Annotated in this window: 96 protein-coding genes, 1 other RNA gene, 1 pseudogene and 1 riboswitch (2 of these 99 running past the window's edge); of the genes and pseudogenes, 75 read left to right on the plus strand and 23 right to left on the minus strand. The window is 49.6% G+C overall.

Annotation, left to right across the window (positions count from 1 at the left end):
- Window positions 1-28, plus strand: the end of a protein-coding gene (locus tag FGI41_RS11545; protein ID WP_139490300.1) for a YutH/CotS family kinase-like spore coat protein. It extends 992 nt beyond the left edge of the window; the window shows 28 of its 1,020 coding nt (coding positions 993-1,020); its start codon lies off the left edge, out of view; it ends in the stop codon at window positions 26-28.
- A gap of 548 nt (window positions 29-576) precedes the next feature.
- Here the strand turns inward: FGI41_RS11545 and FGI41_RS11550 are convergent.
- Window positions 577-2,841: a bifunctional 2',3'-cyclic-nucleotide 2'-phosphodiesterase/3'-nucleotidase gene (locus FGI41_RS11550; protein WP_139490504.1), complete on the minus strand. Its 2,265-nt coding sequence runs from the start codon at window positions 2,839-2,841 to the stop codon at window positions 577-579.
- Between the two features lie 325 nt (window positions 2,842-3,166).
- Between FGI41_RS11550 and FGI41_RS11555 the strand changes: the two genes are divergently transcribed.
- From FGI41_RS11555 to FGI41_RS11565, 3 genes are all read left to right on the plus strand, one after another.
- Window positions 3,167-3,766: a BofC C-terminal domain-containing protein gene (locus FGI41_RS11555; protein ID WP_139490301.1), complete on the plus strand. Its 600-nt coding sequence runs from the start codon at window positions 3,167-3,169 to the stop codon at window positions 3,764-3,766.
- Window positions 3,767-3,934: 168 nt separating this feature from the next.
- Window positions 3,935-4,036, plus strand: a riboswitch (purine riboswitch).
- 187 nt (window positions 4,037-4,223) lie between these two features.
- Window positions 4,224-4,826, plus strand: coding sequence for a xanthine phosphoribosyltransferase (locus FGI41_RS11560; RefSeq protein WP_139490302.1), 603 nt, complete (start codon window positions 4,224-4,226; stop codon window positions 4,824-4,826).
- The gene (locus tag FGI41_RS11565; RefSeq protein WP_139490303.1) at window positions 4,820-6,145 is read left to right on the plus strand and encodes a nucleobase:cation symporter-2 family protein; all 1,326 of its coding nucleotides are present in this window, start codon (window positions 4,820-4,822) and stop codon (window positions 6,143-6,145) included. Before FGI41_RS11560 ends, FGI41_RS11565 begins: the two co-directional genes overlap by 7 nt.
- Before the next feature lie 95 nt (window positions 6,146-6,240).
- Here FGI41_RS11565 and FGI41_RS11570 read toward each other — a convergent pair whose 3' ends face one another.
- Entirely contained in the window at window positions 6,241-7,398 is a 1,158-nt protein-coding gene (locus FGI41_RS11570) for a hypothetical protein (protein WP_139490304.1), read from the minus strand.
- A gap of 194 nt (window positions 7,399-7,592) precedes the next feature.
- Here FGI41_RS11570 and FGI41_RS11575 point away from each other — a divergent pair, with 194 nt between their 5' ends.
- The 8 genes from FGI41_RS11575 (at window position 7,593) to FGI41_RS11605 (ending at window position 13,135) form a co-directional block, all read left to right on the plus strand.
- On the plus strand, window positions 7,593-8,921 hold the full coding sequence (locus tag FGI41_RS11575; protein ID WP_139490305.1) for a sensor histidine kinase: 1,329 nt from the start codon (window positions 7,593-7,595) through the stop codon (window positions 8,919-8,921).
- A complete protein-coding gene (locus tag FGI41_RS11580; RefSeq protein ID WP_139490306.1) occupies window positions 8,893-9,801 on the plus strand; it encodes a response regulator in 909 nt (302 codons plus the stop codon). Before FGI41_RS11575 ends, FGI41_RS11580 begins: the two co-directional genes overlap by 29 nt.
- Window positions 9,802-9,901: 100 nt before the next feature.
- Window positions 9,902-10,096, plus strand: coding sequence for a hypothetical protein (locus FGI41_RS11585; protein ID WP_139490307.1), 195 nt, complete (start codon window positions 9,902-9,904; stop codon window positions 10,094-10,096).
- 465 nt (window positions 10,097-10,561) lie between these two features.
- Complete coding sequence (locus FGI41_RS25440; RefSeq protein ID WP_255298435.1) at window positions 10,562-10,690, plus strand: hypothetical protein; 129 nt, start codon at window positions 10,562-10,564, stop codon at window positions 10,688-10,690.
- Between the two features lie 112 nt (window positions 10,691-10,802).
- A complete protein-coding gene (ruvC, locus tag FGI41_RS11590; protein WP_139490308.1) occupies window positions 10,803-11,306 on the plus strand; it encodes a crossover junction endodeoxyribonuclease RuvC in 504 nt (167 codons plus the stop codon).
- The gene (gene ruvA / locus FGI41_RS11595) at window positions 11,303-11,911 is read left to right on the plus strand and encodes a Holliday junction branch migration protein RuvA (RefSeq protein WP_139490309.1); all 609 of its coding nucleotides are present in this window, start codon (window positions 11,303-11,305) and stop codon (window positions 11,909-11,911) included. The genes ruvC and ruvA overlap by 4 nt, the downstream gene beginning before the upstream one ends.
- A 5-nt stretch (window positions 11,912-11,916) precedes the next feature.
- The gene (gene ruvB / locus FGI41_RS11600) at window positions 11,917-12,915 is read left to right on the plus strand and encodes a Holliday junction branch migration DNA helicase RuvB (RefSeq protein WP_139490310.1); all 999 of its coding nucleotides are present in this window, start codon (window positions 11,917-11,919) and stop codon (window positions 12,913-12,915) included.
- A gap of 1 nt (window position 12,916) precedes the next feature.
- Entirely contained in the window at window positions 12,917-13,135 is a 219-nt protein-coding gene (locus tag FGI41_RS11605) for a DUF2905 domain-containing protein (protein WP_139490311.1), read from the plus strand.
- A gap of 163 nt (window positions 13,136-13,298) precedes the next feature.
- On the opposite strand, the gene FGI41_RS11610 is transcribed toward FGI41_RS11605, so the two are convergent.
- Together FGI41_RS11610 and FGI41_RS11615 are read right to left on the minus strand one after the other, a co-directional pair.
- Complete coding sequence (locus FGI41_RS11610; RefSeq protein WP_139490312.1) at window positions 13,299-14,207, minus strand: hypothetical protein; 909 nt, start codon at window positions 14,205-14,207, stop codon at window positions 13,299-13,301.
- A gap of 174 nt (window positions 14,208-14,381) precedes the next feature.
- Complete coding sequence (locus FGI41_RS11615) at window positions 14,382-17,222, minus strand: WG repeat-containing protein (protein WP_176560242.1); 2,841 nt, start codon at window positions 17,220-17,222, stop codon at window positions 14,382-14,384.
- A gap of 148 nt (window positions 17,223-17,370) precedes the next feature.
- Between FGI41_RS11615 and FGI41_RS11620 the strand changes: the two genes are divergently transcribed.
- A complete protein-coding gene (locus FGI41_RS11620; RefSeq protein WP_255298436.1) occupies window positions 17,371-19,470 on the plus strand; it encodes a SpoIID/LytB domain-containing protein in 2,100 nt (699 codons plus the stop codon).
- 15 nt (window positions 19,471-19,485) lie between these two features.
- Window positions 19,486-20,514 carry a tRNA preQ1(34) S-adenosylmethionine ribosyltransferase-isomerase QueA gene (gene queA / locus FGI41_RS11625; RefSeq protein WP_139490314.1) on the plus strand — a complete coding sequence of 343 codons (1,029 nt, stop codon included), beginning with the start codon at window positions 19,486-19,488 and terminating at the stop codon, window positions 20,512-20,514.
- Between the two features lie 328 nt (window positions 20,515-20,842).
- On the opposite strand, the gene FGI41_RS11630 is transcribed toward queA, so the two are convergent.
- The gene (locus FGI41_RS11630) at window positions 20,843-21,472 is read right to left on the minus strand and encodes a homoserine/threonine efflux transporter (protein WP_139490315.1); all 630 of its coding nucleotides are present in this window, start codon (window positions 21,470-21,472) and stop codon (window positions 20,843-20,845) included.
- A 141-nt stretch (window positions 21,473-21,613) separates the two neighbouring features.
- Between FGI41_RS11630 and FGI41_RS11635 the strand changes: the two genes are divergently transcribed.
- From FGI41_RS11635 to FGI41_RS11650, 4 genes are all read left to right on the plus strand, one after another.
- A complete protein-coding gene (locus FGI41_RS11635; protein ID WP_139490316.1) occupies window positions 21,614-22,441 on the plus strand; it encodes a TrmB family transcriptional regulator in 828 nt (275 codons plus the stop codon).
- 218 nt (window positions 22,442-22,659) lie between these two features.
- On the plus strand, window positions 22,660-23,478 hold the full coding sequence (locus FGI41_RS11640; RefSeq protein WP_139490317.1) for a MerR family transcriptional regulator: 819 nt from the start codon (window positions 22,660-22,662) through the stop codon (window positions 23,476-23,478).
- A 63-nt stretch (window positions 23,479-23,541) separates the two neighbouring features.
- Window positions 23,542-24,168 (plus strand): LysE family translocator, encoded by a 627-nt coding sequence (locus FGI41_RS11645; protein ID WP_218015232.1) that lies wholly within the window; start codon window positions 23,542-23,544, stop codon window positions 24,166-24,168.
- Window positions 24,169-24,323: 155 nt separating this feature from the next.
- Entirely contained in the window at window positions 24,324-25,004 is a 681-nt protein-coding gene (locus FGI41_RS11650; RefSeq protein WP_176560243.1) for a beta/gamma crystallin family protein, read from the plus strand.
- Between the two features lie 211 nt (window positions 25,005-25,215).
- Here FGI41_RS11650 and FGI41_RS11655 read toward each other — a convergent pair whose 3' ends face one another.
- Entirely contained in the window at window positions 25,216-25,398 is a 183-nt protein-coding gene (locus tag FGI41_RS11655; protein ID WP_139490319.1) for a hypothetical protein, read from the minus strand.
- 204 nt (window positions 25,399-25,602) lie between these two features.
- Between FGI41_RS11655 and FGI41_RS11660 the strand changes: the two genes are divergently transcribed.
- Together FGI41_RS11660 and FGI41_RS11665 are read left to right on the plus strand one after the other, a co-directional pair.
- Complete coding sequence (locus FGI41_RS11660) at window positions 25,603-28,809, plus strand: M6 family metalloprotease domain-containing protein (RefSeq protein WP_139490320.1); 3,207 nt, start codon at window positions 25,603-25,605, stop codon at window positions 28,807-28,809.
- A gap of 177 nt (window positions 28,810-28,986) precedes the next feature.
- The gene (locus FGI41_RS11665; RefSeq protein ID WP_139490321.1) at window positions 28,987-32,568 is read left to right on the plus strand and encodes a M6 family metalloprotease domain-containing protein; all 3,582 of its coding nucleotides are present in this window, start codon (window positions 28,987-28,989) and stop codon (window positions 32,566-32,568) included.
- A 367-nt stretch (window positions 32,569-32,935) separates the two neighbouring features.
- On the opposite strand, the gene FGI41_RS24945 is transcribed toward FGI41_RS11665, so the two are convergent.
- A complete protein-coding gene (locus FGI41_RS24945; RefSeq protein ID WP_176560244.1) occupies window positions 32,936-33,097 on the minus strand; it encodes a hypothetical protein in 162 nt (53 codons plus the stop codon).
- Between the two features lie 277 nt (window positions 33,098-33,374).
- On the opposite strand from FGI41_RS24945, the gene tgt reads away from it, so the two are divergent.
- Together tgt and yajC are read left to right on the plus strand one after the other, a co-directional pair.
- On the plus strand, window positions 33,375-34,505 hold the full coding sequence (gene tgt, locus FGI41_RS11670; protein WP_139490322.1) for a tRNA guanosine(34) transglycosylase Tgt: 1,131 nt from the start codon (window positions 33,375-33,377) through the stop codon (window positions 34,503-34,505).
- Window positions 34,506-34,527: 22 nt separating this feature from the next.
- On the plus strand, window positions 34,528-34,857 hold the full coding sequence (gene yajC / locus FGI41_RS11675; RefSeq protein ID WP_139490323.1) for a preprotein translocase subunit YajC: 330 nt from the start codon (window positions 34,528-34,530) through the stop codon (window positions 34,855-34,857).
- Window positions 34,858-34,952: 95 nt separating this feature from the next.
- Here yajC and FGI41_RS11680 read toward each other — a convergent pair whose 3' ends face one another.
- Complete coding sequence (locus FGI41_RS11680; RefSeq protein WP_139490324.1) at window positions 34,953-37,346, minus strand: putative bifunctional diguanylate cyclase/phosphodiesterase; 2,394 nt, start codon at window positions 37,344-37,346, stop codon at window positions 34,953-34,955.
- Window positions 37,347-37,791: 445 nt separating this feature from the next.
- On the opposite strand from FGI41_RS11680, the gene FGI41_RS11685 reads away from it, so the two are divergent.
- The 6 genes from FGI41_RS11685 to FGI41_RS11710 all read left to right on the plus strand — a co-directional run bounded on the left by FGI41_RS11685 (window position 37,792) and on the right by FGI41_RS11710 (window position 43,163).
- Complete coding sequence (locus FGI41_RS11685) at window positions 37,792-39,204, plus strand: AAA family ATPase (RefSeq protein WP_139490325.1); 1,413 nt, start codon at window positions 37,792-37,794, stop codon at window positions 39,202-39,204.
- Window positions 39,197-40,048 (plus strand): DUF4435 domain-containing protein, encoded by an 852-nt coding sequence (locus tag FGI41_RS11690; RefSeq protein WP_139490326.1) that lies wholly within the window; start codon window positions 39,197-39,199, stop codon window positions 40,046-40,048. The genes FGI41_RS11685 and FGI41_RS11690 overlap by 8 nt, the downstream gene beginning before the upstream one ends.
- A 29-nt stretch (window positions 40,049-40,077) precedes the next feature.
- Window positions 40,078-41,124 carry a ParA family protein gene (locus tag FGI41_RS11695; protein ID WP_139490327.1) on the plus strand — a complete coding sequence of 349 codons (1,047 nt, stop codon included), beginning with the start codon at window positions 40,078-40,080 and terminating at the stop codon, window positions 41,122-41,124.
- A 9-nt stretch (window positions 41,125-41,133) separates the two neighbouring features.
- Window positions 41,134-41,718 (plus strand): hypothetical protein, encoded by a 585-nt coding sequence (locus FGI41_RS11700; protein WP_139490328.1) that lies wholly within the window; start codon window positions 41,134-41,136, stop codon window positions 41,716-41,718.
- Window positions 41,719-42,015: 297 nt separating this feature from the next.
- Window positions 42,016-42,303, plus strand: a complete 288-nt coding sequence (locus tag FGI41_RS11705) for a transposase (RefSeq protein WP_139490329.1) — start codon at window positions 42,016-42,018, stop codon at window positions 42,301-42,303.
- 14 nt (window positions 42,304-42,317) lie between these two features.
- Window positions 42,318-43,163, plus strand: coding sequence for an IS3 family transposase (locus FGI41_RS11710; protein ID WP_255298446.1), 846 nt, complete (start codon window positions 42,318-42,320; stop codon window positions 43,161-43,163).
- A 229-nt stretch (window positions 43,164-43,392) separates the two neighbouring features.
- Here FGI41_RS11710 and FGI41_RS11715 read toward each other — a convergent pair.
- Window positions 43,393-44,614 (minus strand): annotated as a pseudogene (locus tag FGI41_RS11715) (IS256 family transposase).
- Window positions 44,615-44,806: 192 nt separating this feature from the next.
- The gene (locus tag FGI41_RS11720; RefSeq protein WP_139490331.1) at window positions 44,807-45,181 is read right to left on the minus strand and encodes a TIGR04086 family membrane protein; all 375 of its coding nucleotides are present in this window, start codon (window positions 45,179-45,181) and stop codon (window positions 44,807-44,809) included.
- A 134-nt stretch (window positions 45,182-45,315) separates the two neighbouring features.
- On the opposite strand from FGI41_RS11720, the gene corA reads away from it, so the two are divergent.
- Window positions 45,316-46,293 (plus strand): magnesium/cobalt transporter CorA, encoded by a 978-nt coding sequence (corA, locus tag FGI41_RS11725; RefSeq protein ID WP_139490332.1) that lies wholly within the window; start codon window positions 45,316-45,318, stop codon window positions 46,291-46,293.
- A gap of 94 nt (window positions 46,294-46,387) precedes the next feature.
- Entirely contained in the window at window positions 46,388-47,107 is a 720-nt protein-coding gene (locus FGI41_RS11730) for a DUF421 domain-containing protein (protein ID WP_139490333.1), read from the plus strand.
- Here the strand turns inward: FGI41_RS11730 and spoVB are convergent, their stop codons facing one another.
- Window positions 47,108-48,682 carry a stage V sporulation protein B gene (gene spoVB, locus FGI41_RS11735; RefSeq protein ID WP_139490334.1) on the minus strand — a complete coding sequence of 525 codons (1,575 nt, stop codon included), beginning with the start codon at window positions 48,680-48,682 and terminating at the stop codon, window positions 47,108-47,110.
- Window positions 48,683-48,770: 88 nt separating this feature from the next.
- On the opposite strand from spoVB, the gene FGI41_RS11740 reads away from it, so the two are divergent.
- The 10 genes from FGI41_RS11740 (at window position 48,771) to FGI41_RS11785 (ending at window position 60,716) form a co-directional block, all read left to right on the plus strand.
- Window positions 48,771-49,025: a post-transcriptional regulator gene (locus FGI41_RS11740; protein WP_139490335.1), complete on the plus strand. Its 255-nt coding sequence runs from the start codon at window positions 48,771-48,773 to the stop codon at window positions 49,023-49,025.
- A gap of 84 nt (window positions 49,026-49,109) precedes the next feature.
- Window positions 49,110-50,345 (plus strand): protein translocase subunit SecD, encoded by a 1,236-nt coding sequence (gene secD, locus FGI41_RS11745; RefSeq protein ID WP_139490336.1) that lies wholly within the window; start codon window positions 49,110-49,112, stop codon window positions 50,343-50,345.
- Window positions 50,335-51,273 carry a protein translocase subunit SecF gene (gene secF, locus FGI41_RS11750; protein ID WP_139490337.1) on the plus strand — a complete coding sequence of 313 codons (939 nt, stop codon included), beginning with the start codon at window positions 50,335-50,337 and terminating at the stop codon, window positions 51,271-51,273. The genes secD and secF overlap by 11 nt, the downstream gene beginning before the upstream one ends.
- A gap of 75 nt (window positions 51,274-51,348) precedes the next feature.
- Complete coding sequence (locus tag FGI41_RS11755; RefSeq protein WP_139490338.1) at window positions 51,349-52,296, plus strand: cation diffusion facilitator family transporter; 948 nt, start codon at window positions 51,349-51,351, stop codon at window positions 52,294-52,296.
- Between the two features lie 81 nt (window positions 52,297-52,377).
- A complete protein-coding gene (gene recJ / locus FGI41_RS11760) occupies window positions 52,378-54,762 on the plus strand; it encodes a single-stranded-DNA-specific exonuclease RecJ (protein ID WP_139490339.1) in 2,385 nt (794 codons plus the stop codon).
- Complete coding sequence (locus tag FGI41_RS11765) at window positions 54,759-55,271, plus strand: adenine phosphoribosyltransferase (protein ID WP_139490340.1); 513 nt, start codon at window positions 54,759-54,761, stop codon at window positions 55,269-55,271. Before recJ ends, FGI41_RS11765 begins: the two co-directional genes overlap by 4 nt.
- A gap of 188 nt (window positions 55,272-55,459) precedes the next feature.
- Window positions 55,460-57,637: a RelA/SpoT family protein gene (locus FGI41_RS11770; protein ID WP_139490341.1), complete on the plus strand. Its 2,178-nt coding sequence runs from the start codon at window positions 55,460-55,462 to the stop codon at window positions 57,635-57,637.
- A gap of 654 nt (window positions 57,638-58,291) precedes the next feature.
- On the plus strand, window positions 58,292-58,753 hold the full coding sequence (dtd, locus tag FGI41_RS11775) for a D-aminoacyl-tRNA deacylase (protein ID WP_139490342.1): 462 nt from the start codon (window positions 58,292-58,294) through the stop codon (window positions 58,751-58,753).
- Between the two features lie 85 nt (window positions 58,754-58,838).
- A complete protein-coding gene (locus FGI41_RS11780) occupies window positions 58,839-59,753 on the plus strand; it encodes an exopolyphosphatase (RefSeq protein ID WP_139490343.1) in 915 nt (304 codons plus the stop codon).
- A 606-nt stretch (window positions 59,754-60,359) separates the two neighbouring features.
- Entirely contained in the window at window positions 60,360-60,716 is a 357-nt protein-coding gene (locus FGI41_RS11785) for a nuclear transport factor 2 family protein (protein WP_139490344.1), read from the plus strand.
- Window positions 60,717-60,965: 249 nt separating this feature from the next.
- On the opposite strand, the gene FGI41_RS11790 is transcribed toward FGI41_RS11785, so the two are convergent.
- The 3 genes from FGI41_RS11790 to FGI41_RS11800 all read right to left on the minus strand — a co-directional run bounded on the left by FGI41_RS11790 (window position 60,966) and on the right by FGI41_RS11800 (window position 63,826).
- Window positions 60,966-62,165 (minus strand): MFS transporter, encoded by a 1,200-nt coding sequence (locus FGI41_RS11790; RefSeq protein WP_139490345.1) that lies wholly within the window; start codon window positions 62,163-62,165, stop codon window positions 60,966-60,968.
- A 3-nt stretch (window positions 62,166-62,168) separates the two neighbouring features.
- Complete coding sequence (locus FGI41_RS11795) at window positions 62,169-62,609, minus strand: MarR family winged helix-turn-helix transcriptional regulator (RefSeq protein ID WP_139490346.1); 441 nt, start codon at window positions 62,607-62,609, stop codon at window positions 62,169-62,171.
- Between the two features lie 218 nt (window positions 62,610-62,827).
- Window positions 62,828-63,826: a GNAT family N-acetyltransferase gene (locus FGI41_RS11800; RefSeq protein WP_176560245.1), complete on the minus strand. Its 999-nt coding sequence runs from the start codon at window positions 63,824-63,826 to the stop codon at window positions 62,828-62,830.
- Window positions 63,827-63,968: 142 nt separating this feature from the next.
- Here FGI41_RS11800 and FGI41_RS11805 point away from each other — a divergent pair, with 142 nt between their 5' ends.
- Window positions 63,969-64,472, plus strand: a complete 504-nt coding sequence (locus FGI41_RS11805; protein WP_255298437.1) for a GNAT family N-acetyltransferase — start codon at window positions 63,969-63,971, stop codon at window positions 64,470-64,472.
- 183 nt (window positions 64,473-64,655) lie between these two features.
- Here the strand turns inward: FGI41_RS11805 and FGI41_RS11810 are convergent, their stop codons facing one another.
- The gene (locus tag FGI41_RS11810; RefSeq protein ID WP_255298438.1) at window positions 64,656-66,584 is read right to left on the minus strand and encodes an N-acetylmuramoyl-L-alanine amidase family protein; all 1,929 of its coding nucleotides are present in this window, start codon (window positions 66,582-66,584) and stop codon (window positions 64,656-64,658) included.
- 222 nt (window positions 66,585-66,806) lie between these two features.
- Between FGI41_RS11810 and FGI41_RS24950 the strand changes: the two genes are divergently transcribed.
- The 8 genes from FGI41_RS24950 to herA all read left to right on the plus strand — a co-directional run bounded on the left by FGI41_RS24950 (window position 66,807) and on the right by herA (window position 76,635).
- The gene (locus FGI41_RS24950; protein WP_176560246.1) at window positions 66,807-66,980 is read left to right on the plus strand and encodes a hypothetical protein; all 174 of its coding nucleotides are present in this window, start codon (window positions 66,807-66,809) and stop codon (window positions 66,978-66,980) included.
- A gap of 84 nt (window positions 66,981-67,064) precedes the next feature.
- Window positions 67,065-68,594 carry a coproporphyrinogen III oxidase gene (locus FGI41_RS11815; protein ID WP_139490348.1) on the plus strand — a complete coding sequence of 510 codons (1,530 nt, stop codon included), beginning with the start codon at window positions 67,065-67,067 and terminating at the stop codon, window positions 68,592-68,594.
- A gap of 428 nt (window positions 68,595-69,022) precedes the next feature.
- Window positions 69,023-70,294, plus strand: coding sequence for a histidine--tRNA ligase (hisS, locus tag FGI41_RS11820; protein ID WP_139490349.1), 1,272 nt, complete (start codon window positions 69,023-69,025; stop codon window positions 70,292-70,294).
- Between the two features lie 46 nt (window positions 70,295-70,340).
- Window positions 70,341-72,164: an aspartate--tRNA ligase gene (gene aspS / locus FGI41_RS11825; RefSeq protein WP_139490350.1), complete on the plus strand. Its 1,824-nt coding sequence runs from the start codon at window positions 70,341-70,343 to the stop codon at window positions 72,162-72,164.
- 42 nt (window positions 72,165-72,206) lie between these two features.
- Window positions 72,207-72,391: non-coding RNA, 6S RNA (gene ssrS / locus FGI41_RS11830), on the plus strand.
- Window positions 72,392-72,457: 66 nt separating this feature from the next.
- Window positions 72,458-73,213 carry a tRNA threonylcarbamoyladenosine dehydratase gene (locus FGI41_RS11835; RefSeq protein ID WP_139490351.1) on the plus strand — a complete coding sequence of 252 codons (756 nt, stop codon included), beginning with the start codon at window positions 72,458-72,460 and terminating at the stop codon, window positions 73,211-73,213.
- A 506-nt stretch (window positions 73,214-73,719) separates the two neighbouring features.
- A complete protein-coding gene (locus FGI41_RS11840) occupies window positions 73,720-74,865 on the plus strand; it encodes a hypothetical protein (protein ID WP_139490352.1) in 1,146 nt (381 codons plus the stop codon).
- A 21-nt stretch (window positions 74,866-74,886) separates the two neighbouring features.
- Window positions 74,887-76,635 (plus strand): anti-phage-associated helicase HerA, encoded by a 1,749-nt coding sequence (gene herA / locus FGI41_RS11845; RefSeq protein WP_139490353.1) that lies wholly within the window; start codon window positions 74,887-74,889, stop codon window positions 76,633-76,635.
- 382 nt (window positions 76,636-77,017) lie between these two features.
- Here the strand turns inward: herA and FGI41_RS11850 are convergent, their stop codons facing one another.
- Window positions 77,018-77,449 (minus strand): DUF2935 domain-containing protein, encoded by a 432-nt coding sequence (locus FGI41_RS11850; protein WP_139490354.1) that lies wholly within the window; start codon window positions 77,447-77,449, stop codon window positions 77,018-77,020.
- A gap of 195 nt (window positions 77,450-77,644) precedes the next feature.
- Between FGI41_RS11850 and FGI41_RS11855 the strand changes: the two genes are divergently transcribed.
- Window positions 77,645-78,973 carry an AAA family ATPase gene (locus FGI41_RS11855; protein WP_139490355.1) on the plus strand — a complete coding sequence of 443 codons (1,329 nt, stop codon included), beginning with the start codon at window positions 77,645-77,647 and terminating at the stop codon, window positions 78,971-78,973.
- 213 nt (window positions 78,974-79,186) lie between these two features.
- Here the strand turns inward: FGI41_RS11855 and FGI41_RS24955 are convergent, their stop codons facing one another.
- Window positions 79,187-79,360, minus strand: a complete 174-nt coding sequence (locus FGI41_RS24955; RefSeq protein ID WP_176560247.1) for a hypothetical protein — start codon at window positions 79,358-79,360, stop codon at window positions 79,187-79,189.
- Between the two features lie 133 nt (window positions 79,361-79,493).
- Here FGI41_RS24955 and cymR point away from each other — a divergent pair, with 133 nt between their 5' ends.
- From cymR to FGI41_RS11890, 7 genes are all read left to right on the plus strand, one after another.
- Window positions 79,494-79,913 (plus strand): cysteine metabolism transcriptional regulator CymR, encoded by a 420-nt coding sequence (cymR, locus tag FGI41_RS11860; RefSeq protein ID WP_139490509.1) that lies wholly within the window; start codon window positions 79,494-79,496, stop codon window positions 79,911-79,913.
- Between the two features lie 12 nt (window positions 79,914-79,925).
- Complete coding sequence (locus FGI41_RS11865) at window positions 79,926-81,071, plus strand: cysteine desulfurase family protein (RefSeq protein WP_139490356.1); 1,146 nt, start codon at window positions 79,926-79,928, stop codon at window positions 81,069-81,071.
- Between the two features lie 204 nt (window positions 81,072-81,275).
- The gene (locus FGI41_RS11870) at window positions 81,276-82,946 is read left to right on the plus strand and encodes a methyl-accepting chemotaxis protein (protein ID WP_139490357.1); all 1,671 of its coding nucleotides are present in this window, start codon (window positions 81,276-81,278) and stop codon (window positions 82,944-82,946) included.
- A gap of 68 nt (window positions 82,947-83,014) precedes the next feature.
- Window positions 83,015-85,282 (plus strand): SF1B family DNA helicase RecD2, encoded by a 2,268-nt coding sequence (gene recD2 / locus FGI41_RS11875; RefSeq protein ID WP_139490358.1) that lies wholly within the window; start codon window positions 83,015-83,017, stop codon window positions 85,280-85,282.
- An 84-nt stretch (window positions 85,283-85,366) separates the two neighbouring features.
- Entirely contained in the window at window positions 85,367-85,858 is a 492-nt protein-coding gene (locus FGI41_RS11880) for a PRC-barrel domain-containing protein (protein WP_139490359.1), read from the plus strand.
- Between the two features lie 28 nt (window positions 85,859-85,886).
- The gene (locus FGI41_RS11885; protein ID WP_139490510.1) at window positions 85,887-86,087 is read left to right on the plus strand and encodes a YrzR-like zinc ribbon domain; all 201 of its coding nucleotides are present in this window, start codon (window positions 85,887-85,889) and stop codon (window positions 86,085-86,087) included.
- A gap of 32 nt (window positions 86,088-86,119) precedes the next feature.
- The gene (locus FGI41_RS11890; protein ID WP_139490360.1) at window positions 86,120-86,341 is read left to right on the plus strand and encodes a hypothetical protein; all 222 of its coding nucleotides are present in this window, start codon (window positions 86,120-86,122) and stop codon (window positions 86,339-86,341) included.
- A gap of 133 nt (window positions 86,342-86,474) precedes the next feature.
- On the opposite strand, the gene FGI41_RS11895 is transcribed toward FGI41_RS11890, so the two are convergent.
- Window positions 86,475-86,990: a hypothetical protein gene (locus FGI41_RS11895; protein ID WP_139490361.1), complete on the minus strand. Its 516-nt coding sequence runs from the start codon at window positions 86,988-86,990 to the stop codon at window positions 86,475-86,477.
- Window positions 86,991-87,253: 263 nt separating this feature from the next.
- Between FGI41_RS11895 and FGI41_RS11900 the strand changes: the two genes are divergently transcribed.
- From FGI41_RS11900 to FGI41_RS11960, 13 genes are all read left to right on the plus strand, one after another.
- A complete protein-coding gene (locus FGI41_RS11900) occupies window positions 87,254-88,315 on the plus strand; it encodes an AI-2E family transporter (RefSeq protein ID WP_139490362.1) in 1,062 nt (353 codons plus the stop codon).
- Window positions 88,316-88,664: 349 nt separating this feature from the next.
- A complete protein-coding gene (gene alaS, locus FGI41_RS11905) occupies window positions 88,665-91,313 on the plus strand; it encodes an alanine--tRNA ligase (RefSeq protein ID WP_139490363.1) in 2,649 nt (882 codons plus the stop codon).
- A gap of 87 nt (window positions 91,314-91,400) precedes the next feature.
- Complete coding sequence (locus FGI41_RS11910; protein ID WP_139490364.1) at window positions 91,401-91,661, plus strand: IreB family regulatory phosphoprotein; 261 nt, start codon at window positions 91,401-91,403, stop codon at window positions 91,659-91,661.
- Window positions 91,662-91,676: 15 nt separating this feature from the next.
- On the plus strand, window positions 91,677-92,090 hold the full coding sequence (gene ruvX / locus FGI41_RS11915) for a Holliday junction resolvase RuvX (RefSeq protein WP_139490365.1): 414 nt from the start codon (window positions 91,677-91,679) through the stop codon (window positions 92,088-92,090).
- Window positions 92,091-92,096: 6 nt separating this feature from the next.
- Window positions 92,097-92,414 carry a DUF1292 domain-containing protein gene (locus FGI41_RS11920; RefSeq protein ID WP_139490366.1) on the plus strand — a complete coding sequence of 106 codons (318 nt, stop codon included), beginning with the start codon at window positions 92,097-92,099 and terminating at the stop codon, window positions 92,412-92,414.
- A gap of 127 nt (window positions 92,415-92,541) precedes the next feature.
- Entirely contained in the window at window positions 92,542-93,264 is a 723-nt protein-coding gene (locus tag FGI41_RS11925) for a hypothetical protein (RefSeq protein ID WP_139490367.1), read from the plus strand.
- A 280-nt stretch (window positions 93,265-93,544) separates the two neighbouring features.
- Window positions 93,545-95,983 (plus strand): WG repeat-containing protein, encoded by a 2,439-nt coding sequence (locus FGI41_RS11930; RefSeq protein ID WP_139490368.1) that lies wholly within the window; start codon window positions 93,545-93,547, stop codon window positions 95,981-95,983.
- A 127-nt stretch (window positions 95,984-96,110) separates the two neighbouring features.
- Window positions 96,111-97,190 carry an endolytic transglycosylase MltG gene (mltG, locus tag FGI41_RS11935; RefSeq protein ID WP_139490369.1) on the plus strand — a complete coding sequence of 360 codons (1,080 nt, stop codon included), beginning with the start codon at window positions 96,111-96,113 and terminating at the stop codon, window positions 97,188-97,190.
- A gap of 74 nt (window positions 97,191-97,264) precedes the next feature.
- Window positions 97,265-97,912: an O-methyltransferase gene (locus FGI41_RS11940; RefSeq protein WP_139490370.1), complete on the plus strand. Its 648-nt coding sequence runs from the start codon at window positions 97,265-97,267 to the stop codon at window positions 97,910-97,912.
- 2 nt (window positions 97,913-97,914) lie between these two features.
- Complete coding sequence (locus tag FGI41_RS11945; protein WP_139490371.1) at window positions 97,915-98,856, plus strand: peptidase U32 family protein; 942 nt, start codon at window positions 97,915-97,917, stop codon at window positions 98,854-98,856.
- Window positions 98,857-98,909: 53 nt separating this feature from the next.
- On the plus strand, window positions 98,910-100,196 hold the full coding sequence (locus FGI41_RS11950) for a peptidase U32 family protein (RefSeq protein ID WP_139490372.1): 1,287 nt from the start codon (window positions 98,910-98,912) through the stop codon (window positions 100,194-100,196).
- Between the two features lie 2 nt (window positions 100,197-100,198).
- The gene (gene udk / locus FGI41_RS11955) at window positions 100,199-100,831 is read left to right on the plus strand and encodes a uridine kinase (RefSeq protein WP_139490373.1); all 633 of its coding nucleotides are present in this window, start codon (window positions 100,199-100,201) and stop codon (window positions 100,829-100,831) included.
- Window positions 100,832-101,001: 170 nt separating this feature from the next.
- A complete protein-coding gene (locus FGI41_RS11960; RefSeq protein WP_139490374.1) occupies window positions 101,002-102,993 on the plus strand; it encodes an electron transport protein in 1,992 nt (663 codons plus the stop codon).
- Between the two features lie 65 nt (window positions 102,994-103,058).
- On the opposite strand, the gene FGI41_RS24960 is transcribed toward FGI41_RS11960, so the two are convergent.
- From FGI41_RS24960 to FGI41_RS11970, 3 genes are all read right to left on the minus strand, one after another.
- On the minus strand, window positions 103,059-103,199 hold the full coding sequence (locus FGI41_RS24960) for a hypothetical protein (RefSeq protein ID WP_176560248.1): 141 nt from the start codon (window positions 103,197-103,199) through the stop codon (window positions 103,059-103,061).
- Between the two features lie 79 nt (window positions 103,200-103,278).
- Window positions 103,279-103,869, minus strand: a complete 591-nt coding sequence (locus FGI41_RS11965; RefSeq protein WP_139490375.1) for a hypothetical protein — start codon at window positions 103,867-103,869, stop codon at window positions 103,279-103,281.
- Window positions 103,870-103,897: 28 nt separating this feature from the next.
- A complete protein-coding gene (locus FGI41_RS11970) occupies window positions 103,898-104,479 on the minus strand; it encodes a matrixin family metalloprotease (protein WP_139490376.1) in 582 nt (193 codons plus the stop codon).
- 244 nt (window positions 104,480-104,723) lie between these two features.
- On the opposite strand from FGI41_RS11970, the gene FGI41_RS11975 reads away from it, so the two are divergent.
- The gene (locus FGI41_RS11975; protein WP_139490377.1) at window positions 104,724-106,556 is read left to right on the plus strand and encodes a peptidoglycan D,D-transpeptidase FtsI family protein; all 1,833 of its coding nucleotides are present in this window, start codon (window positions 104,724-104,726) and stop codon (window positions 106,554-106,556) included.
- Here FGI41_RS11975 and FGI41_RS11980 read toward each other — a convergent pair.
- Together FGI41_RS11980 and FGI41_RS11985 are read right to left on the minus strand one after the other, a co-directional pair.
- Window positions 106,468-106,965: a Mov34/MPN/PAD-1 family protein gene (locus FGI41_RS11980; RefSeq protein ID WP_139490378.1), complete on the minus strand. Its 498-nt coding sequence runs from the start codon at window positions 106,963-106,965 to the stop codon at window positions 106,468-106,470. The genes FGI41_RS11975 and FGI41_RS11980 overlap by 89 nt on opposite strands.
- Before the next feature lie 237 nt (window positions 106,966-107,202).
- A complete protein-coding gene (locus tag FGI41_RS11985) occupies window positions 107,203-107,541 on the minus strand; it encodes a hypothetical protein (RefSeq protein ID WP_139490379.1) in 339 nt (112 codons plus the stop codon).
- Between the two features lie 276 nt (window positions 107,542-107,817).
- Here FGI41_RS11985 and FGI41_RS11990 point away from each other — a divergent pair, with 276 nt between their 5' ends.
- From FGI41_RS11990 to FGI41_RS12005, 4 genes are all read left to right on the plus strand, one after another.
- On the plus strand, window positions 107,818-108,411 hold the full coding sequence (locus FGI41_RS11990; RefSeq protein ID WP_139490380.1) for a hypothetical protein: 594 nt from the start codon (window positions 107,818-107,820) through the stop codon (window positions 108,409-108,411).
- 160 nt (window positions 108,412-108,571) lie between these two features.
- Window positions 108,572-111,049: a penicillin acylase family protein gene (locus FGI41_RS11995; RefSeq protein WP_139490381.1), complete on the plus strand. Its 2,478-nt coding sequence runs from the start codon at window positions 108,572-108,574 to the stop codon at window positions 111,047-111,049.
- Between the two features lie 107 nt (window positions 111,050-111,156).
- Window positions 111,157-112,746, plus strand: coding sequence for an esterase/lipase family protein (locus tag FGI41_RS12000; protein WP_139490382.1), 1,590 nt, complete (start codon window positions 111,157-111,159; stop codon window positions 112,744-112,746).
- Window positions 112,747-113,011: 265 nt separating this feature from the next.
- On the plus strand, window positions 113,012-115,343 hold the 5' portion of the coding sequence (locus tag FGI41_RS12005; RefSeq protein WP_139490383.1) for a PAS domain S-box protein. 236 nt of this gene lie beyond the right edge of the window; 2,332 of the gene's 2,568 nt are visible here — the first part of the coding sequence; the start codon lies at window positions 113,012-113,014; its stop codon lies off the right edge, out of view.

The following is a 115,343-nucleotide window of genomic DNA, read 5'->3' on the forward strand; positions in this document are numbered from 1 at the left end:
CAGATTGTGGAGCGGAGTTCAGTTATAGAGAGAGTGTCGAGTATAAGAAAAGGCTGATGACAGGTGGAAGTTGGAACCGTGTCATCGGCCTTTTTGGTGTGTGGAGATGGCAAGGAGGGGATGGGGGAAGGAGGTTAGGGAAGGGATAAGAGAGCTGAGCCGAATAGGATAGGACAGAGAATGGGGGGAAGAAGGAGAGCAGTTGGAGAGTTAGAGTAGTTAGGTTTGGCGGTAAGCAGGCATGAGCAAGCCCCGGATTCTACGATAGCTGGTGGGAGAGGTGACGGCTGGCAAGAAGCGAGCCTCTTTGGATTCCCCACTCAGCGGAGAGGAAGACAAGGGCGCACTACTTCTTTGAATCCTCTCAGGGTCAACCTCATCGCCTGAATCTGCTTCCCCGAAATTTTTGACCCGAACCAGCCCTTGTCTTCCTCGTAGCGGACAGTTCCCCTTCTTACGAAGGGAATCCAACAAGGCGAGCATCTTGCCAGCCGTCGCCTCTCCCCGCACCCAACACATAAAAAAGGAACCGGGGAAAATCCCCGATTCCTCTTTCCAACAACAAATACCGAAAGCTTACTTCACCACTACACCAAACGTGTCTTGGATCAGACCTGCTGGCAGGTACAGTTTGCTGTTATCAAGTTTTGCGTTAACGGCTACTTTCTTGCCGTTTACAGTTGCTTCAGCTGCGCCCAGTACATACGCTACTTTTGCAGTACCTTTTGTCAGGGTAACAGTGCGGGAAGCTTTATCGTATGCGACAGCGATACCGAGGCTGTCAGCAGTTGTACGAACCGCAATGAGTTCTTTTGGATCTTTCTTCACTACCGGAGCTGGAGTAGCCGGAGTTGCTGGCTTAGCAGGGGTAGTTGGAGTTGTAGAAGCTTGACCTTTGGACAGGTCGATGGAGTATTTACCAAAGCCGGACTCAAGGGTGCTGATGAACTTGATGTTGCCCAGTTTTTCAGCCGCTGCTTGCGCGTTAGGGGAGGTTTCGAATACAACGTTTGCTTTGCCGTTGATTGGAGCGAAAGACCAGTTGTTGTCAGCCGCAGGGTTTACGGTTTTGAGAGAAGAGATATAACCGATGACCACTTGACGGTTTTCATCTGGAGAATCTACGATGATGTTTTGACCTTTGAGGCCAGGGAAGTTACCGCCGCCGCTTGCACGGTAGTTGTTGGTTACAACCACGAATTTTTGCTCAGGATCGATAGCTTTGCCTTGGAAGGTAAGATTTTTGATCCGGCTGGAGTTCGCATTTACCACGTTACCTTTTGCATCGTATTTAGCAGGTTGAGTAACGTCGATTTGGTAGCTGACACCGTCAATAACATCGTAGTTGTAAGTTGGGAAGTCATTGTTGATCAGGGATTGTTCTTCGGTTTTGTTCGGATCGATTTGGTTGAACTGACCTGCTGCCATTTCGAGCCATTCTTTTACTTCAGAGCCTTTGAGCAGAACTGCTTTCAGGGTGTTTGGATAGATGTAGAGGTCAGATACGTTTTTCACAGCGATGGTGCCTGCTGGGATGTCAGTGTAGTAGCTAGCGCCACTGCGTCCACCTGCTTTGAATGGAGCACCTGCGGAGAGAACTGGAATACCGTCGTACTCAGTACCTTTGATGGATTGCTCTACATACCATTTTTGAGCGTTGGTAACGATTTGGATGGATGGGTCGTCATTTACCAGCGCGAAATAGCTGTTGATTGGAGCGGTTGTTTTACCAACTGGACCGCGTACATATTCGAGTGTACCTTCATGCTCATGCTTCACGGCATCGAGGATCGCTTGGTCAGCATCAGCAAGGGATTTTTTGTTGGTTTTGTCGTAGATTGGGCGTGCTTGGGATTGGGTATCCACTACAGACCATTTGCCGTCTACTTGTTGGAGAGTGAGGTCGATGACACCGAGGTGGTCGCCCCAGAAACCAGGCATTACAGAAGCTTTGCCGTTGATGGTACCTTTGGCTGCGTCTACGCCTTTGATGTTATCAAAACCTGTGCCTGGGAATACTTTATGGGAATGTCCGAAGAGGATTGCGTCAATGCCTTCTACTTGGGACAGGTAGTAAACAGCATTTTCATCGTTGCCTTTGGATGGAGCCGCTTCAAAACCGGAGTGCGGGATTGCTACGATGATGTCAGCGCCTTCCGCTTTCATCTTAGGAACGAATTTGTTAGCGGTTTCTACGATGTCTTTCGCAATCACTTTACCTTCGAGGTTTGCTTTGTCCCACTGCATAACTTGCGGTGGCACGAAACCGATTACACCCACTTTGAGGGTTACTTCTTTGCCCGCTTCATCTACGAATTTTTTCTCGAGGATGCGGTATGGTGTGAAGAAGTTTTTGTCATTGTCAGGATTGTTATCCTTGTCATCTACATAAACGTTTGCATTTACATAAGGGAACTTCGCGCCTTTGAGGCTGTTGTCGAGGAACTCAAGGCCATAGTTGAACTCGTGGTTCCCGATGTTACCCATATCGTAGTTCAGTTGGTTCATCGCTTTGTATACAGGGTGAACTTCGCCAGCTTTGAGAGGCTTGATTTTTGCCATGTAGTCGCCGAGTGGGTTACCTTGGAGCAGGTCACCGTTGTCGAACAGCAGGCTGTTTTTTACTTCGGTACGAGCGTTTTTGATGAGTGTAGCTGTTTTAGCCAGACCAAACTCATTGGTAGGGGCATCTTTATAGTAATCATAGTTGACTACATTCACGTGGATGTCTGTGGTTTCAAGAATACGCAGTTTCAGGGTGCTGGATGCTTCCGCACTAACAGATGAAGTTGGAATAGCCAGAGCACTTACAACCAGAGAAGAAGCCAGCAAACGATTCATATGATTCTTCTTACGCAAAGGTAAATCCCCCTTAATAATTATATATAATACAAATTCAGAACAGTTAAGATATTACCACAAAATGATAGTTGTCGACAGGTCAATTCATAAAATGATAAAAAAAATTTAAAAGCATGAAAATAATGGGTGTTTTTATGTATTTCATGAATATTCCGGGAGTTACAAACTTGAAAGTATAAACAATTGTAAACAGCTCGTCGAAATGTTGAATTTTGGTGAAGATTAGTAGAAAAGAGGGTATATCACGAAAGCCCCATGGTGAAACTAGAAATGGAAATAAAGCCGGAAAAAGGGGCAAGTTACAATGAAGAAACGACATTGGCTGTTCTTTTTCACGTGGACGGTGCTGCTGATCGGAGTGATCGGGGGCGGCACATGGTATCTCAACCATACGATCAAAGAACTGCAACATACAGGCGAGACGACGATATCTGCGAAGAATCAGGATAACGGCAAAGCAGTACCGGTTGACAGCAATTCCCGCAAGCTGGTCCTCTCCCGCACTTATCTGTGTGGTATGAAGGATGAGGAGCAAAAGATGATCTCTGATGTATCACTGGAGCAGCTGCTCAAAACCTACATCGGCTGGGAGATCGCCGCATTGGAAGCGGACAAGGTGGTATTGCACCGCCGGGAAAATGATATCGCACCGGCCTGCAAGGAGCACGGCTACTTCGGCTTGTCACCAGACGGTATGCTGACCCTCTTCAACGGAGTGCCGAGCGACCGCAATGTGATTCAGACGTTCTATCAGATCAATACCTCACGCATGCAGGTGAGCCTGCCGAAAGAAGAGATCGAGCAGCTGAAAAAAGGAATCCGGATTCGTGACCTGGCCGAATACAACAGTGTACTGTCTACCTATGGTGAGTTTCAGGAGGAAGAAATGCTGGACGGGCATTAGACATATATAGAAATGAATACCAGAACATACAGCCTCTGCAGGGCGATTTATCTGCATCAACACCGCGGATTGATCGTCCTGTTTTTAGTTTGGCAAAAGACAACGCCGTCTGCAAATTTTTCTGCTTGTGTCGAAAAAGATCTTGTGATAGATTGTTACATATTCCAAAGCAACAACCGCATATCAACTCGTATAATTTTGGGAATGTGGCCCATAAGTTTCTACCGGACGACCGTGAATTGTCTGACTACGAGTGAAAGAGCATCTAGGGTTCCGCTTGACTACGGCTGATCATCAGACAGTGGTAGGAGGACTGGTCCGAGCGATGCTGGCGCTTATGCGCTACACCTAAGGGATAAAAACCCAGGAGGACAGGTTTCACTTGAGATCTTCAGATCACATCAAGTGGGGCTTGTCCTGCTGGGTTTTTTTAATTGTCATGGAGGGGAAATCATTTATGAAATTGCTGCAAGAACGAATCAAACAGGATGGGCTTGTATTATCGGACAAGGTCTTGAAGGTTGACTCTTTTCTGAATCATCAGGTGGACGCTGTGCTGACCATGGAGATTGGCAAGGCGTTCGCAGAGATATATGCGGGCAAGAACATTACGAAAGTCGTGACGATTGAGGCAAGCGGGATTCATTTTGCCATGGCGACTGCGTTGGCGCTGGGTGTGCCGTTTGTTTATGCGAAAAAGAAAAAAGCCGTCACACTGACCGAGGATTTGTATTCTGTACCAGTGCATTCCTTCACCCGCCAGGAGACGTATCAGGTAAGTGTGTCCAAGCGTTATCTGTCAGCAGATGACCACGTGCTGATCGTCGATGATTTCCTTGCGACCGGAGCGGCATTGGTAGGGCTGACTGAAATCATCAACATGTCTGGCGCCGAGCTGGTGGGTGTAGGCTGCGTAATTGAGAAGAGCTTCCAGGAAGGCCGCGGTCTGCTGGAGGAAAAAGGCATCGAGGTTCACTCGCTGGCCCGTATTGAATCGATGTCACCGGAAAATGGAATTATCTTTATCGATAACGAAAGTGGGGCAAAAGTGACATGCTAAGCAAACAACGCGTATTTGCTCTTGGATTTCAGCACGTCCTTGCCATGTATGCAGGTGCGGTTGTCGTACCACTGATCATCGGGGGAGCGCTCAAATTAAATGCGGCCCAGATGGCTTACCTGATCGCGGCAGACCTCTTTACCTGCGGGATCGCAACACTTTTGCAGGTAATTGGCACCAAATATATCGGCAGCCGTCTTCCGGTCGTACTTGGCTGCACATTTACAGCAGTAGGGCCGATCATTACCGTATCGCTTGGCTCCAATCTGGCGACGGCCTATGGGGCGATTATTCTGGCCGGCTTGTTCGTGTTCTTTGCCGCACCGCTGTTTGGCCGGTTGCTGAAGTATTTCCCGACGGTGGTGACAGGTTCAATCGTAACCATCATCGGTCTGTCACTGATTCCTGTGGCGATGAACAATGTGGCAGGCGGACAGGGCAGCCCTGATTTTGGCCAACCCCGAAACCTGCTGCTGGCACTCGCTACGCTCTTGCTGATTTTGGTGATGAACCGTCTGTTTACGGGCTTTGTCCGTTCGATTTCCGTATTGCTTGGTCTGGTCGCAGGTACAGCGATTGCTTATGCGCTTGGCATGGTTAATTTTGGCGCTGTGGCAGAAGCTTCCTGGTTTAATATTGTGCAGCCGTTCTACTTCGGGATGCCAGAGTTTAATCTGACAGCGGTGTTGACGATGATTCTGGTATGTATCATTAGCATGGTGGAATCCACCGGCGTTTATTTTGCAATCGGGAAAGTCACCGATCAAACCGTTCAGAAAAATGATATCGTCAAGGGTCTTCGTGCAGAGGGCTTGGCTGTGATTCTCGGTGGGATTTTCAACGCGTTCCCATACACGGCTTATTCTCAAAACGTCGGTCTCGTCTCCATGACTGGTGTCAAAACCCGTAATGTCGTCATGGCTTCCGGTGGGATCTTGGTCGTGCTTGGTCTGTTGCCAAAGCTGGCTGCTCTGACCACAGTCATTCCTAATCCAGTGCTCGGCGGTGCGATGGTGGCGATGTTTGGGATGGTCGTGGCGTCTGGGATTAATATCTTGGCTGACGTCGACCTGCGTAAAAATGAAAACCTGCTGATCGCAGCGTGCTCCATCGCGGTGGGTCTTGGTTCTTCTGCTGTTCCACAGATGTTTGACCAGCTGCCAGAGATGGCGAAGATGATTATGCAAAATGGAATCGTGTCCGGCTCCATCACAGCGATTGTACTGAACCTCCTGTTGAACAAGCAGCCAGCTGTTGAAGGGACGCAAGAAGCCGCGAAGAACGCAATAGCTTCCAACGTCAAACCACAACAGGCATAAAAAAGAGAAGCGAGTACTGGATAAACCAACCGATACAGGGGTTTATTACCAGTGACTCGCTCTTTTTCATATGGAAATTCTGGTGTACGATGAAATTAAGAGTCATCGGATGCGGAGTCACTCGAATCCACATCGGCTTCATCGTCATCTGTATCCGAATCGTTTTGGTCCCTATCCCCATCACGTGTCAGTCCAGCTATTTTCCAGCGGTCAAAGGGAGAATTCCGTTTGAGAAAAAACACCCAGGTGCTGTGTTTTCTCCGCTTGTCGCCTTTTTCGATCAGCTCTACTTCCATCGGGATGACGGCTGTGACGAGATCGACAACCCCTTCCTGCTGTGCTTGCTTGCTCGGTTTGACATAGAGGATGCGTTCTTTTGCAAATGGCAGGGTTGCTCCATCCATCGTCATCGCCAGTGTCTCATAATCCTGCTCATGCATGGCGGTCAGGAAATACTGAACCAGCTCGGCCGGTTTGGCATGAATCAGTGTGTGCTTCAGCTTGCCGGCTGCTTTTAGTATCATCATCGAGTGGCTGGGATCGGGGATGGGCCGTTTGTGCGTAGAGCTTCCGGTAAAATGGATGCAAAAGTGACCGTTAAAGTTGTTGCCCGCAATCGCTCCCTTGCCGTGGGGCATGCCATGCATCGATGCGGCAAACGTCTTGCCTTCGCTGTAGACGAGGATCGCCCGCCGTTTCCAGCTCCATTCACCCTGATAGATTTCTTTCATAATCTGGGTGTCTTCTTTGGTCAGGGGCTGCACGTCGGCATGCTGACTGCCCGCCCGGCGCTGTACACGAAACTGCTTGCCGGTCTCTAGATCGACGACGGTGGCGTAGCCGTATCGTTTGAAGGTCTGGCGTACATCCTGCCAATGAAGCGGCTGACCGTAATGCGCTTTTTCCGCGATCCGTACATACTCTTCCAAGGAAGAGGTCTGGCTTTGAGACAATCCGATCAGCGAATGGGCAGCAGGTTCGAACAGATGGGAGTAAGAGTCGAAGACAAAGGTGCGGTTGTCAATCTGGATGGTCGCCCGTGGCAATTCGGGCTGCAGGCTACTCTTGAGCCGATGGGCTTTGAGGATATGCTTAGCCAGATTGTCCTTGCTCTCGATGGTCAATGTCGAGACGAAGGCAGAGGATGGTGATGCATGTACCGAGACTGTCCATCTTTTATAATGGGCCGAGGTAGGAGCGGCTGTGATGAACAGAAGACAAAAGCTCAGGAGCAGGCAAAGGGTTCTTTTCATGTGGGAGGTACTCCTTTTCCATCTGAATACCGATATACCGAGGGAAGCCAGATAACAATAGATAGTATGCAACCGCCATGGTTTGTCGATGTCTGTAGAATCTTGGGACATATTGTGCCAGAACACTTGCAGAATACTGTCGGTAGCAGTTAGAATTTAAGGAAAAGGTAGGAAAAGAAACAAGGGAGGGCGCTATGACACGATGGTGGGCGATTGTCTGTATCCTGATGGGAGCTACTGCGGTCGCAGGTGAACTCAAATTCATTCCGTTTTTCGGAATGTTTCGAATTAGTCTAGGTGGAGCAGTCTTTTTCTTTCTACTGTTGTTGTATAAGCCCAAACGTCTGCCATTGGTCGGATTGCTTGTCGGGGGATTTGTCGTGGCTTTTCGGATGATCCTCGATTATACGTGGGGGACGAGTGATGGATGGATGGAATCCTTTATGTATCATCTGCCGGCGATGGGTTATTATTTGATGTTTGCCCTCTTATGCTATGTGATTCGTCTGAATCGGATGGTCTCTCCACTGCTTATCGGTTTTGCCGGTGCGATGATTGATTTTTCATGCAATGCAATGGAATTGACGATTCGTATGCTGCTTGAGTCAGGGGAGTGGAATGTCGCCAGCAGATTGGTGGCGATCTTCTCCATCGGGATGATCAGAAGCTTCCTGGTCGTAGGGATCTACAACATGCTCGAAACCAGACAGCTGCAGGCCGTACATGCCGAACAGCAAAAGCGCGTGGACAAGCTCCTGCTGTTCCTCTCGGGCATGCATGAAGAAAGACTTTACCTGCAAAAGATGATGAACCAGGTCGAAGAGGTGACGCTGAGCAGCTACCAGCTGTACCGCAAGCTCAACGGCAATCCGTGTGCGGCAGATGCCCTGCGGCTGGCCGAGCAGGTGCATGAGGTGAAAAAAGACGCACAACGGATCGTCGCCAACCTAACCAAGAACATGAAGCAAGAGAAATTGTCAGAAGAGATGGAAATTACCGATATTGTCAGACTGGTGGTTCAAGCAAATGCCATCTATGCCGAGCATATCGGCAAGCGGGTGCAGTTCAGTCTGGATGTACAGGCAGATTGGACGACGAACCGCTACTATTCCTTATTATCCGTCTGTAACAATCTGGTAGCCAATGCCATCGAAGCGATGGAAAAGGAGCAGGGCTTTATCCGTCTGCGGTTTTGGGAAGAGAGCCGTCATTTGATGATTGAAGTCAAAGATGACGGGCCGGGGATCTCACAGGCTGATCAGCGAGTTATTTTTCAACCAGGCTATACGACCAAGTACGATTCCAAAGGAAATGCATCAACAGGGATTGGATTGGTGCACGTAGCTTCTATTGTGAAGGATTTGGGCGGTACGGTCCAAGTAGAGAGTGTGGCTGGGAATGGGACGTTATTTCGTATCATAATCCCGAAGCTGTCGCTTCAACCGACCGCAGAAAAAAGCAGCAGCATGATGGGAACCAAAGGAGCGAGTATAGATGAGCAGATTCTTTATAATGGACGATGATCCGGCGGCACGTCGAATGTTGGCAGCGATCATCGAGGATAACGAGCTGGGCATGGTTTCAGGTGAAGCAGAAGACGGTTATGGGATGGAGAGCGTCGTTATCCGCAATGCGCCGGATATCCTGTTGATTGACCTTTTGATGCCCAAGCAGGACGGGATTGCGACGATCCAGCGTCTTTCTCAGATGGGATTTGGCGGCAAGATCGTCATGCTGTCACAGGTGGAGCACAAAGAGATGGTCAGCGAAGCCTATATGCAGGGTGTCGAGTATTTTCTCCACAAGCCGATCAACCGCGTAGAAGTGCTCGCTGTCCTGCGCAAGGTAATGGAAAAGATCCAATTGGAGCGCTCGGTCGAGGAGATCCGCCGTTCCTTGGCATGGCTTGGTACGGAATCGGCTGTGGCTCAGGAAAAAGTAACGCTTTCCACCGCGGAATTGGTGCGTGCCACCCTGACCAACCTCGGTGTCGTAGGGGAAGCGGGCAGCCGTGATATGACACGGATCATCGAGTATCTCGCGGAAAATGAGCATGTCTTTGATGAGCGGCACTTTCCTTCCCTGCAGGAGCTGTACATCGCGATCCTGCCTGGAGATGCAGATGAAGAATCAGCCAAAAAAGAGATCAAAGCGACGGTTCAGCGAATTCGCCGTACGGTGGGACAGGCGTTGATGAATGTAGCGTCCATGGGGCTGACCGATTTTGCCAACCCGGTGTTCGAGCAGTATGCGACGACGTATTTTGACTTCGCTGATGTGCGCCAAAAGATGCGGGAGATCGAAGCGGACGAGCAGCAGACACGGGTACGGCTGAATTTGAAGAAGTTTTTATATGCGCTGTATCTGGATGTCGTCAAGGATGACGGTGGCAAAAAAGCGTGACCCTGTGAGCTTGGCGGGTCATGCTTTTTTTGTTCTACATAGAATGGGTACCTTTGAGCCATACTGTTGGTACGACGTGAGAAATGGGAGGAATTCTTGTATGTCTTCTATGCCTAGAGGAAGCTACAAAGACCAGTTCCATCAACGTTTGTACGTTCAGCTGAACCAGTGGAATAACCGTGGTATAGGGCGCAGAGAAATCAACCGGATGGAGAATCAGATGCACAACGAGGTTGATGATTATGCACATATGCAGCACGATTACGCTGACTCTCTGGGGATGAACAAACACTAACTCACGTCGTTAACGGCCCAACCTGTGCTTGTAGGAGCAGGGTTGGGCTTTTTGTGTGGAACGGGACAATGAACCATGGACTCTTTGTCTACATATCATGATGGGAAAATATGGAGGAGGGGAGAATGTGGTGGAAGGAGTAAGGAGTAAGGAGAGGAGAGCCGAGTGGGGAGCTGACAGGAGGAGACGGGATCGCTCCTTTTAGCGTCGTAACGGATGAGGTAAGACCTGTTCCGGGCGCGGTCATCCGTATTTCTGACAGAGATGGACGGCTGATTTATCAGACAGAGACAGATGAACTGGGCAATACAAAACCAGTCTCATTGCCTGTAAACAAAAGGGAAGGCTTCTCTCTGTACCGGGTGTTGGTGGAAGCGCGCGGCTTTGTTGCGAAGGAATTAATGGACGTGCAGCTTTTCCGGAAACGGACAACGAATCAAACGGTTAATCTGGAGAGAGCCCCCGGTGAACGCTTATTCACTCAACCTCTGGCCCCGTTTTACTGATCCACGGGAAGTTACCGGAATTATCGACCAAAAAACATATTATAAGCTGATCCGCCAGTACAATAACTGGCTGCGGCTTACCGCATAAGAGGGGAGAGTCCCCTCTTTTTGTCGTTAGGGAAATATATGTTCGCTCATCAGCTGGATTTGTGTTACCATATAGGAATATAGATTAACAGATAGAATCGGGGAATCCAATCATGCGTATTCTCGGAATTGACCCTGGCATTGCCATCGTCGGGTTCGGGTTTATCGACCAACAGGGCAGCCAGTTGAGGCCCGTACAGTTCGGCAGTATCCAGACCGAGGCGGGTCTTAGTGTGCCGCTTAGGCTCAAGCAGATCTATGAATCGATGCAGAAGCTCATCGAGACGTACAAGCCGGATGAGATGTCAGTGGAGAAGCTGTTTTTCAACCGTAACGTGACGACGGCCTTCACGGTCGGACAGGCGCGCGGTGTGATTCTGTTGACAGCAGAGCAGGCAGGGATTCCTGTCTATGAATATACGCCGATGCAGGTGAAGCAGGCGGTCACCGGCTATGGCGGCGCGGAAAAGAAACAGATTCAGGAGATGGTGCGGCTCCTGCTGAAGCTCAAGGAGGCACCCAAGCCGGATGACGTGGCGGATGCGCTCGGGATTGCCATCACGCACGCGCAGTTCCGTCCATTCCAGAAAATAGCGGAAGGTGCAGGAAAACGATGATTGATTTTGTAGAAGGCAAAGTAGAATATATTGATGCAGAATACGTTGTGCTGTCGGCTTCCGGTGTCGGCTATCGGGTGTTTACCCCGAATCCCTATGCGTTTGTACAGGACGAAGGCAAGGTGCGCCGCCTGTTCACGCATCATCATGTGCGGGAGGATGCGATCCATCTCTACGGATTCGCCACCCGCGACGAGCGCGATCTGTACCGTCGTCTCCTCGACGTCTCAGGAATCGGGCCAAAAGGAGCGCTCTCCATCATGGGTGTCGCCACTCCAGAACAGCTGGTGCTGGCGATCCAGCAGGAGAATCTGGCGTATCTGACCAAGTTCCCCGGCATCGGCAAAAAGACGGCACAGCGCATGATCTTAGACCTCAAAGACAAGCTGCAGGGCTTCACGCCATCGATGGTCATCCCGTCGGCTTCCTATGTCGCACCGCCTGAGCGCTCAGGTCTGGACGAAGCATTGGAAGCACTGGCGGCGCTTGGCTACAGCGACTCTGAGGTGGTCAAGATCAAGCACGGACTGATCGAAAAAGCAAAAGACGGCGCCACCACCGAACAGCTGATCAAGCACGGTCTGGCTTTATTAATGAGGGGGTAGGATAGATGGACGATCGTATCATTACGACCCACATGCAATTTGAGGACGATGTGTCCGAACTCAGCCTGCGACCTCGCTATTTATCTGAATATATCGGGCAAAAACAAGTAAAAGATAACCTCAAGGTGTTCATCGAAGCGGCCAAAATGCGTAACGAAACACTTGACCACGTCCTGCTCTATGGGCCGCCGGGTCTGGGGAAGACGACCCTCTCCCAGATCATCGCCAATGAGATGGGCGTCAATATCCGCGTCACGTCCGGCCCTGCCATCGAGCGTCCGGGTGATCTGGCGGCGATCTTGACCAACCTGCAGGCAGGCGATGCGCTGTTCATCGACGAGATTCACCGTCTGAACCGAAGCGTCGAGGAGGTCTTGTATCCTGCGATGGAAGACTTCGTGCTCGATATCATTATCGGAAAAGGGCCGAGTGCGAGAAGTGTGCGCTTGGATCTGCCGCCGTTTACCCTGATCGGTGCAACGACGCGTGCAGGGCTTTTGTCTTCGCCATTGCGTGACCGTTTTGGTGTGGTCAACCGCTTGGAGTATTATGATACCGATGAGCTGGCTTTCATCGTCACACGCGCTGCCGATATCCTTGGAATCGGCATCAAAGAAGGCGGGGCCAATGAGATCGCCAAGCGCTCCCGCGGGACGCCGCGTGTCGCCAACCGCATGCTCAAGCGTGTCCGCGACTTCGCGCAAGTGCAGGGACAAGGCGTGATCACCAATGAGATCGCCCACGAAGCACTGGAGCGGATGCAGGTGGATTCCTGCGGTCTCGACCATATCGACCACAAGATGCTGCTTACGGTCATCGACAAGTTCGCAGGCGGGCCGGTCGGTCTCGATACCTTGGCGGCAACGATCGGTGAAGAACCGCAGACGATTGAAGATGTCTATGAACCCTACCTGTTGCAGATCGGCTTCATCCAGCGCACCCCGCGCGGCCGAGTTGTGACACCGCAGTGCTACATGCATTTCGGACGGGAGATGAAATCCTAACATGAATCCGGTGACCAAAATCCTGATCATCGTCGGGGTGATCTGTATCGTCGCCGGGCTGATCTGGCAAGTCGGAGGCCGTTTTCTCCCGCTTGGCCGTCTGCCCGGTGACATCGTGGTGGAAAAAGAGAATTTCCGCTTTTATTTCCCGGTGGTGACTTGTATTGTGATCAGTGTGCTGCTATCGCTTGCAGGTTATCTGTTCCGGCTGTTTCGTTAGTACCGCTAGTACCGCTAGATCTGATCCTATCAACTCACGTGAATTCGATCAGCCTGTCTAGCGCAGTACCATGCAGCAACACAGCAACACCAATAGCAGGTCATAAAGCAAAAGCCTTTTCTCGATCCGTGGCAGGTTCCACGTAGAGAAAAGGCTTTTTTGGTTAAAACAACCGAATATTCGCTTCATCCAAAATCGAATACGTATGCGATGCCTGCTTATCCACTTCAAAAATAATCAGGCGCAGATGCTTTAGATCGGCGGGCAATGAGTCCAACAGAGTCAGATCATACTCCGTATCTCCCAGCGGGTAAGCCTTGGGCAGTGTCTCGGGGTTAAACCGATAGATTCGGCCTTTGTCATCCTTGAGCAAAAAGGAGCTGCTCTCCTCACTGCTCATATCGCTTGTGACCAACAGCTTCAACCGCTGTTCCTGCTCATTGGCGACGAATCCGGTCACCTGATAGGTCAGATAGCTGCTCTCGATCTGGTTGGGCAGATCTTTTTCCTTCAGATTGGCCTTCAGCTGATGCTGGGCAGGCAAGGTTGTCGCGGCAGGAGCCTGCTTGGGCAGGGGAAACAGAGTCTCGCCGATTTGTACCTGCTCCGGCCATGTACCGACAGGCAGGGCAGGAGCAGTGGGATCGGTATCGTTCACACCCAAAGCAAAGCGGTAGCTGCTGTCTTTGTAGCGTCCGTTATGGCCTTCCTCCCAGAGCAGCTTGGTCAGGGGAAAGCTCTGATTCTTGTACGTCAGCGTCATTTTTTTGACCGGCAGCTTATCCAGATAGACATCACGGTCCCGATAGGTGATGGTCAGTACGGCAAAAAGCCGTTCGTCCTGCCAACCGATCCCCTCTAGTTGCAACTGATAGTCGGGGGTGTTGGGTTCGGGGCTGTCTGTGCGCATGATGGTTTTGCTCAGGTTGAGCGGATAATACGTATGGGTCTGTTCATAGATCACTTGTGGGGACTGGCCGATGCGTGCGCCGAATAAGGTCTGGCTGCAACCGACGATCAGGGCAGACACAAGCGAGAAAAGAGTGAGATACCAAAGGAATCGGGTTCGCATGGTTGCCTCCTCTCACGGGCGTTTACTTAAGTGGTGATACCCATCATAAGCTTTAATGATTAAGAGAATATTAAAAAAGCCTCAATAATTGTTAATAACATTTTTTGTTGCCAATCTGTGCAAAAAAAAAGACTCCCGCAATGGTGGGCGGGAGAGAGAATAGAGGGGTAGTCACTATTTTGTCTGTTCTTTCCGTTTTTTATCCAGCCAGTTCAGCAGCAATGTGCGGGTCTCCTCGCGCAGCTTCTGCTTCGCTTGTTCGAGGGCAGTGGTGAAGGCGCGGTTCTGCGCAAGCTCTGGATGGCTAGAGATAAAGTCTTGGTAGACGGCACCGTTGATATACAGCTGCTTATCCAGTGGATCGGTGGCTTGGGCTTGAGAGAAGTCGCTTGGTTGCTTCAGGTCATAGCTGTAGGAGGCGGCAGGCTTACCTTTCTGCGGGAATTTGAGCAAGTAAGAGCAGTAGAGCAGGTCTTGGGTGAACTCAGAGACATTGGAGCCTGCTTTGGGCTTGATGTTGCCTTGTTCATCTGGAGCGAAGCTCGGGAGTCCGATTGAGACCGCCCAGATGAGTGCAGGGTCTTTGGTGTCTTTGGGAGTGATGGTGCGTGCGGCCGGATTGTCTTGGTGAAAAATGTTGTACAGCACATGGGCGACGACTTCACGGGAGAGGGTGTTCTTGTGGTACTCCTCTGCGCTGATGTATCCGGAATCGATGAGCGAGCGGATGAAGTCATGGCTGATCTCTGTGGGGCGGCTGGTGCCCCCGCTTGGTATCTCGGTTGGTTTGGCGTCCAAGGTGCCGACCATCTGGTACACGTCGAGCAGGAAGGTGGAGAGAGCGGCATAGTAGGCGTCGATCTGAGAGCCTGTGTTCATCTCTCCCCACGAGGCTCGGTAAGCGAGTGCCACCTGACGGGTGTTGGCCGCGTGCGCTTGGAATTCAGGTGTCGTGTTGGTCGTAAGTTCACTCAGCAGTTGCAGTGTCTGCTTCTGGTCTGTGATGGTGAATGGTTTGTAGGTGAAGGTGAATTCGGTAGGTGTCGCGTCTGTTGGCTGATAGATGATCTCACCCTTGGTGTTGAGGTAGACGAGCTTGCCGCCGAGCTTCGCCTGTGCGCGGCCGCTCTCGAATGGCTCTGCCTGATCGAAGCGGAACGGGGTGATCAGTTCGCCACGGTCGTTGAGATAGGCCCATTTGTCTCTTTGTCTGACACGGGCAAAACCGTTCGCAAATTCGCTCACCTCATCAAAAGCAGGAGCGGCCAGCACGGTTCCTTTTGCCGTGACAAAGCCCCACTTGCCGCCGAACTGGACGGGGTTCATGCCTTCTGTCGGATAGCCGGGCTCATCGTAGGTGGGTGGCAGGAGCACTTGACCGTCGTGGCCGATCAAGCCCCATTTGCCATTGGTCAAGACGAAATAAGCGTCCGGACTGAATTGGAACCGGATTCCATCGTAAGTGGGCGGGATCAGGGTCTTTTTGCCAAGGAGATAGAGACCTTCCTTCTTATTCTGAACGATATGGATAAATCCTGATTGCTCATTGATGCTCACCAAGTCATAGACAGGGGGGAGGACACTCTGCCCCTTGGCATCTAGCACGCCCCATTTGTCGTCACGGCTGACACGGTACATGCCGGAGTCGTCTGGGCTGATGCTTTGGTACTCCAGCGGTACGACCGTCTTGCCGCTGGAATCGACGACACCCTCTGCTCCGTTACGCGTAACGATGTGGTTGCCTCCTTGGATGGGGCGGATGTCATCATAGCGCTCGTTGTTGATCGGCTCTCCCTTTTGGTTGATGAACAGCCATTTCCCCGCTGATTGGACTGCATACAGTTGCGACTGGTCGAGGCGGTAGCGGATATCCTCGTAAGTAGGTTGGAGGACCACTTTGCCCAGCTGGTCGATGATGCCCCATTTGCCGTTCTGCTTGACAAGCGTCGTTTTTCCGTCAGGTGTGGTGGTGTACTCATCGTAGAGCGGGCTGATGTAGTAGGTTCCGTTCGGCTGGAGGGTGATGAAAGATGACTGTGAGCCTTTGCGGGCGACGGTGAAGTTGTTAGGTTCGTCAAAAACAGCATCATAGACCGCCTGTGTGAGCAGCTTGCCACCGGGTGCGATCACGGCCCACTTCCCTTGGATCTGGGTCTTGGCGAGGTTGTGCCGCAGAAGTCCGAGTGTGGCATATTGGGTAGGAATCACGAGCTTGCCAGTGGTGTCGATCGCTCCCCATTTGGTACCGCTGCGCACGATCGCGCGTCCCATCGTAACATCATGGGCAAGTGCATAGCGCAAAGGGATGACGAGCTTGCCGGAAGGATTGACGAAGCCGTAGAGATTGTTCTTTTTCACCAGGGCCAAGCCTTCTGAGAAGGGGTGTGCCGCTTGGTATTGAACTGGGATGACCAGCTTGCCGTTGCTGTCAAACAGGCCCCACTTGTTGCCGACACGGACTTGGGAGGAGCCGTCACGGTGGATGTAGTTGAGCTCGTCGTATTGGGGGGCGATCAGGGTAGTGCCTGACTCTGTGATCAGACCCCATTTGCTGCCCTTTTGCACTTTTATGAGAATTCGTCTGAGATCGAGGTTGTATTGGGGATCGATCTGGGCGAATTGCGGGCGGAACATCCACTTGCCCTCGGGGGTCATGATCCCCCAGCTTTTCCCGTCAAAAGGGGCGAGCAGAGACTCGATCTCAAGGACGTCCTTGTACACAGCATCGAGCAGAATCCGGCCTTGCATGCTGACATAGCCGATGTTGTCACCGCGCTTGATTTTATAGTAGCCAGAGTAGGTTCGTTCCACAGAGTCATACTTCGGTTCGATTACCACTTGGTTTTGTTTGTTGATGAAGCCCCATTTATAGTTGACCTCGACCGGGAAGATCTCGGGTTCTTGTTTTTTCACGGAAATCGTGGTCTGCATGGGTTGGGAGGCATAGGCGGGGCTGGTTGAGAGCAGCATCGATACGCTCAGGGTGAGTGCAAGTAAGGGGGTATAAGGTCTCATCGGTGAATCCTCTCCTTCGTTCTGTCTGCCTGTTCCATATAGAGAGACGGTTATGGGCAGGAGAATGTTACCTTTTCGTCGAATAAATCGTCCGTTCAGAATTTTCGACAAGGAAACATGTTGGGAGGAAAAGGGGGAACTCACGGGGATGAAACGTGTTCGGAACAAGACAGCTATGGTGTGTGCAAGCGTTCTGTCCTTGTCAATTCTCGCTCCATCGCCTATGACACAAGCCGCCGGGGATGATATCCGTGTGGCCCTGTTTATTGACATCGGAACGGGATACCGGGGGACGGTGCCTGCTGTGACGCTGACGAGTGAGAGCGGCTTTGAGATGAAGCTGATCGGAGCGGATGGGCGTGAATCATTGCCTGACAGCGAGGAGACGACGGCCCGTTTTCGCACAGATGAATTCCAGTTGGCTGTGATCCATACCGCTGATCTGGCTCTGGCCCAGAAGACCGCGCAGACGCTGACCCAGCAACGCTATGAGGCAGTCATCCAAGCGGAGGAAAAAGGCGGTCGGATGATGTACACCGTCATGACCGGCTCCGCCAATACATATGAGCAAGCGACTACCTTATCCAAGCAGGTAGCAGCCAAGACCGGTACCCAGCCCAAAATCACCGGGCCACTTCATCTCGAAGCGGGCACGTATGATTCGTGGAAGGAAGCGAAGGAGTGGGAAGAGCGGTTGGAGCAGGCTGGTCTGTCGGCAGACACGGTGTATATCCAAGACGGTGATGACCTGGGGTACGCGGTCTGGATCGGCAGCGAAGTCTCCGATGCGGCCCGCGATAAGCTACAGGATCAGGCCAAAGAACTGTTCCCGCAGGTGAAATTCCGTGCCCCGCGTGCGGACAGCTACGTGATCCTGCGCCAGGTTACAGCCAATACGGGTAAAGTCAACCTGATCAATCAGTACATGATCTCACCACAGGCGAAGCTTCAGGTCACACCCGGCGATGATGCCCGTGTTCCGCTGATCGGGGTGACAGAGCGGAGCGGACGCCGTTATCGCGGGATGATCGAATTGTTTGAGCATAAAGGATTTTTGACAGTGGTCAATGAGCTGTCGATGGAGGAATATCTGTACGGGGTTGTTGGCTCGGAGATGGCGACCGGCTGGCCGTTGGAGGCACTCAAGACGCAGGCCGTGCTTGCCCGCACCCGTGCTGTCGGGCAGGGCAACAAGTATGGCGTCGCAAATCTGTCTGATACGGTATACGAGCAAGCGTACTACGGCTATGACAAAGAGGCCGCCGATATCCGCCGTGCAGTTGACGCCACAGAGGGCGAAGTGATCTGGTACCGGGGCAAAGTGGCAGAATCGCTCTTCTATTCCAATGCAGGCGGCATGACCGCAGACGGCAAAGAGGTCTGGGGCAATTCGGTCGCTTATTTGGAGGCGGTGCCAAGCCCTGATGAATACCCGCTGAATACCGCCAAGACGTGGTACCGTGTCGCCCTCGCTGACGGGACGATCGGCTATGTACGCAGTGATTATGTCACGGTCAAATCCGGCAGAAACGCCATCGGACTGGAGCAGGGCACGATCAACACCAGCAATCTCAACCTGCGCAGCGGCCCAAGCACCACCATTCACAAGACACTCCGCACCGCTCCAAACGGCACACAGGTAACGATCCTGCACAAAGAACCGGAGGAGAATCCATTCGTCTGGTCGCGCGGCCCTTACACCGCCCAAGAGATGACCAAGATGATCAATGACGCCCAAGCCAAGAACAAAGGCAACAAGATCACAGGCACGCTCCAGTCTCTGGAGGTGACCAAACGAGGCGAATCAGGCCGGGTCCTGCAGATGGAGGCAGACGGCACGGTGATCAAGGTATCCTCACCAGATGCCCACCGCAGCGTGTTCGTCCAAGGTGATCAGAGCCTGCGCAGTACGAAGTTCATCGTCGAAGAGATGGGAACCTACAGCGTGCTTGGCGCAGATGGAAAAGTGGTCAACTATCCGGCAGAAAGCCGTGATCTGAAGGCCGTCGGAAGCAGCTCCGGCACAGCCGCCACCGTCAACGGATCGAGTGAAGAATTCCTCATCCTCGATGGTTCCAATAACCTGCGCGTCGCGTCCAAGGAGCAGAAGTTCATCCTGCGCGGCAACGGCTTCGGCCATGGTCTGGGAGTCTCCCAATACGGCGCCCGCCAGATGGCGGAGCAGGGGTATGACTACAAGGATATCTTGCAACACTACTACCAAGATGTAACGATAGAAGAAGAGTAAAAAGGAGACTAATTCGTGGACGTTCAATTGTTTGATTTTGACCTGCCAGAGCATCTGATCGCGCAACATCCGCTCGAAAACCGCACAGGCTCCCGCCTGCTTACCCTACATAAAGAAACAGGCGAAGTGGCCCACCGCCAATTCACCGACCTGATCGACTACCTGCACGAAGGCGACTGTCTCGTGCTCAATGACAGCCGTGTCCTGCCTGCCCGCCTGATCGGAGTCAAGCCAGACACCGGGGCGAAGATCGAAATCCTGCTGCTCAAATCACTCGGCGATGACCGCTGGGAAACCCTCGTCAAACCAGGCAAACGATTCAAGGAAGGCGCTGTCGTCTCATTCGGCGACGGACTGCTCACCTGCACCTGTGAAGAGATCACCCCGACAGGCGGGCGTATCGTCCGTTTTCACTATGAGGGGATCTTCTATGAAATCCTCGATAAGCTGGGCTCTATGCCGCTTCCACCGTACATCCACGCCCAGCTGGATGACCGTGAGCGCTACCAGACCGTCTACTCCCGCGAGTTAGGCTCTGCGGCAGCTCCGACAGCAGGCTTGCATTTTACCCAAGAATACCTGCAACAGATCAAAGACAAAGGCATCGAACTGGCTTTCGTCACCTTGCATGTGGGTCTGGGTACATTCCGTCCGGTTGATGCTGATACGATTGAGGAGCATGTGATGCACGCCGAGCACTATGAGCTTAATGAAGAGAATGCCGCGATCATCAGCCGTGCACGTGCCAATGGCCGCCGTGTGATTGCCGTAGGTACGACCTCCTGCCGCACACTGGAGACGATCGGACAAAAGCACAATGGTGCAGTGGTGGCGGATTCCGGCTGGACGGATATTTTTATCTACCCAGGTTATGAGTTCACCGTGGTCAATTCACTGCTGACCAACTTCCATCTGCCGAAGTCTACGCTTGTGATGCTGATCAGCGCACTGGCCGGACGTGAGCATGTGATGAAAGCCTATCACGAGGCGATTGAGCGGGAGTACCGGTTCTTTAGCTTTGGGGATGCGATGTTGATTTATTAAGAGGGGGGAGCGGATGCTCCTCTTTTTTGTTTCGCATAAGGGGGTAGTACCAAGATTTTTGACAAAACATACGCTCATACTTTTAATTCCAAATAGAATGATGAAGTGACGTGAAACAATGCTTTTACGTCACTTTTTTTCATAGGAAGCTGTTCAAACCGAGCGGTGAAGTGAGCATAACATACGAAAAAAGTGGCGTAAAAGTAAAGTCTCAATATGTTGGTGTAATGATGTTAGCTGCATGTTTGAAGCAAATGAGGACAAAAAAGAAAAACCGTTAAGTTGTCTGAACGGAGAAAGTTGAATTAGAAGTGTTAATAAATGAAACTTAAATCCCTGTTTTAACGCCAAAACCTACTAAAATCAAGCCGGTTGATTTTTGGAATACTTTCTGGAATTTGGAGTTATTCAACAATTTTTTTGTGAAATCAATTACATAAACAAGGGTTAGAAACCACAATACAGCAAGTAAAGTAAGGATTGATGCTAACACAATCAATTGCTGATTTACATTTCCGTTCAAATCGATAAATTGAGGCATGACAGTTATATAAACTAAAACAGTCTTTGGATTAAGAACATTACTAAGTAATGCTTGCAAAAAGGACTCTTTATTATGTCGACTTGAAGAATTGGTAGGTGCATTCGCTTGTGCTTGAATTTCCTCTAAAGAAAACAAACTTTTAGCAAAAAAACTTTTTATACCCAAATAAATTAAGTAAGCAGCTCCCAAATATTTGATTGTACTAAAAAGAATTACAGACTTTGCAATAACAACAGATAATCCAAGAATAGCAATAAGCGTCCAAAAAGAAAGTCCCGTTGCCATTCCGAGAACCGTATAACGTCCTGCTTTTGAACCATAGCTGAGCGTGTTTTTCACCAGGAGCATAGTATCTGCTCCTGGTATAACAACCATCATTGCAGCAATTGAAATGTATGTTAGTAAGCTATCCATGTTGCTTCTCCCTTCTTTCTCTAATAGTGACTACCGGAGTAACTACTTACATGAGTATATCAGAATCATTTGAAAATAATCAACAGATTTTGATAAAATATTAGTTACTAAGGTAGCGACTAACGTTATGTTGGAGGGTTTATGAAAGAAATCATTTTAGAAACATTAAAGAATCTAAATTTTACCGAATATGAAGCGAAAGCATATCTTACCTTATTGGAGGAATCTCCATTAACTGGATATGCAGTAGCGAAAAATTCTGGTGTACCACGTTCAAAAATATATGAAGTTCTGGATAGTCTCGCCATACGAGGAGATATTCTGGTTAGTCCTGGAAACACGCCACAGTATACTCCTGTTCCTGCAAAGGAGCTAATTAAAAACCGCCGAAGGGAAGCCGAAGAGAATTTTGAACTGGCAGAAAAATCATTAGCGGAGTTCGAACGTTCTGCAAATGACCGTGAAAATATCTGGAATATTACGGGACAGAATGAAATAATCAATAAGGTAAAAGATTGTATATTATGTGCAAAAAAAAGAATTCTCTTAGAGGTTTGGAAAGAGGAATTCGAAGAATTGGAGTCTGAACTAAGAAAGGCAGCAAAAAGAGGGGTCAACGTAACAATTATTGCTTATGGGGAAATCGCCTCTGATTTTGCTAATGTTTACCTTCATTATATGGGTCATGAAATTACAGAAGAGTATGGTGGACGATGGATTGTTATTAGTGCAGATGATTCAGAAGTAGTAGCAGGTATTGTCTCGCTGGGGAAAGATAGCCGTGCAGCATGGACAAGGCATGTAGGTTTAGTAATGCCAATTACAGAAGTCATGATTCATGATTTGTATCTCATGGAAATTATGGTGAAACATAGAGAACTTTTAGAGGAAAGTTTTGGGGAAAACCTCGTGAATTTACGCCATAAATTCTCGATTCACCCAGACTTTAAAAAACATTATTTAAAATAGAACAGCATTTCTTCATAGTAAATAGGCTGTTCTTGTTCAACTAACGGGATTCTATAGCACAGTAAACAAACAACAAAAGCCGGTTCTTCCTTAGAGTAGGAAAATCGGCTTTTTTCCAAAGTATGTATTTGTGTATGTTTTGTCCAAAATCTTGGTACTACCCCATAAGGAAGAAGAGATTTTTGATCCGTACGAAAAGCAAGGGGGGATGAGCAAACATGAAAAATCGGTTTTCCATCGGGGAAATGGCGAAGCTCCATAATACGACCATAAAAACGCTGCGATACTATGATGAGATTGGTTTATTGAAGCCGATCCAAATCGATCACAACAACGGATACCGGTACTATTCAACCGAACAATTCGAACAGCTCAACACCATTCATTATCTCAAGGAGCTGGGCTTTTCTCTCAAAGAAATAGGGGTACATCTGGAACATCGGGATATTGACGGTTTTCTGGATTTGTTGAAGAAGCAAAAAGAGTTAACCGAACAGAAAATAAAAGAATTAGAACGAATCAACCGCAGATTCCAAAACCGCATCGATGACATCAATCTGGCACGGGGAATAGATGAGATGGGAGTGGTAGTCGTCAAGGATGTGAAAGAGAGGAGAATCGTGAGGCTCATGGAGAAAATCAGTTCAGAACCAGAGCTGGAAGTCTCCCTGCGGCAATTAGAGAACCTGTCCAATATGAGTTCATCTATTTTTATTGGAGGGGTTGGGCTTACCGTTCAGATCGATCACATCAAAAATCATAAGTTTGATGAATACAACTCCATCTTTATCTTAACCGAAGAAGAAGACATCCAAAGTGAATGGGTGACAACCCTGCCGGAAGGAAAGTATGCCTGTATCTATTACCGAGGCAATCATCATGAATCCCCTGCGTTTTACCAAAACTTATTAACCTATATCCAAGAAAACAATCTTCAAATCATGGGAGACTCCATAGAGAGAACGATCATTGATCACTATATTTCCAAAAATAAAGAGGACTACCTGACTGAATTACAAATCCCCGTGACCTATTGACCCTCCCCTTACAGGAGGGTTTACATTTGTTTGTGAACATACATGTGAAAGGGGTTTTCTGCTGTGTTTGATCCAGCGACATTCATGCTTTTTATCGGTACAGCCATTATCTTAATTATCATTCCTGGGCCAGACCTGATCTTCACGATTACACAAGGAATGACCAATGGAAGAAAAGCCGGGGTGGTCACGGCAATGGGACTGAGTCTGGGCAACGTCGTACATACGTTAGCCGCAGCACTTGGTCTGACGCTTATCATTAAGACCTCGGTGATTGTTTTTACCATTTTTAAAACAGCGGGAACCATCTATTTGTTATTTCTTGCGTATAAAGCATTCAAGCATCGAAAGGAACCCATCAATCTGAATGATTCGAATAACCATCCATCCAAAGGTCTGTTTCTTCGGGGATTGCTCATGAACATTCTAAATCCGAAAGTAGCGATTTTTTTCCTTACCTTTCTTCCGCAATTCGTTAATTATCAAGCGGGGAATATTCCTCTGCAGATGTGTCTGCTGGGACTGGTGTTTATTATCTTGACCGCCGTCATATTTAGCTTGCTGGGGTATTTTGCAGGATTTTTCCGTGAACGGTTAGTACAGAAGCCGCGTTTGAACGAGTATATGAACATCACAGCAGCCGTCATATTTTTGGGATTGGGACTCAAGCTGATTACGACCCAAATGTAATTCGTCATATCTTTCATGTATAGTACGGATAATCTGTATGTACCTTCATGAAAAATATTATTTTTGAAGTTTTTACAGATAACAAAACGATTGTAATAATTTGATAATAAATATATTATTGAATGGTTAGGAAATACTACATTGGAGGGAATTGTATGTTATCAAAATATGCAAAAGGATTTTTGCTAACGGCTATGTCAATCGGAGCACTTCAAGTATTGCCAACTGATGGTGCACAGGCTGCCGGAGTTTATCCTTGCGATGGTAATCCAGGGGTTTATATTTATAAAGATGCCAATTATACGGGAACTTGCAATCGTGTAGATATTGGTGATTATGCTGATTTAGCTTCTAATGGCATCACGAACGATGATGCGTCATCCATCAAGCTTGTTCATCCTTCTCCTTATCTCCGTTATGAAGCTACTCTTTACCAACACTCCAACTACCAAGGGGCAAAATCTGTATTGAGATTTGACCAACCAAAATTAGATGTGGAAAATGTTGGTAACGACAATGTTTCTTCTATGAAAATAAGAACCATACAGCAATCCGAGTTTGAGGGTGTATATTTATATGATAATCCTGGATTCCATGGTGATTGGGTAAAGGTTACCGGTCCTGTTTCTGATCTTTCCACATTATCGTTTAATGACAGAACCACTTCCATTTATATAGTTGGAAGATATACAGGATATGTATATACTAACGCTGGATTTTATGGAGTGAATTTGAAAATTTCTTCGGACGGAACTGGAGTTCCAACCTACGACCTAGGTGCTAGATTGGATGGTACGAATAACTCCATTAGTTCCATTTCTGTCACTACATATTAATCGGCCCCATCGACTGAACGGCCCTCTGTCAAGTAGACAATAGACAAGGGAAAAGCACGGACACCAACTCTGTACCTGGGTTGGTGTCTTTTTTTATGCTGCAGATTCCGCTTTGTGGGACATAAAAATGCTCCTCCTTGCCGGAAACAGTTTTATCATGTCAACTGTCTGCCGCTAGGGGGAGCATATCAATCGCGATCGGGAGCTTTTTTTACTTCCTACCTTTTCGAAACGCAATAATCGTAATCGGAACGAGAATCGCCAGGACAATCAGGATATAGATGGACGCTCCGGACAACTGTCCGCCGCTTTCACGGAAGCTCATCAACAGTCCGAGGATGCCCCAGACCACAGCCATGCCATATAGAAACGCTTTTCCTTTTTGAGGATTCAAAGACGAGCAACTCCTTTAACCAAAAATGACCATACCATACGCCCCATTATAACCGATGGGAGCTGCGTGATACCAGTTTTCCTCAATTCATTCACATCGGTATGAAATGTTAAAATATTCACGAAGAAAGTATTTACTTAAAGATGGGAAACGGAGTAAGATTCATATAAATTCTATTTCTTCTAAGTAAGGGAGCGTTAACTCATGAGGTGGAAAAAATCAGCTGCTCTTTCTCTTGCTACCGTCTTCTCCGCGTTATCCATCGCGGGTGTCAGTGAGGCGATGCCGGCACTGCCCCAGTCTGTCAAAGTGACACAACCTTCCGGCGAAAGCTTCCAGGTGTCCCAGCATGGTGATGAGTGGTTCAACTGGGCCGCGACCGAAGAAGGCGATGTCATCATCAAAGATCACAAAGGCTATTGGAACTACGCGATTCTTGATAAAGATGACATCAAGTCCAGCGGTGCCAAATACAAGATTGATAAAAAATGCAAAAAGTGTGTCTCTGACAAGGAAATGCGCGAATGGGTGAAAAAGAACAAGCCCCACGAAAAGAAGAAAAAGAAGCTAGGGAAAGACGCCGGAAAAATCACGGCACAAGGCATCCAAAGCAATGACCGTGTCAATGTCAACATGGATGTCACTTCCCAGATCGAACAGGAAGCAGTGCGTCCTGACGCTTTGACCGGGACAAAAAAGCTGCTGATCCTGTTGGTTGATTTTAACGATACAACGATTCGCAATACGGAAGCGACATGGAGCAACCGCTTTTTCGGTACCGCAACGGGAACGGTGCGTCACTATTTTAATGAAGTGTCCAATGGCAGATTGACGCTCGCCCCAGCGATGGAAGCGTCGGGTACCGGTAATGACGGTGTGGTGAGAGTCAAGCTCGGCTACAATCATCCCAACACGGGACGCAATACAGGCACAGCCAACCAGCAGATCGTCACCAATGCATTGGCGGCGGCTGATCCGTATGTCAACTTCGCCAGCTTTGATACAGATGGGGACGGCGATGTGGAGCGTGACGAGCTGTATATCGTCACCGTGACTGCCGGATATGAAGCGTCTTACAACAGCAACCAGACTCCCAACATATGGGCCCATCACTGGTACACCTCCTGGTCCATGCGTGACGGCAAAAATGTAACCGGTGAATATGTCCAGCAAGGGGAAATCCAAGGCGATCATATGGCGACGATGGGAGTGCTATGTCATGAGCTGGCACATAGCTTCGGACTGCCAGACTTATACGATACGGATGGCAGCTCGCTTGGTGCAGGTATCCACAGCTTGATGGCGAGCGGCTCTTGGGGCTATGTGGGCAGCAACTACCAAGGCTCCTCCCCGACCCAGCCGGACGCTTGGTCGAAGGTGTATCTAGGCTTTGTTGACCCATATGTCGTCAGCAGCCAAGGCAACTGGAGCAATCTGACCCTCAACGCAACCCCAGGTTCATCCAATGTGATCAAAATTCCAAGCGGGATCAGTTCCAATGAATATTTCCTGCTGGAGAACCGCCAATTCAACAGCTATGACGGAGGCTTGCGCAATGTGGTCTCAGGCAGTGGCGGGATTGCGGTCTGGCATGTCGACGATTCACTCACAAGCAATGCCAATGACAGCCGCAGATGGGTAGACCTCGAAGAGTCCAACGAAGGCTTGCTTGGCTACAGCCAGCTCGATACCAAACGATACAACGGCTATGATCATTACTTTTATTCCAGCCATGTGAATCAATTTTCTCCTGTTACCAGACCAAGCAGCAATACGTATGAGGGCACCAATACGGGGATTCGTGTGACCGTCAACAGCACGAGCGGCACCAGCATGGGGATCGGTCTCACCGTCGACCGTACCGCCCCGACCGCACCGGGTAACCTGCAATCCACGGCGCGTACAGCCAGCACCATTACATTGAACTGGACAGCTTCGACCGACAGCCACTCCGGCCTCGCTACGTACAAGCTGTACCGCAATGGGGTCTATCTCACCGATATCGCTCCCAGCCTTACGAGCTACACCGATGGCGGGCTTGCGACAAGCACCTCCTACAGCTACTATTTGAGCGCAGTGGATCAGATGGGCAACCAATCTGCTGCGAGCGATACGATCAGCGTACTGACCCAGGCGAGCGGGGTTGACGTGGTAGCTCCGGCCGCTCCAACCAATGTCGTGGCGACTGCGGTCGCAAGCGATCAGGTGGATCTGAGCTGGTCTGCGGCGACAGATGACAAAGGTGTCGTCAGTTATCATGTGTACCGTAGCGGGGCAGAGGTGTACAGCAGTCCGAACCTCTTTTTTGAAGATCACACCGTCACAGGGGGGCGTACGTACGACTACACCGTACGTGCGCGCGATGCCGCAGGGAATATGTCTCCCGTCAGCAACACAGCGACCGTGACCACTCCGGCTCCACCGGCGGGTACTTCTTTTGACTTCCCGCTGTCTGTCAGTGCCGGTATCAGCGAGAGCTATACACTGGGAGCGGGGCAGGAGACGTATTTCCGCTATGTACCGGCCATCTCTGGCATGCATCAGTTCACCACAGTCAGTTCTCTTGATACGTATGGTCATCTCTACAATGACAGCCGTGGGGAACTGGCTGCCGACGATGATTCAGGCGATGGCAACAACACACTGGTCAGCTACAGCCTCACCGCAGGCCAAACCTATTATTTCAAAGTACGGGGCTACAACGCAGCGATGACAGGCTCGTACCAGCTCAACATCATCGCTCCAACCGGAAGTGCTGGTGATTCCTTCAGCAACCCGATACCAGTAAGCGCTGGTACAACCGAAAGCTATACGCTTCAGGCGGGTCAGGCGTTGTACTACCGCTATGTGCCTACAGCATCCGGCACGTACACCATCACCACGCTCGGCACTACCGATACGTACGGACATCTGTACAACAGCGCCCAGACCGAGCTGGTCACCAACGATGATGACGGGGAAGGCAACAACACCCAGATCACCTACAACCTCACCGCAGGCCAGACCTACTACATCAAAATCCGTGGGTATAACACCAGCACAACAGGAGCCTTCCAGCTCAAGATCAGTCAGAACTTGACATTCAACCATGTTGAGGGAGATTCTTTTGCCAACTCGATTCCGATTCAGGCAAGTGCAGGTACTACCTATCAGCTACATGCAGGTCAAAGCTATTACTTCCTGCTCGTACCAGGTCAGACACGTACCTACAGCCTCAGCACCCAAAGCGATGTCGATCTGTACGGCCATCTCTATGATGCAAGCCAAATGGAGCTTGCGGCCAATGATGATGACGGAGACGGCAATAATCCGCTGATCACCTACACGCTCGACGCTTATCAGACCTACTATTTCCAAGTGCGTGGCTACCACACATCCACCAACGGCTCTTTCCAGCTCGTCCTCAACTAACAGCGTGGAATATAGAAAAAGGCAAGAACCACCCGCAGAGACTCTCAAATCTGACGGGTGGTTCTTTTTAATAGAAGGGATAGAAGAAAATGAAAAAATTGTATTTACAATGATTGGGGTAAGGAGATAAGATACTATTTGCACTATTCATATCTATCTTATAAAGGGGAGTTGTACATGAAGTGGAAAAAAACGGCGGCCCTTTCCTATGCCACCGTATTCTCGGCTCTGTCCCTGGCCACGGGTGTCTATGCGGCGCCTGCGAATCCCGACTCTTTTGAAGTGTCTCAACCATCTGGTGAAGCTTTTGAGATGAAGCAGAACGGTGACGAGTGGTTCAACTGGCAAACATCTGGAGACGGCGATGTGCTGATCAAGGACAAAAAAGGCTTCTGGAACTACGCGATTCTGGAGGACAACAAGCTTCAGGCGAGCGGCTCCAAGTACAAGATCGACAAAAAATGTGACAACTGTATCTCCGACAAGGAGCTGCGCAAATGGGTGAAGGAATACAAGCCCCATGAGAAAAAGAAAAAAGAATGGAAAAAAGAACGGGAGGCCGACCAGGTTAAGCTAAAGGCAGGTGTGACCGAGCTTCGAGGTGAGGGTGTCACAGCCGATGCAGCTCTGACTGGTACGAAAAAACTGCTCGTCCTGCTGGTTGATTTCAACGATGTGACGATTCAAAACACAGACTCGACATGGAGCAACCGATTCTTCGGTACATCTGTCGGAACAGTCCGAAATTATTTCAACGAGGTAAGCAATGGACGCCTGACGATCGCGCCTGCCGCCGAAACAGGGGGTCTTGGCGATGACGGGGTGATCCGGGTCAAGCTCAACTACAACCACCCCAACACGGGCAGTCAGTTCACCCAAGCGAACAAAGATATCGTCACCAATGCACTGAACGCGGCAGACCCATACGTCAATTTTGCCAGCTTTGACGCAGATGGTGACGGAGACGTAGAAAAAGATGAGCTCTACATCGTAACCGTCACCGCAGGCTATGAAGCTTCTTACAGTGCAAGCTATACCCCGAACCTCTGGGGTCACCACTGGTACACCGCTTCCTCTACCCGCGATGGTAAAATCATCTCTGGTGAATACGTACAGCAGGCCGAGCTTCACGGTGACCACATGGCGACGATGGGGATTCTGTGCCATGAATTAGGTCACAGCATGACCCTCCCTGACCTGTATGATACCGATGGCAGCAGTGCAGGCGTCGGCGGCCACAGCTTGATGGGTGCAGGCTCATGGGGCCGGGCAGCCGGACAATACAGCGGTCAGTCTCCGACCCATCTGGATGCCTGGTCCAAGCAGTTCCTCGGGTTTGTAGACCCGACTGTCATCACCGCAGAAGGCAACTATACCTACACACTCAATGCTGCTCCGGGTGCTTACAATACAGTGAAAATCAATGCAGGTACAACCTCTGGCGAATACTTCCTGCTGGAAAACCGCCAGTTCAATGGATATGACGCAGGCTTGACCCGGACGGTTACAGGCAGCGGCGGAATCGCGATCTGGCATATCGATGATGCGATCACGACCAATGCCAATGATACCCACCGTAAAGTCGACGTGGAAGAATCCAATGAAGCAGCACTGGGCTACAGCCAGATCGACACCGATGTTGCTACAGGCTATGACCACTACTTTTATCTGGGTAAGGTCAACGAGTGGTCCCAATACACCACTCCCAACAGCAATCTTTACTCCGGCAACAAAACCGGTGTCAAAGTGACGGTCAACAGCACAAGCGGCAATGCGATGAGCGTCAATATTTTCTACGACAAAACCGCTCCGAGTGCCCCATCCAACCTGACTGCAGCCAGTGACAGTGCATCTACCATCACACTCAACTGGAGTGGAGCAACAGATAACACCGGAGTGACCGGCTACCGTATCTATCGTGATGGCGGGGTTGTCGCGACGGTGACCGGAACCAGCTATACCGATACGGGACTTGTGATGAATCAGACCTATTCGTATCAGATCATGGCGATCGATGGGGCGGATAATCATTCGTTTCTGAGCAACCAGGTGCAGATGGTAACACAGGGCAGTACGGTTGACATCATCGCACCAACCGCCCCGACCAATGTGACGGTATCACCTATCTATGCGAACAAGCTCAATATCAGTTGGACGGCTTCCACTGACAATATCGGTGTGACCGAATACATCATCTATGACGGCAATGGTAACCAAATTGGCACCACCACGCGCACCATCTTTGGTCATACCCCGCTGATCCCTGACACGACCTACTATTATCAGGTGAAGGCAAAAGACGCAGCGGGTAATCTCTCTCCTGCCAGTGCAATTGTTTCGGGGAAGACCAATCCTGATACGACTGCGCCAACCGATCCGAGCAACCTGAATGCGACAGCTGTCTCTGCCAATCAGATCAACCTGAGCTGGACGGCTGGTACAGATGATATCGGGATCACCGAATACATCATCTATAACAGCACGACAAGTACCGAAATCGGCAGAACGACTGCGACATCATTTGCCCACACTGGTTTGAAGCCAAATATCGGCTACTTTTACAGAGTGAAAGCAAAAGACGCCGCAGGCAATCTTTCCCCGGGGAATCAAGTGTTCAGCGCATATACTCCTGCCGATACCGCACCACCTACCGCTCCAGGCAACCTGACAGCGACCACCGTCTCTACCAGCCAGATTGATCTGAAATGGACCGCTGCTACAGATGGCACAGGTGTCTACCAATATGTCATCTATGACAGCACCGGTAAACAGATCGGTCTGACCAACTACATGGTATTCTCCTACTCCGCCAAAGGTCTCACACCAGGCGTCACCCATACGTTCCAAGTCAAAGCCAAGGATGAAGCAGGCAATCTCTCTGTTGCAAGTACGGCTTCGGCTACCACGATCGCAGATTATACGATTCCGTCGACTCCCGGCAATCTGACGGCCACACCGTTTTCGTACAGACAGATTGACCTGAAATGGACGCCATCTACTGACAACACCGCTGTCAAGGAATATGTCATCTACACCAATAGCGGTATCCAACTTGGTACAAGCACCACCAACACGTTCTCCCACATGGGTCTGACTGGCAGCACCACCTACTCTTATCTCGTCAAGGCAAGAGATACCGCAGGCAACCTTTCCCTGGCAAGCAACATCGCCACGGCCACTACGCCAGTCACGAGCACAGATATGACCGCTCCGACCAGTCCAACTGGTCTGTCAGCCAAAGCGGTATCCGGCAACCAAATCACCCTGTACTGGACGGAAGGAACCGATAACGTCGGGGTAACCGGCTACCTGATCTACAACAGTGGTACCCTTGTCGGCACAACACAGACCCCATTCTTCGCCCACTACAATCTGACCCCGAACACCGGATACTACTATCAGGTCAAAACAAGAGATGCGGCAGGCAACCTCTCTATCGGCTCTACCGTTGTCTCCGCGGTCACCCCTAGCACGATTATCGACGCTCCGCCGATGCGCCCTGGTAACCTTACGGCGAAAGGGATCAGCACAAATCAAATCCAAATCAACTGGATCGCCTCCACCGACGATGTAGGCGTCACCGAATATCAAGTGTACGAAAGCGGTGTACTAATCGGAACCGTTTCATCCACCACCACCACATTCACCCAGACCGTGCCTAACACTTGGTACCGTTATTATCAGGTTAAAGCAAAAGACACCGCAGGAAACATCTCTGAAGGAAGCAACGTTGCCAAGGCTCAACCGATCCTTCCCTAGATAAAGGGAAGGCATCTCCATAATCAATCCCTAAAAAAATCGCCCACCACGGAACCTGTCAAGGCTCCATGGCGGGCGATTTTTTTATCTGTGTCGTAATCCTGATTCTGAGTCGTAAAAATAAGAGCACGTGCTGAACTGGATAGCCGGAGTTTATTTTGTCTTTTATAAACGGCAGGGCCTAACACCGAGAGCGGGAGGAGAGTATCTGTTTGCAAGGAGACCGGCTGAACGAAGTGAGGGAAAGGCGACTGGAAAACAGATACTCTCCTCCCACTCTCACCCCCCGCGCCTCCGGGCCTATAAAAAAGCAAAAAAACCTGCCGCCTACCGAAGCAGGCAACAGGTTTATCATCTCAACAAGAGTTTAGAGCACGTCACTTTTCGAAACAGTCACACGTCCATCTGGAAAGAGCAGGGTAAGATCTGTGTCGGTCTCCGCCAGCACCATTCCCATTTGTGGATAGATGAATTCCACCCCAAGTCCTTTTGTCTTCACCGCAACTTTTTGTCCAAATGCGAATTTCATGACCAACACCATCCTTTACCATAAGTTATTGTTATCGTCCATAATCTTTACAAAAAATTAATAAAACCTTTAAGTACTTAACATTATAATACGATTTCCTAAAAAGGGAAGACCTTTTCAATCAGTTGTGTCTATTTTTTTACGACAAAAACAGATGGGTGTGGCGGGTTTCCTTGTACTTCTGTTTCAATCCCTCTATAATAGGTAGGGCGCAAGCAAATAAGGATTCTTTTATGAGTAGTACCTACATACATATAGACTGAGGAGTGCAAAACGATTGGCTGTACGATACGAACTGATCAAAACCTGCAAACAGACAGGTGCACGCCTGGGGAAGCTGCACACACCCCATGGCACCATTGACACCCCTGTGTTTATGCCTGTGGGAACGCAGGCGACCGTCAAGACGATGAGTCCGGAAGAAATCAGTGCGATGGGGGCGGGGATCATCCTGAGCAACACCTATCATCTGTTCCTGCGTCCGGGGCATGACATCGTCCGTGAAGCTGGCGGGCTGCACAAGTTTATGAACTGGAACGGCGCGATTTTGACGGACAGCGGCGGCTTCCAGGTCTTTAGCTTGAGTAATTTGCGTAAAATTACAGAGGAAGGGGTATCCTTCCGTTCCCATCTGAATGGGGAGAAGCTCTTTATCGGTCCGGAAGAGGCGATGGAGATTCAGAACGCGCTTGGGGCCGACATCATCATGGCGTTTGACGAGTGCCCGCCATATCCGGCTGAGTATGAATATGTGAAGCAATCCACAGAGCGTACTTCCCGCTGGGCGGAGCGTTGTCTGAACGCACACTCGCGCAAGCACGATCAGGCTTTGTTTGGGATTGTACAGGGTGGGATGCATCAGGACTTGCGGACACAGAGTGCCAAGGACTTGGTCGCCATGGATTTTCCCGGCTATGCCATCGGTGGCTTGAGCGTAGGGGAGCCGTTCCCATTAATGTATGAAGTATTGGATTATACGGTTCCACTCCTGCCGGACAACAAGCCGCGTTACCTGATGGGCGTAGGCTCACCGGATGCGCTGATCGAAGGGGCCATTCGCGGCATCGACATGTTTGACTGTGTGCTGCCGACCCGGATTGCGCGCAATGGGACATGCATGACAAGCCAGGGACGTCTGGTCATCCGCAATGCCAAGTTTGCCCGTGACTTCGGGCCGCTTGATCCTGAGTGTGATTGCTACACCTGCAAGAACTATTCCCGCGCCTACATCCGCCATCTGATCAAGGCAGATGAGACGTTCGGGATCCGCCTGACGACGACCCATAACCTGCACTTCCTCATCAAGCTGATGGAGAATGTGAGACAGGCGATTATGGAAGACCGTCTGGGTGATTTCCGCGACCAGTTTTTTGCCCAATATGGTTTGGGTGAAGATAGATCATTTTAACCAGTTGTAAGGAGGATGTTTCATGGGAGGCTTTGAACAATTTTTACCGATTATCATCATGTTTGTGATTTTCTACTTTTTGCTGATTCGTCCGAACCAAAAGCGTCAAAAAGAGCGTAACGCTATGCTGTCCAGCATCAAAAAAGGGGACAAGGTAGTTACCATCGGCGGGATGCACGGTACGATTCACGACATCACGGACACGACTGTTTCCCTCAAAGTAGCTCACAACACCTATGTTACGTTTGACCGTGCAGCCGTCAACAGTGTAGCAGCAGCCAGCGCTGATTCCCTGACGGTAGAAAAACCAGATCTGAAAGCTTCTGACGTACAACCAGAAGAAGCGAAGTAAGAGAGGACAACCCTCACACATCAAAACCTCACCTGCACCTATTGTCGTGCGGGTGAGGTTTTTTATCGTTGGCGCACCTGACATATACCTGACAGCTAAGGGACATGCGGCATAGCGCGGAGCATCTGCTCCAATTCTTCGGCGGGAACGGGACGGCTGTACAAGAAGCCCTGCACCTCGTTGCACCGCTGCCCTTTTAAAAAGCCCAGCTCCGAATCAGTCTCCACGCCTTCGGCAATGACGTTGAGCTCCAGCTTGGCGGCCATGGCGATGATCGCACTGATGATCGCGGCATGATCGGAATCTTCGGTGACATCGCGGATAAACTGCTGGTCGATCTTGAGTGTGTCGATGGGGAAATGCTTGAGGAAATAGAGGGAGGAGTAGCCGGTGCCGAAGTCATCCATGGAGATACTGATGCCCAGTTTCTTGAGCTGATGGAGGGTCTCAATCACCTGCTCGATGTTTTGCATGGCGATGTTCTCGGTGATCTCCAGATTCAGATACTGTGGGTCAAGATCTGTTTCCTCCAGAATGACACGGACCAGCTCGGTGAGGTTGCCCTGATAAAACTGGCGCGGAGAGATGTTGACCCCAAGCCGTACCGTAGGCAGTCCGTTTTCATGCCAAGCCTTGATCTGATAGCAGCTCGTGCGCAGCACCCATTCGCCGATCGGGATGATCAGGCCGGTCTCTTCGGCGATACTGATAAATTCACCGGGAGGAATCATCCCCAGTGTCGGATGTTGCCAGCGGAGCAAGGCTTCGATTCCGATCATGCTGTCTTGCTCGATATCGATCTGCGGCTGGTAGTAGAGGATGAATTCGTCACGTTCGATCGCTTTGTGCAGTTCTTTTTCCAGAATCATTTTGCGGGCGATCGCCTGATTCATATCAGGAGTGTGGAACGAAAAGCCGTTACGCCCCTGCTCTTTTACCTGATACATCGCGATATCTGCTTTTTTCATCAGAGTCTCTGGTTCGAGGCCATCATCCGGATAGATGGCGATTCCGATACTGCAGGTGATCCTAAGCTCCTGTTCGTCGACCAAAAACGGCTTGGAGAGCGATTTTTGCAGCTGTTGGACGATTCTGATGATCTCGGCACGGTCTTTGATATCGCGCAGCATCAGGGTGAATTCATCACCGCCTTGTCTGGCTACGAGATCGCCTGCGGGTACATGTGTTTTGAGGCGTTTGGCCACAGCTTTGAGCAGGGAGTCGCCCAGCAGGTGACCAAGCGTGTCATTGATGAATTTGAACCGGTCCACATCAAGGAATAGGATCGCCACCATCTTACGGTAGCGGCTGGCCTGCATCAGCTCGACAGAGAGATGTTTTTCGAACAGGCGGCGGTTGGGTAATTCGCTGAGTGGATCATAGAAGGCCATCGTCTCCATTCGGTTCAGCGCATCGGTCAGTTGGCCGTTTTTGACGGACAGCTCCTCGGTACGCCTTTTGACCAGATCGTCCAGCTCGATGCTCATCGTGTTGAGCTTTGTGAGCAGCTTTTGATTCTCCGCAAGTGTAATGATCTGACGGGCAATCACCAGCAGGACGGTCAGGATGGAGCCGATCATGAGGATATCGTCATAGGAGGTGGAGAGCATCACCACCAAAAGCAGGGCCATAACGGCATATGGCACCAGAATCTTCATGTTCTCCAGATCGAGCGGGGAGGGGGGACGTTGGTTGGACGTCTCCATCGATGGGTCCTGTTGGGTGGCGAAGGCTGATTCATACAGACTCGCTTGTGCCGACAAAAGCAGGGGCAGTATCCACAGCGGGTCAAGCAGGCTGCCTGAACGGTAGGTGGCATTCACCGTCTGGTACAGATAGATGCTGTCGGTGATGACGAAGCACAAGGTACTGACGAATAACAGAAACAAGGCACGGTTGGGAAATACTCCCTTGGCAAAATAAAGCGTCATCGCCGCAAAGATCAGCCCCAGATCCAGAATCGGATAGGCAATCACGACTAGCATCTCCGACCAAGAGACTCCTGCCTGATTCAGGATTGGCTCGATCAGAAAATGCCAGCTCATCGTCATCGCCACGACCATGGTCACCATTACGTCGAATAATAACCGGACCCCGAAGAAACGGCTTTTGTGCTGGTGGATTTTGGTAATAGCGGCCAGCAGCAGAAGCAGCGGCTGGAGCAGATAGAAAATGTCACATATCCCCGGTGTTACCACCTCGACTCTCAGTACAATCTCCTGATAGAACCAGATGACCTCTGCCGTAGCATAGCTGCCCAGCCCAAGACACACCAGGAACCAGAAGAGCCGGTCCGGGCCAGCCATCCGCGGCACAGATGAAAGCACCAGGAGCGTCCCGATCAAGGCTCCCCCAATAGAAAAGAGGTCACCCCCCAATACCTGCAAAAATTCATTACGAACATCCCAATAGGTGATCCAGCCATAGTAACCAAGCGTAAAGAGGGCGGTGAATACAAGAAACCGCATGCGGAGAGCTTGCAGTGGCATGACATTCCTCCGTATCTAGAATGACAACAACCTACTGTGTTATGTGCAAATTATGCATAAGGCAGCAGGAGTGATTGGATATGTACCTAAATGGGAAGGAGTTATTGTATAAAAAGTGGGTATATATAGATAAAGTAGAATAGAGAAATTACAAGCACAACAGTTAAATTCAAATAATTTATCTTCCTATCCAATAAATATTTTAATTGTAATAATACGAGTTTAACCATTCTTACAATGTTGAGGGCTTTTAGTTAACTTTGGATTACACGGGCCTTTTAAAAAATAGTAGATTAGCTTAATGTAATTAGCGACTTTTGATTAGTAGCACATTGTTTACTGAATTGAGTATTATACACAATTCTTTTCATTGATTTGGAGGATAAAATATAGGATATTTAAAGCAACAGGATTATATGGAATAGATGGGAGGAATGTAAAGTTTATGATTCATTATCTGAAAATAACGGATTTGTTTGGGGTTATAGGTAACAACAAAGAGGTTGATTTTAAGGGGAATATTACAATTATTGTAGGGAAAAATGGATCGGGAAAAACTACTGTTCTGGATATATTGAACATAATTGTTAATAGAACATTCAACAAATTACTTAAATATAAATTTGATACAATTGAATTAATTACTGATGAAGGACAGTATAAAATAATCAACCAAAAGGACTCAATATTGATCGCTCGTTTAGATGTTGAGAATGTGGCATTTAATGTTCAAGATAATCAGTTGTCAAAGATCAAATTAAATGAACTTAAAAATCTACTCACAGATTTAAGTTTTGAAAATTATAGAAATATCAGTGAGTTTACTGATGATATGGGGTTTATATCCAAATTCTTTATTCTTATTAGAAAGGGTGAGACAGATGAAAGGGAATTAAATAAAGTCTTTTACTCTTTTTCACTCTCTATAAACCCATTGTATTTTCCGACATATAGAAGATTGGAGACGGACTTGTTAGAACTGTTGGATGAACCGAACACTAAACGGGATTTATTTTTCCCAACAAGAAGATTCATAGAAGAACATTTAACAAGTTTAGTTACCAATTTGAAGGGAACTATTGTTGGATTATCTAACAAGGACATTAATAAGATAATAGCTTCTAAATGGCATGAGAATTTGGAGAAAGAAAAAATATTATTGAATTCACTTGTCAAAGATTTCTTTTTTTCATTATTACAACCGCCTACTGGTAATTTTTTACCTTCAAATGTAGATGACGTTGAAAGTATTCTAAGTAACATTTTCCTAAAAACTGGTATGTTCGAAAAAAATGACAAGAGTAAAAAGGAAGAAATTAGAAGTTATGCTGAGAATCTTAAACAAGCTAGTAGTAAATTGGAAGATTCAGAAGACCAGCTTGGAGCATTAAGGATTCTATTAACTCATGAAAAAGTTGAAAAATTATTACATATGTATAAAAAGACCGAGGTAGAAATAAAAGCTGCTAACAGACCGTTTGAAGATCTAAAAAAGACATTAAATAGATTCCTTAAAAAGAAAGTGAGTATTTCAGATGGAAATCTAAAGTTTGAACATGATCTAACATATGAGGACTTATCTGCCGGTGAGAAACAATTAGTTGCTATGTTTGTTTACATAAAGTTGTCATTGTCTGATAATTCAATTGTGATAATAGATGAACCTGAACTTTCACTACATGTAACATGGCAAAGGAAATTTTTATCTGCATTAGTGTCTGATATTCAACCAATTCAATATATTGTATCAACCCATTCTCCATTTATTATTTCTGATTTTGGAGAACACGTTCAACCTCTTGGTCCTGAAGATTATGATGAAGATGATATCGAGGATGAGGTAGAGATGTATGAGTAGATCAATTCCGAGAATTACAATTGAAGCTAAAAATAATTTGAGATTCTTGGAAAAAGTTAAACCTGGTATTATATTCGAAGGGAAAACAGACTATGATATTTATGGTTATTTATTAGCTAAAAGCAAGCACGGAAAGAGGTGTGGAAAAGATGTAGACTTAGTAATCGGTGAGTCTAAAAACAATATACTAAAATATCATAAGGGTGGAATAACATTTCCTTATATCGCAATTATTGACTCGGATTACGATAAATACCTATATAACTGTATCGAAGATGAAAGAATTATATACACTCATTACTATAACATCGAAAACTATCTAACTTTAGAAGAGGTATTGGATGACTTTTTAGATGGTGTAAAAATCGTTGGAGACCCTTCTGTTACTGGGAGGAGTATGTTACAAGAAGCATTAAACTCGATTCAGCCGTTTATTATTGCTTGTTTTATAAAAATGGTAAATTCTCATAGCTATAAACTAGAAGACGTTAGTATTGAAAACGAACAATGGTGGAATTCAAAAGAAGGTTGTATAGATTCAGACAATATGAAAAAATATCTAGCCGTCGCAATGGATGGCTTAGATAACAAATTAATAGATGAACAATTTGAGTTTGCTTCTGACAAGATTAACAGTTTGGAAACTGTTGATTATATTTTAAATGGTAAAAGAAAGTTAGAGGCCGTATTTTTTTGTATGCACAAATATTTTCCGAATTATATGAAGGGACGTAATAAAAAGGTTTTTGTTGGCGATCTAAGAAGAAGTCTATTATGCTCTCCAATTGTAAGTGAATTTGTAGATATTATTGATCAAAAAATTAGTGAACTATTAAGTCGATAAATAAAAATTATATTCAGGGGGGAAATAGTTTGGGTGCTGCGAAAGTTATATCAGTAATAAACTATAAAGGTGGGGTTGGAAAAACAACAAGCGCTTATAATATAGGCGTAGGTCTCAATTTCCTAACCGATAGCAAGGTATTATTGGTGGATTTAGATCCGCAATGTTCTTTAACCAATATTGGATTAAAGGCTTATTCTAAAGCTACTAGGAGAGAGTTTAAAATCGAAGACTTATCTTCTTTTCAAAGTATCAATTATGTTATTAGAAGTTACTTAAAACAAATAACTCATGATGTTCAACCAAAGATTAATTATGATGATATTGTAGTAAAAAACTTTTATCAAGGGAAATACTATCGACCAAGTAATATGGATTTATTACCTGCTACTATGTTTGACACTAGCGAAAGTTCCTATCCAAAAGGGCTAGATGACTTGGAAATTGAAATGGCAATGAATTATGTAGGGGAGGGAACCAGATTAAAACAATTATCTCTGTTTGCTAAATTTTTTACAGAACACAATATTAAAGAGAAATACGACTTTATTATTTTTGATTGTCCTCCGGCAAATAATTTAATCACACAAAATGCTTTGATTGTATCTGATTATTATATTATTCCTACCATTATGGATGATCTTAGTACAAATGGAATAACACATTTACACAATCTAATTCAAAAAACAATCTTTGAAAAAATACATCAGCAATACGGGGATATAATTAATCAACATCTTGATACTCCCCATTACCAGTTTTTTCATAAAGCCAAGGCGGAACTATTAGGTATCTTTGAAACGTTAAAAAAGGCAACAACTGATACAAATTTTTCAAGGAGAACGTTGCAATCATTACCTTACTTCAGTGACAAACTGCTTTCTAATACTATTTATCACCATGTAGATACGGCCAGACATACTGGAGGGGGACAATCAGTTTTTTCTGTTTTTGTTGATAAAAATAAGTATTCTCCGCATGTGTGTTATGGAGAATTGATTTTGGAAATACTTGATAAAATTGGGTTTCCTTATAATGAGGAGGATGCAAGACTAAAAATAAACAACTGGTTGTAGGTGAAATATATGAAGATACGAGAAGGTTTAACAAATTTAAAAACATATCACAATTTGCTGGTTGAATTGAAAGCCGAAAAGAAAAATCGTGAATTGATAAGTGAAATTATAGAACTGTTAGCCCCTCTTGCAGATCTGGAATTTAAAGTTGCTAAAAACTTAGTTACAAATGCACTTTCCAAACAGTATCGTATAGAAAATAAAGAAACGACTGATATAAAAAAAGTGGTCGAGCTCTATAAAAAGCATAAGATTGAGAACTGCACATTAAGTAAAGAGGAAGAAGATATTATCTCAATATTTGAAGAGAGAAATGAAGAACTCAAAAAACTTGTCGGGTTACCTATTAACGAACTTTATAATGAAATAGGAAACAAAGACGTTAACACTTTAACAACAAGTGAAATCAGATTCATGTTAATGTATTTTTTCGATATGAATATTACAGGAAAAAAAACTAAAAAAGAATTACTTGATTTGTTGCTTAATACTGTTTATCAATACAATTACTCAAGGAGTCTAGAAGAGAATTATACGAAAGTTGTAATGAAAAAGCGTACTGGCGAGAGTAAGGATGAAGAAAAAGGAAAGTAAAAATAAAACAATCAATACGGCTGTCGATATTATTTTCGACAGCCGTATTTGGTTTAACTAACTAAAATTAACTTGTGCCATACTAAATAAAAGATCTAATCCTTTTAAGTCATTACTAATACCAACATTAGGGATAGTTCCTAGTGCTCATTTAAAGAGATATCATCTATTCCTTGAATAACAAAGATGTATTAGGTTCCTAAGAATAAAATTTAGTCCGTACCAAGTTGGACTTTCATCAAACCCCTTTACACCAAGTTAAGACCACGTTAACTTTGGAAAAAGGGGTTGTTTTGTATGCGGAAAAAATATGACAAGGCATTTAAGACCGCAGCTGTTATGCAAGTACTACAAGAAGGTAAACAGGTGACCCAAGTTGCTAAAGCCCTCGGTATCATTCCAACGATGTTAAGCCGGTGGGTCTACGAATATCAAGCGAACCCCGATAGCGCCTTTTCTGGAAATGGAAATCCAGTCGTCAATAAGGATGTCGAGATGAAACGTTTGCAAAAGCGACTAAAAGAATTGGAATCGGAGAATGAAATCTTAAAAAAGTTTCAGGCATTCTTGAAGGATCTACATTAACGAAATATCGCTTTATCCAGAAGAATGCCCCTACCTATACCGTAAAACTTCTTTGCCATATACTTAAAGTAACTCGACAAGGTTACTACGATTGGAAAAAGCGTCGTAAAAGTAACCGAGCCATTGACCTTGAGGTTCTGGAAGATGCGATACGTGATGTCTATAAAGAGTGTAAAGGCCGCTATGGCAGCCCACGAATCGCGCTGGAATTGTGCAAACGAGGCATATTTACCAGTAAAAATCGTGCCGCCCGTCAGATGCAGAGGATGGGGTTGTCTGCTGTTTCGTCTCGCAGGCGAAATCAAAATTGGAAAAAGCCCGATGCAACAAGGATTATTGAGAACCTTGTGAAACGGGCCTTTACGACTGAAAAGAAAAACGCCTTATGGGTGGGAGATATCACCTATATCCCCTTGCAAACAGGCTTTCTGTATCTCGCTACATACCTTGATGTTTTTTCAAGAAAAGTAGTCGGCTGGGCGATGAGCACAAGGATGACAGATCAGCTGGTCATCGATGCCTTTATGCAAGCTGTAGGCAAGGAACATCCAAAAGAAGGGCTCATTGTCCACACGGACAGAGGCTCTCAATATACAAGCAAGCGATACCAAGAAAAACTGAGGCTTCTAGGAGCCCGAATCAGCATGTCTCGCCTCGGTGATCCCTATGACAATGCCGTCATGGAATCTTTTTACAAGACACTAAAACGCGAACTAATGCCTGGAATCAAACATTTTAGCAATGAGCAGGAAGCTCGAAATGCTATTTTTGAATATATTGAGATGTTCTATAATACCAAAAGGATGCACTCGGCTCTGGGATACAAAAGTCCAGTGGAGTATGAGAAATCTTATTTGTAAGCGCTTGGTCTTAACGTTGTGTCAAGGATAATAGGGTAAGTCCAAGTCTGGATAGCTGGATCTGTCAAGAATTTTGTGTAAACTCAAGCTCGCTTGTTTCTAAAGGTTTCATTCCGCAAGTGAACAATCTTTCTTCCTGTCGAAGAGATCAAGGGCGTTAGGCGAAGCGTACCCTTGACCTTTTCGACAGGAAGAAAGACAATGTTCACCGGAATGGAACCTTCTTTTGTTAACGAATATGTGGTTGAACTCGATCTTCGAAGAAGACAGATAGCTGTAAAAGGATCTGCCCCCAATGTTGGACACGGCCCGTCCACTTTCGAGTGACATCCATCGTCGCAAGGTACAACATTTTGAGAAGAGCATCGTCAGAAGGGAATACGGCTTTGCCCTTCGTCACTTTGCGCAATTGGCGGTGATAAATTTCAATGATATTGGTCGTGTAGATTATCTTACGAATCTCAGGAGGGTACTTGAAGAAGGTCGACAACTCTGTCCAGTTATTGCGCCAAGATTGAATCAGGAGCGGGTATTTTTTGCCCCAGGTTTGCTCGAAAGAATCCAACTCATCTAAAGCTGCCTGCTCCGTCGGAGCCTTGTAAACAGGCTTTAGATCCGCTGTGATCTTTTTCAAGTCCTTATAGGAGACATATTTGATTGAATTTCGGATTTGGTGGATGATGCACTTCTGGATTTCTGTTTGTGGAAAGCAAGCAGAAATGGCCTCACTAAAACCACGTAGATTGTCTACAGATGCGATGAGAATGTCTTGAACGCCACGGTTTCGTAGCTCGTTAAGGACGTGAAGCCAGAATTTTGCCGACTCGTTTTCGCCAATCCACATGCCGAGTACATCTTTGTGACCTTCTAAATCAATACCGATCACCATGTAGGCTGCTTTGTTGACAATTGATCCCATCTTGTTTGGCCTTGAAATGGATGGCATCCATAAATACGATAGCGTATACGTTTTGCAACGGGCGGTTCTGCCACTCTTTGATAAGAGGGAGCAGTTTATTCGTAACATTGGAAATGAGCGTAGGTGATACCTCTACTCCGTAGAGCTGTTGCAGATGATCTTGGATATCACGGGTTGAGATTCCTTTGGCATAGAGCGCGATAATCTGGTCTTCGATGCCGGTCACATTAGATTGATGCTTTTTTACGATGACAGGTTCAAATTCTCCTTCGCGATCACGAGGGATTTGCAGATCCATTTCACCGTATTCAGACCGAACGGTCTTTTTGCTATGACCGTTGCGACTGTTGGTTGTACGTTTGTTTTTTGTGTCGTGCTTAGGGTAACCAAGGGTGGTATCTAGTTCCCCCTCCAGCATTTCTTGAAGGGTCTCTGCGAATAATTCTTTCAAGGCAGATTGAACATCTGTAACTGACTTCATGTTGTTTTCTTTGATCCATTGTTTGAGTTGCTCTTTTGACATGAGGCTCATAATAAAAACCCCCAACCTTTCCTTATAAAACGTAGTGTACAGGAGAAGTTTGAGAGTTTATACAGAATATTTTACAGACTCGGATAGCTAACTGTTTGTTATAAATACAGGACGGCTGCTAGATACCAAACGCCCTGTATTTACAGTTAAATAAGACTCTTATCACGACACCCTTAATGTGTTGCGAATAAATTAGCGTCGCTCTGCTGCTGTATTGACACCGACCACGCCGCCCATCGCACTCACCACAAAAGCACCGAGCAGATAGAACAGGGTGCTCAGCTGCATCGGTGCATCGAAGCCGAGGAAGCCGATCAGCAGTACGAGAATGAAATAAGCAGAGCCGGTCAGCCCGCCATAGTACCAGCCACGGCCACCACAGCGGCGTCCCGTGACAAAACCGCCTACCAAAAGGCCAAGTGCATTGATCGCGTACGTAAAATACGGAAGTGAACTTTCGCGCAATTCGGTAAACGACAAAAGCATCGCAGTCAGCAAGGAACCGCTCAACACCAATCCAAACGTAAAAAGGAGCCCTGTCATCACAGAGGCGGAAGTACTGCGCATGATCAATCCCTTCCTCTCATTACCTGTTTGTACCATCTATATGACAGGCTCTTAGGGCTTATTCATTCTCTTCATTGAACATCGTCAGGAATTTTCGTATGATGGATGAGGGAAACAGATGGGGGTGAGGTTCCATGATTAAAACATACTTTTACAATCACTCAGAAAAGCAGATGTATCACGATGTCGATCTGTCGACGAAAGATGAGTGGCTGCGATCTCCCGAAGATTTGCTGTGGATTGACCTTTATGACGTGGGGAATGATGAGCTTCACTATATAGCTAAGATTTTTGACTTTCACCCTCTGGCGATTGAAGACTGTCTGCATGTAAGCCCGCGGGCCAAGGTGGACAATTACGAAGATTACTATTTCTTCGTATTCCACGCCTTGCGCTATAACGAGGAAAGCGACACGGAGATTACGACCGTTGAGCTGAACGTTTTTTTAGGGCCTAATTATATTGTGACCATTCATAAATCTCCAATGAATACGATCGGTAGAATCGCAGCAGCCTGTCACCGCAGCCTGCACTTCATGAATCGTGGGCCGGATTATCTCTTGTATGCGATTGTCGACGGGATTACCGACGAGTATTTCCCGATTATGGATCGGTTGTCCGTGCGTATCGATGAATTGGAAGACGAAATCTACGAGCATCAGATGGAAGAGATCACCGAGGAGTTCTTGGCCTTGAAGCGTACGATTATCCTGATCCGCCGCGTGATTATGCCGCAGAAGCGGATTTTTGCCAATGTCAACGGCAGATACTCGTTTGACATCTCAGAGGACAATGTGCCGTTCTATATCGACTTGACCGACCATCTGGAGCGGATTTCAGACTCGATTGATACGTTCCGCGATCTGGTGAACGGGGCGCTTGATACGTACTACACGATCATCAGTGCCAAGACGACAGAGACGATGCGGGTTCTCACGATTATCTCGACCATCATCCTGCCGCTTACGTTTATCACCGGACTGTTTGGGATGAACACCTTCGGCTGGCTGGGTGAAGGGGCCGAACCGATTATGCTGATCTGTGCCGTCGTGGTGATGGCAGGGATGACCACAGCCATGCTCTATACCTTCAAAAAACGAAAATGGCTCTGAATACGAAAGAGCACCAATATCGGGCAGGCATAGGACGCCTCCCCTATGTGGAGAATACTTGATGATTCTGCACGTAGGGGAGGTTCGGTCTAAGATGGAAGATATGTCCACCATTGTGCTTCGTACCTTGTTTACGTACTTTTTCCTGTTGCTTCTCCTGAGGATGATGGGGAAGCGGGAACTTGGAAAATTGTCTGTGTTTGACGTTGTCATCTCGATCATGCTGGCCGAGATGGCTACCCTGGCGATTGACCAGGTGGAGCGTCCGGCTCTGCATTTTTATGTGCCCATGGCGTTGCTCATGGCTTTAGAGATTATGATGGCCTGGCTTTCGATGCGCAGCAAAAAAGTCCGTGACATCGTAGACGGATCAGCAGAAATCATCATCGAAAACGGCGAAATCCGCGAGGCAGCCATGCGGCGCAACCGGCTTAACCTCGACGACCTGATGGTTCACCTCAGACAAAAAAACATCAAGAGCATTGCCGATGTAGAGTTCGCGCTGTTGGAACCGACTGGACAGATGAGCGTCTTCCCCAAGCCAGCCAAAGAACCGCTGACCAGAGAAGACGTTGGAATCAATCCCATTGCACAGGGAGAAGAACATCTGCTTTCCTATAAGGGCTTACCGATTCCGCTGATTATGGACGGGGCGGTCCGTGAAGAAGCACTCACCAAAATTGATAAAAATAAGTTTTGGCTCAAGCAGCAAATCCGAAAGCATGGGATTCGTGATATCAAGGAGATCAGCTTTTGTTCCATTGACGAGCAAGGTCGTCTGTTCATTGATAAAAAAGACAAGCCCCGCCATTGATTAACGGCGGGGAAAAAATACGGCCAACTGTTCACCGATCCATGGAATCCGCATGACGTCCTGTTTGCCCAGGATACGCAACGCGACCAAAAGCACCACGTAGACAACACTGGAGAGCAGGGAGCAAATAAGCACCATTTGACCCATTGACGTATGGGCAAACCAACTCGTAGCCATGTAAGAGCCGGAGTAGCCCATCACAAGCATCACACCGCCGATTTTTATGAATTCGATGAGATCGACGGTAAACCCGACCGCTTTGACCAACGAGGCGAAGTGGAGCAATGTCACCAGAGTAATGCTGAGATTAAGCGCGATCACTGCACCGTGAATCCCAAATGATGGCTGGGAGGTCAGGAAGAACATCGCCGCGATTTTGACGACGGCACCTATCAATGTATTGCGAAGCACCACGTTGGCATGATCAAGGCCCTGCAGAGCAGAGGCGAGCGGAGCCTGGAAGAACAGGAAGACGGAGAAGAGGGAGAGTTCACGCAAGAGCTGCCCGACTTCAGCATTTTTATAGAGCAGTGCACACAGCGGCTCTGCGAATACATACAAAAGGACCGCACAGGGAGCACCGATGACCAGTGTGATCCGCATCGCCTGATAAATCCGGCGGTGAATCATCTTGCTGTTTTTTTGATATGCAGCTTCTGCGACGGCAGGAACGAGTGAGATCGACAGCGAATATGTTAAAAATGTTGGGAACAGCAATAACGGCACTGCCATCCCGGCAAACTGACCATACAGGCTGGTCGCTTGAATGGTCTGATACCCTGCTAACACCAGGGCAAAGGGGACCAGCATGGGTTCCAGTACATAAGCAATTGAGCCGACAAGGCGACTCATCGTGACGGGAAAAGATACACTTAGCAACTGACGGATGCTTTCCTGATTTTGCTTCAGGGAGGTGAAGGGCTGCTGCATCATCGATTCGGCTGTTTTCCGATTTTTTCTAAACATCCAGAGCATATAGAGAAGACCGGCCAACTCACCGAAGATAATGCTTGCAACCGCACCTGCTGAAGCATATTCCACTCCATACGGCAAGAAGGAGACCGTCATCACCACAACCAGTGCCATCCGTACCATCTGTTCCAACAGCTGGGAGATGGCTGTCGGTGACATGTTGTGCTTCCCTTGGAAGTATCCGCGTAAGACAGCCGAGATGCTGGCGATGGGGATGACTGGAATAGCAGCGATCAGGAGGATATAGGTTCGTTCATCAGCAAACATCCAACGGGTCACATAATGGGCACTGCCGAGCAGAATCAAGCTGACCAGCGTACTCAAGCCACCTGCGATCAACAGCGCGAGCAATAAAAAGCGCCGTGTCTGTTTTGGATCTGAGGCTGCTTCCGCTTCAGCCACCTGCTTGGAGATCGCCACCGGCAAGCCGAAGGTCGTCAAGGTAATCAAGAAGTAGAGGATCGGCGTGACCATCTGGTATAAGCCCATTCCTTCTGCTCCGATGATCCGTGAGAGCACGATGCGGTTGGCAAAGCCGAGAATTTTCGTGATCGCCCCTGCTGCAATGAGGATTAGCGTACCGTAAAAAAAGGATTGTCTCATAAGGATAGCCCTTTCCTTTCGCTTCTTACTCTAAGAATATGGACGTGCCACGTCAGGCATGACTAACTTTTGAAGGGAGATGCCAGCTATGTCATTGGAAGCGCAACTATCTTCGGATGATCTGTTTGATCAGGTGTTGGAGCTCTGCCAAAGCAAGGCAGATGAATTCCTGTTTCTCGGGTATGAAAACATCACAGCACTCGATGTATGGAGATGTGTCTCTTCCTCCTACAAAGAGCTGCCGCCGATGCATCGTTTGGTCAACGATGTCTTGTCACTCAAAATTACCAAATATATGAACTGGCTCATGTTGAATATGTATAAAAACCCTGGTGCGATTTGACACTGATTTTTGTGCGAAGCTATAATGTGCATAATGTACATACTAGCTTTACCAGAACCAAAAATGGGAAGGGGCATGTAGTAGATGATAAAATGGAGTAGATTCGTGCTCTTCCTGTTGGTAGTAGGCTCCATGTTTGCGCTGATGTTTACCACTTTAATCCCGGTGTCCAAAAACATCACGCTTGGTCTTGACCTCCAAGGTGGGTTTGAGATTCTGTACCGCGTAGAGCCAATCAACAAGGGAGACGTAGTTAACAAAGAGCTGTTGAACGCCACCCAGCAAATGGTGGACAAGCGGATCAACATCGGTGGGGTATCCGAACCGGAGATCACCGTCGAGATGCCTGACCGCATCCGTGTCAAACTGGCGGGGGCCAAAGACCCGGAAAAGCTTCGCAGCCTGATTGGCCGTCCAGCGGTGCTTACGTTCCGCGATGAGACAGGTAAAATCGTACTGAATGGTAACGACCTTGCTCCAGGTGGTGCAGGTGTCGGCTACGACGACCTCAAGCGTCCGATCGTTACACTCAAATTCAAGGATGCATCCAAATTCGAACAAGTCACCCGCGATAACGTGGGCAAGCAAGTAGCGATTTTCCTTGACGATCAGATGCTGACCAACCCATCGATCCGTCAAGTCATCTCCGGCGGCAGCGCCCAGATCGACGGACAGCGTACATATGAAGAAGCGAAGGAATTGGCAGACATCCTCAACTCGGGTGCTCTTCCAGCCAAGCTTGTGGAAATGCAGGTTACTTCTGTAGGTGCGAGCCTCGGACAAGTAGCACTGGAGAAAACGATTTTCGCCGGCTATGTCGGCGGGGCCATCATCTTGGTCTTCATGCTGCTGGTGTACCGTGTACCGGGCATGATCGCCAATATCACACTGGTTATCTTTACGTATCTGTGTCTGGTCGTGCTTGACTGGATGAATGCGACACTTACCCTGCCGGGGATCGCTGGTTTTATCCTCTCTGTAGGTATGGCGGTTGACGCCAACATCATCACAGCAGAGCGTATTCAAGAGGAGATCCGCAGCGGTAAGACCGTTCTGTCTGCTTTCCGCGCAGGTCAACGCCGTTCGTTTATCACCATCATCGACTCTCACGTGACCACGCTGATCGCGTGTGGCGTGTTGTTCTTCTTCGGGACAAGCTCCATTCAAGGCTTTGCCATCATCCTCACCATGACTCTCATTGTCAGCCTTCTGACCAACGTGTTCGGCTCCCGCTTCCTCCTCTGGATGCTGCTGCGTGCCAACATGTTTAAGAAGCCAGTCTGGTTTGCTGTAAAGGAGAGTGAAATCGGTGAGCTCTAATCAACGTGAATATGAAAGTGTCATCAAGTTTGATATCGTCAAGAACCGTCGTAAATTCTTTGCGTTCTCCGTTCTGATTATGGTTACGGGTCTGGTCATCATGATGCTCATGGGGCTGAATCTGGGCGTAGACTTCAAGGCAGGTACGCGCCTCGATATTCTGGTCGGCAAAGAATTCAAAGTGGAAGATGTCCAACAGACGATCAAGCAGAGTGTGCCGGAGATTGGCTTTAAAGATGTAACCGGATACGGCACAGATGGGGCGACCACCACGTTTGACCAACGCGTTCCACGTGAACAGCTGGTAGCACTTGAAGCCGCATTGAAAGCCAAATACGGTGAGCAAGTGACCACCACCGAGTCTACCGTTGACCCCATTGTTGCGGAGGAGCTGGTTACCAAAGCCGGGATCGCGCTTCTGATCGCCTCCGTCGGGATCATCATCTACATCGCGCTTCGCTTCCAATTTTTGTTCGGGATTGCCTGCGTAATCGCTTTGGCGCATGACGTGTTCATCCCAATCGCACTGTTCTCCGTGTTCCGTCTGGAAGTAGATTTGACCTTTATTGCCGCGATTCTGACCATCGTCGGCTACTCGATTAACGATACCATCGTAATTTTTGACCGCATTCGGGAAAACCTAAGATCGATGAAAGTAAAAACAGTCGAAGACCTCGAACACATGGTCAACGTCAGCTTGTGGCAGACAATGCGCCGCTCCTTCTACACCGTAGCGACCGTATTCTTCACAGCACTGGCGATTGCCGTCTTCGGGAGTGAGGGTATCCGCAACTTCTCCCTCGCGCTGATCTTCGGTCTGATTAGTGGTACATATTCATCCATCTTCATCGCCGCCCAAGTATGGGTGACACTGAAGAAGCGTGAAATGGCCAAAAATCGATTCAAGGTTACACCGAATGAGGGTTAACGCGAACGACTAAGCCGCGGGAATCACTCCCGTGGCTTTTTTTTAACCCTGCAAACACACAAAGGGGGATCTGGAATGGAAAATCGCTCTGCTCAAGCGCAAGTGGGGGCATGGGTCGGGATTATCGGCAACATCGCACTGGCTGCTGCCAAGCTGGTAATCGGCTGGATCGCGGATTCCCGTGCCCTGATTGCAGACGCGGCTCACTCGGCCTCTGATGTGGTCGGTTCTGTCGCGGTACTGATTGGCCTGCGTGCTGCGGATCGTCCGCCTGACAAGGAGCACCCGTATGGCCATGGCAAAGCCGAGTCGATTGCGGCGATTATCGTCTCCGTCTTATTGATCTTTGTTGGTTTTGAGATCGGGTTAGCGTCGTACAATTCCTTTTTCACTCCGCTGGCTGCTCCAGGGGTCATCGCCATCTGGGCTGCGGTTGGTTCTGCTGTGATCAAAGAAGCGATGTTTCGCTACAAGTACAACCTTGGGAAAAAGCTGAACAGCCAGTCCCTCATCGCCAATGCGTGGGAACACCGCTCGGATGTGTATTCCTCCATTGCTGCATTGGTGGGGATCGGGGCTTCGATCATCGGAGCGCGTTATGATATTCCATGGCTGTTATATGGTGACCCGGTTGCCGGGCTGATCGTTTCCCTGCTGGTATTGCAGATGGCTTACAGCATCATGAAGGAGTCCATCTACAGCACATTGGACCCGGTGCTCCCCGAGGAAGAGACAGGGGATTTGCGCAAGGTGGCAGAAGCAGTACCCGGTGTGCTTCGAATCGATGAATTCCGCGCCCGTGTGCATGGTCACTACCAGATCGTCGATATCAAAGTAGGTGTCGATCCACACATCACGGTCGAGGAGGGGCACAGCATCGGCAAAGAGGTCAAGCATGCGCTGATGAGCCAATTTCCGCAGGTGCGGGATGTGTTTGTCCATATCAATCCGTATGACGATGTGTTCCCGTATCACAGCATTCCAGGCCACATGGAAGAGCCACAGCGAGACGTGATTCATTAATCCGTCTCGTTTCTGTTTTTCTTCCTATTGTCAGCCCCTCTGCCTTCTTATATAATGTATGAGGATTGGAGGGGCGATAACATGCTGAAAGCAAGGACACGCTGGCAACTAGCCACATGCGATGAAGCATTGAGCGAACAGATTGCCCGTGAGTGTGGCATCTCGCCTTTGCTTGCCCGCATGCTCGTCATCAGAGGAATCACAACGCCTGAGAATGCACACGCGTTTTTAAATATCAGTGTGGATCAATTTCATGACCCTTTTTTAATGGATGGCATGGCGGAATCCGTCGAGCGCATCCGTTTTGCCATTGAAAAAGGCGAACCGATTTGTATATATGGAGATTACGATGCCGACGGGGTAAGCTCCACCTCGCTGATGGTGCATCTGATGCGTCAACTGGGAGCGACGTTTGATTACTACATTCCCAACCGTTTTAAAGAAGGCTATGGCCTCAATAACAACGCACTCAGCTACATCCATGAACAAGGCTTTAAGCTGGTCGTCACCGTCGATACGGGGATCAGTGCAGTAGAACAGGTGGCACACGGGCAGGGTCTTGGTCTCGACATCATCGTCACCGATCACCACGAGCCGCCTGCGATCATTCCAGACGCATTTGCGGTGATGAATCCGAAGAAGGAGACTTGCCAGTACCCGTTTGACATGCTCGCAGGAGTCGGGGTCGCTTTTAAACTGGGACACGCGTTGCTCGGACAACCGCCGATGCATCTGGCTGATCTGGCTGCCATCGGGACGATTGCCGATCTGGTACCACTGGTCGATGAGAACCGTCTGCTCGCAAGCTTCGGTCTCAAGCAGCTCAACCGAACCCGCAACATCGGACTGCAAGCCTTGATCCGTGTCTGTGGTCTGGCAGAAAAAGAAATCGGTGCAGGCAATGTTGGCTTCGCCATCGGCCCGCGGATCAATGCGGTCGGACGCCTGGAGACGGCAGAGGCAGCGGTGAAGCTGTTGACCTCAGACGATCAGGCAGAAGCAGACAAGCTGGCCCAGACCCTCGACGATCTCAATACCGAGCGTCAAGAGCTGGTGCAGCGCATCGCCGAAGAAGCGGAAGCGATGGTACTGGAACAATTCCCACCGGAGAGCAACAACGTACTGGTTCTAGCCAAAGAAGACTGGAACGTCGGAGTCGTCGGAATCGTCGCGTCGCGTATGGTCGAAAAATTTTACCGTCCGACGATTGTGCTTGGCATCGATCCTGAGAAGGGAACGGCCAAAGGCTCTGCACGCAGTATCAACGGCTTCGACATGTACGATGCCCTGACCGATTGCAAAGAGCTGTTGCCACACTATGGCGGACACACGATGGCGGCTGGGATGACGCTTCCTGTAGAGAACCTGGCACCGCTGCGGGATCGGCTCAACCAATTGGCTGCGGAGTGGCTGGGCGACGAGGATTATATCCCGCTGACCAAAGTCGACTTGGAAGTACCGCTTGATCAACTGGATATCACCCTCGCGCAAGAGTTGGATGCGCTTGCACCATTTGGCATGGGGAATCCGACACCGCTTGTGACCTGTCCGGATGTCAGCACGAGTGGTCTGCGCAAAATCGGCCGGGATGACTCCCATCTCAAATGCGTCTTGACCGCAGCCGGGACGACTATAGATGCCATTGGATTCGGCTACGCGCACGTCACCGAGCACCTCACTCCATCCGCACGTCTGCACGTCGTCGGCGAACTGCAGGTCAACGAATGGAACGGCAATGTCCGGCCCCAGCTGATGCTCAAAGACCTTGCTGTGCTGCATCGGCAGGTATTTGACTGGAGAGGAATAAGAGACAAAGAACAAAGATGGAGAGCGCTCATGCAAGCTCACTCCTGCCATACCATCACGTTCGAGCGGGACAACTACGAACGGCTTACCCGTGTATGGGGTGCACAGGGCGCTGCACCGGCGCTTGAGCTGATTACCGCAGAAGAGAGTCTGTGGCTTGCTGACGATCTTACAGGGACTCATCGTACGCTGATCCTCTATGATCTGCCACGGTCCCGTCAGTTGCTTACGGATGCCTTGGCGAGAGTGCCGCACATCGAACGGATCTACTGTCTGTTCGGTGATCCGGACCTCAGCTTTGACGGTCTGCATTTTCCAAGCAAAGATCAGTTCAAGTTCCTTTATACCATTTTTCGGCAATATACAGATGTCCAGAAGGTGCACCTCGATGCCTTGGCGAAGAAGATTAAGGTCAAGCGCGACATCGTAGAGCGCATGCTGGCTGTATTTATGGAGCTTCAGTTCATCATCGAGCAAGAATCAGCCTACAGCCTGAATCCGGCTCCGGCCAAAGCGGCGCTGGAGAGCTCCCGACTCTACAGCATGTGGCAGGAAGAGACACAGCTGGCTACGGATCTGTTGCTCTCATCCCATGAAGCATTATCCAAAACGTTATTGAATACACCCAATACACCTGTACAGGAGGCAATTTTTCAATGAACTTTAAAGAATATATCCGTGTGATCCCTGATTACCCACAACCTGGTATCCGTTTCAAAGATATCACCACCCTGCTCCAAGACGGTGCTGCTTACCGCGCAGCTATCGATGAGCTGGCAGAATTTGCGAAGCAACATGATATCGAGGTGATCGCAGGCCCAGAAGCGCGTGGTTTCGTAGTAGGGACACCGCTTTCTTATGCACTCGAAAAAGGGTTTGTACCTGTACGCAAAGCGAATAAGCTTCCTTATAAATCTATTCAGGCTGACTATAGCCTTGAGTATGGTAAAGATTCCCTTGCTATGCACGTCGACGCCATCAAGCCAGGCCAACGCGTACTGATCGCAGACGACCTGCTGGCTACAGGTGGAACGATTGCAACCACCATCAAGCTGATCGAGGAATTGGGCGGCGTCGTGGTAGCAGCAGCCTTCTTTATCGAACTCTCCTATCTTGAGGGTCGCAAGGTATTGGGTGACATCCCAGTTCATTCTTTAGTACAATACTAGACGAAAGCATTCTGACATTCGCTGTGAAAACGGGCATTTCGCCCGTTTTCTGCATTTCTTGCGCACTTCGCCGAGTCTAAATGACATTATTACCTTTACAAGCGAACCAACTTGGCAGATAATAAAAGATAACACGTTTTTGAGATCTCTTAAAAAGCTTACAGAGAGTGAGATTGAGGAAGGGATTTATGAATACGGGCATCGATGAAATTATTAAAAAAGCGAGTAGCTATCTGTCACCCGAGGATGTCGACATGGTCGAGCGCGCCTATCAATTGGCGACGAAGGCCCATGAAGGACAGATTCGTAAGTCTGGCGTTCCTTATATCATGCACCCGATTGCCGTAGCAGGGATCCTCACCAATCTTCAGATGGATGCGGTGACGATCGCGGCTGGCTTTTTGCATGACGTAGTAGAGGACACGGAAGTCACCCTGGACCAGCTGCGTCAGGAATTCGGTGCAGATGTTGCACTGTTGGTAGACGGTGTGACCAAGCTGGAAAAAATTAAATATAAATCCAAGGAAGAGCAGCTGGCGGAAAACCACCGCAAAATGCTGGTCGCCATGGCACAGGATATCCGTGTCATCCTGATTAAGCTTGCAGACCGTCTGCATAATATGCGTACATTGAAGCATATGTCCGAAGAAAAACAGCGCGAGATTTCCAATGAAACGATGGAGATTTTCGTCCCGCTGGCCCACCGTCTGGGTATCGCTTCGGTCAAATGGGAGCTTGAGGATATTTCTTTGCGTTACCTCAACCCGCAACAGTACTACCGAATCGTCAACCTGATGCAGAAAAAACGCACCGAACGCGAAGCTTATATTACAGAAGCCAATGACACGCTTCAAGAGAAGTTGGCAGAGCTGCACATTCAGGCAGAAGTGTCAGGCCGTCCGAAGCATATCTACAGCATCTATAAAAAGATGGCGACACAGAACAAGCAGTTCAATGAAATCTATGACCTCTTAGCCCTGCGTGTCATCGTCAATGACATCCGAGACTGTTATGCCGTGCTTGGGATTGTGCATACCCTCTGGAAGCCAATGCCTGGCCGGTTTAAGGATTACATCGCGATGCCAAAACCGAATATGTACCAATCCCTCCACACCACTGTGATCGGTCCCAAAGGCGAACCGCTGGAAGTGCAGATCCGCACTTGGGATATGCACCGCACCGCCGAGATCGGGATCGCCGCACACTGGGCGTATAAAGAGGGCAAGGGTCAGATTCAAGGCTCGTTTGAAGAGAAGATCGGCAACATCCGTGAAATCATCCAAGGCGGTCACGAGGAGAATTCCAACGCCCAGGAGTTCATGGAGAATCTCAAGCAAGACCTGTTCTCGGACATGGTGTTCGTCTTCACACCAAAAGGGGATGTCGTCGAGCTGCCAAAAGGCTCTGTCCCAATCGACTTCGCCTATCGCATTCACTCCGCGGTCGGGAACCGTACGATCGGTGCCAAGATCAACGGCAAGATTGTTCCGCTTGATCATGCACTGCGGACAGGCGACATCATCGAGATCATCACATCCAAGCATTCTTACGGCCCAAGCCAAGACTGGCTGAAGATCGCCAAGTCTGTGCAGGCCCGCAATAAAATCAAGCAGTGGTTCAAGAAAGAAAAGCGCGAGGAGAACGTCGCCAAGGGTCTCAACATGGTGGAGATGGAGATCAAGGCGCGCGGCTTCGACATCAAGGAAGTGCTGTCCGACGAGAACCTCAAGGAAGCGTCTGCCAAGTTTAATTTCCAGGCAGAGGACGACATGTATGCCGCTGTCGGCTACGGCGGTCTCACCGCTGCACAGGTGGTCTCCCGCCTGACGGAAAAACTGCGCCGCGACCGGGAAGAACAAGCGAACCAAATCCCAGAGTTCAAGGCAGCAGCCCCACAACCAGCCAGACAGGGCAAAAGCGACTACGGCGTCCGTGTCAAAGGTGTGGATAACCTGCTCGTCCGTCTCTCCCGATGTTGTACACCTGTACCAGGAGACGACATCATCGGCTTTATCACTCGTGGACGCGGTGTTTCTGTCCATCGCCGCGACTGTCCCAACGTGGAGACCGGTGAATGTGCGGAGCGCCTGATCCCTGTCGATTGGGAAGGCGATCAGAAGCAGAACTACAACGTCGACATCGAGATCACGGGTCACGACCGTGGTGGCTTGCTCAACGATGTACTCCAGGTCGTCGGCGAGACCAAGACCAACATCACGGCAGTCAGCGGACGTGCTGACAAAAACCGTGTAGCTACTATCAACATGACGATTTCGATCAGCAACATCGACCATCTGCAAAAGGTTGTGGAGCGGATCAAGCGCATCAAGGATATTTATTCGGTACGCCGGATTTTGAATACCTAAAAGATGTGTGGGAAGAAAGGCAGGCTCCTATCGCGGGATGCCTGCCTTCTTTTGCATTTTGTTGATCTTTGTCCCTTTTCTCTTGTGGTCGGTGCGGTGCGGGAGAGGAGGCGGCTTGCAAGCTGCTCGCCTGTGTTGAATCCCTTCGGAAGAAGGGGAAACTGTCCGCTCCATAAAAACCAAGGGTGGTTCGGGTCAAAAAGGGTTCGAGGAAGCGGATTCGTACGAAGGGGTTTGCCCCTGAGCTTATTCGAAGGAGAATTTCCACCCTTGATTTTTCCTCCGCTGGGTAAGGGATTCAAAGAGGCTCACTGCTTGCAAGCCGCCTCCTCTCCCAACGGACTTTTGGTGAAAAGATAAAAGAGGAAAAAAAGCTTAACTTCTGAAAAGCCTGCAAAACGGATCAAGAAGAACGCTGCTTCTGATATCTATCGCAACTAGTCACCTTACGAATGAAACGAACCATCCTCATCCCCCTAATCCCTCACAGCCCTTTTCTTTTTTATTAAGAAAAGCTACGCAGAGCGAGAGGATCATCTGTTTGTAAGGAGACCGGCTGAACGAAGTGAGGGAAAGGCGACTGGAAAACAGATGATCCTCTCGCTCTCCTCCGGAGAATCTCACTTAAAATAAAAAATAAAGGAGCCCCCGTCTATGAGAGTAGTCATTCAACGTTCCAAAGAAGCAAGCGTCACCGTCGACGGCGAAATCGTCGGCCAAATCAATCACGGCCTCGTATTACTGGTAGGAGTCACTCATGAGGATACAGAAAAAGACGTCGACTTCGTAGCAGACAAAATCGCCAACCTGCGTATTTTTGAAGACGAGGATGGAAAAATGAATCATTCTGTACTTGATGTCGGCGGACAGATTCTCTCTATCTCACAATTCACTCTGTATGGAGATTGCCGAAAAGGCCGCCGTCCCAACTTCATGTCCGCAGCCCGTCCAGAGCAGGCGGAGCCGTTGTACGAGCAGTTGAACCAAAAACTGCGGGACAAGGGTCTGCACGTCGAGACAGGCCGATTTGGCAAAATGATGGACGTGCGTCTGCTTAATCACGGTCCGGTCACCTTGATCGTCGAAAGTCCTGTGGCAGCAGGCGAAAAAGAGTAAGTCATTTCTCATCTGGGTCTTCATGCCTGCTTCATGACATGCATATAATTGGGAATTGTGTAGTCATGAAAAAGGGGGAGCTTGTATGAGGCTGATCACACGCTCGGATTTTGACGGATTAGTCTGTGCGATGTTGTTTAAAAAGCTGGGGATGATCGAAGAGATGAAGTTTGTTCATCCCAAGGATATGCAGGATGGTCTGGTGGAAGTCACGAAAAATGACATCTTAGCCAACGTGCCTTATGTGGCGGGCTGCGGCCTTTGGTTTGACCATCACAGCAGTGAGCTGGTGCGGATGGGTCAAAAGATCGAGTACAAAGGGGAGACACGGATCGCCCCGAGTGCAGCACGGGTTGTCTATGACTACTACGGCGGGTCCGACCGTTTTGGCGACATCGACAGCATCATGGCTGCGGTAGATAAAGCGGATTCCGCCCAGTTTAGCCGTGAAGACATCTTGAACCCGCAAGGCTGGGATCTGTTATCCTTCATCATGGATGCGCGGACAGGACTCGGACGTTACCACGATTACCGGATCAGCAACTACCAACTGATGGAGCTCCTCGTCGACCACTGTGCCACCCTCTCCGCCGAGGAAATCCTGCAGCTCCCCGACGTACAGGAGCGGGTGACCCGCTACAATGAGCTGGACGAAAAATTCCGAGCCATGCTCAGCGAACACACCCGCACCGAAGACAATGTGATCATCAGCGACATGCGTGGCGTCCATCCGATCTATCCCGGCAACCGTTTTATGATCTACGCCCTCTATCCCGAACATAACATCTCCATCTGGGCTGTCGACGGCAAAAACAAACAAAACTGCGTCTTCGCCTGCGGCCACAGCATCCTCAACCGCACGTCCAAGACCAACGTAGGCGAACTGATGCTCAAATACGACGGAGGCGGCCACAGAGCCACCGGGACGTGTCAGGTACCGTATGAAGAGGCTGACGAGGTGCTGGAGACGCTTGTCGAGCGGATGCGGCAAGATGGGTGATGGGGGGGATAGGGGGAACATAACAGCTTCGTAAAATGACAGCACTTATCCGTGATAGATGGATCAAATCAAATGCTCCACGATGACATACACCGAAGAGAAATAGAACGAAGGCCAAAAAGCCAAGAGAAGCTTACACAGAAAGCTTTCCTTGGCTTTTTCATTTTGTTTCATTCATTTTGTATCTCTAAAAGTCTTCTTGGATGAATCATTCATGATCTTGTTTCTCTTTTTTCTTACCCATCTCACCAAAGGCTGGCAGGGAGTTGAGCGGGATTCCGGTGTAAGCCTCTTTGCCACCCTTACCCAGCTCCGTAGGAGAGACGGGGAACACGCCTTTAGGGGCAATAGTCTCACTCCCCTGTACTACCCAGATGTCCCCTCTCATCGGGGGAGCGAAACATTTTGCCCCGAGTTCCCCGTCTCTCCTACGGAGCGGCCACCCCAATCTCCCACGCAAGGGTGGCAACCAGGCGATACACCGGAATCCCGCTCAACTCCCTACAACCCTACAACCCTACCACCCCACCCCTACCCCACCCCTACCCCACCCCCATCCCAATAAGATAAAATAGAACTCACACCACAATCTCGGAGGAACAATCCATGACCATCTCATACAACCCCAACGAAAACCCCGTATACATCGTCCAAAAACAGCTCGACGCCTACAACGCACAAGACATTGACGCTTTCATGGCGACCTACACCGAGGACGTCGAGATCTACAATTTTAAAACAGGTGAACTTCTCTACAGCGGTCAGGAAAAAATGCGGGCTAGCTACGCGAAGATGTTTCAAGACAACCCAAACAACCACGCTGAAATCACCAATCGCACCGTCCAAGGCAACTATGTGATCGACCAAGAACTCGTGACGGGACGCGCAGGACGTGAACCGTATACGGCTGTCGCGATCTATGAGGTACAGGACGGTCTGATCAAGCGCGTTTCTTTTATCTAGACTGCCAGACGACACTGATTCACCTGCCATCTAACAGACAGGTTACGAGTCAGGTTGAAAGACAGATGAAAGCACAAACTATTACGATCAACAAAAAATGCTCCTTCCCAAAGCTTCCGTAAATAATCAGAAGCCGAGGGAGGGAGCATTTTTGTTTTCATTTTCAGAACGGAAACGACAGTACGGGTTCAGACCATCAAACCATCACACCATCTAAGGTCATCTACCCACCTTACCAATCCGTTTCCCTTACGAATAAGCCTTCTTCAACGCAGCCGCCTTCTTATGATGCAGCCCATAATAGATCGGAGCCGTACACGCCACAATCACACCGGCGATCAGATACATCGTATGATAGCTTGTCTCTGCCGCGATAATCCCAAGCGCATACGAACCAATCCCATACCCGAGGTCAAACAGCAAAAAGTACGTCCCGGTCGCAAGCCCTCTGCGGTGGCTCGGAGATGCTTTGATCGCAATCGTCTGAAAGCTCGGCAAGAGTGCACCATAGCCGAGACCAATCATCGCACCTGTCAGCAAAAAGGCAGCCGTCCCGTGAACCTGGCTCAACAGAATCATCCCGACCGTGAACAGCAGGATACCCGGATAAACCAGCACGTTTTCACCGAAGCGGTCAAACCATTTTCCTGTGAACGGTCTGGACAGGACGATCATCGCCGCAAACACGACGAAGAAGTAGCTCGCACTGTCCGCGATCCCCAGCTCCTTCGCATAAACGGAGATGAATGTCGTCAGTGCTCCATAGGAGAAGGCCAAAATACTGCCTGAGACCGAAATCGGAACTGCTTTTGGTTCAATGAACCGTTTCCAGCTCCAAGCCGAAGTAGTTTTCTCAGCGCGGGCAGGGGATGGCGTCTGGGCTTGTACCGGAACCCGTGTAAGCGTCCCGAAGACAAAAGCGATCAGGCCAAACACTGCACAGACTGCAAACAACACAACCACATCAAAATGCGACATAATCGTCAGACCCAAAAACGGACCCAGCACCATCGCCAGACTCATAAACAGGCTGAAGTAGCCGATCCCCTCGCCTTTTCGCTCTTCCGGCACGATATCGATCGCCACCGCCCCAGTCGCCGTAGTGGCTACACCAAAGCCGATGCCATGCACAAACCGCAACACCAGCAAGAGCGAAAAGCTCTCGATGCCCAAATACAAAAAGCTGCACACCATGTACAATGCGAGGGAGGCGAAGATGACCAGCTTGCGATTATGCTCGTCCAGCCATTTTCCAGCCAACGGGCGAAAAATCACGGCCGCAATGACAAATGTCGTCATTACCAATCCAACCTCTTGGGTGCTGCCACCAAGCGTATCGGTGACATATATCGGCAGAGTGACAGCCAGCGTGTAAAATGTCATAAACAAAAAGAAACTGCTCAAACACACCGCGATAAAATCACGGCTCCATAATGGTTTCTCTCTCAATCCTTATCTCTCCATCTCTTTTATCTCTGTTTCTGCGGTCTCTGTTATTTGTCTTAGTACTTGTGAAAAAATATGCAGTTGCTCGTCGGATACGCCGTAGACGAGGCTTTTGATCACTTCTTCCTCAATCGGGCTGACGGTCTCATTCAGAGCGAGTCCCGCATCGGTGACAAACGCCAAAAAAGACCGCCTGTCTTCCGCATTGGGTCTTCGCTCGGCCAATCCTTTGCGTTCCAATTGATCCAAAATCCGTGTGACATTGGTCTGATCCTTGCCGACCCGCCTGGCGAGATCCTTCTGGCTGATCCCATCCTGCTCGGCCAATCGGTTCAGGGTACTCCACTGTTCCGTCGTGATGTCATAGGGAGCCATGCGAAGCGCTAACAGCTGACTGATCCGCCGCGCTGCATAATTCAGCCGAAATCCCAAAGAATCATCTTGCAAGTGGAATCCTCCTTTCTTATTTATTTGCTATAGCAATTATAATTACAGCATCAAATCTTGTCAAACGCATAACTAGCTGTACTTGGCAAAAGATTTGGTCTGAATTAGCGGCGAATCAGCTACAGATCTGGTATACAGCAGAGCAGCACGAAACAACAAAACCCTCTGTAAAAACGTTTGGCTGCCCAGACGTCTACAGAGGGTTATGCTATCTTCCATTACTTCGTCACATGCGTCTCCATACTCACCACGACATGCTTCTCTTTAAAATAAAAACGCTCATACAACCGCCGCGCCCCGGTATTCTTATGCGCCACATAAAGACCTGCCGTATCCATATCCGGACGGGCAAACGTCAGATCCAGCGCATGACGGAGCAAAAGACTGCCGTATTTACGGTTCTGCGCTTCCGGACGCACGCGGATGAAAGCCACATCCATATGCTTGCTTTCCGGGAAAAATTCAATGTAGATGAATCCCTGCATTCCTTCCGCATCACGGACGATGTACATCTGGTTGTTATCGTTCAGACGGTTCAGAATCTCCTGAGCGGTGAAAAAGGCCTGCTCCGGCTGCAAATCACGAAGCACCTGCTCGTACTCCGGCAGAGGGGTGTAGGCTTCGACGATCACTTGACCCAGCGTCTCTGAGTGGTCCGAGCGCTCAGCTTCATCCGTCGTCCCTGATTGTCCGAGCGCCCCTAATTGCCCCACCACCATCGGCTTTGGCGCGTTCTGTATGTACTGCTCATACACCGACCGATCCATCTCCAGATTCGCTTCACCGTTATACTCCACATACCCATACCGCTCAGCAAAAGCCAGCCCATCCCGATTCCACGTATCCACCGACACCCGATAGTTCGTGATATTCTCAGGCACCAGCTCCAGCATGTGCTGATAGAGCGAAGCCGCCATCTCCTGCCAAGCTTCTCCCGAAAGCTGTGGTGTCACATACGGCCCCAGCAGGCGAAGCTGTGCTTTTTCTGGAAAGGCGATAAAGCCAAGCACACCTGTGATCCGACCATCTGCCTCATCCCGTGTCACCACGAAGCAATCTTCAAAAGGAATATACGGCAGTGTCGTCAGACTCTCGATAATCTCATTCACATCCATCGTCAGCCACGCGACAAAATGCTCCCGCATGGCATTCAACGGAGCAACAAACCCGGCGATCTCAGGGATTTCCTCCCGTACCGCTCTTTTTATCATAGACATGCTGCAGCTACCCCCTTGGAATGCATTGGAAAAATGATTTTGAAAATTATAACAGAGTGGGGGTGGGGAGACAACTGCCTTATTATATCGGATAAGATTTTCCAGTATAATCGAGGGACAAAGAATAGGGGGAAGCAGAAACGTGAAGACACAATCACTATTGACGATCATGCCCGTAACCAAAGAGATGCAGGAGAGGGCACGGAAGCTGATCTTGGACGGGCTGGAGGAGCATTTCGGATTTTTGGATGAGACACTGAATCCTGACCTGGATGATATCATGGGGAATTTTATTGAAAAGGGAGAGACGTTTCTGGTCGGGATGGTGGATGGAGAAATAGTATACACGGGTGCGCTGATAGAGGACAATCTAGGAGCAGGAGCACAGTCCGTAGCCAAAGCTGAGCCAACAACATGTGGCAGAATCGTCCGCATGTCCGTAGCGAAAAGCCACCGCCGTCAAGGTTACGCGAGCCAAATGCTCCGCACACTGGAGGCGGCAGCGTGGGAGAGAGACTATCAGCAGATCGTATTGGAAACCAATCTCGAGTGGGACGACGCCATCGGATTGTACAAGCATCACGGATACGTGGAATATGACCGTGATGAGGAGCGAATTCATCTGCGTAAATCCCGAGAAAGATAAGAGACGATATGGCAGTAAACAAAGTTGAACAAAGTTACACAAAATAAAATAAAGCAATATATAGCAATCCAATGCAACCTAAAACAAAACAAAGCCAGCAGGCACGACTACCTGCTGGCTGTTTCTATTACTTCTTATGGTTAACTCTCGTACGGTTAACTATCCCATCTGAACCTAATCTACTTACTTCCCTTGAAAATACCTAACAATCCCTTTATAAATCCCCTCAGCCGCCTGATCCTGCTTCTGACTCGATCGGATCGCGGCCTCTTCCTGATAGTTGGTCATAAACCCAACCTCACACAGAATCGAGGTCACCGGATTCTCCCGCAGGACGAAGTAATCACCGAAGCGGGCGTTCATATCCTTGTAGCCCGTAGATTTGACCACTTCACTCTGGACGAGGGAGGCGAGACGCTTGGACTCTCCTTCGCGGTAGTAGAAGATGATCGTGCCGTTGGTCATCGCGTTCGGGTGGGTGTTGTGATGGACGCTGACGAACAGATCAGCTTTATTCGTAACTGCCACATCGACACGGCCTTGCAGGGTCAGCTTGCGGTCATCGTTGCGGGTCATGATGACGCGTGCACCTGCAGCTTCCAGCTTGTTTTTGAGGTATTGCGTCACTTGCAGGTTGATCACTTTTTCCTGTGTGCTAAAAGAAGTACCGATCGCCCCCGCATCATCTCCGCCGTGACCTGCGTCAAGCACGATTACTTTGCCTGCGACGGTGGTGGAGCGGACGACATTGGAGACGCCTGTAGCACTGACGATCCAGCCTGCGACATAGCCTGTCGTACCGTCAGCGAGCTGGATGAGGAACCAGTCGCCCTCGGTTCGGACGATCGGGAATGTCTCTCCTGCGCGGACACGGGAGATGATCTCGGCAGAGGTGCTCGGGCTTTTACGAATGTTGGTGTCAGGCTCCAGAATCGTCACACTGCCTTGGCCGGTGGAAGCACCAGTGCCAGAACCAGATCCAGAGCCAGTACCTGCGTTAGCACCGGAGGAACCACCTGTGTTGCCAGACGGTGTGCCAGTTGACGGTGATTGATTCCAATTCGGGTTGTCCGGCTTGGAGACGAGCCAATTGGCGACCCAGCCTGTTTTGCCGTCAGAGGTCTTGACCTGATACCAGTCGCCTGATTGGGCGAGCAGGGTGAGGCTTGCCCCGGAGCTGAGCAGGGTGATCGAGCTGCTCGTGGTTGTCGGCTGGCTGCGCAGATTAAGCGAGGTCGAGACGACTTTTACCGTAGCGGTAGCAGCTGGTGTGACAGTTCCGGATTGTCCGGCTGGGGTGGACGGTGTGGTCTGTCCAGAGCCGCTCTGCCCAGATGCCTGCACGGTGACACCTTTTGCACCGTTCACCCAGGCTTTTTGTCCGTTGTAGGTGATGAGATACCAGGTACCGCTTTTCATCTCATGTGGGACCTTGTCGCCTTTGGAGAGCTTGCCGATTGTAGGAAAGCCTGTGTCAGGACCGCCGTAGACGGTGACACTCTCCGTTGCGGTGAGTGTCCCGCTGGTTGCTGTGCCGTTGTTGGTCCCGGTATTGGGAGCAGCAGGGGTGGCAGTAGAAGTCGGCGTAGACGGTTTTGCTGCCGTGCTGCCCGTTGTGGAGGAAGCAGTCCCAGACGTGGTCGAGCCTTGTCCGGTTGCAGCCGCTTTCGTCTCTTCGACGTGCCAAGACGCCACCCAACCTGTCTGTCCGTTGGCAAGCTTGATTTGTGCCCATTCGCCGTTCTTTTGCATGAGCTGATATGTTTCATTCGGATTGATCTGTGCGATCACTTGGAAGGTTTGGCTTGGACCTTTTCGCACATTGAGGTTGGTGACCTTGCTATGTATGTAGGTAGCGGTCGAGGCGGTCGCTACAGGCTTGAGCAGCCAGCTTGCGAGCCAGCCGGTCTGACCGTTGGGGAGCTTCACCTGCGTCCAATTGTTTTCTTCTTTGACCACGGGCAGCTTGGTCGAGAGATCGACGGTGGATGCCACCGGGTAGGTCAGTGCTGGGCCTGTGCGGACATTGAGGTTGTCCACGGTGACTTGGACGTACTTGGAGTCTGCCCAGACGCCTGTGCCTGTCAGAGGCGCAAAAAGTAAGCTGGTCAAGCATGCTGCGATCCCTATGCGCCTTAACTTGCGAAACGAGAACACGGTATCCCATCCTTTCAACTGGATTCCACTGATTTTACTGGAATCGAATTTTTGTCTGTTAGCATTCTACTTCAATTCTGTCAATTGGTCACATTTTCCTGCAAGTTCCGACAAGTTCCCCTGCTTTTATACTTTTTTCATCGAACGGACACAATGAGAAGCAGGAGGGATGCCCACATGAGACAATCACGCAAAGAACATTTCGCTCATGAAGCCAACCGACGCATGTTCTCGGTTGATTTTCATGATTTTCTGGAAAAAGAAACCGTATTAAATGACGTAGAAATGTCCCAAGAGTTTCACATCAGTGTGCGGGAAGTGCAGGAGCTTCGCCGCAAATCCCGAAGATAGTCTACGATAGTGTGCTTCCTTGATTGACCATGCTTTTTGGGTTGGGTAAGATGAGAGATGTACTCAGAAAAGCAGGTGAAATCATTGATACAAGTAAAATGCATCGGGCACGACTATGAGCGGCAGATCGCCAATATTGCTGCACTGTTTTACGAAGACCCGGAATTGATATACGTAGACGAATGGCAGGAGCGGGATGGCGGCGGGGAAGACCTGCGCATCACGCTTGCTGTCGAGCAGCTAGATACGGAGGCAAAAGCAACTGGTACGCTCACGGTGGGCGGGAACACGCGGACTTTTGACTATACGCGTCCATACGCCACAGGTGAGCAGGACGAGAAAGCCAAGCGCAAAACAGCCAAATACGCGATGAGCTACGCACTGTTGCGTCTGCTCGAAGAACATACCGGCATCGAGCAGGGCTGGGGCATCCTGACCGGGATCCGTCCGACCAAGCTGCTCCATAAGCTGCTGCAGTCCGGCATGAGTCGCGAGGAGGCACACCGTCATCTGCGGGAGGACTACATGGTGCGCCCGTATAAGCTTGAGCTGCTTCAGCAGATCGTCGACCGCCAGCTCGCTGTGATTCCTGACCTGTATGAGATTGACCGCGAAGTATCTGTCTACATCGGCATCCCCTTTTGTCCGACGAAGTGTGCCTACTGTACGTTTCCTGCTTATGCAATCCAAGCGCAGGCCAATAATGTCAACAAGTTCGTCGAGGGCCTGCACGCCGAGATCCGTGCAATGGGCGAGTGGCTGACCAAGCATGATATCCGCATCACCTCGATCTACTTCGGCGGCGGTACCCCGACCAGTATCACGGCAGAGGAGCTGGACGGGCTGTTCGTCACGCTCAACGAGTCATTCCCGCATATGGACAAGGTGCGTGAACTGACCGTCGAGGCAGGACGTCCCGACACCATCACCCCAGACAAGCTCAACGTGATGAAAAAGTGGAAGGTCGACCGCATCAGCATCAATCCGCAGTCGTTTACCCAAGACACGCTCGAAGCGATCGGGCGTCACCACACCGTCGAGGAGACGATTGAGAAGTACAAGCTCGCGATGGAGATGGGCCTGACCAATATCAACATGGATTTAATTATCGGCCTGCCCAACGAAGGCTACGAGGAACTGGCGCATTCGCTCCAAGAAACAGAAAAGCTTCTGCCGACCTCATTGACCGTTCATACTCTTTCTTTCAAACGCGCGTCTGAAATGACCCAAAACAAGGAAAGATATAAAGTAGCAGACCGCGACGAGATTCTCCGCATGATGACGCTGGCAGAGGAATGGGCCAAGCAGCATGACTACATCCCATACTACCTCTACCGCCAGAAAAATATCCTCGGCAATCTCGAGAATGTCGGCTACGCTCGCGTTGGACAAGACAGCATCTACAACATCACGATGATGGAAGAGGTGCAGACGATCTTGGGTCTGGGCTGTGGCGCGGTGTCTAAGCTGATGGCTCCGGGCACGGACAAGCTGACCCGCTGGCCAAACCCCAAAGACCCCAAGACGTATAACGAAACCTACGAAAAAATCATCGCTGACAAGCTGCGCGATCTGGACGAGATCTATTTCGCGGCTGGCAAGGTTGATCAATAAAGAAAAATTTTCTTAGAGTGCCTGTTGACGCTGATCGTTTCGTTTTGCTATGATTCGACTATAAAATTTGATCTGATGACGGGAACAAGTACCCGAGATGAACGCATAGCCAGAGAGGAAGCGGCGTGGCTGAGACTGCTTCTCTATGCGACTTGGTGAATGACCTCCCCGAAGACCCTGGTGAAAGGCTGATTGGCCCAGTAACCATGTGGCGTATGATCGGCGTTAACGATCCTGATGAGTGGGACATTCCGCATTCACACAGGTTTTTATGATCTGTGGTATGTGCGATTGATCCAATTAAGGGTGGCACCACGGGAGCATAAACACAAGTCTCTCGTCCCTGACATGTACTTGCGATTCATTCGCATTCATGTCAGGGACGGGAGACTTTTTTATTTGCTACAACACATTGGAGGGTAAATGTCATGTCCAGTAGTATTAAAATCCCGCGCGGCACGCAAGACCTCATGCCGGGGCAAGTAGAGAAATGGCAGTACGTCGAGAATAAAATCCGCGACATCTGCGCCCGTTACAATTACGACGAAATCCGCACCCCGCTTTTTGAGCAGGTAGAGCTGTTCCTGCGCGGCGTGGGCGAGACAACCGACGTGGTGCAAAAAGAAATCTACCGTCTGGAAACCAAAGGTGAAGAGAAGCTGGCCCTGCGCCCAGAAGGCACAGCCGGTGTCGTCCGCTCCTTCATCGAGAAAAAGCTCTACGGTGCAGCTAATCAGCCGCAAAAGCTGTTCTACATCGGGCCGATGTACCGCTATGAGCGCCCGCAGGCAGGCCGCTTCCGTCAGTTCCACCAGTTCGGGGTAGAGGTGATCGGCGCGACAGATCCGGCGGTAGATGCAGAAGTCATCTCCCTTGCGATGCGCATCTACCAAGCATTCGGACTGACTGGTCTCTCTGTGGAGATCAACAGTGTCGGCACGATCGAAGACCGCAAGTCACACCGCGCTGCTCTTTTGGATGTGCTGAACCCAGTACGCGAAGAGCTCTGCGAAGACTGCCGCTCCCGGATCGACCGCAATCCGCTCCGCGTCCTGGACTGCAAAAACAACAAATGCCAGACCTTGACCAAAGATGCACCATCCATCCTCGAACACCTGAGCGACGAGTCCAAGGAGCACTTTTCGACCGTACTCAGCTACCTCGAAGGCTTGGGTATCCCATACAATGTCAACCCACGTCTGGTGCGCGGCCTTGACTACTACACCCGTACCGCTTTTGAGATCAAGATGGCTGAGATCGGCGCAGTGGAAACGCTCTGCGGCGGCGGACGCTACAATGGTCTCGTAGCAGAGCTGGGTGGCGAAGATTCCCCTGGTATCGGTTTTGCCTTCGGTGTCGAGCGTCTGCTCCTCGCACTGGAGAAGCAAAATATCGAGATTCCAGTAGCAACAGGTATCGACTGCTATGTAGCGATCCAGACTCCGGATGCAAAAGGTCAGGCATTCGTCCTCGTCGATCAGCTCCGTCAGGCAGGCATCAGTGCGGAGATGGATTACCTCGACCGCAAGATGAAAGCCCAGTTCAAAGCAGCAGACCGTCTCGAAGCCAAGTTCACCGTCGTCATCGGCGAATCCGAGCTTGCGAACAACACGGTCGTCCTCAAAGAAATGGCAACAGGCGAGCAACAGGAAGTTCCAGCGACAGAACTCGCAGGCCTCTTGTCCAGCAAGCTCTCATAAAAAACATCACACACAAAACACACACCATATTTTGGAGGGGTTTGAGATGGAACATATCTATCGCACCGTCTTTTGCGGTGAAGTCAGCAAAGAACACGTAGGACAACAGATTACCCTGAACGGTTGGGTACAAAAACGCCGTGACTTAGGCGGCGTCATCTTTATCGACCTGCGCGACAGAGAAGGTCTCGTGCAAGTGGTCTTCAATCCAGAAGTAAACAAAGAAGCATGGGAAAAAGGCGACAAAGTGCGCAGCGAATACGTACTCAGCGTAACCGGTACCGTCGTCAACCGCGCTCCAGAAGCGATCAACCCTAAACTCAAAACCGGTGAGTATGAGATCCTGGTCTCTGACATCACCATCCTCAATACAGCGAAAACGACGCCATTCCAAATCGAAGACGAGGTAGAAGTAGATGAGCAGATCCGTCTGAAATACCGTTACCTCGACCTGCGCCGTCCAGAGATGCAGCGCACCATGATGCTTCGCTCCAAAGCAGCAAAAGCATTCCGTGACTTCCTCGACGGCAAAGGCTTCATGGAAGTAGAAACCCCGATGCTCACCAAGAGCACACCAGAGGGCGCACGTGACTATCTCGTACCATCCCGTGTACACCCAAGCGAATTCTACGCGCTGCCACAATCTCCGCAGCTGTTCAAGCAGCTTCTGATGGTATCCGGTTTCGAGCGCTATTATCAGATCGTCCGTTGCTTCCGCGACGAAGACCTGCGTGCAGACCGTCAGCCTGAATTCACCCAAGTGGACATTGAGACCTCCTTCTTGCCGATGGAGGAACTGCTCCCAATGATGGAACAAATGGTGGCACACGTATTCAAATCCACACTCGGTGTGGACGTACCGGCTCCATTCCCGCGCCTCACCTATGCAGAAGCAATGGACCGCTACGGCTCCGACAAGCCAGACGTTCGTTTTGGCATGGAGCTGGTGAATGTCGCTGACCTCGTAGAAAACAGCGGCTTCGGCGTATTCGCCAACGCGGTCAAAGCAGGCAACCAAGTCAAAGCAATCAACGCCAAAGGCTGCGGTCACTTCTCCCGTAAAGACGTAGACGACCTCGGCAAGTTCACTTCCCGCTATGGCGCGAAAGGTCTTGCATGGATCGCGTTTAAGGACAACGAAGTAAAAGGCCCAATCGCGAAGTTCTTCTCTGAGGAAGAAGTGGCAAACCTCAAAGCCCGCACCCAAGCAGAAGAAGGCGACCTGCTCCTCTTCGTCGCTGACAAACCAAAAGTGGTAGCAGACGCACTCGGCGCACTCCGCACCAAGCTGGGTAACGAGCTTGGCCTGATCGACCACAGCCAATTCGCATTCCTCTGGGTAGTAGACTTCCCGCTGGTTGAGTGGGATGAAGATGCACAGCGCTACGTGGCTCTGCACCACCCGTTCACCCGTCCAAAAGACGAAGACCTGCACCTCATGGAAACCGACCCAGCAGCTGTCCGCGCACAAGCATACGACATGGTACTCAACGGCTACGAGCTTGGCGGCGGTTCCATGCGGATCTTCAAGCGTGACGTACAGGAAAAAATGTTCGACCTGCTTGGCTTCTCCCCAGAAGAAGCGCGTGCCCAATTCGGCTTCCTCTTGGATGCATTCGAATACGGTACACCACCACACGGCGGTATCGCACTTGGTCTCGACCGACTCGTGATGCTCCTCGCTGGCCGCACCAACCTGCGTGAAGTCATCGCGTTCCCGAAAACCGCGAGCGCAAGCGACCTCATGGTTCAAGCGCCAAGCCAGGTAGCAGACGCACAGCTCCGCGACCTCAACATCGCCGTCACTGTGGAAAAAGAAGAAAAAGAGCCGGTTGCCAACGCAACAGCAGCCGTAGCAGAAGATCAGTAATAGTCACGAATAGCAGCAACGATTAAAGGGAATCATGGAAAATAAGCCCTGAGATGTACGTAACCACCGAAGTTTTGAGCCACAAGAGTTTGTTAAGGGAGTTTATACGTCCGGGTAGCACGAAGGCATGCCTCCATCGAGTGGACGTCTGAGGGCCCCGGCAGGACACCCACCTGCGTAGCTGCAGGTTCAAAACTTAGGCTAGGAAGCGGCATAATGGGGCTGTTTTCCTGTCTATAATCCCGACTTTATAACTTGGGTATATATATTGCTTTTGGAAAGGACTTATGAAGATGCTTCATCAATTTTCCCGTTGTGAACTCGCATTCGGCCCAGAAGGCTTAGAAAAAATGAAAAACAGCACAGTAGCTGTACTCGGCATCGGCGGTGTCGGCTCCTTCACCGTAGAAGCGCTCGCCCGCACCGGCGTCGGCAAGCTCGTGCTGATCGATAAAGACGTGGTGGATATCACCAACATCAACCGCCAGATCCACGCAACGCTCAACACCATCGGCCAGCACAAAGCTGTTCTGATGCAAGAGCGCATCGCTACGATCAACCCAGAGTGTGAAGTCGTCACGCTCGACATGTTTTATAATGAAGAAACAGCAGAAAAACTGTTCGAACACAAGCTCGACTACATCGTCGACGCGATGGACACCGTCTCCGCGAAGATCCATCTGATCATCGAAGCCAAGCGACGTGGCATCCCGATCATCTCCAGCATGGGGGCGGCGAATAAAATGGATCCGACTAAGTTTCAGGTGGAGGACATCTCTAAGACGAGCTATGATCCGATTGCCAAGGTTGTGCGCCGTGAGTTGAAAAAAGCGCGTATCTACAAAGGTGTGAAGGTGGTCTACTCCAAGGAGATTCCTGTGACGATCAAGGAAGAGGTACGCGATCAGATCGTGAGCAATCCGAACTCTCCGATCCGCAAAGTGAAGCAGCCGCCGGCGAGTAATGCGTTTGTGCCATCTGTGGCGGGGTTGATCTTGGCGAGTGTGGTCGTGCAGGATTTGGTTGGCTGGGTGCCGAAGAAGGGGTAGACGATTAGGTTTAGATGAGGCTGAGACGCCAGCAACTTATCAGCATCGGAATAATATCGTGATGGTAATAGATCAGCGGCAGATTAAATCAAATGTTAGGTGAGAGTAGGGGCATCAAGACTTTTAGCAACTAGGGTAATCAAAGAGAGGGAACTAAGCCCTCTCTTTTTAATTTGATAGAAAAAAGGTATCAGTTAGATGGAAAAATTCAAAAATCTTAAAGCAAAATAATAATTCTACGAATAAAGTTTTTGATTTCTTTCTCTATAATAAAAGAGTGTAAAGGAAACATAAAATTTTGATGAGACAAGTGTCTAACTTTATTGGTGAGCATCCATCAAAAAAGATAAACGTTTTATTAACGGATAAAAGCATAAGAGATGAACGACACTCTAGCTTAAAAACTAGCTTTTCAAGCTAGTTTTTTATTATCTTTCGGCAGAATAATTCACTAAACCTATTCCAGATGGTACAATTTAGGGGGAATGTGTCGAGGAGGTTAGAAAATGTCCAGACAACAAATAATTAATGATTCAGCTAAAGAAAGAGATGGCGGATATTATGCAATAAAAGGATTCCTATACCAGTTTGATGTTACTATTAAAGAAATATTAGTAAATGTTGAAAAGGATGTACAATTCGAGCAAATACAAGATATAAACTATGAAGACTATGTTATTCAAATTAAACATAAAGAAACGCAAGAATATTCACCTAGCAAGATAAAAAAAGCAATCATACAACTGTTAGACATATACAAAAATGATGAAAGTAAATACCTATGTTTATATTGTCATTTTAAAGATATCGTCCCCCAACTCAAGCAATTACCGATAACTGAATTGGATAGTATACTAGGAAGTGAAAGCGGTAATTATACCGAACTACTTAAAGAATCTTTCATTAAAAACTTTACAATAAAATTTTCTCATGATTACGATACTCAGTTTAATGAAGTCATTGGCCTGATTCAGAAAACCTATAAGCTACCAAGTATAGAAAGTTCGATATATCAGCACGCTCTTATTCGTTCTAAGCTATTAGAGTTAGCAATAAACAAGGAGAAGAGTTACAGAGTTATCAATAAAGCTAATTTGGACTCCTTCTTACAGGAGGTTCAAAAAGTAAATTTTTCAAGGGGCTACTTAGATTTTCTTTCGAAAGAAAAATACGAAAAATTGGTGAAGAAAGAGTTTTTTACCATCGGTTTAAATCTTCTTAACTTTGAACGACTGTTTATAATTGATGTGGATGATAATGCAAGTGATACAGATCTATTGTCAATAGTAGGAAAATTAATTAAAAAATATTGGAGAAAAGATAAATCTCCAGCTCCCGTTATTTGTTTTAGGTACATGTCAGTTTCTCGAATAAATATTATTAAACAACAACTTTTTGATGATAGAGTAAATTTCTGTGATGGGACTTTTTTTAATGGTGACAAATTTCGACTTGAGAAAGTGATGGAGAAAAATTTCAATTATCAAGTTAAGTTTATCGATGAAAGTAACATTCCGCTGTTGATAAATAATCATTTTGTGCATGAAATATATCATTTCTATTCATTGAATATTGTTAACTTTAATGCAAATAAAATGAAGCAGATACATATTCATGTTCATGAAGCCACTCAGATTTTAAAAATGATTTAATCCATTAACGGAGGTGTAATCATGTCGTTTTGCAGCGTAAATGAAGAAAAGATAGCTAAGGTAGTTTCAGTTTTACCTAACAGGATTAAAATTGAAGTGAGGGACATAGAGAAATTTAAATTACAAAGTGAAAAGTTCTCTGTAGGTTCATATTTAAGAGTATCAGACAGTGAAGACTGTGCATTAATATGTATAATAGAAAACTTTTCAATTCAAAAAGAGGATGAAAAAGACGATATATACATTCTGGAAGCTATGCCATTAGGATTTTTAGATACTGAAGGAGAGTTTACGAGAGGAGGGAATAATATTGCTATTCCCCCGACCGATGTAGAACCTGCTAGGAAAGAGGAAATTCAAACAATTTATGATAATTTAGATAGTAATACTAGGTTCTGTTTCTCATCTCTTTCACAAGATATCAATGTAAAGGTTCCTGTAAATGGGAATAGGTTTTTTAATAAACATATCGCGGTTGTGGGTTCTACTGGTTCTGGAAAATCCCACACAGTCGCTAAGATTATTCAAGAAGCAACTTCAACAAAGAATGAAGGTTATGAGGGATTAAATAACTCGCATATCGTTATCTTTGATATTCATTCTGAGTATAAATCTGCATTTCCAAATGCAAATTACCTAGATGCAGAATCATTAGTGCTGCCGTATTGGTTAATGAATGGTGAAGAATTGGAAGAACTTTTAATAGAAACAGGTGAGAACCAAGCTTATAATCAATCTTCCATATTGCGGAGAATAATAACAAGAAATAAGCAACTTACAAATAATAATGAAAAAATAATGTATGATGCACCAGTTAAATTTTCACTAGATGAAGTATTAAACTGCATAGTTAATTTAAGTAAAGAAACAAGAAGTTATAAAAATCCAAACATTATGTGTCTGAAAGCTGCTGAAAAAGCATTTGGAAGTGATGAGCAAAAATTCGACTTCTATTTTAAAGAACAATATGAATTTGAAGAGGTTAAAGCTCAAAATATTAATAAAGGTACTTATAACGATGGGACTTTAGAGAAATTTATTTCACGGGTGAAAAATAAATACTACGATAAAAGGCTAGATTTTCTTTTTGGTAGCAAAGCTACTAATTACACATTTCAAGATTCATTAAAACAAATTTTAGGTTATCAAAGTAATAAAGAATCTAATGTTACGATTATTGACTTAAGTGGAGTTCCTTTTGAAGTATTGAGTATAACTGTATCTTTAATTTCCAGACTAGTTTTTGAATACGGGTATTACTTTAAAAAATATATTGATAATAATGTGAAGTCTCATAATGAAAAAGAGTATGCTCCGATATTATTGGTATATGAGGAAGCCCATAAATACGTTCCTAAAACACAGTCAGCTAAATATAATGCTTCAAGAATATCCATAGAACGTATTGCCAAGGAAGGAAGGAAGTACGGAGTAAGTGCTATGATTGTAAGTCAAAGACCTTCGGAAATATCAGAGACGATTTTCTCACAGTGTAGCAACTTTATTTCAATGCGTTTAACTAATCCAGATGACCAAAACTATGTAAAAAAGTTAATGCCAGATAACTTAGGACCATTAACTGATTCGCTTGCTACCCTAAAAGAGGGCGATGCTATCATATTAGGAGATTCCTTAATAATGCCTTCGCTAGTTACAATCGATAGGTGTTCACCTACTCCTTCATCTAATGATATTATGTACATAGAACACTGGAAAAGGAAGTGGCTAGATATTCCATTTGATGAATTAGCTAATAAATGGATTAAATAGACCTTTACAATTATCATGTAGAGATGGGAAAGCAGACTGGCAGGGAGGTTTTACATCACTTTAGCCTTTCTTTTCAAGCGTAAAAGGCTAGGTAGATTAGCGCGTAACCAGAAAATTACATAAAGCAATTCTTGGTTATTTTAAGTTGATTTTAGGTTTCAATGATAACTTTCCAAGACGCTTTAAGCTCTTGGTATGAATGATCAGCCTGTTTGGATATTCAGTGAGCAATAACAAGGCGAAGCCGACGACCAGTGAGTTTATCGGCAATCTGTCGGAAACCACCAGCAATTCGTAAATCCCATCATTCAAAGAAAGAAAAAATCATACAAAAAGCCCTTCCGCTTTGATTTATCGAGCAGAAGGGCTTTTTTCTATGTTATCAAATCACTTTCTCCGTCAACATCGCCTGCGTAATCCCAACAAAATACTCCGACTCCCGGCGAATATGATGAAGAACCGTTTTCGCAACCATATTCGTCTTAATCGGCACACTCTCAGCCGCAAGCTGGTCAAGAAACGCTATAAACTCCACGCTTTGATTCGCACTAAACAACACCAACTCACGGATTTGCCCCATCACCGCACTTGAAGGAGTCGCCCCACTGCGGGCCACTGCCTCAATATACCTGACGAACAGTGCCTCCGTCTGTTGAAAAGCCAGCTCCCACTTCTCCAATGCCGCCACAAACGGCGCCTCCAAGTTCGGAGCCAGCGCGCGGATGACTTGTGTATGCTCAGCCTCTTGATGCTTCCAGAACTGCCCCTCGTCTAAGATGCGAAGCGGCATTTTATCCTCATAATAAAATTGCACAGAATACTCCCCCAGTGATTGTATGTTGGCTCGACGGTATAGGGTATGAGGGAGGTGGGCGAGTGGTCACTTGACCCAAGCTTTTTTTCATTCTCAAAACTCAAAAAAGTTCCTCCCCCCACCCAATTATGCTATCATGAATAGATAAACCTAGCTTCCCAATCGACTTAATACACAATGGAAGGAACACCGACCATGGATTTATTCTCATTTGCCTATGAACAGCAGGACGCGGGGAACAAGGCGCAGCCTTTGGCAGCCCGACTGCGTCCAAGAACGCTGGATGAGGTGTTGGGGCAGGAGCATATCGTAGGAGAGGGTAAGCTGCTTCGCCGAGCGATTGAGGCGGATCAGGTCTCTTCCTTGATCTTTTATGGGCCGCCGGGGACCGGTAAGACCACGCTGGCCAAAGTGATCGCCCGTACCACCAAATCCTATTTTGCCGAGCTGAATGCCGTGACAGCGGGGGTGGCGGATATCCGCCGGATCGTGGACGAAGCCAAGGACCGTCTGGTGATGAACGGCCAGCGTACCACCTTGTTCGTCGACGAGATCCACCGCTTCAATAAATCGCAACAAGACGCCCTTTTGCCATATGTAGAAGAAGGGACCATCATCCTGATCGGCGCGACGACGGAGAATCCGTTTTTTGAAGTCAATGCGGCGCTGTTGTCGCGCTCGCAGATTTTTCAGCTGCAATCCATCTCAGAGGATGACCTCAAGCGTGTCGTGCATCGGGCGCTGACCGATGAGCAGAACGGTCTGGGTGAGCTGCATGTCACCATTGATGAGGAGGCACTGGATCATCTGGTGCGCTATGCCGAGGGGGATGCCAGACGGTTGCTGAATGCACTGGAGCTGGCGGCCAGCACGACACCGCTGTCTGCTGACGGGTCGATCCGCATCACGTTGGACGTGGCGGTAGAGTCGATCCAACGCCGCGCCGTCCGTTATGACAAAAGCGGGGATAACCACTATGACACGATCTCGGCGTTTATCAAGTCGATTCGCGGCTCTGACCCGGATGCGGCCTTGTATTGGCTGGCGAGGATGATCGATGCGGGGGAAGACCCGAAATTCATTGCCCGCCGGTTGGTCATCTCTGCGTCCGAGGATGTGGGCAATGCTGATCCGCAGGCACTCAGTGTGGCCGTCTCGTGCTTCCAGGCGCTAGAGCTGATCGGGATGCCGGAAGGACGGATTGCGCTCGGGCAGGCGACCACCTATCTTGCCACCGCACCGAAAAGCAATGCGGCCTATAACGGGATTAACCAAGCGCTCGCTCATGTCCGGGAAGAGGGCCACAAGCCAGTACCTGCCCATCTGCGCGACCAGAGCTACAAGGGGGCAGCCCGCTTGGGACATGGAGCCGGATACCTCTACCCGCATAACTACCCAGAAGGATATGTACCACAACAATATTTACCGGATGGAGTGGACGTGAGCTTCTACCGACCGAAGACCAACGGCTATGAACAGGAGATCCGCGAGCGTCAGTCGAAGCGGGGATTATTGAAGGAATAGATAAATTGGCACGGATGATCTTACGAGGCAGAAGGTACAGGAACGCCAAAAAGCGGAAGCCCCGCTTGCCTTCTCTCTAATGAAAGAAGCCGTGGGCATTCCGCTGTTTACGGTGTATCGGTCTGTGTGTACGAAAAGGTCGGCACGGGTCTGCAAGGATGACGACTTTTCGTTTCTCAGGCACAGATGACGGGATGATCCATTCCCAGACAACTACGTACGCACGTTACCGCCTGGACGGTTAGGCAGATCGCCGTTTTCATTTGGCTGTTTGGAATTCTCACTTGCGCCAAAACGGGCTTTGTGCGCGAGAGTACCAGCCGGAACCTCATACAGTGTTTCGGACGGATGGTTTTTGCCTTTTACTTTTGCATCATTTGATGGCATATACGGTCACCTCCATGAGTAGCAGTTGACTGTAGTGTGGCGCAAAGCACAGTGTCTCATGTGCGGAGGTAATCACCAGTTCGTGTATGTTTCACCAGAAAAAAGACGATAGTGAAGAGGAGAGTTGAAACAATTGAAGATCTCGACCAAGGGGCGCTACGGGCTCACGATCATGATGGAGTTGGCTGTTCACCATGGTGAGGGACCCATCTCACTCAAGAGCATCGCGCAGCGCCATGAATTATCTGAACATTACTTGGAGCAGCTGATCGCACCGCTCCGCAATGCGGGTCTGGTCAAAAGCATCCGCGGCGCATACGGCGGCTACGTGCTGTCCAAAGCACCGGAGGAAATCACATCCGGGGATATTATCCGTGTATTAGAGGGGCCGATTAGTCCAGTCGAGTTCTCCGAAGAGGAAGACCCGGCGAAGCGTTATCTGTGGCTGCGCATCCGCGACAGCATCTCAGCGGTGCTGGATTCGACGACCTTGCGCGATCTTGTCAATTATCAGGATGATGGACGTTCTGATAATTATATGTTCTATATTTAAGGGGTACTTCACATGCAAAGATTCGTATACTTAGATCACGCCGCTACCACACCGATCCATCCGCAGGTGGCACAGGCGATGCTGCCGTATCTGACAGAGGTGTACGGCAATCCATCCAGCATTCACAGCTTTGGCCGTCAGGCACGCCAAGCCTTGGAGAGCGCACGTGAGGAGATTGCTGATTTTCTCGGTGCTGATCCCAAGCAGGTCGTCTTCACCAGCGGCGGTACAGAAGCAGACAATATGGCGATCATCGGGGTGGCGATGGCGAACCGCCATAAGGGCAACCACGTCATCACCAGCCAAGTAGAGCATCATGCTGTCCTGCACGCTTGCGAATATCTCGAAAAGCAAGGCTTCGACGTCACTTATCTGCCTGTGGATCAGACGGGACAGGTCAGCGTCGAAGACCTCAAGCAGGCGGTTCGGGAAGATACGGTGCTGGTCTCCATCATGTACGGCAACAACGAGATCGGGACGATTCAGCCGATTGAAGAGATCGGTCCGTTTTTGCAGGAAAAAGGCATCTATTTTCACTCTGACTGTGTGCAGGCATTCGGCATCTTGCGTGTCAAGGCTAATGAATTGCCGGTCGATCTGATCACCGTCTCCGCCCACAAGATCAACGGGCCAAAAGGAATCGGTGCCCTGTATATCGGTCCTAATGTCGTGATCGAGCCGCATGTCTTCGGCGGCAACCAAGAGCGGAAGCGCCGCGGGGGCACGGAGAATCTGGCTTCGATCGTAGGCTTTGCCGAAGCGGTGAAGCTGATCAGAGCCAACCGTCAGGAACGGGTCGACAAGTACTTGGGATACCGCGAGACGATGCTGCGGGTTTTTGCCGAAGAGGGCATCGAATATCTGGTCAACGGGCATCCAGAGCATTTCCTGCCACATGTGCTCAATGTCAGCTTTCCAGGCATCAGTACGGAGACGATGCTCATGAATCTCGACATCGCAGGGATTGCTGCGGCCAGCGGTTCGGCCTGCACGTCCGGCTCCCTGGAGCTGTCACATGTCCTGAAAGCGATGAATCTGGGCGATCAATGTGCCAAGTCAGCGATTCGCTTCAGCTTCGGAACGACCAATACAGCTGAAGAAGTAGAAAAGGCCGCCCGCGATGTAGCCAAAATCGTGAAGCGTCTCGCTAAAAAATAAGGATGCAAAGAGCACCCGACTCTAGGTCTAAAGAGCCGGGTGCTCTTTTATTTTCACCTAACATATGCCTGAAAATAGCCTGAAAAATATACGAATTTAGATGTTTCATTTTTCCTAATTGATGTTAAAATAATCGTTATGGTGGTATAGAGGTCCAAATTGAATAGATCAATATGCTTACAAAGAATATGCGGAGGAATGTCAATGAACCTGCTTAACAGCACCTTGTCCATACGATACAAACTGTTAGCCGCCGTGATTCTCCTAACACTTGTACCGTTGTTGACCATCAGTTTGATCCAATTTAACAATTCGGAGAAAATGATATATCAATTGGCTGTCTCCGACTTGAACTACATCACCTCGATTAAGGCAAAAGAACTGGAGCCTTACACCCTGAACACACAGTTGAGCGAACCGACCAAAGAGCGGATCAACAGCGTGCTCAATGATGTGCAGGAGAACTACTACAAGCCTAATGATATGAGTGGTTTGGCATTTATCATCGACGAAAAAGGCACTATTTTATTTCATCCTTCTTCTGATATGGTCAATAAAGATGTAAGTGCATCTACTTTTATTCAAACCATGCTGTCCGGTAAGAAAGGTCATGTCGTGTATGAAGAGGAAGGGATCGAGTCGATTACCTCCTACGCAAAGCTGCCTAACGGTTGGACAATCGGGGTCAGCACCCATACTGAGGACCTGCTCCGTCTGATGGGAGATCACCGCAGCAGCGTGATTTTGGTCGCTTCTATTTTTGGAACGGTTGCTGTGATTGCGGGTTCCTTTATCGTGGCCCGCGTACATGGGCCGATCAGTGAGCTGGTCAAAGCGATGCGTCAGGCCGAGACGGGTGACCTGACTCCGCGCGTGTCGGTCAAGACCAAGGACGAGATCGGTCAGATGTCCATGATGTTCAACGAGATGATGACCGTCTTCTCCTCCATGCTAAGAGAAGTGCGGGATGTCTCGACACAGGTCGCCGGTTCTTCTGAAGCCGTGCGTGGCAGTGCGACGGAGAGTGCCCGTGCAGCTGAGCAGATCGCCGAAGCCGCAGGTGAGATCGCAGCAAGCAGTGAAAAGCAGCGTGACTATATGAAAGCGACTTCCGAATCCCTGCACCAGATGGACCGTGACGTAGAGCGTATCGCCACATCAGCACTCAATGTCAGCAACGACTCCGATCTGGCGAACCAATATGCGCGTGAAGGGGAAAAAACCCTCCAAGAGCTTGTCTCTGAGATGGATCAGATCACCGATAAGGTACATGCCAGTGAAGCGGTCATCCGTGAGCTGGGCAACCGTTCCGAAGCGATCCGGGGCATCATTACGATCATCCGTGAAATCAGCGCCCAGACCAACCTGCTGGCTCTCAATGCCGCGATTGAAGCCGCACGTGCCGGTGAGCAGGGCAAAAGCTTTGCCGTTGTCGCCAACGAGGTGCGCAAGCTGGCTGAGCAGTCCGGTCACGCTGCAGAAGAGATCTCCAAGCTGATCACCTTCATTCATGCAGAGATCACCGAAGCCGTCTCCACGATGGAGGAGACGACCACTGCTGTACAGGAGGGCCGTACCAGCGTGTCCGCTGCCGGACGTGCGTTCCAGCAGATCTCTACCGCGATTGATCATGTCAACGAACAGATCGGCCGTATGAACCAAGCGGCACAAGCGATTTCTAAAGATACCAACAATGTCGTGCTCAATGCCGATCAAATCACAGCCCTTGTCGAAGCATCCACTAGAGATACCCAAGAGGTGGCTTCTGCTTCTGAGATGCAGACCGCAACCGTCGAAGAGATGACGGCCGCTTCTGAAGCCTTGGCCTACATGGCAGATAAGTTGTCAGAACAAGTAAAACGGTTTACAATCTAAGGGTAGATAAAAGTTCAGCAAAATCCACTTTTGTCAAAGTGGATTTTTGTGTTGGGAGGCGGAATCATTTGTCTGAGCAGCAATCGCTCCCCCTTTTCACGGAGAAATACATCCGTGGGACGCTAAAGCACGAGATCTTCTATAACGAAGAGAACTGGTACGGTATCGTCCGGATCCAGATTGAAGAAGCAACCGAGCCGATTAAAGAAGCGGATGTGATTGTGGTTGGTCATTTTCCACGACCGCATCCAGATGAGATCTATACATTTTACGGCACATGGAAAACGCACCCGAAGTACGGGGATCAATACGATGCGCACCGCTACGAGCGGGAGACACCGAAGACGAAGTCCGGTGTGGAAAAATACCTTGCCAGCGGTCTGTTCAGCGGAATCGGAAAAAAGCTGGCCAAGCGGATTGTGGATGCGCTTGGGGTGGATGCGCTGACGATTATCGCCAATGACCCAGATCAGCTGTCCACCATTCCGGGGATTTCGCCGCAGCGTGCCCGGGCGATTTATGAATCGGTGCTGGAGCATCAGCAGCTGGAGAGGACGATGGTCTTCCTGTATGAATTCGGGATTGGGGTGCATCTGGCCCTGCGGATTTATCAGACGTACAAAGACCAGACGATGACCGTCCTGACGGAGACGCCATACAGATTGATCGAAGACATCCAAGGCATTGGCTTCAAGCGCGCCGATGAAATCGCACGTACCACCGGAATTGCACCGTCTTCGCCAGAGCGGCTGAAGGCGGCGACACTGTATGTCCTACAGGAAGCAAGCTATGGCGAGGGGCATGTGTACTACATGTACTTTGCCTTGCTGGAAGACACGATTCATCTGCTCAGAGATATCGGTGGGCATGATTTTGACATGGATGATTTTGATGCGGGGCTAGAAGAGCTGGTACAGGGCTCCAAGATCATCTGGGAGGACGAGCGTGTCTATCTGCCGTCCCTTTATTTCGCAGAGGTGGGCTTTGCCAAGCGGCTCCGTTATTTTGCAGACCGGGGAGTGCTGGCTGAGTATCCGGCCTCTGAGTTTTATCAGGCGATTGGGCAGGTGGAGGACGAGCTTGCCATTACGTATGCCCAGCAGCAGAGGGATGCTGTCGAGATGGCGATGACAGAGGGCCTGATGCTTCTGACCGGGGGACCGGGTACAGGAAAGACGACCGTGATCAAAGGAATCTGTCATGTATTTGCCCAGCTCAACGGGATTTCGCTTGATGTTGAAAGCTACGACCCGATGGAGAATCCGTTTCCCATCCTTTTGGTGGCGCCTACCGGACGTGCAGCCAAGCGGATGAGCGAGACGACAGGACTGCCTGCGATGACGATCCACCGCCTGCTCGGGTTCAAAGGAGACGGCTTCGAGCATGACAACCAAAACCCGGTCAGGGGCAAGCTGATTATCGTCGACGAGATGTCGATGGTCGATATCTGGCTGATCAATCAACTGTTCCGTGCGCTGCCGGATGATATCCATGTCGTGATGGTAGGAGACCCAGACCAGCTCCCGTCCGTGGGTCCAGGCAATGTGCTGCATGATATGGTCGAATCCAGACTCCTGCCGATGGTGCAGCTGACCGAGATTTACCGTCAGGCGCAGGAATCGTCGATCATCCAACTGGCTCACGCGATTCGGGAGGGTGTCGTTCCGGCTGATCTGCTGTCCAAGCAGCAGGATCGACGATTTTTCACAAGTTCGCCACAAGATGTGGTCCAAGCCGTGAAACAAATTTGCTCCGGAGCCGTATTAAAGGGATACACGGCAAAAGATATCCAAGTCCTCGCCCCTGTTTACAAAGGGGTAGCAGGGGTTAACCAGTTAAATATCGAATTACAAGAATTATTCAATCCCAAATCAGACCAGAAGCGGGAAGTCACCTTTGGCGAAACCATCTTTCGTTCTGGGGACAAGGTCCTGCAGCTGGTGAACAACGCAGATGAACAAGTCTTCAACGGGGATATCGGTGAAGTCGTGGCTATTTTTCACCCGAAAGAAAATGAAGAAAATGAGGAACTGCTGGTCGTTTCCTTCGATGGCCGTGAAGTGCAGTATAAGCGCTCCCAGTACCATCAATTGACGTTAGCTTACTGTTGCTCCGTGCATAAGTCACAGGGCAGTGAATTTCCTATTGTTATCTTGCCGTTCGTCAAAAATTACTACCGCATGCTGAGACGCAAGCTGGCTTATACGGGTGTGACGCGGAGCAAATCCTTTTTGCTGATGTGTGGAGACCCGGATGCGTTTCGGATTGCGGTGGAGAGTAATGACGAGGGAGTCCGGTATACGTACCTGCAAAAACGATTGCGTCAGCCTGACTGACGCCGTTACCTGAACTGGAACAGTTTATCGCGCATGTGGCACACTTAACCGCCAATACTAAGGGAAGCGGGGAGGGTTGCCTCTATGCGCAGAGCTTTGGACATTCTGGGACTGCCGGTCTTGTGTCTTGCCACAGGTGAGAAGATCGGGGAAGTCTGTGACATTCTCTGTGACCTGAAGTCGAAAGTCATCGGAGTCGTGATCCAAGAAGCAGGATGGTTCCAGAGCGGTAAGTATGTTCCAATTGCCCAGATCCATGCCTTTGGGGAAGATTACCTCACTGTCACAGGCATTGATGCGATTACTCCTATGCGTCAGCTTGACCCTGCCTATACGGTCGGACTTGTCACAGGAAAGCTAACCATCAAAGGAAAACCAGTGATTACGGAGAGCGGTGAATTGCTCGGGATCGTCGAGGACGTTTATTTTTCCTCGGATTGGACGAAAATGGTAGGGTACGAATTATCGGACGGATGGATCGCTGACGTCACCGAAGGGCGCAAGCGTATGCCGAATGATCCACCTTTTACCGTCGGAAAAGAATCCCTCATCGTTCCGCACATGAACCGTATTTAGGCGCTTGAGCCTGTAGGAGGAAAGTATGATGCGTGTATCTTGCCCCAACTGTGCATCCAAAGATATTGGGAAAATTGGAACCAATCAATACTACTGCTGGAACTGCTTTGTGGAACTGAGCATCACTGGAGATCAGGTCTCTTCTGTGTATCAAGTGGAAGAAGACGGGTCCCTGCAGTCGCTCAACGATCTGTTTTTCGATGATCCTTCCGTTTCCGCACAACTGTAACACACCAGATCGTTCGAAAGGGGAGGCTGTCATTGGCTAGACGCGGTTTGATGCGTACAATCGTCGTAGGTGGTCTCGTCGCTGGAGTCGGGTATTGGCTGTCAGCCCGCCGCGGGAAGAAGAATGACAACTGGACGTCATGGATGCCAGACATGAATGTAAGTCGTCTGGATGTAGCAGACTGGCTGCCCTCTCGTCGTCAGATGTGGAAATTCGGGCGCAAGGTGTTGCGCACGGTGAACCGTGCCCGCTAAGCGTAGTGTTTTTGGAAATGTGATGTGAAAAGGCCCCTTGTTGCCGTAGGAATGCGGTGGCAGGGGGTCTTGTTACGGTGCAAAAATAAAAACGTAACGGAGTCGTCTCCGCTACGTTTTATCTGATTCATGCTTAAAAAGCTGGATATTCGACCATGTATGGAACGTTTTTGCTGGAGGAGGTCGTTATTTTTACATAATAATTTTTACCTTCAACTGCGTTGAAATCAACATATTCCCACTCTTCACCTGTTGAGGAACCAATCCTGGTCAGGGTTCCATCCGTATTTTCTTTGTACAAGGTGATTGTTCCAGATAAGTTATTACCCGCTGAATCTTCTTGGAAAAAGACGTATGCGCTTGTACTCACGGAATCAGTTGCATTGAAAAAAAACCAGTCGATATCACCCGATCCAGACACAACACCATTAATGTTCCCTTCAGGAACCTCATCAGCATAGCCGGGAGTGTTGTTCGGCTCGACTTCGTCTGCATCTCCAATGACAGCAAGGCTTGGTTTTTGTATTTTTACGAACTTTGGATATGTACTGTCGTCACCTGATGCAATTGTTGATTCATTGGCAAAAGCAGCTGAAGAGAATCCTACAATCATGGTTAAACCGAGGAAACCAGAAATCATTTTTTTCATCAACCAAAACCTCCTAATATTTGGAATTAAATTCATTTTCATAATAACAACACCAATTCTGATTTTCAACCATAATATACCATTTATTACAAAAGCTAATTTTTATTTATTTACTTTTAATAAAATGACGACCTTGAACATGGGGATTCAGGAAATCAAAATGAAAGAGATTCGACAAAGGAGCTCTGACTTTATGTGAATGTTTTCCTCTGTTTTGCGAAACCTAAGAAGCAAGGTTTTGCAGAGGAGGGGGACTCTGACTCATGGACATGACACGCACCCGTTTTTTCCGCTTCGCAATCTACACCATCCTAGTCCTAATCATCATTTATCTCATCTGGCTGACTCGCCCCATCCTCAGTGTGATCTGGGCCATCATCGGGGAGGTGGCGGTTCCTTTTCTAGTCGGGCTGTTGGTCGCCTACCTGCTGCATCCCGTCATCGAACTACTGGAGAAGCGCAAAGTGCCCCGTCTGGTGGCCGTCCTGCTCATCTATCTGCTGTTCGTGCTGATCATCACGGTAGCGCTGATCAATGCCATCCCCGCATTTACCACACAGCTGATCGAGCTGTCCGACGACCTGCCACGGCTGACCAAGTGGTATCAGGTCTGGATGCAGGAGTGGGAGGCGCACAAATATTTCCTGCCGGACAGCATCCAAAGCGGCGTAGACCGCGTGATCATCCAGTCGCAGGAGCGCATGTCGATGGGGATTAGTGAAGTGGTCAACAATGCACGCAATACGCTCGGTAAACTGGTCGCCTATGCGGTCGTGCCGTTTATCGCGTTTTATATGTTAAAAGACATGAAGGATATCAACCGTGGTTTTATGATGCTCATCCCGCATAAATACCGCAAGCAGGCTGCCGTGGTGTTTCGGGATATCAACACGTCGCTTGGGAAATACATCCACGGGCAGATTGTGGTGGCAGTGATTGTTGGCGTTTTGGCGTTTTTGGGATATTGGTTGATCGGCATGCCGTATCCGTTCGTGCTGGCGTCTTTCGTGGCGCTGACCAACATCATTCCCTATATTGGTCCATTGATCGGGGCCATTCCGGCATTGATTGTGGCGCTCACGATATCGGTAAAGCAAGTGGTTTTTGTCTTAATCATGAATATGATTGTCCAGGTGCTGGAGGGGAATATTCTCTCGCCGAACATCGTGGGCAAGTCGCTGCATCTGCATCCGTTGATGATTATCTTTGCTCTCTTAGCCGGGGAGACGGTCGGGGGGATTGTTGGGATGATTTTTGCCGTGCCGGTGTTGGCGGTGGTGAAGGTGGTTGTGGGGAGAGTGGCGGTGATGGTGCGGGAGGGGTAAACATTGACATCTCCCAGCCAAAACATCTATAATACACAAAGAATCAACTCCATACCCACAGATCGTTGAAGGAACCAGTACATCACAGCCCTTTTTACCAGAGAGGACGCTCCCAGGCTGAGAGAGCATCCAGAAGAAGTGTGATCGAACGCTATTCCGAAGACCGGGCAAAAACCGGCGGCAGACTCCGTTATCGTCATCAAAGCGACAGATTTGAATCGGCGCACAAGCCCAATTCACGATCTGTAAGCAGGGTGGTACCGCGAGAAAACAGCTTCTCGTCCCTGAGGGGATGAGGGCTTTTTTTATTTATCCAAAAGTCAAAAAGTCAGATCAGGAGGATGTAAACATGAAGAAACTGACAGGAAATCAAATCCGCAGAATGTTTCTCGATTTCTTCGTAAGCAAAGGTCACCGCATCGAGCCAAGCGCTTCTTTGGTGCCGGTGGACGACCCATCTCTGTTGTGGATTAACTCCGGGGTAGCGACCCTCAAGAAGTACTTCGACGGCCGCGTCATTCCAGACAATCCGCGCATCACCAACTCCCAAAAATCCATCCGTACCAACGATATTGAAAACGTAGGCCGCACTGCGCGCCACCATACCTTCTTTGAAATGCTCGGTAACTTCTCCATCGGCGACTACTTCAAAGAAGAATCCATCCAGTGGGCGTGGGAATTCCTGACCAGCCCTGAGTGGATCGGCTTTGACCCAGAGAAGCTCTCCGTCACCATCCACCCAGAGGACGACGAAGCCTTCAAGATCTGGAACGAAACCGTAGGCGTGCCTGCTGAGCGCATCATCCGTCTCGAAGGCAACTTCTGGGATATCGGCGAAGGCCCATCCGGCCCGAACACAGAGATCTTCTACGACCGTGGCGAGAGCTTCGGCAACGACCCGAGCGATCCTGAGCTGTACCCAGGTGGTGAGAACGAACGTTACCTCGAAGTATGGAACCTCGTATTCTCCCAGTTCAACCACAACCCAGACCACACCTACACTCCACTGCCGAAGAAAAACATCGATACCGGTATGGGTCTTGAGCGTATGGCGTCCGTCATCCAAGAAGTGGACAACAACTACGAGACCGACCTGCTCTTCCCGATCATTGAAGAGACCGAGCGTATCTCTGGCGTGAAATACAAAACCGACGAAGAAAAAGACGTCGCGTTCAAAGTAATCGCTGACCACGCACGTACGGTTGTATTTGCCATCGGTGACGGTGCCCTGCCATCCAACGAAGGCCGCGGCTATGTCATCCGCCGTCTGCTCCGTCGTGCAGTACGCATGGGCAAGCTGCTCGGTATCGAGAAATCCTTCCTCTATACTTTGACCAAAACCGTTGGCGACATGATGGGTGAATTCTACCCAGAAGTGGTGCAAAAACGTGAGTTCATCGAGAAAGTCATCCGTACCGAAGAAGAGCGTTTCCAAGAGCGCCTCAACGACGGTCTCGTGATCCTCGAAGGCATGGTCAAAGTTACCAAAGAAGCGGGTCAATCCCTGCTGTCCGGTACCGACACCTTCAAGCTGTATGACACCTACGGCTTCCCGGTTGACCTGACCGAAGACTTCGCCCGTGAGCATGGTCTTGAAGTAGACCGTGAAGGCTTCGAGAAAGCGATGGAAGAACAGCGTGAACGCGCACGCGCCGCACAAAAAGATGTTAACTCCATGCAGGTACAGGGCGGACCACTCTCTGATCTGACGGTTAAGAGTGAGTTTGTTGGTTATACTGAATTGGTAGCATCTACTAAAGTGGTAGCGATCATCCACAACAATCAGCTGGTGGATGAAGTGGAAGAAGGCCAAGAGTGCCAAGTCATCCTCGACACCACTCCGTTCTATGCAGAGTCCGGCGGTCAGATCAACGACGAAGGTCTCATCACCTCCGAGCTGGTAAAAGCAAGCGTAAAAGACGTACAAAAAGGCCCACGCGGTCAACACGTCCACCACGTACTGGTTGAAGCAGGCACACTCCGCCTGAGCGACGATGTGCGCGCTGAAGTCAACCACGAAGCACGCCTTGCGATCGTGAAAAACCACACCGCGACACACTTGCTCCACCAAGCGCTCAAGGATGTACTGGGCACCCACGTCAACCAGGCTGGTTCCCTCGTCTCTGCGGACCGTCTCCGTTTTGACTTCACCCACATCTCTCAAGTGACAGCAGAAGAGCTGGAACAAGTAGAGCGTATCGTCAACGAAAAAGTATGGCAGCAGCTGACCGTAGACATCTGCCACAAACCAATCGAGGAAGCCAAAGCCATGGGCGCAATGGCACTGTTCGGTGAAAAATACGGCGATGTCGTGCGAGTAGTCAACGTCATCGGCTACAGCATCGAGCTGTGCGGTGGTATCCACGTCAACAACACTGCTGAGATCGGTCTGTTCAAGATCCTCTCTGAGAGCGGAATTGGTGCAGGTACCCGACGCATCGAGGCAGTAACCGGTAAAGGTGCCTATGCATTCCTCAACCAACAGCTTGGTTACCTGCGCGAAACAGCAGCTCTCGTGAAGTCCAACCAGCTCCACGAAACTCCAGCCCGCGTAGAAGCAACCCTGCAGCAGCTCAAAGACGTACAGCGTGAAAACGAATCCCTCCGTGCGAAGCTTGGTAATATCGAAGCAGCAGCCTTGACTGATAAAGTCCAAGACGTAAACGGTGTGAAAGTCCTCGCTACCCAAGTGTCTGCTACCGATATGGACAACCTGCGCGGCATGGTAGACGAGCTCAAGAATAAGCTCGGCTCCGCTGTCATCGTCCTCGGTGCTGTCGAAGGCGATAAGGTCAACCTCGTCACAGGCGTAACCAAAGACCTGATGGATCAAGGCTTCCATGCCGGTAAGATTGTCAAGGAAGTGGCTACCCGTTGCGGCGGCGGCGGTGGCGGTCGTCCAGATATGGCACAAGCTGGCGGTAAAGAACCGGCGAAATTGGGCGAAGCACTTGCATACGTGGCAGAATTCGTTCAAAATCAAGCTGTATCCAAATAAATCCGAAACAAAATTCGCGCGGACAAGGAATTTCGACGTCCGAGTCGAATAGAACTGGAAAAGAGTTCCACAAGCGAGGTGTTGGTCATGTCCATGGATAATACCGTGAAATTTACGGTCCCTAAAGAGACAAGTGAGGCAGAGGTTAAGGAGACGCTCAGCGTCGTATACACATCCCTGCAAGAAAAAGGCTACAATCCGATCACGCAGATCGTCGGCTATCTTTTATCCGGTGATCCAGCCTTCATCCCTCGCCACAACAATGCACGCAGTCTGATCGGAAAAATCGAACGGGATAAGATCATCGAAGAGATGGTCAAGGGCTATTTGGCTACGAACCGTTCCTAAGCTGGGAGAGTTTTTATGCGGATTATGGGATTAGATGTCGGTGAACGGACGATCGGGGTGGCGGTCAGCGATGCCATGGGCTGGACAGCTCAGGGCGTCGAGACCATCCGCCGCGATTCCAAGGAAAAAGATTTTGCGCGTCTGGGTGAATTGATCGCCCAGCATGAGGTAAAATCTATTGTCGTCGGCTTGCCCAAGAATATGAACGGCACACTCGGCCCAAAAGGGGAGTACTGCACCGCATTTGGCAACGAGGTGGGAGCACGTTTTGACCTGCCTGTCCACATGTGGGATGAGCGTCTGACCACCATGGCTGCTGAGCGTATGCTGATCTCCGCTGACGTAAGCCGGCAAAAACGCAAAAAAGTAATAGATAAAATGGCGGCAGTCCTGATCCTGCAAGGATATCTGGACTCCCAATCGAGGTGACCACTGATGAGCGACGATTTGGTAATGGACGATTTCCAAGGCGAGACCGATTATGAAGTGGGCGACGTAATCGCCCTGGTGGAAGAGGGAGAAGACGAAGATCAATCCCGCGACTTCCGCATCATGTACATTCTTGAGGTAGAAGACAAGAGCTATCTCGTGCTTGTACCGGTAGACCAAGAGGACGAAGAGGAATACGAAGTACACTTCCTCCGCTACGAAGGCAAAGACGTCCTCGAACCAATCGAAGACGACGCTGAATGGGAAGCGGTTGAAGCGACTTTCGAAGTCCTGATGAACGAGATGGATCAAGAAGGCGTGTAAGCCACGAAGTCATATGAAAAAAGAGAGGAGACATGGGTCTCCTCTCTTTTTTTGTGAAACATTTCCAACATATGGTTCGTCAAAGAAGCAACTTCTCCCTAACTGTTAAAAAAGTAGGTGTTATCCAATGGAACTGTTCAAAGTCCTGTTGATCTGCTCGGCCCTTTTCCCACCGTTGATTGCATCGTCGGGCGCATCGGTGTCGACACCCTTGGCTGTGGAGCGGAAATGTCCCGATGCCATTATCGACTGGGTAGATATGGTCATGATCAACGATATCCGGTACTCCGGTCTAAGTGATGAAGAGATGGGCAAGATGCCGCTTATGAAAGGCAAAAAGCTGGGTACGGTCACTTACAAAATGGCTGATAATGCCTGTTCTGACCACCAGATGAAAAATGGAGACGCTGCCTTTCTGCCTGTTGGAACCGAGCTGTACGAACTGCAAGGCTACGACCCAAGCTTCCGCATCCTCGCCAATGGCCGGGTCTATCAGGTGAACACCAATCCACAGGCCAAAACCGTCGCAGACCTCTATGACATCGAAGGCAAGGTGTCAGGCATCTCCATCCGCAGTGAGGAGGATGGCTCCTATCTGGCGGATTTCACCCCTCAAGCCACCGAAGAGTTCGTCCGTGAATATCTGGCCCAGCCTTATGTCGGCTTTGACAAAGTGTATGGGGACGGATTGGACGGGAAGCAAGTGTTTCTGCGTTTTCACCTAAAAGACGGCAGTTCCTTCGTTCGTGTGATCTGGCTGGATGAACATGCGATGAATCCGGGGAACTTCACGACACCACGAATGGAAGCGATTGTACAAGAACAACTGAAACAAGTTCAAAAAAAGTAAACAAAAATCTCAATCCACCGTACTCATTTCGGTGGATTTTCCTTTTTCTGCTACATAAAACGATGGGTCATGGTGAAAAATGAGCAAAACAGTTTCGCCTAAGTAAAAAGAAAAACCATCCAATCTGGCAGAAGGAGGTCTTTTCATGACATTCTGGCGCAACACCATGACTCTGCTTCTCGCCGTCACTTTGCTGACGGGATGCAGTACGTCCAATCAGAGCCAGCAAGGTGCGGCTGACTACAGAACGGCATAGATAGCGGGGATCAATCAGCATACTGTGGGGGTTCTGCAGACGGCACGTGGGGAGAGACCCGCCCTGAATCAGCAGACGGCATCTGTGGAGAATGCCGCACCGGACCGACAACCAGCAGACCCGGATATGCAACCAGAACGCGGGGAGAATGCCGCCCCAGCACGTCCCCCAGGTGCACCGCGCTTGATACGACCTGATGTTGCGTTAGGTCTCGAACGGAATCAAAGTCCAGTCACTCAAGGGGAAAATTCCCCAGGAAATGATGGTAAGGCGCAGGTGCTCGGAATGAATGGGCAGCAAGATACGAAGGAACGACGTGGAGATGGGCTTGCCCGTATCGCTGCCACCCGCTTTTCCGATCTCACCAGCCACTGGTCCAAAGACGAAGTCACGGCAGCGGTCGGTCAAGGCTGGGTCACGGGCTATCCAGATGGCACATTCCGTCCTGACAAGCAGGTGACACGTGCCGAATTCGTCAAGATGCTTGCGGGTGCGATCAAGCTTACTCCGGACAGTATCGCATCCGAGCTGTATCGTGCGGCTGCCGCAGACGCGATCAAACAGGCTCCGAAGCTGACCGATATGGACGCACATTGGCTGAACCGCTTGGGATGGTATGAACCGTCACTTGCTTTTGGACTGGTCGTGCCAGCCGATTACACGACCCGTCATTTTGATCCGGCGAAACCGATTACCCGCCGTGAGATCGCAGTCATGACCGTCCGGGCGATGGGACTTATCTATCCGGCTGTCTATTATGAAAAAGAAGCGCTCGCTTTTGCCGATGCCAATCAAATCCCGACATGGCTCAACGGGTATGTCCGCGAGGCGACTCAAGCAGGAGTGCTCAAGGGCTTTCCGAATAAGACCATCGCACCCGAGCGGCAAGCAACCCGAGCGGAGGCGGTCGCGATGGTCAATCGTACGGTTGCCTTTACCAAAGAGGGGAGTGACCCGACGATCAAGGTTGTGCTGAAGGATTATCACGATGCACGCGACCTGACTGCAGGTGGCATCTCTGTATCACTGGCCACACCTGCGATGATCCGCAATCAAGTCGTCTACATACCTGTCAGCTCCCTTTTTGATACCGCTAACAAGCAGTTGTTCACAGGCGCCAACGACCCGCTCAGCTACCGCTGGGACCCGGTGAGACAATACATGGAGATCGATTTTGGCACAATCTATGGCATCCGCAGCGGGCAGGAGGTGGCAGAGCAACGGTTGAACCCGCGTCCTACCCCGCTGATCGTGGACGGAGAAGTGATGGTTCCGGTGCATTCAATCGATCAGCCACTCGCCATTGCAGGTAGCAACGAGACGATATGGAACGCAGAGACGAAGACTCTGTCGATCTACATGCCGAAGCCATCCGCGCCGCTTGGCATCATTCCTGCACCACCGCGCCTTGTCTATCACGACGAGAATCATCTCTACGGGTACCGTGATGAGACAGGCAAAGACTTGATGCCACCAAGCATTCCATCCGGCTTCGGATTTTACCGTGGAATCGCTGCGGCCATATCGCCCGAAGCATGGGAAAAAGCAGGCGGACAAGGAAATGCTCTGACCAATACGGATCTGATCGGCTTGATGAATGCCAAAGGGGAGTTCTATACATCGGCTCACTATCGGTATATCACGGAGTTCAATGAGGGAGTCGGGATGTTTCAGCGTGGAGATCTGAAGGGCTATATCGACCAGACAGGCAAGGAGATTCTCTCAGGTACCTATGACACCATGCAGACCTTCTCCGATGGTCTCGGAATCGCCAAGCGGATTGACGGCAAATGGGAGTTCATTGACCGCACAGGCAAAGCGACCTTGATTGACACCCCGTTTATTGCGATGGGCAACTTTTCCGAAGGGCTTGCAGCTGCACAGGCATCTAAGGATTCTGAGCAACCATACTTGTGGGGGTATGTAGATAAGGAGGGAAAATGGGTAATTCCTCCGAGCTTTGCCGAACAGCCACAGCCATTCTCACAAGGACTCGCCGTCGTAACCAGACAGCATCAAGAGCCAAACGGGCCGCTGTTGACAGAGATTTATTTTATCAACCAAAAAGGAGAAAATGTCTTCGGCAAGACGTTCGACTCCGCGCTCTCCTTCCGAAACGGTCAGGCTCCTGTCACCGTAGACGGCAAAGGCGGTGTCATTAATTTGAAGGGGGAATACACCGTACCGTTGCAAACAGCAAGACCCCTTGCCTATTATGAACTGGACCCGACTTGGTATCATGAGGGGGCAAGACCTTATCCGGCCAACAATCTGATAGGCTATATCAATCCACGCAAGCAGGTCATCAAGGCACCCACCTATTACGATGCCACCTCCTTTCACTATGGTGTGGCTCATGTGCTGATTGATCGGGAGAAGGGGCTGTATGGCTATATCGACCGGGCGTTCAAGATCATCTTCACCTATACGCATCAAGTGCCAGAAGGACCGAGAATGTCCTAGCACATCGGGGAAAGCAGACTCAGACCGCATTTTTCGCGGCAAGTCTGCTTTTTTTGCGCTTGCCCCCGTGCAACTGTATGCGTGATTTTGTATAATTAAGGGCGATGTTAAATGAGGAGGAACCAAATTGAAACAGACAAAGCAGAAGAAACGGGGAACCCAGACGGCCCGCCTTATTTTTCGTGTCTTTTTCAGCTTTCTGCTGTTGATCCTGCTCGGCGGGGCAGCTGCGGGATTCTATCTATATTCAGAGCTTCAGCCAGCCCAATCTGCCGAGAACGCACAGACCAAGACGATTACGATCCCACCTGGCACCAGTGTCCGCAGTATCGGTGAAATCTTGCACAACGAGGGAATTATCAAAAATGCGGCCCTTTTTGCCTACTATACGAAGTGGGAGGGCAAGAGCAACCAGTTGAAAGCAGGGGAGTACCAGCTAAGCGGTGGTCAGCCCCTCGATGAAGTGGTACGTACGCTTGTAAATGGTAACGCTACCAGTGAGGCGCTCCGCTTCACGATCCCAGAGGGCTACAACGTCAAGCAGATCGCTGAGCGTCTCGCAAGCAAGGGTCTGGTTGACAAGGAAACGTTTCTAAAGGAAGTAAATGAAGGGAACTTCTCTGAATTCCCATTCGTCTCGTCTATCCCGGCCAATAACGGGCGACAATACAGACTAGAGGGCTATCTCTTCCCAGAGACCTACGAGGTCCGCAAAGGGGCAACCGAGCATGAGATTATCGCAAAGATGCTCAGCCAGTTTGAAAAAGAAACCGCAGAACTGGCCGCACAGCTCCAAGCGCGCAACATGTCCTTAGACGATGCGGTGATCCTTGCGTCCATCGTCGAGCGCGAAGTCGTAGTGGATGAGGAGCGCCCGATTGTTGCCGGTGTCTTCATGAACCGCATCCGCGACAACTGGATGCTGCAATCCTGTGCGACGGTTCAGTTCGTCTTGGGCAAGCAGCGCGACCGGATCACATTTGAGGATCTCAAAATCAACAACCCGTACAACACCTACATCAATCCTGGTCTGCCGCCGGGGCCAATCGCCTCACCGGGGCGCACATCCCTGCAGGCCGTCGCACTGCCGGCTGAGCATGAGTACTTCTTTTTCGTGACCAAAAAGGATGGTTCGTCTGAGCATCTGTTTGCCAGAACATTTGCCGAGCATCAGAAGAACGATGCCAAAAGTCGCGGTAACTGGTAAAATGATCTGTTCACATCGTCGAAATATGGTATAATAGAACGGTTATTGTCGAAAAGAAGGGGGTGAATGAAGGCATGATTACCAATCCTGAGATTGATACGTATCTGTGCGGCTTGGTGCCTGACCGTTCACCCCTGCTCGCGCGTCTGGAGAAGGAAGCGGCCGAAGAAGGCATCCCGATCATCCAACTGCCGTCTGCGCAGTTTTTGCGTGCATTGGTGCTGATGCACAAGCCGAAGTCGATTCTGGAGGTCGGCACCGCGATCGGTTATTCGACGATCTGGTTCGCAGAAGCGGCACCAGAAGCGACGATCGTGACGATGGAGATGGATGAGGAGCGTATTCGCCGGGCCCATGCCAATTTTGCTGAGGCTGGTGTAGCTGACCGGATTGAGCTGATCGAAGGGGACGCGACAAAAGGTCTGCCTGCAGGATATCAGTTCGACTGTCTGTTTATCGATGCGGCCAAGGGGCAGTATCTTACGTTCTTGGAGCTGTATCTGCCGCTGGTCAAGCCTGGCGGGCTGATCATCAGCGACAATGTGTTGTTCAGAGGACTTGTGACATCGCCGGAGAATGCGGGCAAACGCCAAAGGCCGATGGTTGAAAAAATACATGCATTTAATCAATACCTCATGTCACACCCTGACCTGGATACGTCCATTGTGCCGATTGGCGATGGCGTGGCCATTAGTTTGAAGAAAGAAGAGAGGAGGATTTGACCGTGAAAAAACCGGAACTGCTGGTAAGCGTAAGACGTTTTGAAGATGTGATTCCGCTGATCGAAGCGGGCGCAGATGCACTCTCTGTCGGAGATGAGCGCTACGGTCTTCGCAATGCAGGCAATTTTACTGTGGAGCAGATTGATGAGACGATCAAGCTGGCACATGAGCGCGGCGTGAAGGTATATGTCAACGTCAATTCGTTGTTACATAATGAAGAGCTGGATGCACTGGACGATTATCTCAAACACTTGGAGCAGGTGGGTGCGGATGCGATCGTATTCGGTGATCCTTCTGTCTTGGCGACAGCAAAAGACGTGGCACTGGGCTTGAAGCTGCACTGGAGCATGGAGATGCTTTCCACCAGCTTTGACACCGCCAATTATTGGGCTTCCAAAGGGGCAAAACGTGCCGTTCTTGCCAGAGAATTGACCATTGACGAGACCATCGAAAACAGAGATAATACGGAGATTGAAGTTGAGGCACAAGTCCATGGTGCGACGTGTATTTTCCAATCAAGACGCGATCTGGTAAGTGCTTACTTCGGTCATCAGGGCAAGGATATGGAAGCCGAGGATACCGGGATGGAGCGCAGCATGTTCCTCAAGGAAGAGAAGCGCCGCAACATCACCTATCCGGTGTATGAAGATGCACACGGCACCCATATTTTCAGCGCTGAGGATATCTGCATGGTTGACGGTCTTGCCGATTTTGTCACAGGCAATATCGACAGCATCAAGATTGAGGGGCTTCTGCACACCAGTGAGTACATCATCGCGGTGACCAAGATCTACCGCGAGGCACTCGATCTGTGTGTGAGCGACATGGACGCTTATTATGACAAGGCAGCGGATTTCCTTGCCGAGATCGAAGCGATCCAGCCGAAGAACCGCCCGCTCAATACAGGATTCTACTATAAGCCACCGATTCCATATATGACCTAACCGTTTCGTTTTTCGTCCGTTCATAATAGATTGGAAAGCATGAGGTGAGAAAGATGAGCACAATCATCATTCCGGATCAAGCCAAGAAGAAAATCATCACAAGAAAACCGGAGCTGCTTGCTCCAGCGGGTTCCTTGGAAAAACTGCAGTTCGCTATCCGTTACGGCGCTGATGCCGTCTACATCGGCGGTCAAGCGTACAGCCTGCGTGCCAATGCGGACAACTTCTCCTATGATCAGATGCGTGAAGGCGTCCAGTTCGCACATGAGCGTGGGGCCAAAGTCTTCGTCGCAGCCAACATCATCGCGCACAATGAAGATTTGGGCGGGATGCGTGAATTTTTCCAAGAGCTGTATAACGTAGGGATTGATGCCGTGATCGTCGCAGACCCGGCTCTGATCCAGGCTTGTAAGCAAGCAGCACCTAATCTGGAGGTTCACCTGTCCACACAGGCCTCCACGACCAACTGGCGCTCCGTGAAGTTCTGGAAGGACGAAGGCATCTCCCGTGTCGTCCTGGCTCGTGAAGTATCCATGCGTGAGATCTACGAGATCAAGGAAAAAGTGGACGTGGAGATTGAAGCGTTCATCCACGGTGCGATGTGTATCGCTTACTCCGGCCGTTGTGTATTGTCCAACCACATGGCGATGCGCGACTCCAACCGCGGTGGCTGTGCCCAGTCCTGCCGCTGGAAATACGATCTGTTCGAGGATGGCTATGACTTCGAAGCAGCGGAAAAAGCAGGCGAAGAAGGAAAAGCACTGTTTGGCGAAGGGGACGAGCAATACACCATGTCTCCAAAAGACCTGAGTATGCTCCCATACATCGCAGACATGATTGAAGCAGGCGTTGACTCCCTGAAAGTCGAAGGCCGCATGAAATCCATCCACTATGTAGCAACCGTATCCCGTGCGTACCGCATGGCGATCGACAGCTATTTTGAAGACCCAGAGAACTTCAAGGTGAAGCAAGAGTGGATTGACGAAGTGTACAAATCCGCACCTCGTACCCTCTCCACCGGGTTCTTCTACGGAAGTCCGAGCACAGAAGAGCAGATTTTCGGTGAGCCGGATCATCCGATTCCATACGATTTCGCTGGTCTCGTGATGGAATACGACGAAGCGACAGGTATTGCCGTACTCCAAGTGCGTAACCATTTCAAGATCGGTGACAATATCGAGTTCTTCGGACCAGACACATTCTTTCAACAAAAAGTGGAGCAGATCTGGCATCACGTCACAGACGAGCCACTCGATGCTGCCCGCCATCCTATGTCATTAGTGAAGATCAAGGTCGCTCGTCCAGTGAAGGCGTTCGACATGATGAGGAAGGAGATTTAAATATGGGTCACCCCGTGTTAATTGGGGTAGCCGGGGGAAGCGGTTCCGGTAAAACCACTGTAGCACGCGAGTTATATCGCGAATTTCAAGATCAAAGCGTGATCATGATCGAACAGGATAACTACTATAAAGATCAGAGTCACCTGAGCATGGAGGAGCGCGTCCTCACCAATTACGATCATCCTTTTGCTTTTGACAATGACTTGCTTCTGTATCACCTGCAAGCCCTGTTGAACGGCCAGACGATCGAAAAGCCGGTGTACGACTTCAAAATGCACAACCGTTCATCCGATAAAATTATCGTGGAATCTAAGGATGTCATCATTCTCGAAGGCATGCTGATCCTCGAAGACCCTCGTATCCGTGAGCTGATGGATATCAAGGTGTTCGTCGATACAGACGCCGATGTCCGCATTGTCCGCCGTATTCAGCGCGACATCGAGGAGCGCGGCCGTACACTTGACGACGTGGTGAACCAATACCTCTCCATCGTCCGTCCGATGCACCTGCAATTCATCGAGCCGACCAAGCGTTATGCTGATGTCATCATCCCAGAGGGCGGCTACAACCGTGTAGCGCTCGACCTGCTGGCAACCAAGATTCAGCGTATTTTGGGTGAAAAGAAGAACCGCTAATCCTGCTTCCTATCGGCAGTGATCAAATGAACCGACGTATTTCCCACAGCGGGAGCGTCGGTTTTTTTGCATCCTGATTTGGATAAACCCTCCTGTCCTATCTCATACTAAGCAACAGATGTCTTTACGTGTCGATTGTGAAAGTGATGAGACGGAAAGGAGGAGCCGTGATGCGACGGTTCGGCCTGTTTGGCATGGTAGTGATAGCGATAGCAGCAGTTGGATTTATCTATTGGGATGATATTGATATGCAATACGGTTATACACCATCGATAAATAAGGTAAAGACGGGTACGACCACGCTCGCCCGTGAGCAAGCGTACGATGTCTGGGGGCACACGATCAGCCCGGCTCAGGCGATGAAGCTTCAAGCTACCGAGCAGGGCAGGCGCATGCTCTCCAGCGAAAATGGGGCGATTGCAATCACGCCTGAGCTGCTCCAGTTGGGACGAACCACCTTTTATGAAGAGACGTTCAACAATGAGGATTTCCTCACCGATGTCATGGGAGTGATCGACGGTCCACTGCAAATCACCAATCTTACCAAGGCAATCATGGAGCTGAAGGGACAAGGAACGACCAATCTGCGGGTGGAGCTGGCAGAGGATTTCACGGCTGGCGGCAAAACCTATAAAAAAGGCGAAAAGATCGATACGGGCCTCGATGTGCCCAAGGGCGCGATGATGCCGCTGGGGATGCCGATCAGCTTAGAAGATGGGCGTCCGAAAGCGGGGATCACCTGTGCCGCCTGCCATGCCACAGTCGATCGGGAAACAGGGATGGTCATCGAGGGTGCTCCCAATGACGATCTCAACGCAGGGATGCTTCTTGCACTGGGTACCAACTCCGCGTCTTATTTTACGCATACGGATCTTGGGAATCTCCGCGCCTATATGGATAAGCTGCGTCCGGTCACGACCACGGAAGGTCAGACGGCCTACCTGCCAGACCCGAAAAAGCTGGAGCAGGCGGTCGACGATGTATTCGTGAAGTGGCCACGCGGTACGTTTGACTCGTCTACCGATCTCAAATCAAACCCGACTTCCAACCCAGATTCCTTCACCAAAGGAGGGCATCCCTACGGCTGGAGCGGCTTCGCCATGGCAGGACCGTTCAAAGGATTAAGTGTGCTCAATAACAATGTACACTCTCAAAACTCAGATACACTCGTGCAGGCCGAGGTCAGCCAACAGCTGTTTAACCTCGACAAAGAAGTCTATATGGGAATCATCCTGCAAAATGCGGCAAATCCGAAGTACCGCTACGATCCGAAGAGCGGCGAGCAGCCAAGCAAGTTTTTTCAGCGAGTAGATCCGACTCCAGGCGTTCTTGGGATGAATGAAGTCATCGAACCGCCCAACTTTCCCAAGGTTACGCTCATGGCGCCAGATACGATGTTTCTCAGCTCTCCAGGCTACAAGCTAGGGGAGCAGGTCAATGCGTTATCCGCTTGGCAGAATTCACTCGTTCCGCCAAAGCCTGCCACCAAGATAGCGGCAGAGCCTCTAGGAGAGGACGTCTTCACCCGTGCCGGCTGTATCAAGTGCCATGCCGGGGAAGCCTACACCAACAACCGGATTATCCCAGCCAATGTGATCAAGACCGAGCCAAGCCGCGCCTCTGCCTTTAAGAAGACGGAAAAAGTCTTCGGCCCGGCCATGTTTTACACACTGGACACTCCTGTGCCGATCCCGCAGGACGCAAAGACTGTCAAGGTTCCGAGCGACTTCATCGATCCCGAGCAGGTGAAGCTCGCCTATGCTCAGGGCAATTCCCCCGGAGGCTACAAAGTCAAAGGCTTAATCGGCCTCGCCGTCAGCGCTCCGTACCTGCATGACTCAGGTGTCGCCGTAGGCAAAGATATCAACACCCAGCTTGGTGTTGCCAACACCGTCAACAAAAACATCCCCGTCGACCCCGCCAACAGCCTCCGCGCCATGGTCGACCGCGACCTCCGTACCAAGGTGATCGCCTCCAACCAAGCAGATCCGGACCTGCGCTACGTCCATGTGACCGGGCAAGGGCATGAGTTCTGGGTAGATGAGAAGGCAGGGTTTACCAAAGCGGAGCAGGATGCGCTGGTACGGTATTTGATGTATTTGGAGCGCAGACCTGCCGCGGGTGGGAATGACACAGATGTGAAGAAGAACGGTAGGAAATAAAGAAGAGCCTGTCCGATTGTGCTAAAAGCACGGGACAGGCTTCTTCGTTGTCTTTTCATCTTTTTTCATTTGATCATCACCAAAAGCTGGTGGGAGAGCGGGCGGCTGGCAAGAGGCGAGGCTCTTTTTCCGCAGCGGACATCCCCTACTTCCACGCAGTGTTCAAACAAGCCAAGCAGCTTGCCAGCCGCCCGTTCTCCCCGCATCCACACCCACTCCCTACGGGATAAAAATAAAAAAAGACCGGAGCCAACGCCCCGATCCTTTTCATCAATCAACCATAACTTATTTCCCGTATTTCGCCACAACTTCGCCTTTCAGCTTGTTAAACTGACCAGCCATGTCACCGAAGTACTCCTTGCCTTCCAGCTCACTGAAGGAGTGAGCATTCACTTGAGTCGCAGCCTCGGTGATGTTGAGGTCATGCTTGCCTTGGTACATCCCAACCAGCACATAGCCCTCGCCATTCATGTCTGGACGCAGGAACAGCACGTATTTGCCTTTTTCATCCATCAGGTTGTAGCCTTCGATCGCTTGATACAGACCATCACCGGTGAAAGCCGGCTCATATACGTTCAGGGTTTGTCCTTTTTTCACGTCACCCTTGTGTACTTTTTTAATTTCGACGAAGGTTTCGGACGCTTTTTGTACGCTTTCGCCGACCTTCCATTCTTTCAGGCCGCGCTTGCCGTTGAACTTCGCTTCGACGACGATTGGCGCGTATTTTTCCATTTCTTCAAGAGAGTTGAACACCACGTAGTCAGCTTCAACGGAAGAAACTGTGAGATCAGCGCTCGCGGTATAAGTTTGTACGGCGCTCACACCTGCAAAAGAAAGAACGGTCGCAGCAAAGGCAACTGCCAGATATTTTTTCATAGGTTGACCCCTCCGTTACTTTTTCAAATTAGTATTTCCACTGCAGATTGCTGATGTCGAGGCTGGTTGGGTTGGTATAGGTGTACAAGCCTTGCTTCATGACAGAGTCGGTTGCAGAGTCTTGGTGCATCAGACCGAGAGAGTGACCGAACTCATGCACAGTGGTTTTATGACGGTTGGCGGTGGAGTAGCCATAGTAATCCATGTAGTAGTCGTTGAGACGGATTTGGACCATGTCCCAGCCTTCGTTCACTCCAGCGGATACATAGGAAGTGCCGCCGCGTTTGAATGGATCGATGATGCCGGCGAAGTCAAGACCATAGTTACCTGCGAAGGCGCGAATCATAGGATCGGAGCCAGCGCTGGTGTAGCCGATGTTGGCACTGGAGATTCCATCGTAGTCGGCTTTTGCGTCAGAGGCGAATGTACCGTAGCCGAGGTTGCCTACGCTCGCGTCTTGATAGTAAGACATGCTGCTGACTTCCGTAGCGGAAAGACCACCGCCAAAAAATGCGGCAGAGCCGCTGAGTGGAGCAGCGTACGCGATGCCTGCGCCTGCCATCATACCCATTGCTACAGAGAGACTTAATGCCTTGTTCTTCATAGACATACTTGTCTACCTCCCATATGATCGTTTTCCTTTCAACTTGTCCACAACGAACGGAACAATGAAAATACAGTGAGTTAAATTATGTAAGTTTTCCGTAAATTGTAAACTATTAATATATTATCATATGCTTCTTTAATTGCAAGATTGTTACAAATGTTTTTGGGCGGGTTTTATCGACAAATTTCGTTTTCGCAGGCGAACCCTTGGCGATACTGGATGGAAAAGGGGTAAGAGGGGTGTCTTGATGAAATTGATGATGACCGCCAAGCGGCGCAGTTTTGTGATTTTACTGGTGATGACCCTTGTCTGGATGGGTCTGTTGGGAAGGCTGTGGTGGATTCAGTTGGGATCGCCGCACCGTTTTTCCCCGCATCAGGTGAATCTTGTCAAAGCAGCGGTCAAGCAGCGTCAACAGACCATCATCCTCAACATCGGACGCGGTGATATCCTTGACCGGAACGGGGCATCGTTTACAGGGCAGGAGCAGAAGGGCCTGATCATTTTCCCGCTGGCGCGCGGCAGTCTGGAAGGGACGGAGGCGCTTGCGAAGGTGGCTGATATCATCAACCAGCCGAAGGAGCGGATTCAGCAGGTGGTGATGACAGGCAAAAGCCCAGCCGCTCTGCGCGACGAACACAACAACATCATCGAACTGACCGATCGGCAGGCAGAGGATATCAACAAGCTCAAGATCCCCGGAATCATGGCACTGGCTGTCACCGACCGCTATCGGCAGGACGCTGTCGCCAAGCACGTCATCGGCTATCTAAGCCAGAATCCGGACTTGGTCAAATCCGAGTACCAGTTCGAATACGAGACAGGCAAAATGACAGAGGACAGCCTCTTGGGCGCATCTGGCGTGGAGCGGACCTTTGACCGTTTTCTCCAAGGGGTGGAGCCGCCGTCCAGCTTGTCCTATTACGTGGATGGTCGGGGTGTCCCACTGCGCGGGCTGGATGTCCGTTATACGTATAACCAAAACAGCTTCTACCCGCTGTCGATCGTCACCACACTTAACCGTGAATTGCAGCGGGATATGGAGCAGGTCGCCGATGATTACGGCATGCGCGAAGGCTCTATCGTCATCCTCGACATCCAATCGGGTGATGTGCTGTCGATGGTGAGCCGCCCCAGCTATGATCCGAGCCATGTCAACGTGAATAAAGACAACTGGCAGAATCACGCGGTCAAGCAGCTGCCGCCGGGTTCGATTTTTAAAACCGTGGTCGCTGCCGCCGCTTTGGCCGAAGGGGTAGTCTCCCCGACCGACGAGTTCCTCTGCGAAGGCGAATACGGCAAGTACGGTTTTTCTTGCTGGAAAAAAGAAGGGCACGGCCACTTGACGATGCAAGAAGCCTTTGCCCAGTCGTGTAATATCAGCTTTGCCGAGATCGCCAAGCGGGTCGGCGGTCCCAAGGTAGAGGAGTACGCCAAAAAGCTTGGCATCACAGCACCAGCCGGTTGGTCTGCGCCGTATCTGTACAAGATCCAGAATTTCCGCCAGATCGATGGAGAGGAAAAAGGCAACGTCTTCAGTCCGGAGGTCTCTCATCATGATGAGGGCGTGCTGATTCAGACCGCGATTGGTCAGCGGGATGTGCGGATGACCCCGCTGCAGGCTGCCAACATGATGGCGACCATCGCCCGCGGCGGCAAGCAGGGGCAGGTGCGTCTCGTCTCAGACATCACCTACAAGAACGGGATCAACTTCCATCACTTTTCCCCCAAGATCGATGAGAAGAGCAGCATTGACCCCGTGACGACCCGCAAGCTGACCCGGATGCTTCAGGAAGTAGTGAATTCAGGCACAGGTACAGCGCTTCGTGATCTGCCGATGCCAGTCGCCGGGAAAAGCGGCACCGCCGAAGTCACCATCAAGGGGGAGGCTCGCACGCATCATTGGTTCGCCGGGTTTGCCCCAGCCAATGAGCCGCGTTTTGCCATCGCGGTGGTGGTGGAGAATCTGCCCACGTATGGGACCCACCAGGCTACCCAAGTTTTCGGGAAAGCTGTTCGCGCGTTATCCGATCGATTAGAGCAATCTGCTTCACCTCAAGTAGCGACTTCTCATAGATAAACGCCCGTGCCTGCACCTGCCCGCGCTTATTGAGACCCGCGATCAGCATGACAGGGGAGAGAGAGGCGTACTTACGCTTGAGGGTCTTTTGAAAAATCGTCATCCGATCACCCCGGCTCGGAGTCAGGCGACGGATCGTATGACTGTGCCAGTCCCCGATGTACTGAAGCCGCCCTGCGCTCTGTGTTCTGACTTTGCGCACCACTTTGTTGATATGCCGCTCGTCGAACAAGACCGCATTGGGGTGCTGGATCGCATTGGGCCCTGGAGTGCCCGCATAGGCGATGATCCATTCGCCATTGTCCATCTGAAAGCCCATCAAAGCCCCGCCTGTCTCAACATGCTGGGCGCTTTGGACGGCATCCTCAATCTGTTTCCACGCTCGTTTGGTGATATACAGCGTCGTCATCTGGCCGTCAACCTCCTTGCGCTGTTCCCTACTATCGTATGTACAACAAGGCGCGGGCGGTACGGATTGGACGGAGGGAAGATCATCCTACAACCACAAAAAGCCGGAGATTCTGCCGCCATCCCTGTGCAGAAGCCCCGGCTTTTTGCCGTTTTTCATTCCCGTATGATTCTTTGTCAGTCACAACAACCGCAAAGCATCGTCCAACCAAGCAAGTACCGTCTGCCCTCTCCTTTCTTACTGCATCGGATCAGATGCTGTCGCTCCATCCTGCACCACGATTGGCGGCTGATCAAAGCCCGTCCAATCGGTGCCCGCTCCATCCATCTCCGTATAGCGCAAGTGAATGGTGATCTTGGTGCGCTCATGCAGTTCGCCCACTAGTAGCGTATGGTTAGACGCAAGCACGTCCACTTTTGTTTTCAGACTGTCAAGATCGTCCTTGATCTCGGTCAGCTCCATACTCATCTGGGTTAGATCTGTGCGGAACTCGGCCATCTGCGCCCGGAACTCCAGCACATCATCCCGCACCATATCCAATCTGCTCTCCAACTCGATCGCACTCCCTTTACTCATCGCAGCAACACTCCCGTCTCTCTCTAGGGTTTCCACGTCCCCCATAAAAGAAGCGTAGCATTGCTTAAAAACTTTCCATGGGGCAAAAAAAGCTTATTTTTTTGAATAACGATCAGCAATCTTTTTTATCGCGTACGGCAAGAGGTGTATACACAAGCATCGTTGATAGCATGTAACAAGTTAGAATGGTATCTCGTCAAAAGTATTGCTGGCGATATCAACGAGTTCGAGTTTACCTGTAACGGTGGGATATTAGGTAGTAGGAGCGGGTGATTCATGAAAAAGAACATCATGAAAATGGTAGCGCTTGGAACACTTGGTCTAGTGGTAGGAGTAGGTTCCTATCAACTGTTCAAAACGGATGTTGCGATCGGTTATACATCCTCCCGACAATTCGAAAATATCGGCGAGCTCCATGAAAAAGCAAAACTGATTGTTACCGGAGAAGTTGTGACCCAACAAGTCGAACCCATGCAGAATGAGCAATTGGGTATCACGATGGATGCGTTAACCAAAACTACTTTTAAAATCAACAAAGTATACAAAAACGATAAAACAACGCAATTCAAACCGGGTGACGAGATTACCGTCTATGAGCCAGCTGGAATTGTTGAGGAAGGAATAGCTGATACGTATTTCTCAACAGATGGATATCGACTTATGGAAAAAGACGCAACATACCTCTTGTTTTTAGAAAGTGGTGTGAAGCAAGGAGACTGGGTGGTCTATGGTTACCAAGGTAAGTACAATATTGATAAAAAGGATCGCGATGAAGCCAAGTTTCTTCAAGGCCATTATAAGGTCCGGTTCGATAAGCTGCAAAGGGAAGCCAAGGAGAAGTACGATTCCTTCGCACAGGAAACGCTATAGAGAGGACGTTGCCTTGACCACAATGCAAGGGCGTCCTTTTTTCATTTCAAAGATAAACATTGACCTTTTCCCCAAAACGTTCTTAAATGGGAATGATATCATACTCATTTTTTGAAGATTTACACAAATCTGCTTTTATGGAAAAAGGAGGAGCAGCAACATGTCAGACGTAAGCAATGCCAGTCAGCCCGTGACTCCTGTACCAACAGCGAAGCCAGTGAAAAAGAGGCGGTGGCTCCTATATAGTCTGCTTGGACTTGGTATTGTGGTTGGAGGTACTTTTGTAAGCGTATACATGTATGCCGCAAAGAGTCTTCCCATCACCAGTGGACAGCTCATCATCCCAGGTCTAGATTACCCGGTGACGGTGTACCGTGACAAGCGTGGTGTGCCGCATATTGAGGCACAGACCAGCCAGGACCTGTATGTGGCACAGGGATATGTGACCGCCCAAGACCGTCTGTGGCAGATGGATTTGAGCCGTCGGGCAGTGGCAGGCCGCCTGTCTGAAGTGATGGGGGAGTCACAGGTGGCGACCGATACATTTTTCCGTACCCTGCAGCTCTACCGTATGGGTGAAAAATCGGTCGAAGTCTCGTCACATGACACCAGTGTCGCGCTGATGGCCTATGCCGAAGGGGTCAACACATACATAGCCGAAGCGATCGGCGAAAATAAGCTGCCGCCGGAATTCAGTCTGCTTGGCTACCAGCCGGAAGCATGGAAACCGGCTGATACGGTCGCAATCTACAAGCTGATGGCCTACCAGCTCAACCGGACGTGGGCGAGCGAGGTGTTTTTGTATCAGCTTCGCCAAAAGGTAGGGGATGAGCTGGCCCGTCAACTGTTGCCTGTCTATCCAGTGGGGGCGGTTACGATCATCCCAGACGATGAGACCCCGTCCAACAAGATGCCCAACCGTGAGCTTCCCCCAAGCGGCACAGGGGTGAATCTCGATAGTCTGATGCAGGCCGCCGTCTTCCCTGATGAGTCGCTTGGCTCCAACAACTGGGTCGTCTCCGGTACCAAGACCGCATCCGGCAAACCACTGCTCGCCAATGACCCCCATCTGGGCATCTCCGCCCCATCCATCTGGTACCAGTCCCACCTCATCGTAAACGGCCCCGAAGAGAAGCTGAATGTGATCGGCGTCACCTTCCCCGGCAGTCCAGGCATCATGATCGGACATAACGAGCAGATCGCCTGGGGCGTGACCAATGTCAACCCCGATGTCCAAGACCTCTATATCGAAAAACGCAATCCCGACAACCCGCAGCAATTCGAGTACAATGGAAAGTGGCTAGACGCCAAAGTCTTCCAAGAGGAGATCAAGGTCAAAGACAAACCATCGATCCCGCTGGAGGTCGTCGTTACCCATCACGGCCCGATCGTCTCCGAGGTGACAGGAGCAGAGGGCGACCGTCCCCAAGAAGCGCTCGCGCTCAAATGGACCGTCTACAACCCGTCTAACGAGTTGGATACTTTTTTACGGATCAATCAGGCAAGCAACTGGCAGGAGTTCCGTGAAGCGCTCAAGGACTACCATCTGCCCGCCCAAAACTTCGTCTACGCAGGTACAGACGGCGTCATCGCCTACCACGCGACAGGTGATGTCCCGATCCGCGCCAAAGGAGATGGTCTGCTCCCCGTACCGGGCTGGACCGATGAGTATGAGTGGACATCGATGATTCCTTTTGACGAGATGCCCGAGCTGATCAATCCTCAATCAGGCTTTATCGCCACCGCGAATAACAAAATCATCGGGGATCCCTACCCGTATCACATCACCCACAGCTGGTCAGAGCCGCACCGTGCTGCCCGGATCGTCGAAGTGCTCTCCCAAAAAGAAAAGCTGACCGCAGATGACATGCGCCGCCTGCAAGCCGATTATGTCAACAAGCAGGCAGAAGAAGTGCTTCCGTTGATTATCCCATCCATCCAGCCAGAACAGCTCAATGAGACACAAAAAGCGGCACTCACCATGCTCGGCTCGTGGGATCAGGTAGACAGCGCCGAACAGGCTGCCCCACTGCTTTTTCATCTCTGGTGGAAGCATCTCATGGCTACCCTCTACACAGAACAAATGGGAGATGCTCTCTACAAGCGCATGACCGACCAGCATAATGTCACCTTTGTCATGCTTAAGCACGCAGCCGACGGACAAGAGAACGACTGGATCAAAGGCGCAGGCGGTCTTACGCGACTCGTTACCACCAGTTTTCAAAAGGCGGTCAACGAGGCGGTTACACTTCAGGGGAATGACCCATCCAAGTGGCAATGGGGCAGCTATCACCAATTCGGCCCACAACATACGATCGGTAAAGCAGTGAAACCACTGGGCTGGCTGCTCAACACCAAGGCGGTTCCCGTCGGAGGAAGTCGAATTACAGTTGGCGCGATGGTTTATTCACAAGATAACGGACTCGTCAATAGCTCTGCGCCTTGGCGTCAAGTCGTAGACCTCGCCCAGATTGCGACCAACTCGATGGATGTCAATACACCAGGTCAATCAGGTCATTTCCTGAGTCCATGGTACGCCGACCAGCAGATGATGATGATTAACGGAGACATGCAGCCACAGCTTTTCACCCCAGAGCAATACCGTACAGGCGAAATATTAATGTTACAGCCAAAGTAACTTTACAAAAACCAAAAAAATTCACAATAGAATAGGCATTGACAAAATGTCAGAAAAAATAGTTAATGTAAGTATGTAAAAAATATTCATTATGAGGAGGAATTTTCATGGTACGTAATGTATTAGCACGTCCACTTGCGGCCGCAGTCATGGTTGCGGCCCTCGCCATCCCTTCTGTAGCCGGTGCAGCAGCTCCAGCTCCAGTGCTTCACAATGACAACGCAACAGCAAAAGCGGGTGACTGGTACCACGGTGCTCTGCCACCAAACGTGGATTACAGCAAGCCGGTTATCCTGTTCGTACAGGGTCTGCACTCTGACTACACCACTTGGTACAACTCCAATGGTTACTATGATGCCGCTTACAACATGGGCTACCGTACTGCCTTCGTTCAGCTGAAAGACGCAGACGGCGGCGGTGGATCCCCTTGGACGAACGGTCCAATGCTGGCTAGTGTCATCAAAAAAGTAGCTGCTTACTACGGCGTATCTAAACTCAACATCATCGCTCACTCCAAAGGCGGTATCGACACTCAATCCGCTCTCATCCACTATGGTGCGTATCCATATGTAAACGTGGTACACCAACTCTCCACTCCAAACAAAGGTTCTGAACTGGCTGACATGTCCTACGGCAGCTGGACTTGGTGGATCGGTGCGATCATGGGTCAACAGGACGACGCGGTATACAGCCTGCAGACCTCCTGGATGGCAAGCTTCCGTTCCCAAACAGACTCCCGCACTGAAAAGAACTATGCAAGAACCTACACCTCCGCAGGTTGGGGCGATGAAGGAATCGGTACGGCTTACTGGTACGCACACGCTGTGCTCCCAGGTGAAGACGATGGTGCTGTAGCAGAATACTCTGCACTTGGCCTGCCATGGGGGATCAAATCCTTCACAGCTGACATCTCTCACACTGAGATGAGACATGCTTCCCAAACCTGGAGCAAGGTCTATCCGAAGCTGACCACCTATTCCTACTACTCTGCTCCACAAGTACAAGCTGACGCAGTCGAAGCAGACGCGGTCATCGAGGCACCACAAGAGTCCTCCAACATGATCCTGCGCGGCGGTCAAGTGAAAGGACAAGCCCAAGACACCTTCGTCGTAGAAGACGGTCTCGACAGCATCACCCTCGATGTCATGACCGCTCACGAAGACAGCAACGTGGTGCTCGTAGCTCCTTGGGGCAAACGCATCACAGCTGAGAAAAAAGGCAAATCCGGTGAAACTACTGATATCTTCGGCAAAGCTTCCCATAACTACTTCCAAATCGAAAAACCTGAAAAAGGTACCTGGACGATCGAAGTAGAAGGCAACGACGATGCTTACTTCATGTACGCAAACGTCCAAGACAGCGATGCAAAAGGCAAAGCGAAGGTAAAAGCCAACAAGAAAGTCTTCAAAAAAGGCGAAGTGGCTGACCTCTCCATCGAGTTCGACAAAGTTAAAATGGTTGCTGACAACGTGAAGAAAGCGAAAGTAACCAAAGCAAAAGCGAAGACCAACAAAGGTCAAGAGATCGCTCTCGCAGCAAAAGGCAACACCCTCACAACGAGCTTTGAAGTACCAAGCGAATCCGGCGTATACAACCTCTCCTTTGATGTAACCGGCATCAACGAAAACGGTGACGAATTCACCCGTTCCGTGAACTACAACTTCGCGGTTGCTGACGAAAACGGCAAAGTAGAATAGTTTTAACCACATTGTATTCATTGAAAAATCCGCTGTCCTTATTGGGAGGAAGCGGGTTTTTCGCGTTTTACATTGCTTTTTTACCAATAAATTTCTAAAATAGTGAATAGACTCTAATAATAGGCAATGGATGTGCCAAAGCCCTACTTATAACTTGGTGAAAGACAGCCTGAAAACGAGCGTGCGACAGCCAAAGTGAGTAGCCGAGGGGCTGCTTCTTTTTGGCTTTTTTCGATATGACATATTTCGAGGGGTTTCCAACCACATGCAGAACGTTCAATTACAGACTGAGACGCTTTTCCACCATGCGTTCCAACATGCAGCGATCGGAATGGCATTGGTTTCTGATGAAGGCCGATTTTTTCAAGTGAATCCGTCCCTCTGTGTACTCGTGGGGTATACGGAAGAAGAGTTGCTGAACGTCAGCTTTCAAGATATCACCCATCCGGAAGATCTGGCGAAAGATCTGGAATTCTTAGAACAGCTCCAGGACGGACTTATTACGAATTATCAAATGGAGAAGCGCTATATTCATAAAGACGGACATATTGTCTGGGCGCTCTTGAGTGCATCTCTTCTGCGGGACCAACAGGGAACCCCACAGTATTTGATGGCCCAGATTCAGGATATCAGCCAGCGGAAAAAGGCGGAACAGCTGTTACAAGAACGGGAGCAGCGGTATAAATCCCTGTTTCAGAATAACCCTGACCTCGTGTATTCCTTTACCTTGGATGGAGAGCTGGAGAGTGTCAATGGGGCCTGTGAGCGGATCACCGGATATCGTCCGGAAGAACTGTTTGCGATCACCCCGATGTTCCTAGAAGAGGACATGCGTCAGCTCATCCGGGAATACGACCCCACCCAATGCTCCAAGGTTCAGCATTACGAGATCTGTATCCCGCATAAGGAAGGACATTTGATCCATCTGGATGTCACCAACGTACCCATTCTTGTCGATGGAGAAATCATCGGCATCTACGGGATTGCCAAAGAGACAACTAAGCAGCATCAGCTGGTCAAAGAGTTGAGAGAAAACAAAGAAAGATACCGCCTGCTCGCCGACTATTCCACAGATATGATCGTCAGATGCGGCCCGGACGGCATGCTGCTGTATGTCTCTCCCGCATCCGAGAAGCTGGTGGGATACAAGCCGGAAGAGGTGATTGGCACCAACAGCGAAAGCTATATTCACCCTAAGGATCTGCCTGAGATTATGCCATATCACCGCGGAGAGGCAGAGATTACAGAGAAGCGCAGTTTAACCTTCCGTTTTCGCAAAAAAGACGGAACTTATTTATGGATCGAAGCCAATTGCAATGCCGTCCGTGAAAACGCTACCGGACCGATCATCGAAATTGTTAGCGTTTTCCGTGATATTACGGAGCGGATCGAACGGGAAGAGGCACTGCGTAAAAGCGAAAAACACCTGGCCTTGGCGCAACGGATTGCCCATATCGGAAGCTGGGATTGGAATATTGAGTCAGACGAGTTGGTCTCTTCGGATGAGTTTCACAATATTATGGGAACGGATCAGACCAGCATCTACTCCCTTGCTACCTGCCTGCCATACATTCATCCCGATGACCGTCCACATGTGGAGCGTGCGATCCAAGAGGGGATTGAAGGGGACTACTATTACGCTGATTTTCGGATCATTCGCTCGGATGGCACGATCCGTTTCGTCGAAGAATTGGGCAAGGTCATCGAATACGAAGACGGCAGACCTGTCCGCATGATCGGCACCACCCAAGACTTAACCCTCATCCGGCAAGAACAGCAAAAACGCAAAGATGCAGAAGAACTCTACACCCTCATCTCGGAAAATTGCATGGACATGATCGGATTAAATACACCAGATGGGATTATTCAATATGTTTCCCCTGCTGTGAGAGCGGCGCTCGGCTATGAACCCGAAGAGATGATTGGCACACGGGTTATGGATTATTATCATCTCGATGATCAGCTGTCCCGTGCCCGCAGCAACCGTGGTGAGAACGACCACGAAATCAAAACGTGCCGGATTCGTCATAAGGACGGTACATACATCTGGTTTGAGACGACCTTCAAAGCGATCCGCAATGAAAAAGGCGAAGTGGAGAAAATCCTCGGTGTCGCCCGCGATATCTCCAAACGGATTAAAGCAGAAGAAGAGCTGATGCAAAAGGAACTCATGCTGCGCACCTCGGAAAAGCTGTCCGTCGTCGGCCAGATGGCAGCCGGGATCGCCCACGAAATCCGCAATCCGCTCACCTCCCTCAAAGGCTTCCTGCAGCTGATGATCTCCGGTGTCAGTGAAAAAGAGACCTATTACCGGATTATGCAGTCCGAGCTGAACCGAATTGAAGAAATCCTCAACGAGCTATTGGTTCTGTCGAAGCCGCAGGAGATGAGATTCGGCCAAAAAGACCTACAGACGATCCTGCTGCATGTGAATACCCTGCTGGAGACACAGGCAATCATGAACAACATAGAGATCGTCACCAACCTCTATCCGGAAGAAATCAGCATCACTTGCGATGAAAACCAGCTCAAGCAGGTCTTCATCAATATGGTGAAAAACGCGATTGAAGCCATGCCAGATGGCGGCACGATCCACA

It is taken from the genome of Brevibacillus dissolubilis (genome assembly GCF_006170445.1).
GTDB classification, from domain to species: domain Bacteria; phylum Bacillota; class Bacilli; order Brevibacillales; family Brevibacillaceae; genus Brevibacillus_B; species Brevibacillus_B dissolubilis.

What these genes read in the sequence shown, in the direction of transcription:
- FGI41_RS11900 (WP_139490362.1), top strand. Translation starts at nt 87,254, where the DNA reads ATGGACATGACACGCACCCGTTTTTTCCGCTTCGCAATCTACACCATC.
- udk (WP_139490373.1), top strand. Translation starts at nt 100,199, where the DNA reads ATGGGTCACCCCGTGTTAATTGGGGTAGCCGGGGGAAGCGGTTCCGGT.
- FGI41_RS11620 (WP_255298436.1), top strand. Translation starts at nt 17,371, where the DNA reads ATGAAACGTGTTCGGAACAAGACAGCTATGGTGTGTGCAAGCGTTCTG.
- FGI41_RS24960 (WP_176560248.1), bottom strand. Translation starts at nt 103,199, where the DNA reads ATGCGGGGAGAACGGGCGGCTGGCAAGCTGCTTGGCTTGTTTGAACAC.
- FGI41_RS11835 (WP_139490351.1), top strand. Translation starts at nt 72,458, where the DNA reads ATGCTTCATCAATTTTCCCGTTGTGAACTCGCATTCGGCCCAGAAGGC.
- FGI41_RS11910 (WP_139490364.1), top strand. Translation starts at nt 91,401, where the DNA reads ATGTCCATGGATAATACCGTGAAATTTACGGTCCCTAAAGAGACAAGT.
- FGI41_RS24955 (WP_176560247.1), bottom strand. Translation starts at nt 79,360, where the DNA reads ATGCCATCAAATGATGCAAAAGTAAAAGGCAAAAACCATCCGTCCGAA.
- ruvA (WP_139490309.1), top strand. Translation starts at nt 11,303, where the DNA reads ATGATTGATTTTGTAGAAGGCAAAGTAGAATATATTGATGCAGAATAC.
- FGI41_RS24945 (WP_176560244.1), bottom strand. Translation starts at nt 33,097, where the DNA reads ATGAAATTCGCATTTGGACAAAAAGTTGCGGTGAAGACAAAAGGACTT.
- FGI41_RS11640 (WP_139490317.1), top strand. Translation starts at nt 22,660, where the DNA reads ATGAAAAATCGGTTTTCCATCGGGGAAATGGCGAAGCTCCATAATACG.
- FGI41_RS11995 (WP_139490381.1), top strand. Translation starts at nt 108,572, where the DNA reads ATGTCAGACGTAAGCAATGCCAGTCAGCCCGTGACTCCTGTACCAACA.
- FGI41_RS11690 (WP_139490326.1), top strand. Translation starts at nt 39,197, where the DNA reads ATGAGTAGATCAATTCCGAGAATTACAATTGAAGCTAAAAATAATTTG.
- FGI41_RS11650 (WP_176560243.1), top strand. Translation starts at nt 24,324, where the DNA reads ATGTTATCAAAATATGCAAAAGGATTTTTGCTAACGGCTATGTCAATC.
- FGI41_RS11840 (WP_139490352.1), top strand. Translation starts at nt 73,720, where the DNA reads ATGTCCAGACAACAAATAATTAATGATTCAGCTAAAGAAAGAGATGGC.
- FGI41_RS11920 (WP_139490366.1), top strand. Translation starts at nt 92,097, where the DNA reads ATGAGCGACGATTTGGTAATGGACGATTTCCAAGGCGAGACCGATTAT.
- FGI41_RS12000 (WP_139490382.1), top strand. Translation starts at nt 111,157, where the DNA reads ATGGTACGTAATGTATTAGCACGTCCACTTGCGGCCGCAGTCATGGTT.
- corA (WP_139490332.1), top strand. Translation starts at nt 45,316, where the DNA reads ATGATTAAAACATACTTTTACAATCACTCAGAAAAGCAGATGTATCAC.
- FGI41_RS11635 (WP_139490316.1), top strand. Translation starts at nt 21,614, where the DNA reads ATGAAAGAAATCATTTTAGAAACATTAAAGAATCTAAATTTTACCGAA.
- FGI41_RS11575 (WP_139490305.1), top strand. Translation starts at nt 7,593, where the DNA reads ATGACACGATGGTGGGCGATTGTCTGTATCCTGATGGGAGCTACTGCG.
- secD (WP_139490336.1), top strand. Translation starts at nt 49,110, where the DNA reads ATGATAAAATGGAGTAGATTCGTGCTCTTCCTGTTGGTAGTAGGCTCC.
- herA (WP_139490353.1), top strand. Translation starts at nt 74,887, where the DNA reads ATGTCGTTTTGCAGCGTAAATGAAGAAAAGATAGCTAAGGTAGTTTCA.
- FGI41_RS11970 (WP_139490376.1), bottom strand. Translation starts at nt 104,479, where the DNA reads ATGTCTATGAAGAACAAGGCATTAAGTCTCTCTGTAGCAATGGGTATG.
- recJ (WP_139490339.1), top strand. Translation starts at nt 52,378, where the DNA reads ATGCTGAAAGCAAGGACACGCTGGCAACTAGCCACATGCGATGAAGCA.
- FGI41_RS11870 (WP_139490357.1), top strand. Translation starts at nt 81,276, where the DNA reads ATGAACCTGCTTAACAGCACCTTGTCCATACGATACAAACTGTTAGCC.
- alaS (WP_139490363.1), top strand. Translation starts at nt 88,665, where the DNA reads ATGAAGAAACTGACAGGAAATCAAATCCGCAGAATGTTTCTCGATTTC.
- FGI41_RS11585 (WP_139490307.1), top strand. Translation starts at nt 9,902, where the DNA reads ATGTCTTCTATGCCTAGAGGAAGCTACAAAGACCAGTTCCATCAACGT.
- FGI41_RS11855 (WP_139490355.1), top strand. Translation starts at nt 77,645, where the DNA reads ATGGATTTATTCTCATTTGCCTATGAACAGCAGGACGCGGGGAACAAG.
- FGI41_RS11570 (WP_139490304.1), bottom strand. Translation starts at nt 7,398, where the DNA reads ATGAAAAGAACCCTTTGCCTGCTCCTGAGCTTTTGTCTTCTGTTCATC.
- FGI41_RS11550 (WP_139490504.1), bottom strand. Translation starts at nt 2,841, where the DNA reads ATGAATCGTTTGCTGGCTTCTTCTCTGGTTGTAAGTGCTCTGGCTATT.
- FGI41_RS11755 (WP_139490338.1), top strand. Translation starts at nt 51,349, where the DNA reads ATGGAAAATCGCTCTGCTCAAGCGCAAGTGGGGGCATGGGTCGGGATT.
- aspS (WP_139490350.1), top strand. Translation starts at nt 70,341, where the DNA reads ATGGAACATATCTATCGCACCGTCTTTTGCGGTGAAGTCAGCAAAGAA.
- FGI41_RS11630 (WP_139490315.1), bottom strand. Translation starts at nt 21,472, where the DNA reads ATGGATAGCTTACTAACATACATTTCAATTGCTGCAATGATGGTTGTT.
- ruvC (WP_139490308.1), top strand. Translation starts at nt 10,803, where the DNA reads ATGCGTATTCTCGGAATTGACCCTGGCATTGCCATCGTCGGGTTCGGG.
- FGI41_RS11765 (WP_139490340.1), top strand. Translation starts at nt 54,759, where the DNA reads ATGAACTTTAAAGAATATATCCGTGTGATCCCTGATTACCCACAACCT.
- FGI41_RS11730 (WP_139490333.1), top strand. Translation starts at nt 46,388, where the DNA reads ATGGAAGATATGTCCACCATTGTGCTTCGTACCTTGTTTACGTACTTT.
- FGI41_RS11770 (WP_139490341.1), top strand. Translation starts at nt 55,460, where the DNA reads ATGAATACGGGCATCGATGAAATTATTAAAAAAGCGAGTAGCTATCTG.
- FGI41_RS11580 (WP_139490306.1), top strand. Translation starts at nt 8,893, where the DNA reads ATGAGCAGATTCTTTATAATGGACGATGATCCGGCGGCACGTCGAATG.
- FGI41_RS11985 (WP_139490379.1), bottom strand. Translation starts at nt 107,541, where the DNA reads ATGAGTAAAGGGAGTGCGATCGAGTTGGAGAGCAGATTGGATATGGTG.
- ruvX (WP_139490365.1), top strand. Translation starts at nt 91,677, where the DNA reads ATGCGGATTATGGGATTAGATGTCGGTGAACGGACGATCGGGGTGGCG.
- ruvB (WP_139490310.1), top strand. Translation starts at nt 11,917, where the DNA reads ATGGACGATCGTATCATTACGACCCACATGCAATTTGAGGACGATGTG.
- FGI41_RS11960 (WP_139490374.1), top strand. Translation starts at nt 101,002, where the DNA reads ATGCGACGGTTCGGCCTGTTTGGCATGGTAGTGATAGCGATAGCAGCA.
- FGI41_RS11700 (WP_139490328.1), top strand. Translation starts at nt 41,134, where the DNA reads ATGAAGATACGAGAAGGTTTAACAAATTTAAAAACATATCACAATTTG.
- FGI41_RS11800 (WP_176560245.1), bottom strand. Translation starts at nt 63,826, where the DNA reads ATGTCTATGATAAAAAGAGCGGTACGGGAGGAAATCCCTGAGATCGCC.
- FGI41_RS11660 (WP_139490320.1), top strand. Translation starts at nt 25,603, where the DNA reads ATGAGGTGGAAAAAATCAGCTGCTCTTTCTCTTGCTACCGTCTTCTCC.
- FGI41_RS11615 (WP_176560242.1), bottom strand. Translation starts at nt 17,222, where the DNA reads ATGAGACCTTATACCCCCTTACTTGCACTCACCCTGAGCGTATCGATG.
- FGI41_RS11925 (WP_139490367.1), top strand. Translation starts at nt 92,542, where the DNA reads ATGGAACTGTTCAAAGTCCTGTTGATCTGCTCGGCCCTTTTCCCACCG.
- FGI41_RS11555 (WP_139490301.1), top strand. Translation starts at nt 3,167, where the DNA reads ATGAAGAAACGACATTGGCTGTTCTTTTTCACGTGGACGGTGCTGCTG.
- FGI41_RS11880 (WP_139490359.1), top strand. Translation starts at nt 85,367, where the DNA reads ATGCGCAGAGCTTTGGACATTCTGGGACTGCCGGTCTTGTGTCTTGCC.
- FGI41_RS11865 (WP_139490356.1), top strand. Translation starts at nt 79,926, where the DNA reads ATGCAAAGATTCGTATACTTAGATCACGCCGCTACCACACCGATCCAT.
- FGI41_RS11950 (WP_139490372.1), top strand. Translation starts at nt 98,910, where the DNA reads ATGAGCACAATCATCATTCCGGATCAAGCCAAGAAGAAAATCATCACA.
- hisS (WP_139490349.1), top strand. Translation starts at nt 69,023, where the DNA reads ATGTCCAGTAGTATTAAAATCCCGCGCGGCACGCAAGACCTCATGCCG.
- FGI41_RS11560 (WP_139490302.1), top strand. Translation starts at nt 4,224, where the DNA reads ATGAAATTGCTGCAAGAACGAATCAAACAGGATGGGCTTGTATTATCG.
- FGI41_RS11680 (WP_139490324.1), bottom strand. Translation starts at nt 37,346, where the DNA reads ATGCCACTGCAAGCTCTCCGCATGCGGTTTCTTGTATTCACCGCCCTC.
- FGI41_RS11565 (WP_139490303.1), top strand. Translation starts at nt 4,820, where the DNA reads ATGCTAAGCAAACAACGCGTATTTGCTCTTGGATTTCAGCACGTCCTT.
- FGI41_RS11885 (WP_139490510.1), top strand. Translation starts at nt 85,887, where the DNA reads ATGCGTGTATCTTGCCCCAACTGTGCATCCAAAGATATTGGGAAAATT.
- FGI41_RS11780 (WP_139490343.1), top strand. Translation starts at nt 58,839, where the DNA reads ATGAGGCTGATCACACGCTCGGATTTTGACGGATTAGTCTGTGCGATG.
- spoVB (WP_139490334.1), bottom strand. Translation starts at nt 48,682, where the DNA reads ATGAGACAATCCTTTTTTTACGGTACGCTAATCCTCATTGCAGCAGGG.
- FGI41_RS11895 (WP_139490361.1), bottom strand. Translation starts at nt 86,990, where the DNA reads ATGAAAAAAATGATTTCTGGTTTCCTCGGTTTAACCATGATTGTAGGA.
- dtd (WP_139490342.1), top strand. Translation starts at nt 58,292, where the DNA reads ATGAGAGTAGTCATTCAACGTTCCAAAGAAGCAAGCGTCACCGTCGAC.
- FGI41_RS24950 (WP_176560246.1), top strand. Translation starts at nt 66,807, where the DNA reads ATGAGACAATCACGCAAAGAACATTTCGCTCATGAAGCCAACCGACGC.
- FGI41_RS11720 (WP_139490331.1), bottom strand. Translation starts at nt 45,181, where the DNA reads ATGCGCAGTACTTCCGCCTCTGTGATGACAGGGCTCCTTTTTACGTTT.
- FGI41_RS11705 (WP_139490329.1), top strand. Translation starts at nt 42,016, where the DNA reads ATGCGGAAAAAATATGACAAGGCATTTAAGACCGCAGCTGTTATGCAA.
- FGI41_RS11975 (WP_139490377.1), top strand. Translation starts at nt 104,724, where the DNA reads ATGAAATTGATGATGACCGCCAAGCGGCGCAGTTTTGTGATTTTACTG.
- yajC (WP_139490323.1), top strand. Translation starts at nt 34,528, where the DNA reads ATGGGAGGCTTTGAACAATTTTTACCGATTATCATCATGTTTGTGATT.
- FGI41_RS11665 (WP_139490321.1), top strand. Translation starts at nt 28,987, where the DNA reads ATGAAGTGGAAAAAAACGGCGGCCCTTTCCTATGCCACCGTATTCTCG.
- FGI41_RS11685 (WP_139490325.1), top strand. Translation starts at nt 37,792, where the DNA reads ATGATTCATTATCTGAAAATAACGGATTTGTTTGGGGTTATAGGTAAC.
- FGI41_RS11940 (WP_139490370.1), top strand. Translation starts at nt 97,265, where the DNA reads ATGATTACCAATCCTGAGATTGATACGTATCTGTGCGGCTTGGTGCCT.
- FGI41_RS11990 (WP_139490380.1), top strand. Translation starts at nt 107,818, where the DNA reads ATGAAAAAGAACATCATGAAAATGGTAGCGCTTGGAACACTTGGTCTA.
- FGI41_RS11610 (WP_139490312.1), bottom strand. Translation starts at nt 14,207, where the DNA reads ATGCGAACCCGATTCCTTTGGTATCTCACTCTTTTCTCGCTTGTGTCT.
- FGI41_RS11605 (WP_139490311.1), top strand. Translation starts at nt 12,917, where the DNA reads ATGAATCCGGTGACCAAAATCCTGATCATCGTCGGGGTGATCTGTATC.
- FGI41_RS11785 (WP_139490344.1), top strand. Translation starts at nt 60,360, where the DNA reads ATGACCATCTCATACAACCCCAACGAAAACCCCGTATACATCGTCCAA.
- FGI41_RS11965 (WP_139490375.1), bottom strand. Translation starts at nt 103,869, where the DNA reads ATGAAAAAATATCTGGCAGTTGCCTTTGCTGCGACCGTTCTTTCTTTT.
- FGI41_RS11740 (WP_139490335.1), top strand. Translation starts at nt 48,771, where the DNA reads ATGTCATTGGAAGCGCAACTATCTTCGGATGATCTGTTTGATCAGGTG.
- FGI41_RS11980 (WP_139490378.1), bottom strand. Translation starts at nt 106,965, where the DNA reads ATGACGACGCTGTATATCACCAAACGAGCGTGGAAACAGATTGAGGAT.